The sequence below is a fragment of the Pseudomonas sp. IT-P218 genome (assembly GCF_949767605.1).
Lineage (GTDB): Bacteria > Pseudomonadota > Gammaproteobacteria > Pseudomonadales > Pseudomonadaceae > Aquipseudomonas > Aquipseudomonas putida_AE.
Window position 1 is genome coordinate 344,281 of the sequence record NZ_CATKQQ010000022.1, and the last position, 115,343, is coordinate 459,623.

The 115,343-nt window shown below is 60.9% G+C and carries 97 protein-coding genes and 1 pseudogene (2 of these 98 only partly in view); 63 read left to right on the top strand and 35 right to left on the bottom strand.

The genetic code is table 11. From position 1 onward, the window contains the following. Nucleotides 1-1,753, top strand: the 3' portion of a protein-coding gene (locus ACM6I6_RS15640; protein ID WP_414920182.1) for an acyl-CoA dehydrogenase C-terminal domain-containing protein. 26 nt of this gene lie to the left of the window's left edge; 1,753 of the gene's 1,779 nt are visible here — the last part of the coding sequence; the start codon falls outside the window, past its left edge; the stop codon is at nt 1,751-1,753. A 38-nt stretch (nt 1,754-1,791) separates the two neighbouring features. Further along, on the top strand, nt 1,792-2,505 hold the full coding sequence (locus ACM6I6_RS15645; protein ID WP_274075317.1) for an NAD(P)H-dependent oxidoreductase: 714 nt from the start codon (nt 1,792-1,794) through the stop codon (nt 2,503-2,505). Between the two features lie 20 nt (nt 2,506-2,525). Here the strand turns inward: ACM6I6_RS15645 and ACM6I6_RS15650 are convergent, their stop codons facing one another. Both ACM6I6_RS15650 and yghU read right to left on the bottom strand, forming a co-directional pair. Further along, nucleotides 2,526-3,800: a flavohemoglobin expression-modulating QEGLA motif protein gene (locus ACM6I6_RS15650; RefSeq protein ID WP_414920183.1), complete on the bottom strand. Its 1,275-nt coding sequence runs from the start codon at nt 3,798-3,800 to the stop codon at nt 2,526-2,528. A gap of 88 nt (nt 3,801-3,888) precedes the next feature. Beyond that, nucleotides 3,889-4,728, bottom strand: coding sequence for a glutathione-dependent disulfide-bond oxidoreductase (gene yghU, locus ACM6I6_RS15655; protein WP_323625940.1), 840 nt, complete (start codon nt 4,726-4,728; stop codon nt 3,889-3,891). Between the two features lie 182 nt (nt 4,729-4,910). Between yghU and ACM6I6_RS15660 the strand changes: the two genes are divergently transcribed. Continuing rightward, nucleotides 4,911-5,522 carry a dihydrofolate reductase family protein gene (locus ACM6I6_RS15660; RefSeq protein ID WP_414920184.1) on the top strand — a complete coding sequence of 204 codons (612 nt, stop codon included), beginning with the start codon at nt 4,911-4,913 and terminating at the stop codon, nt 5,520-5,522. A gap of 435 nt (nt 5,523-5,957) precedes the next feature. On the opposite strand, the gene ACM6I6_RS15665 is transcribed toward ACM6I6_RS15660, so the two are convergent. Beyond that, nucleotides 5,958-7,280: a DUF1329 domain-containing protein gene (locus ACM6I6_RS15665; protein WP_414920185.1), complete on the bottom strand. Its 1,323-nt coding sequence runs from the start codon at nt 7,278-7,280 to the stop codon at nt 5,958-5,960. Between the two features lie 425 nt (nt 7,281-7,705). Here ACM6I6_RS15665 and ACM6I6_RS15670 point away from each other — a divergent pair, with 425 nt between their 5' ends. Further along, nucleotides 7,706-7,981 carry a hypothetical protein gene (locus tag ACM6I6_RS15670; RefSeq protein ID WP_414920186.1) on the top strand — a complete coding sequence of 92 codons (276 nt, stop codon included), beginning with the start codon at nt 7,706-7,708 and terminating at the stop codon, nt 7,979-7,981. A gap of 446 nt (nt 7,982-8,427) precedes the next feature. Here the strand turns inward: ACM6I6_RS15670 and ACM6I6_RS15675 are convergent, their stop codons facing one another. The 3 genes from ACM6I6_RS15675 to ACM6I6_RS15685 all read right to left on the bottom strand — a co-directional run bounded on the left by ACM6I6_RS15675 (nt 8,428) and on the right by ACM6I6_RS15685 (nt 12,088). Continuing rightward, nucleotides 8,428-10,584 (bottom strand): ATP-binding protein, encoded by a 2,157-nt coding sequence (locus ACM6I6_RS15675; protein ID WP_414920187.1) that lies wholly within the window; start codon nt 10,582-10,584, stop codon nt 8,428-8,430. An 87-nt stretch (nt 10,585-10,671) separates the two neighbouring features. Further along, nucleotides 10,672-11,637, bottom strand: coding sequence for an MBL fold metallo-hydrolase (locus ACM6I6_RS15680; protein WP_414920188.1), 966 nt, complete (start codon nt 11,635-11,637; stop codon nt 10,672-10,674). A gap of 10 nt (nt 11,638-11,647) precedes the next feature. Then, complete coding sequence (locus ACM6I6_RS15685; protein ID WP_414920189.1) at nt 11,648-12,088, bottom strand: VOC family protein; 441 nt, start codon at nt 12,086-12,088, stop codon at nt 11,648-11,650. Between the two features lie 344 nt (nt 12,089-12,432). Here ACM6I6_RS15685 and ACM6I6_RS15690 point away from each other — a divergent pair, with 344 nt between their 5' ends. The 3 genes from ACM6I6_RS15690 to ACM6I6_RS15700 all read left to right on the top strand — a co-directional run bounded on the left by ACM6I6_RS15690 (nt 12,433) and on the right by ACM6I6_RS15700 (nt 14,749). After that, nucleotides 12,433-13,254, top strand: coding sequence for an SDR family oxidoreductase (locus ACM6I6_RS15690; RefSeq protein ID WP_406590721.1), 822 nt, complete (start codon nt 12,433-12,435; stop codon nt 13,252-13,254). A gap of 428 nt (nt 13,255-13,682) precedes the next feature. Continuing rightward, nucleotides 13,683-14,252, top strand: a complete 570-nt coding sequence (locus ACM6I6_RS15695) for an antitoxin Xre/MbcA/ParS toxin-binding domain-containing protein (protein ID WP_414920190.1) — start codon at nt 13,683-13,685, stop codon at nt 14,250-14,252. Next, entirely contained in the window at nt 14,252-14,749 is a 498-nt protein-coding gene (locus ACM6I6_RS15700; protein WP_274075306.1) for an RES family NAD+ phosphorylase, read from the top strand. Before ACM6I6_RS15695 ends, ACM6I6_RS15700 begins: the two co-directional genes overlap by 1 nt. Nucleotides 14,750-14,869: 120 nt before the next feature. Here ACM6I6_RS15700 and ACM6I6_RS15705 read toward each other — a convergent pair whose 3' ends face one another. Next, complete coding sequence (locus ACM6I6_RS15705) at nt 14,870-16,051, bottom strand: fumarylacetoacetate hydrolase family protein (RefSeq protein ID WP_414920191.1); 1,182 nt, start codon at nt 16,049-16,051, stop codon at nt 14,870-14,872. A 111-nt stretch (nt 16,052-16,162) separates the two neighbouring features. Here ACM6I6_RS15705 and ACM6I6_RS15710 point away from each other — a divergent pair, with 111 nt between their 5' ends. From ACM6I6_RS15710 to ACM6I6_RS15730, 5 genes are all read left to right on the top strand, one after another. Continuing rightward, nucleotides 16,163-17,113 carry a LysR family transcriptional regulator gene (locus ACM6I6_RS15710; RefSeq protein WP_274075304.1) on the top strand — a complete coding sequence of 317 codons (951 nt, stop codon included), beginning with the start codon at nt 16,163-16,165 and terminating at the stop codon, nt 17,111-17,113. Next, nucleotides 17,110-17,319, top strand: coding sequence for a hypothetical protein (locus ACM6I6_RS15715; RefSeq protein WP_274075358.1), 210 nt, complete (start codon nt 17,110-17,112; stop codon nt 17,317-17,319). The genes ACM6I6_RS15710 and ACM6I6_RS15715 overlap by 4 nt, the downstream gene beginning before the upstream one ends. Before the next feature lie 13 nt (nt 17,320-17,332). Further along, the gene (locus ACM6I6_RS15720) at nt 17,333-18,181 is read left to right on the top strand and encodes an ureidoglycolate lyase (RefSeq protein WP_274075303.1); all 849 of its coding nucleotides are present in this window, start codon (nt 17,333-17,335) and stop codon (nt 18,179-18,181) included. Nucleotides 18,182-18,365: 184 nt separating this feature from the next. Further along, the gene (locus ACM6I6_RS15725) at nt 18,366-19,046 is read left to right on the top strand and encodes a nitroreductase (protein ID WP_414920192.1); all 681 of its coding nucleotides are present in this window, start codon (nt 18,366-18,368) and stop codon (nt 19,044-19,046) included. 132 nt (nt 19,047-19,178) lie between these two features. Further along, nucleotides 19,179-20,075, top strand: a complete 897-nt coding sequence (locus ACM6I6_RS15730) for a LysR family transcriptional regulator (RefSeq protein ID WP_408595949.1) — start codon at nt 19,179-19,181, stop codon at nt 20,073-20,075. Nucleotides 20,076-20,080: 5 nt separating this feature from the next. Here the strand turns inward: ACM6I6_RS15730 and ACM6I6_RS15735 are convergent, their stop codons facing one another. From ACM6I6_RS15735 to ACM6I6_RS15745, 3 genes are read right to left on the bottom strand one after another with little or no spacing between them, the layout of a single operon-like run. Continuing rightward, the gene (locus ACM6I6_RS15735) at nt 20,081-21,514 is read right to left on the bottom strand and encodes an aldehyde dehydrogenase family protein (protein WP_414920193.1); all 1,434 of its coding nucleotides are present in this window, start codon (nt 21,512-21,514) and stop codon (nt 20,081-20,083) included. Beyond that, nucleotides 21,511-22,701 carry an iron-containing alcohol dehydrogenase gene (locus ACM6I6_RS15740; protein WP_414920194.1) on the bottom strand — a complete coding sequence of 397 codons (1,191 nt, stop codon included), beginning with the start codon at nt 22,699-22,701 and terminating at the stop codon, nt 21,511-21,513. Before ACM6I6_RS15740 ends, ACM6I6_RS15735 begins: the two co-directional genes overlap by 4 nt. A gap of 60 nt (nt 22,702-22,761) precedes the next feature. Further along, a complete protein-coding gene (locus ACM6I6_RS15745; RefSeq protein WP_274075298.1) occupies nt 22,762-24,237 on the bottom strand; it encodes an APC family permease in 1,476 nt (491 codons plus the stop codon). 346 nt (nt 24,238-24,583) lie between these two features. On the opposite strand from ACM6I6_RS15745, the gene ACM6I6_RS15750 reads away from it, so the two are divergent. The 8 genes from ACM6I6_RS15750 (at nt 24,584) to ACM6I6_RS15785 (ending at nt 32,260) form a co-directional block, all read left to right on the top strand. Then, nucleotides 24,584-25,657 (top strand): NAD(P)-dependent alcohol dehydrogenase, encoded by a 1,074-nt coding sequence (locus ACM6I6_RS15750; RefSeq protein WP_414920195.1) that lies wholly within the window; start codon nt 24,584-24,586, stop codon nt 25,655-25,657. A 138-nt stretch (nt 25,658-25,795) separates the two neighbouring features. Next, nucleotides 25,796-26,323, top strand: coding sequence for a spore coat U domain-containing protein (locus ACM6I6_RS15755; RefSeq protein WP_323625919.1), 528 nt, complete (start codon nt 25,796-25,798; stop codon nt 26,321-26,323). Nucleotides 26,324-26,427: 104 nt separating this feature from the next. Beyond that, complete coding sequence (locus ACM6I6_RS15760; RefSeq protein ID WP_323625918.1) at nt 26,428-26,958, top strand: spore coat U domain-containing protein; 531 nt, start codon at nt 26,428-26,430, stop codon at nt 26,956-26,958. A 20-nt stretch (nt 26,959-26,978) separates the two neighbouring features. Next, complete coding sequence (locus ACM6I6_RS15765) at nt 26,979-27,515, top strand: spore coat U domain-containing protein (RefSeq protein ID WP_323625917.1); 537 nt, start codon at nt 26,979-26,981, stop codon at nt 27,513-27,515. A 2-nt stretch (nt 27,516-27,517) separates the two neighbouring features. After that, on the top strand, nt 27,518-28,018 hold the full coding sequence (locus tag ACM6I6_RS15770; protein WP_323625916.1) for a spore coat U domain-containing protein: 501 nt from the start codon (nt 27,518-27,520) through the stop codon (nt 28,016-28,018). Nucleotides 28,019-28,062: 44 nt separating this feature from the next. Next, nucleotides 28,063-28,851, top strand: a complete 789-nt coding sequence (locus tag ACM6I6_RS15775; RefSeq protein WP_414920196.1) for a molecular chaperone — start codon at nt 28,063-28,065, stop codon at nt 28,849-28,851. A gap of 92 nt (nt 28,852-28,943) precedes the next feature. Continuing rightward, on the top strand, nt 28,944-31,301 hold the full coding sequence (locus tag ACM6I6_RS15780; protein ID WP_414920197.1) for a fimbria/pilus outer membrane usher protein: 2,358 nt from the start codon (nt 28,944-28,946) through the stop codon (nt 31,299-31,301). Continuing rightward, complete coding sequence (locus ACM6I6_RS15785; RefSeq protein ID WP_414920198.1) at nt 31,298-32,260, top strand: spore coat U domain-containing protein; 963 nt, start codon at nt 31,298-31,300, stop codon at nt 32,258-32,260. Before ACM6I6_RS15780 ends, ACM6I6_RS15785 begins: the two co-directional genes overlap by 4 nt. A 9-nt stretch (nt 32,261-32,269) precedes the next feature. On the opposite strand, the gene ACM6I6_RS15790 is transcribed toward ACM6I6_RS15785, so the two are convergent. From ACM6I6_RS15790 to ACM6I6_RS15830, 9 genes are all read right to left on the bottom strand, one after another. Beyond that, a complete protein-coding gene (locus tag ACM6I6_RS15790; RefSeq protein ID WP_323625911.1) occupies nt 32,270-33,622 on the bottom strand; it encodes an OprD family porin in 1,353 nt (450 codons plus the stop codon). A gap of 245 nt (nt 33,623-33,867) precedes the next feature. Then, on the bottom strand, nt 33,868-34,509 hold the full coding sequence (locus ACM6I6_RS15795) for a 3-oxoacid CoA-transferase subunit B (protein WP_274075281.1): 642 nt from the start codon (nt 34,507-34,509) through the stop codon (nt 33,868-33,870). An 8-nt stretch (nt 34,510-34,517) separates the two neighbouring features. Next, nucleotides 34,518-35,210, bottom strand: a complete 693-nt coding sequence (locus tag ACM6I6_RS15800; protein WP_274075280.1) for a 3-oxoacid CoA-transferase subunit A — start codon at nt 35,208-35,210, stop codon at nt 34,518-34,520. Between the two features lie 284 nt (nt 35,211-35,494). Then, nucleotides 35,495-36,433, bottom strand: a complete 939-nt coding sequence (copD, locus tag ACM6I6_RS15805) for a copper homeostasis membrane protein CopD (RefSeq protein WP_414920199.1) — start codon at nt 36,431-36,433, stop codon at nt 35,495-35,497. Between the two features lie 3 nt (nt 36,434-36,436). Continuing rightward, nucleotides 36,437-36,823, bottom strand: coding sequence for a copper homeostasis periplasmic binding protein CopC (gene copC, locus ACM6I6_RS15810; protein WP_408595971.1), 387 nt, complete (start codon nt 36,821-36,823; stop codon nt 36,437-36,439). A gap of 77 nt (nt 36,824-36,900) precedes the next feature. Beyond that, nucleotides 36,901-37,755: a copper resistance protein B gene (locus ACM6I6_RS15815; RefSeq protein ID WP_414920253.1), complete on the bottom strand. Its 855-nt coding sequence runs from the start codon at nt 37,753-37,755 to the stop codon at nt 36,901-36,903. 63 nt (nt 37,756-37,818) lie between these two features. Further along, nucleotides 37,819-39,588, bottom strand: a complete 1,770-nt coding sequence (locus tag ACM6I6_RS15820) for a copper resistance system multicopper oxidase (RefSeq protein ID WP_408595973.1) — start codon at nt 39,586-39,588, stop codon at nt 37,819-37,821. Nucleotides 39,589-39,914: 326 nt separating this feature from the next. Next, nucleotides 39,915-40,307 carry a hypothetical protein gene (locus ACM6I6_RS15825; protein ID WP_408595975.1) on the bottom strand — a complete coding sequence of 131 codons (393 nt, stop codon included), beginning with the start codon at nt 40,305-40,307 and terminating at the stop codon, nt 39,915-39,917. Nucleotides 40,308-40,401: 94 nt separating this feature from the next. Then, nucleotides 40,402-40,794 carry a hypothetical protein gene (locus ACM6I6_RS15830; RefSeq protein WP_414920200.1) on the bottom strand — a complete coding sequence of 131 codons (393 nt, stop codon included), beginning with the start codon at nt 40,792-40,794 and terminating at the stop codon, nt 40,402-40,404. Between the two features lie 105 nt (nt 40,795-40,899). On the opposite strand from ACM6I6_RS15830, the gene ACM6I6_RS15835 reads away from it, so the two are divergent. Beyond that, complete coding sequence (locus tag ACM6I6_RS15835; RefSeq protein WP_408595979.1) at nt 40,900-41,031, top strand: hypothetical protein; 132 nt, start codon at nt 40,900-40,902, stop codon at nt 41,029-41,031. 111 nt (nt 41,032-41,142) lie between these two features. On the opposite strand, the gene ACM6I6_RS15840 is transcribed toward ACM6I6_RS15835, so the two are convergent. Further along, nucleotides 41,143-42,966: an NAD(P)/FAD-dependent oxidoreductase gene (locus ACM6I6_RS15840; RefSeq protein WP_406590730.1), complete on the bottom strand. Its 1,824-nt coding sequence runs from the start codon at nt 42,964-42,966 to the stop codon at nt 41,143-41,145. A gap of 244 nt (nt 42,967-43,210) precedes the next feature. On the opposite strand from ACM6I6_RS15840, the gene ACM6I6_RS15845 reads away from it, so the two are divergent. Further along, nucleotides 43,211-45,106 (top strand): sigma-54-dependent Fis family transcriptional regulator, encoded by a 1,896-nt coding sequence (locus tag ACM6I6_RS15845; RefSeq protein WP_274075278.1) that lies wholly within the window; start codon nt 43,211-43,213, stop codon nt 45,104-45,106. Nucleotides 45,107-45,122: 16 nt separating this feature from the next. On the opposite strand, the gene ACM6I6_RS15850 is transcribed toward ACM6I6_RS15845, so the two are convergent. The 4 genes from ACM6I6_RS15850 to ACM6I6_RS15865 form a co-directional block, all read right to left on the bottom strand. After that, on the bottom strand, nt 45,123-45,350 hold the full coding sequence (locus tag ACM6I6_RS15850) for an AbrB/MazE/SpoVT family DNA-binding domain-containing protein (RefSeq protein ID WP_274075277.1): 228 nt from the start codon (nt 45,348-45,350) through the stop codon (nt 45,123-45,125). Nucleotides 45,351-45,450: 100 nt separating this feature from the next. Next, nucleotides 45,451-45,945 (bottom strand): aminoglycoside phosphotransferase family protein, encoded by a 495-nt coding sequence (locus ACM6I6_RS15855; RefSeq protein ID WP_274075276.1) that lies wholly within the window; start codon nt 45,943-45,945, stop codon nt 45,451-45,453. Between the two features lie 79 nt (nt 45,946-46,024). Further along, a complete protein-coding gene (locus ACM6I6_RS15860) occupies nt 46,025-47,158 on the bottom strand; it encodes an aminotransferase class V-fold PLP-dependent enzyme (protein ID WP_414920201.1) in 1,134 nt (377 codons plus the stop codon). 127 nt (nt 47,159-47,285) lie between these two features. Continuing rightward, nucleotides 47,286-47,564: a hypothetical protein gene (locus ACM6I6_RS15865; RefSeq protein WP_323609215.1), complete on the bottom strand. Its 279-nt coding sequence runs from the start codon at nt 47,562-47,564 to the stop codon at nt 47,286-47,288. A gap of 268 nt (nt 47,565-47,832) precedes the next feature. On the opposite strand from ACM6I6_RS15865, the gene ACM6I6_RS15870 reads away from it, so the two are divergent. The 6 genes from ACM6I6_RS15870 (at nt 47,833) to ACM6I6_RS15895 (ending at nt 53,609) form a co-directional block, all read left to right on the top strand. After that, entirely contained in the window at nt 47,833-48,333 is a 501-nt protein-coding gene (locus ACM6I6_RS15870) for a CinA family protein (RefSeq protein WP_274075273.1), read from the top strand. A 9-nt stretch (nt 48,334-48,342) separates the two neighbouring features. Next, nucleotides 48,343-48,861, top strand: coding sequence for a hypothetical protein (locus ACM6I6_RS15875; RefSeq protein WP_274075272.1), 519 nt, complete (start codon nt 48,343-48,345; stop codon nt 48,859-48,861). Between the two features lie 8 nt (nt 48,862-48,869). Beyond that, nucleotides 48,870-49,316, top strand: coding sequence for a DUF421 domain-containing protein (locus tag ACM6I6_RS15880; protein WP_274075271.1), 447 nt, complete (start codon nt 48,870-48,872; stop codon nt 49,314-49,316). A 4-nt stretch (nt 49,317-49,320) separates the two neighbouring features. After that, nucleotides 49,321-50,697: a cytochrome ubiquinol oxidase subunit I gene (locus ACM6I6_RS15885; protein WP_414920202.1), complete on the top strand. Its 1,377-nt coding sequence runs from the start codon at nt 49,321-49,323 to the stop codon at nt 50,695-50,697. Nucleotides 50,698-50,709: 12 nt separating this feature from the next. Then, entirely contained in the window at nt 50,710-51,711 is a 1,002-nt protein-coding gene (gene cydB, locus ACM6I6_RS15890; protein WP_414920203.1) for a cytochrome d ubiquinol oxidase subunit II, read from the top strand. Between the two features lie 110 nt (nt 51,712-51,821). After that, nucleotides 51,822-53,609 carry a thiamine pyrophosphate-requiring protein gene (locus ACM6I6_RS15895; RefSeq protein WP_414920204.1) on the top strand — a complete coding sequence of 596 codons (1,788 nt, stop codon included), beginning with the start codon at nt 51,822-51,824 and terminating at the stop codon, nt 53,607-53,609. A gap of 285 nt (nt 53,610-53,894) precedes the next feature. Here the strand turns inward: ACM6I6_RS15895 and ACM6I6_RS15900 are convergent, their stop codons facing one another. Together ACM6I6_RS15900 and ACM6I6_RS15905 are read right to left on the bottom strand one after the other, a co-directional pair. Further along, a complete protein-coding gene (locus ACM6I6_RS15900; protein WP_323609208.1) occupies nt 53,895-54,137 on the bottom strand; it encodes a hypothetical protein in 243 nt (80 codons plus the stop codon). A gap of 36 nt (nt 54,138-54,173) precedes the next feature. Then, nucleotides 54,174-54,989: a DUF1206 domain-containing protein gene (locus ACM6I6_RS15905; RefSeq protein ID WP_414920205.1), complete on the bottom strand. Its 816-nt coding sequence runs from the start codon at nt 54,987-54,989 to the stop codon at nt 54,174-54,176. 784 nt (nt 54,990-55,773) lie between these two features. Between ACM6I6_RS15905 and ACM6I6_RS15910 the strand changes: the two genes are divergently transcribed. Beyond that, nucleotides 55,774-56,736 (top strand): enoyl-CoA hydratase/isomerase family protein, encoded by a 963-nt coding sequence (locus ACM6I6_RS15910; RefSeq protein WP_414920206.1) that lies wholly within the window; start codon nt 55,774-55,776, stop codon nt 56,734-56,736. 41 nt (nt 56,737-56,777) lie between these two features. On the opposite strand, the gene ACM6I6_RS15915 is transcribed toward ACM6I6_RS15910, so the two are convergent. Further along, nucleotides 56,778-57,899, bottom strand: a complete 1,122-nt coding sequence (locus ACM6I6_RS15915; protein ID WP_414920207.1) for an acyl-CoA dehydrogenase family protein — start codon at nt 57,897-57,899, stop codon at nt 56,778-56,780. Next, nucleotides 57,896-59,038 carry an acyl-CoA dehydrogenase family protein gene (locus ACM6I6_RS15920; RefSeq protein ID WP_414920208.1) on the bottom strand — a complete coding sequence of 381 codons (1,143 nt, stop codon included), beginning with the start codon at nt 59,036-59,038 and terminating at the stop codon, nt 57,896-57,898. Before ACM6I6_RS15920 ends, ACM6I6_RS15915 begins: the two co-directional genes overlap by 4 nt. A 142-nt stretch (nt 59,039-59,180) precedes the next feature. Between ACM6I6_RS15920 and ACM6I6_RS15925 the strand changes: the two genes are divergently transcribed. Continuing rightward, the gene (locus ACM6I6_RS15925) at nt 59,181-59,966 is read left to right on the top strand and encodes an enoyl-CoA hydratase/isomerase family protein (protein WP_274075261.1); all 786 of its coding nucleotides are present in this window, start codon (nt 59,181-59,183) and stop codon (nt 59,964-59,966) included. 11 nt (nt 59,967-59,977) lie between these two features. Then, nucleotides 59,978-60,634, top strand: coding sequence for a TetR/AcrR family transcriptional regulator (locus ACM6I6_RS15930; protein ID WP_274075260.1), 657 nt, complete (start codon nt 59,978-59,980; stop codon nt 60,632-60,634). An 85-nt stretch (nt 60,635-60,719) separates the two neighbouring features. Here the strand turns inward: ACM6I6_RS15930 and ACM6I6_RS15935 are convergent, their stop codons facing one another. Further along, nucleotides 60,720-63,407, bottom strand: a complete 2,688-nt coding sequence (locus ACM6I6_RS15935) for a LuxR C-terminal-related transcriptional regulator (RefSeq protein ID WP_414920209.1) — start codon at nt 63,405-63,407, stop codon at nt 60,720-60,722. A 158-nt stretch (nt 63,408-63,565) separates the two neighbouring features. Here ACM6I6_RS15935 and ACM6I6_RS15940 point away from each other — a divergent pair, with 158 nt between their 5' ends. The 8 genes from ACM6I6_RS15940 (at nt 63,566) to ACM6I6_RS15975 (ending at nt 73,578) form a co-directional block, all read left to right on the top strand. Continuing rightward, nucleotides 63,566-64,978, top strand: coding sequence for a coniferyl aldehyde dehydrogenase (locus ACM6I6_RS15940; RefSeq protein ID WP_406590741.1), 1,413 nt, complete (start codon nt 63,566-63,568; stop codon nt 64,976-64,978). Nucleotides 64,979-65,047: 69 nt separating this feature from the next. Beyond that, the gene (locus ACM6I6_RS15945) at nt 65,048-66,133 is read left to right on the top strand and encodes a Zn-dependent alcohol dehydrogenase (protein WP_274075257.1); all 1,086 of its coding nucleotides are present in this window, start codon (nt 65,048-65,050) and stop codon (nt 66,131-66,133) included. A gap of 100 nt (nt 66,134-66,233) precedes the next feature. Further along, nucleotides 66,234-67,430, top strand: a complete 1,197-nt coding sequence (locus tag ACM6I6_RS15950) for an acyl-CoA dehydrogenase family protein (RefSeq protein ID WP_274075256.1) — start codon at nt 66,234-66,236, stop codon at nt 67,428-67,430. Between the two features lie 10 nt (nt 67,431-67,440). After that, complete coding sequence (locus tag ACM6I6_RS15955) at nt 67,441-68,583, top strand: acyl-CoA dehydrogenase family protein (protein WP_274075255.1); 1,143 nt, start codon at nt 67,441-67,443, stop codon at nt 68,581-68,583. 74 nt (nt 68,584-68,657) lie between these two features. Next, nucleotides 68,658-70,223: an arylsulfatase gene (locus tag ACM6I6_RS15960; RefSeq protein WP_406590744.1), complete on the top strand. Its 1,566-nt coding sequence runs from the start codon at nt 68,658-68,660 to the stop codon at nt 70,221-70,223. Nucleotides 70,224-70,392: 169 nt separating this feature from the next. Then, nucleotides 70,393-71,142, top strand: coding sequence for an electron transfer flavoprotein subunit beta/FixA family protein (locus ACM6I6_RS15965; protein WP_414920210.1), 750 nt, complete (start codon nt 70,393-70,395; stop codon nt 71,140-71,142). Beyond that, nucleotides 71,143-72,084, top strand: coding sequence for an electron transfer flavoprotein subunit alpha/FixB family protein (locus tag ACM6I6_RS15970; RefSeq protein WP_414920211.1), 942 nt, complete (start codon nt 71,143-71,145; stop codon nt 72,082-72,084). 159 nt (nt 72,085-72,243) lie between these two features. Next, the gene (locus tag ACM6I6_RS15975; protein WP_274075251.1) at nt 72,244-73,578 is read left to right on the top strand and encodes an MFS transporter; all 1,335 of its coding nucleotides are present in this window, start codon (nt 72,244-72,246) and stop codon (nt 73,576-73,578) included. Nucleotides 73,579-73,628: 50 nt separating this feature from the next. Here ACM6I6_RS15975 and ACM6I6_RS15980 read toward each other — a convergent pair whose 3' ends face one another. Beyond that, nucleotides 73,629-76,364, bottom strand: a complete 2,736-nt coding sequence (locus ACM6I6_RS15980) for a LuxR C-terminal-related transcriptional regulator (protein ID WP_414920212.1) — start codon at nt 76,362-76,364, stop codon at nt 73,629-73,631. A 322-nt stretch (nt 76,365-76,686) separates the two neighbouring features. On the opposite strand from ACM6I6_RS15980, the gene ACM6I6_RS15985 reads away from it, so the two are divergent. The 4 genes from ACM6I6_RS15985 (at nt 76,687) to ACM6I6_RS16000 (ending at nt 82,694) form a co-directional block, all read left to right on the top strand. Further along, entirely contained in the window at nt 76,687-77,793 is a 1,107-nt protein-coding gene (locus ACM6I6_RS15985) for an acyl-CoA dehydrogenase family protein (RefSeq protein WP_414920213.1), read from the top strand. 28 nt (nt 77,794-77,821) lie between these two features. After that, nucleotides 77,822-79,009: a lipid-transfer protein gene (locus ACM6I6_RS15990; protein WP_414920214.1), complete on the top strand. Its 1,188-nt coding sequence runs from the start codon at nt 77,822-77,824 to the stop codon at nt 79,007-79,009. A 112-nt stretch (nt 79,010-79,121) separates the two neighbouring features. Further along, nucleotides 79,122-79,694: a DUF2889 domain-containing protein gene (locus ACM6I6_RS15995; protein ID WP_274075247.1), complete on the top strand. Its 573-nt coding sequence runs from the start codon at nt 79,122-79,124 to the stop codon at nt 79,692-79,694. 246 nt (nt 79,695-79,940) lie between these two features. After that, nucleotides 79,941-82,694: a LuxR C-terminal-related transcriptional regulator gene (locus ACM6I6_RS16000; protein ID WP_274075246.1), complete on the top strand. Its 2,754-nt coding sequence runs from the start codon at nt 79,941-79,943 to the stop codon at nt 82,692-82,694. Here the strand turns inward: ACM6I6_RS16000 and ACM6I6_RS16005 are convergent, their stop codons facing one another. Continuing rightward, on the bottom strand, nt 82,695-83,159 hold the full coding sequence (locus tag ACM6I6_RS16005; RefSeq protein WP_274075245.1) for a PaaI family thioesterase: 465 nt from the start codon (nt 83,157-83,159) through the stop codon (nt 82,695-82,697). It abuts the gene before it with no gap. 121 nt (nt 83,160-83,280) lie between these two features. After that, a complete protein-coding gene (locus ACM6I6_RS16010) occupies nt 83,281-84,429 on the bottom strand; it encodes an acyl-CoA dehydrogenase family protein (protein WP_406590751.1) in 1,149 nt (382 codons plus the stop codon). Between the two features lie 466 nt (nt 84,430-84,895). Here ACM6I6_RS16010 and ACM6I6_RS16015 point away from each other — a divergent pair, with 466 nt between their 5' ends. From ACM6I6_RS16015 to ACM6I6_RS16055, 9 genes are all read left to right on the top strand, one after another. Further along, on the top strand, nt 84,896-86,080 hold the full coding sequence (locus ACM6I6_RS16015; RefSeq protein ID WP_274075243.1) for a lipid-transfer protein: 1,185 nt from the start codon (nt 84,896-84,898) through the stop codon (nt 86,078-86,080). A 32-nt stretch (nt 86,081-86,112) separates the two neighbouring features. Next, on the top strand, nt 86,113-86,550 hold the full coding sequence (locus ACM6I6_RS16020) for a MaoC family dehydratase N-terminal domain-containing protein (protein WP_274075242.1): 438 nt from the start codon (nt 86,113-86,115) through the stop codon (nt 86,548-86,550). A 10-nt stretch (nt 86,551-86,560) separates the two neighbouring features. Beyond that, the gene (locus tag ACM6I6_RS16025; protein WP_274075241.1) at nt 86,561-86,995 is read left to right on the top strand and encodes a MaoC family dehydratase; all 435 of its coding nucleotides are present in this window, start codon (nt 86,561-86,563) and stop codon (nt 86,993-86,995) included. A 34-nt stretch (nt 86,996-87,029) separates the two neighbouring features. Beyond that, entirely contained in the window at nt 87,030-87,863 is an 834-nt protein-coding gene (locus ACM6I6_RS16030; RefSeq protein WP_414920215.1) for an SDR family NAD(P)-dependent oxidoreductase, read from the top strand. A gap of 97 nt (nt 87,864-87,960) precedes the next feature. After that, complete coding sequence (locus ACM6I6_RS16035; protein WP_406590754.1) at nt 87,961-89,103, top strand: acyl-CoA dehydrogenase family protein; 1,143 nt, start codon at nt 87,961-87,963, stop codon at nt 89,101-89,103. 90 nt (nt 89,104-89,193) lie between these two features. Then, on the top strand, nt 89,194-90,759 hold the full coding sequence (locus ACM6I6_RS16040) for a long-chain-fatty-acid--CoA ligase (RefSeq protein WP_274075238.1): 1,566 nt from the start codon (nt 89,194-89,196) through the stop codon (nt 90,757-90,759). Nucleotides 90,760-90,869: 110 nt separating this feature from the next. Next, entirely contained in the window at nt 90,870-92,690 is a 1,821-nt protein-coding gene (locus ACM6I6_RS16045) for a DUF1302 domain-containing protein (protein WP_274075237.1), read from the top strand. 25 nt (nt 92,691-92,715) lie between these two features. After that, complete coding sequence (locus tag ACM6I6_RS16050) at nt 92,716-94,083, top strand: DUF1329 domain-containing protein (protein ID WP_274075236.1); 1,368 nt, start codon at nt 92,716-92,718, stop codon at nt 94,081-94,083. Nucleotides 94,084-94,166: 83 nt separating this feature from the next. Beyond that, nucleotides 94,167-95,354: a lipid-transfer protein gene (locus tag ACM6I6_RS16055; protein WP_414920216.1), complete on the top strand. Its 1,188-nt coding sequence runs from the start codon at nt 94,167-94,169 to the stop codon at nt 95,352-95,354. 462 nt (nt 95,355-95,816) lie between these two features. On the opposite strand, the gene ACM6I6_RS16060 is transcribed toward ACM6I6_RS16055, so the two are convergent. After that, nucleotides 95,817-97,529: a hypothetical protein gene (locus ACM6I6_RS16060; RefSeq protein ID WP_414920217.1), complete on the bottom strand. Its 1,713-nt coding sequence runs from the start codon at nt 97,527-97,529 to the stop codon at nt 95,817-95,819. 162 nt (nt 97,530-97,691) lie between these two features. On the opposite strand from ACM6I6_RS16060, the gene ACM6I6_RS16065 reads away from it, so the two are divergent. Both ACM6I6_RS16065 and ACM6I6_RS16070 read left to right on the top strand, forming a co-directional pair. Continuing rightward, the gene (locus tag ACM6I6_RS16065; protein ID WP_274075233.1) at nt 97,692-98,807 is read left to right on the top strand and encodes a CaiB/BaiF CoA transferase family protein; all 1,116 of its coding nucleotides are present in this window, start codon (nt 97,692-97,694) and stop codon (nt 98,805-98,807) included. A gap of 42 nt (nt 98,808-98,849) precedes the next feature. Continuing rightward, nucleotides 98,850-99,914: pseudogene (locus ACM6I6_RS16070) on the top strand (LuxR C-terminal-related transcriptional regulator); the annotation flags it as partial. A gap of 54 nt (nt 99,915-99,968) precedes the next feature. Here the strand turns inward: ACM6I6_RS16070 and ACM6I6_RS16075 are convergent. After that, the gene (locus tag ACM6I6_RS16075) at nt 99,969-102,476 is read right to left on the bottom strand and encodes a LuxR C-terminal-related transcriptional regulator (protein WP_414920218.1); all 2,508 of its coding nucleotides are present in this window, start codon (nt 102,474-102,476) and stop codon (nt 99,969-99,971) included. A gap of 512 nt (nt 102,477-102,988) precedes the next feature. Between ACM6I6_RS16075 and ACM6I6_RS16080 the strand changes: the two genes are divergently transcribed. Both ACM6I6_RS16080 and ACM6I6_RS16085 read left to right on the top strand, forming a co-directional pair. Continuing rightward, the gene (locus ACM6I6_RS16080; protein ID WP_414920219.1) at nt 102,989-104,896 is read left to right on the top strand and encodes a DUF1302 domain-containing protein; all 1,908 of its coding nucleotides are present in this window, start codon (nt 102,989-102,991) and stop codon (nt 104,894-104,896) included. 26 nt (nt 104,897-104,922) lie between these two features. Further along, nucleotides 104,923-106,290, top strand: coding sequence for a DUF1329 domain-containing protein (locus tag ACM6I6_RS16085; RefSeq protein ID WP_414920220.1), 1,368 nt, complete (start codon nt 104,923-104,925; stop codon nt 106,288-106,290). 125 nt (nt 106,291-106,415) lie between these two features. Here the strand turns inward: ACM6I6_RS16085 and ACM6I6_RS16090 are convergent, their stop codons facing one another. Continuing rightward, nucleotides 106,416-107,096, bottom strand: a complete 681-nt coding sequence (locus tag ACM6I6_RS16090; protein ID WP_406590761.1) for a response regulator transcription factor — start codon at nt 107,094-107,096, stop codon at nt 106,416-106,418. A 384-nt stretch (nt 107,097-107,480) separates the two neighbouring features. On the opposite strand from ACM6I6_RS16090, the gene ACM6I6_RS16095 reads away from it, so the two are divergent. The 7 genes from ACM6I6_RS16095 to ACM6I6_RS16125 form a co-directional block, all read left to right on the top strand. Then, on the top strand, nt 107,481-108,317 hold the full coding sequence (locus ACM6I6_RS16095; protein WP_414920221.1) for a MaoC family dehydratase N-terminal domain-containing protein: 837 nt from the start codon (nt 107,481-107,483) through the stop codon (nt 108,315-108,317). 48 nt (nt 108,318-108,365) lie between these two features. Continuing rightward, nucleotides 108,366-109,526 (top strand): acyl-CoA dehydrogenase family protein, encoded by a 1,161-nt coding sequence (locus ACM6I6_RS16100; protein WP_406590763.1) that lies wholly within the window; start codon nt 108,366-108,368, stop codon nt 109,524-109,526. A 10-nt stretch (nt 109,527-109,536) separates the two neighbouring features. Beyond that, nucleotides 109,537-110,904: an MmgE/PrpD family protein gene (locus tag ACM6I6_RS16105; protein ID WP_414920222.1), complete on the top strand. Its 1,368-nt coding sequence runs from the start codon at nt 109,537-109,539 to the stop codon at nt 110,902-110,904. Next, the gene (locus tag ACM6I6_RS16110; RefSeq protein WP_414920223.1) at nt 110,894-112,108 is read left to right on the top strand and encodes a CaiB/BaiF CoA transferase family protein; all 1,215 of its coding nucleotides are present in this window, start codon (nt 110,894-110,896) and stop codon (nt 112,106-112,108) included. The genes ACM6I6_RS16105 and ACM6I6_RS16110 overlap by 11 nt, the downstream gene beginning before the upstream one ends. A gap of 13 nt (nt 112,109-112,121) precedes the next feature. Continuing rightward, complete coding sequence (locus ACM6I6_RS16115) at nt 112,122-112,934, top strand: HpcH/HpaI aldolase/citrate lyase family protein (RefSeq protein ID WP_406590766.1); 813 nt, start codon at nt 112,122-112,124, stop codon at nt 112,932-112,934. 211 nt (nt 112,935-113,145) lie between these two features. Further along, the gene (locus ACM6I6_RS16120; RefSeq protein WP_274075223.1) at nt 113,146-114,468 is read left to right on the top strand and encodes an MFS transporter; all 1,323 of its coding nucleotides are present in this window, start codon (nt 113,146-113,148) and stop codon (nt 114,466-114,468) included. Between the two features lie 168 nt (nt 114,469-114,636). Then, nucleotides 114,637-115,343, top strand: partial view of an OprD family porin gene (locus ACM6I6_RS16125; protein WP_414920224.1) — the 5' portion only. Its footprint extends 544 nt past the window's final position; 707 of the gene's 1,251 nt are visible here — the first part of the coding sequence; its start codon is at nt 114,637-114,639; its stop codon lies off the right edge, out of view.

Genomic DNA, 115,343 nt, shown 5'->3' on the forward strand with positions numbered 1-115,343 from the left:
CGATATGCGTTTTGTTCTGAATGAAGTGTTCGAGGTTTCCAGGCTTTGGGCGCAACTGCCAGCCCTGGCCAATGTGGTGGACGAAGACACCGCCAGCACCATTCTCGAAGAAGCCGGCAAAGTCATCGCCGGCACCATTGCCCCGCTGAACCGCAGCGGCGATGAGCAAGGCTGCTCCTGGGCCGACGGCGCGGTGCAGACCCCCAAGGGCTTCCCCGAGGCCTACCAGACCTACGCCGCTGGCGGCTGGACCAGCGTCGGTGGCGACGAACGGTTCGGGGGCATGGGTATGCCCAAGGTGATTTGCGCCCAGGTCGAAGAAATGCTCAACTCGGCCAACCTGTCTCTCGGCCTGTATCCGATGCTGACCGCGGGCGCCTGCCTGTCGATCAACGCCCACGCCAGCGAAGAACTGAAGGCTGCGTACCTGCCGAACATGTACGCCGGTGTCTGGGCCGGTTCCATGTGCCTGACCGAGCCACACGCCGGTACTGACCTGGGCATCATCCGCACCAGGGCCGAGCCGCAGGCCGATGGCAGCTACAAGGTCAGCGGCACCAAGATCTTCATCACTGGCGGTGAGCACGACCTCACTGAAAACATCATTCACCTGGTGTTGGCCAGGCTGCCGGATGCTCCGCCAGGACCCAAAGGCATTTCGCTGTTCCTGGTACCGAAATTCCTGGTCGATGCCAACGGTGCGTTGGGCGCGCGCAACAGCCTGTCCTGCGGCTCGATCGAGCACAAGATGGGCATCAAGGCCTCGGCCACCTGCGTGATGAATTTCGACGGCGCCACCGGCTACATCATCGATGCGCCGAACAAGGGCCTGGCGGCGATGTTCACCATGATGAACTATGAACGCCTGGGCGTCGGGATCCAGGGCCTGTCCCTCGGTGAACGCTCCTATCAGAACGCCGTCGAATACGCCCGCGACCGAATCCAGAGCCGGGCGCCAACCGGCCCGGCCGATCCGGACAAGGTCGCCGACCCGATCATCGTGCACCCGGACGTGCGTCGCATGTTGCTGACCATGAAAGCGTTGAACGAAGGCGGCCGCGCGTTCTCCAGCTACGTCGCCCTGCAACTCGATAGCGCAAAATTCAGCGAAGACGCCGCCACCCGCCAACGCGCGCAAGCACTGGTGGTCCTGCTGACGCCGGTGGCCAAGGCGTTCCTCACCGACATGGGGCTGGAAACCACGGTGCATGGACAGCAGATCTTCGGCGGTCATGGTTTTATCCGTGAATGGGGCCAGGAACAGCTGATCCGCGACTGCCGCATTACCCAGATCTACGAAGGCACCAATGGCATCCAGGCACTCGACCTGCTGGGTCGTAAAGTACTCGGCAGTGGCGGGGCGTACTACCACCTGTTCGCTGACGAAATTCGGCAATTCACCGCTTCGGTCGGCGCTGACCTGATGGAGTTCACCCAACCGCTGAACGACGCTGTGCAGACCCTCGACGAACTGACCGCATGGCTACTGGATCGGGCGGCATCCAACCCGAATGAAATCGGTGCGGCGTCAGTCGAGTACCTGCACGTATTGGGCTACACCGCTTACGCCTACATGTGGGCGCTGATGGCGCGTACCGCGTTGCAAAAGCAGGACCAGGATGTTTTTTACCGGACCAAACTGGGAACTGCGCGCTTCTTCTTCGCTCGCCTGTTGCCTCGGGTCCACTCCCTGGCCGCTGCGGTCAGGGCCGGTAGCGAGAGCCTGTTCCTGCTCGATGCCGATCAATTCTGACGTGACGAACGCATCAACCCCATTTCAAGGACCCCCCCATGAACGTTTTAATCGTGCATGCCCATCCCGAACCGAAATCCTTTACCGCGGCGCTGCGCGACCAGGCGGTCGAGACCTTGCAGGCGCAAGGGCATCAAGTCCGGGTATCCGACCTCTACGCGATGAACTGGAACCCGGTGGCCAGTGCAGAGGACTTCTGCGTCAGGGAGAATCCCGAATACCTGGTCTACGCCCTCGAGCAACGACGCAACAGCAAGGAGCAGACCCTCGCCGCCGATATCCAGCAGGAGCTGGACAAACTGTTGTGGGCGGACCTGCTGATCCTCAATTTCCCGATCTACTGGTTCTCCACGCCGGCGATTCTCAAGGGCTGGATTGACCGGGTGCTGGTATCCGGCATCTGCTACGGCGGCAAGCGCTTCTATGATCAAGGCGGCCTGAGCGGCAAGAAAGCCCTGGTGACGGTGACCTTGGGCGGGCGTGAACACATGTTCGGCGAGGAAGCCATCCATGGTCCCCTGGAAGACATGTTGCGCCCGCTGTTGCGCGGGACGCTGGCCTATGTCGGGCTGGAGGTGCTGCCGCCTTTTGTCGGCTGGCACGTGCCGTACATCAGCGCTGAAGACCGACAGGCATTTTTGCTCAGCTATCGCCAGCGCCTGGAAAATATCGAAGCGGATGAGCCCATCCAATACCCACGCTTGAGTCAGTTCGATGATCGGCTGTATCCGCTCCAACCCATTACCTTGTGATGCCTGGACTGCAGATTCGCCTAGGCGCTGGCATCGGCTTCATGCCCATCGGCGAAGGCCATGAGCACGTCCAGATCAAGCACATCCAGCTTGATCCGCGATATAAACGCCGAGAACGCCAGGTTGGCGGCGAGCAGGCGCAGGTCGCAGGCCCAGGGCGGCACATGGACCGGTGCCTGGAGCCAGCCGGACTCGAACAGCGGGGCCAGGCGTACGGTGTCCCCCAGGCTCAGGCGCCCGGCGAACAGATAGCCGACCAGCTCCGGCCGGTTGTCACGGATGGCGATGCGCAGCAAGGTGTGCACGCCGAGCAGACCGGTCAGGTAGGCCGCGTCCTTGGTGAACGCCGAACCGCCGCGCAGGTCGGCGCCGCGAAATACCCGCTGGGTCGAACGGAAGGACTCTTCCTGGGTCTGGCCGGCAGCGAGAAAACCTTCGAAGACCTGGATGAAATCGGCACCATCGAGCGCCTGTTGCACCGCGAGCACGCGCAAGGCCAGGCGACGCAGGCGGTTGATGTCCATGCTGCCGGTGAACAGCTCGGCCAGGGTGGCGATGCCTTCCTGGGTCTGGGTGGTACGCGGCGCGCCCAGGCCAAGGCTCTTGAGGTTCGATTGCAGCGCGCCGTTCTGCGCCGTGGCCACATGCACGAACGCCTCGTGCTGCAACAGTTGGTTCTTGTCCAGTTCGGAAAACAGCGCGCTGGCCCGCAGGCGAATGCGGCTTGCGCCGGCGATGGCCTTGGCCGCCAAGGTCGGATCGAGCAGCACGGTGATCCGGCCGGGGCCGAAGAAGCGGTCCAGTTCCGGCTGCATCCAGGCCGCGAAGGCTTCGGCCGGAATCTCCGCCGGGCTCGGCGGGATCCGCGCACCGCCAATAAGGGCGTCGGTGGTGTTGAGGAAGAAGTTCGCCGCGTCCAGCATGCTCAGGTTCAGATTCGGGTAGGAGAAGTCCGGGCGCCGGTACAGCGCCGACGAATACTGAGTGAAGGCGGGCGTGCCAATGGCACCGAGCATGTGCCCGGCCGTGGCATAACTGCGCGCAGTCATGGCCAGGTGGCGCCCGGCCGGATGGCCCACATCGCAGCGGTCGATAAAGCCTTCGAGCGCGTCAATGTCGGCGCGGTGATCACGGGGGAGCAATTCGACCCGGGGTAATTCGGGATGCCCGGCGCGCCAACTCGCCAGGAACGCTTCCTCGACCCCATCCGGCCAGGACAGGGCGTCCAGCACGCGAATCTTGCGCACAAGGCCAGGCAGGGCGGCATCGAGTTCGGACAGGGGCAGGCTGCTCACGAAGACCTCCTCAGGAAAAGAAGCTCAATCGTAGAAGCTTAGCCGGTGTCGAGACGTCACGGGGCAGGGCTGAAACCAACTACGGTCTTCAGCCCAAATCTTGCGCCTGATGCCGCTCAGGCACCTGCGTCGCCTCATCCCCCCACGTCCGATTGACCCGCTGACCACGAATGACCGCCGGCCGCTTGGCGATTTCTTCCGCCCAGCGCTGCACGTGGGTGTATTGGTGGGCCGATAGAAACTCGGCCGCCGAGTACACGTTGTCGCGCACCAACTGGCCGTACCAGGGCCAGACCGCGATGTCGGCGATGGTGTAGTGGTCACCGGCCAGGTAGGGACTCTCGGCAAGACGACGGTCGAGGACATCCAGCTGACGTTTGGTCTCCATGGTGAAGCGGTTGATCGGGTATTCGAATTTCTCCGGCGCGTAGGCGTAGAAATGCCCGAAGCCGCCGCCCAGGTAGGGGGCCGAACCCATTTGCCAGAACAGCCAGTTAAGGGTTTCGGTGCGTCCAGCGAGGTCGGTGGGCAGGAAGGCGCCGAATTTTTCCGCGAGGAAAAGCAGGATCGAACCGGATTCGAACACGCGGATCGGCGGCTCGGCGCTGCGGTCCAGCAGTGCCGGGATCTTCGAGTTCGGGTTGATATCGACGAAGCCGCTGGAAAACTGATCGCCCTCGCCGATGCGGATCAGCCAGGCGTCGTACTCGGCACCGACATGCCCAAGCGCCAACAGCTCCTCGAGCATGATGGTCACCTTCACGCCATTGGGCGTGGCCAGCGAATACAGCTGCAACGGATGCTTGCCGGTCGGCAGCGTCTTGTCATGGGTCGGGCCGGCAACCGGGCGGTTGATGCTGGCGAACTGACCGCCAGACGGCGCGTTGTGTTTCCAGACCTTGGGCGGAACATAAGACGCTTTGCTCACGAGATGGACCCCATTGTTTGTAGTGATGACATTGACCGCTTGCGATCGCGTTGGGGTAAAACAGTATGTCGCGCAAGCAATACGAGCAACTGCTGTCGATTTCGCAGAGTCCCGTTCGACTATGGGTCAGGGAATGCATTGGGGTCGATGTTCCCTGAACGAGGACTAATCAGGAGAAAAACATGCGCAAACTCATCGTTGCCGCTTTCATCAGCCTCGACGGCGTTATTCAAGCACCCGGCGGGCCGGATGAAGACACCAGCGGCGAATTTCGTTTCGGTGGCTGGATAGTGCCTTATTCGGACGAGAGCTCTGGCCAGGCTATTAAGGACCTGTTCTCACAGCCATTCGAGTTGCTGCTGGGACGTCGCACCTACGACATCTTCGCGGCCTACTGGCCACGGATAAACGGCGGGGCACACAACTACATCGCTGACCTGTTCAACACGGTGCCCAAGCACGTGGCCACCCATCGCCCCGATACGCTGGATTGGCACAACAGTCATGCACTGCAGGGCAACCCCGTCGACGCCATACGCGCGCTCAAGCAACAGGACGGCGCCCACCTGTTGACCCAGGGCAGCGCCGAGCTGGTGCGCCAATTGCTGGCCGCCGGATTGGTGGACGAGCTTAGGCTGATGACTTTCCCCGTCGTCCTCGGGCACGGCAAGCGCCTGTTCGACGACAAGGCGCAAGCCTCGGCGTTCGCGCTGGAGCATTCGACCTGCTCGCCCGGGGGTGTGTTGATCGGCCGTTACGTGCGCAGTGGCGAGGTGCGCACGGGAACGTTCTGATCCCGTACCTGGGCGCAAAGACACTCCAGGAAGCTTTTGCAAACCGTTGACAGGTAGGGAGCCGGCTCGCTGCTGTGGGGTAGGGCTCGAAGTACCACCGGACTGCGCGCAGCCTTTGGTGGCCCGCGCAGGTTCACGCGACAAGGAAGAACTGATGCTGCCGGGCGGTCATGTCAGCCTGGTGGCGGGGCCGGCCGCAGTCAAGCGGATGTGGCCCAAGCTTGATCAATGGTTGGGCGGGCGATCCGTTTGATCTTGTAAATACTCTGTTCCCGGTCAAGCTTTCAGCAGGTGTATTCGCGGCTGTACCCGATCCACTGTGGGAGCCAGCCTGCTGGCGATGGTATTCCAGGCGCCAAGTGACCTTTATCGCCAGCAGGCTGGCTCCCACAGGGTTCGGCGGCGGTCGACAGAGGGGGACGATTCACCGCGAACCTAGCGAATACCGGTCCCCGCCATGGACTCCGGCACCCACTGCGCCGTCGACAGCGGCTCGATGTAGCGGATGCCGCCATGGGGACCGACCATGCCATTGATGTTGTAGGTGCCACGCGACAGGTCGTACGTCATGAAAGGGGTGGCATCCGGGACTTGCTGGTCATAGCTCTGGCTGAAGAAAGCGAAGGAACCGCGATACAGCTGGCCACGGGTGTCGTACTGATCGGACGCCACCGCGGCCCAGGTATCTTCATCGAGGTAAAAACGGCGCTTCTGGTAGATGTGCCTGGCACCGGGCTTGAGGTTGCCCTCCACGACGTAGACCCGGTGTTTTTCCCAGCGCACGAAATCCGGGGAGATGAAATCGGGGGTGGTCAGCGATTTGGCGTCGCGAGCGTAGGTGAGCTTGTAGGTGTTGTAGGGCACGATCATTTCGCGCTTGCCGACCAGCGTCCAGTCGTACAGCTCCAGTGCTCGGGCGGTGCCGGGGTTGGGGGTGTCGTAGGCCAGGATCGAAATCTGTTTGACCCGACGCTGTGCCGGCATGTACTGCCAGGCGCGGCCAGGAAATTCCGTGGGATTGGTCGCGTTCTTGAGCATGATCGATTCACCGGCGCGGCGTGCAGGCCCGGTATAGGACAGTTTCAACTGATAATAAATGTCCGAGCTGTTGAACGGCTTCGACATGTTCTCGTAGATCGGAAACGAGACGAATGCCTCACCGGTGACCGCCAGGCTCGGTACGCCTGCCGTGTCGACGCTCCAGGAGTCGTACTTGGAATGGATGTTGACACCCTGGTAGCGCAGCAGGAAGTTCCACATCGCCTCGGCGCCCGATTTCGGGATCGGGAACGGTACCCCGGGCATCACATTGTCGATGGCGGTCCCGCCGTTGAGGGTCCTGGCGTTGGTGGCATTGGTGCGGCTATTGTCCAGGACCGCCTGGGGCAGCGATGCCGTGCGGTGGGTCGGGTACACGTCGACGCGAAAACCAGGGTAGCGCCGGGCCAACTCCAGGGTGGTGGCGGTCAGCATGCCCTTGTAGGCGTCAACGTTCTTGCCGTTGATCACCAGCAGCGGTTTTTCATGGGCAAAGGGGTCAGGGCGCATGCTGTCGCCGGCCTTGAAACTGGCGGGGGCTGTGGTCAGGCCACCGCTGTAGGGCGGAATGGAGCCATCGGCATTGCCGGCCTTTTCGGCACCCACCGACGTCAGGCTGGTGCCCAGACGGGCGGCTTCCTGACTCGATACATAGGCATGAGCATCGATGGCCAGCGCCATGAGGGGGATGGCGGCCAGCAGGCTTTTCACGGATTTCATATTGTTATTCTCCTGCCTGGCGTACCAGGCAACTCGTGACTCAGGGGTCGCGGAGGGATCCGTCGACTCAATTGCCAGAGACTTTTTAGTACCCCCATTAAAAAGCCCCCGATTCGGGGGCGCTTCGCATTTGACGACAGTTGCTTGACTATTCATGACAGCCGCAGGCTTGCCGAGGAGGCGCAGAGGTTGACTAGCTCACGTATCTCTCGGACTTTGCCTACAACCTAACGAGAATTACCTGCTATCCGGATCTAGATGAAAAGGAGACAGTAATCGCACCTGTATGCCCCGTGGCTCGTAAAGCATGATCCTGCAACCGCTTTGCCATCAGGTCCTTTGTCCCTTTTTCCTGTCGTGAACGCGTAAAGGCGGTATGATTTAAGCAGGAAGTACCAGAGCAACAATTCGTACGGAGATTCCCGATGATTGTGACAACTAAAACGCTCTCGGACCAAGAAATGGACGTTCTTGAGCGCGAGGTGCCTGACCTGGCCAAGATGGCTACCATGACTGCTTATGCTCGTACATTGTTGGTGAGCAGTAGCGTGCTTCGCGTGGATTCTGGGGATTTGGTGCGGGTGTCGCCGGATGGGAACAAGGTTTTTGTTGCCAAAGCAAAGCCACGTCGGAAGGTCAAATTGGGTGAAGTAATTACAGTGCGCCGCGTAGAAGGTAAAACGGCAGTTGGTCGTGCCTAGACTCCGGGTTTTTGCGGGGCCAAACGGCTCAGGAAAGAGCACGATCAAGGATGTCATCGATCCCGCTCTAATTAAAACCTACGTGAATGCAGATGAGCTCGAAAAAGAAGCGTGTGGAGATCAGGGTGCGAGAGGGTGGTCATCCCGTAGCTCCCGATAGGGTGAGAGATCGGTATCACAAATCTCTAGCATTACTTCCAGATGCCATTGCAGTAAGCAACCGGGCGTACATCTTTGATAACTCTGGTACCAGCGCAGTTCTACTCGCGGAAGTAACTGACGGGATCAGTCTTGAGTTCGGCACCGAAGAAATCCCTGATTGGTTCTTTGAGTCTTACGTCGATAAAGTGGAAGGCTGATCGGCGTTCCAAGCTCGCTCACGTCGAGCTCCAAGGGCCTCCATCCGCAACCGGTACCTCGTCCAGATCTAAGGTATTGCCACTCACTCAGGATCGAATCAGCGCATGCACGCGTGAACTGAGTTCATTCAAGCTGAAGGGTTTGGCCAGGACCCGCGTGGTTGCATCGACCGACACCAGGTTGGAGCCGCCCGCGAAACCGGTGATGAAGAGCACCTTGAGCCGAGGGTGTTTGAGCTTGAGTTCGGCGGCCAGGCTGATGCCGTTCATCATGCCTGGCAAGCCGATATCGGTCAGGAGTAAATCCAGGTGTTCCAGTTTTTCCGCCTGGTTGATCGCGGACACACTGTCCACGGCTTCCACGACGCGGTATCCGGTTTCGCTCAAAAGCTCAGAGGCCATTTGGCGTACGGCCGCTTCGTCGTCCACCAACAATATGATTTCGTTGTGACCGGTTGTCTCCGTGGTTTGGGAGGAGTCCGTTCGGGTCCCGATCTCGACCGGCTGTGAATCATCGACGGGAAAATACAGGGTCACAGAGGTTCCCACACCGACCTTGCTGTGAACGCGCACCTGGCCCCCCGATTGCTGGGTAAACCCATAAATCATCGAAAGGCCAAGCCCGGTGCCTTCGCCAATTTTTTTTGTGGTGAAAAACGGATCGAAAATACGCGACAGGATGTCCGGATTGATGCCCGTGCCAGAGTCCGTGACGGATATGCTCACATAGGATCCTGGCGGCATCATTTTGTCGGAAGATGACGCTGGATCAATGACGCAGCGGTCGACCAGAAGATCCAGCCTGCCACCGTTGGGCATTGCATCCCGAGCGTTGATCGCGAGATTGAGCAGTGCATTTTCCAGCTGGTTGAGATCGCACTTGATACGGTCATTGGCCTTGAATGAACACTCAACTGCGATGCTCGGGCCCACTGAACGCCGGATCATGTCTTCCAGATCCGCCACGACCTTGCGAGGTTCGAGCAGTTCGGGATCGAGTGATTGCTGCCTTGAAAATGCCAGCAGCCGTTGCGTCAAAGCGGCAGCGCGGGAGGCGGAGGTCATGGCGATGGCGTTGTATCGGTTCAATTCCTCGTAGCGCCCGGCATCGATTCGCCGTTGCATCAGCTCCAGGTTACCGATGATGCCAGCCAACAGATTATTGAAATCATGGGCGATTCCGCCGGTCAGTTGGCCTACCGCTTCCATTTTCTGACTTTGCCGAAGCTTGAGTTCGGCCATCGCGCGTTCGTGTTGTTCGGCTTCAAGCTGCTGGGTGCGTTGAACGATGCGATCCTCGAGCAGGTCGTTCCAGTCACGCAATGCGCTCTCCAACTGAACGCGATCGTCGATGTCGTCAATGGTGCCGTACCATTGTTCGCAGCGTCCGTCGATGCCGAAACTGCACAGCGCGCGGACTCTGAACCATCGGTAATCTGCCGTGTGTTTGCGCAATCGAATTTGCGAGTCGAAAGGTTGCAAGGTGGTCAATGAATGATCCCAAAGCAGGATCAATGACGCCTTGTCTTCAGGGTGAACCGCATTGGCCCATTCACGCCCTAACGTTTGCTCAGGGGTCAGGCCGGTGTATTCGAACCAGCGCTGATCTATGGAAATAAGGTCGCCATGGGTGTCCGCCGTCCAGGGCCAGAGTGGATTGAGCTCGGCAGCTATGCGGTAGTGCCGCTCGCTTTCACGCAGTTTTTTCTCGGTCAAATGCATGGACAGCATGGTTTTGAAGCGCTTCAACACTGCCCCAAGCAGGTTGCTGTAGCCCCGAAGAAAATCGATATCGCTTTCGGTGAACTCGCGGGGAACCCGACTATCGACTTCAAAGATGCCGAAAGGGCGCTCTCCATCAGCGCCGAGGACAAGCACGTTGACGAATGCCTGTACCCCGTTGGCTATTTGAAAGTCGTGATAGCGAAATCGCGTTTCCGAGGAAATGTCCGTCGATATCACCGGGCCGTTGGTGTCCAGGGAATGCCGCTCCGGGCTCCCTTCGTCGGCTTGCACCCGAACTTTGCCGACCACATCGGGTGCCCAGCCCACACCATTGCGCACCAGGAAGGTGATGCCGTCTTCCTGCAGGAGCATGAATTTGGCCATGTTGGTTTGGAGGGCATCGCCGACCAAACGACATGCCTCGTTGAGAATGTGCTCCAGGTCATCTGACGCCAAGGCCAGCTCGCCAAATGTGGCGAGCACTTTGCGCTGGCGCAGAAGTGTATCCTCGGTTGCCATGTCGTCACCTATGGGCGTTTTAGTATCCGAGGATCGCGGGTTCGCCGAGGTTCAACCGATTTGATCAAACGCAGTCACATCGGTTTGTTACCTGCCCAAGACAACGTTCAACTTGCCGTCCCGGTCAAGGTGATAACGCTGCAGATCCCGCGCCAGGAACAGCTCGCCGGTGAAGTGCGCCGCCGCTTCCTGTTGTACATCCTCGATGCACGGACTTCGCTCGGAATTGTTCTGGTAGCGCGCACTGAAGTGGGTAAGCACCAGGTTGGGAATGCCTGCCGACTCGGCAAAACGCGCCACGGCGGCGGCACTGCTGTGCCCGTAATGCTCGTGGGCGTGATCGATCAGGGCCTGGGTGAAGGTCGCTTCATGGACCAGCACATTAGCGCCAGCGGCCACTTGCGCCAGCAGTTCAGGGCTATCGTTATCGCCGCAGATGATAAAGCGCTGAGCGGGGCGCCAAGGGCGCAGGTATTGCTCGGCATGAAATATTCGTCCGGCGTGCTCGATCTCGCGTCCATGGGCCAACTCGCCCCACAGGGGGCCACGGGGAATACCTTCTGCTTCCAGGCGTTGGATATCCAGGCGCGGATTGGGATCAGCTTCGTCAAATACATAGCCATGGCAGGGAACACGATGGGAGAGGGCAACGGTATTGACCTGAACCTTGCCGTTTTGCCAGCCACTGAAAGTTTCGCTCGCCTGCAGGTGCAATTCGAAGGGTAGCCAGGATTTGCTGACGGCGAGGCTCAGGCGCACCCAGGGTTCAAGCGCAGCGGGCAATACAATGTCCAAGGGCTCGACTCGACCGGACATGCCGGCACTGGCCAACAAACCGGGTAAGCCGAAGCAATGATCGCCATGTACATGGGTGATGAAACACCCGCGCAGCTCGTGCAAAGACAACGAGGTGCGCATCACCTGGTGTTGCGTGGCTTCACCGCAATCCACCAGATACCAGCCTTTGCCTGATGATTCGATAAGGGCTGTGCCGCTCACATTGCGACTGCGGGTGGGAACGCCTGAGGATGTGCCAAGAAAAATCAGATCCATGGTCGATCCTTTATTCAGGCATTAACTTCTCGGCCAGCCCGACGATGAGGCCCTCGGGCCCACGGATATAGGCGAGCCGGTACGATGCCTCGTACTGCATCTGGCCAATGACTTCTGCGCCATGGGCCTGCATCCGCGCAACGACAGCATCGATGCCATCGACGGCGAACATGACGCGGCGAAGACCCAGCGCGTTCACTGGCGTATTCACGGGCCCGAACCTGACTGCGTCGGGCGTGTGGAACTTGTCCAGTTCAACTCCCTGCCCATCGGCAGTGCGCAGCATCGCGAGGGTGGCACGCACGTTTTCAAGCCCTATGAGCTTGCCGATAGCAGGCCCTTCAACGGTGGTCTGGCCCTCAAGCTCGAGGCCCAACTCGATAAAAAACGCCTTCACCGCTTCGAGATCGTCGACAACGATCAGCACGTTGTCCATTCGCTTGACTGTCATGGCCTTCGCTCCCTTTTTTGTACTGTGTCGCATATTTGGGGGAATTGGCGTCCGGATTGACCCGAGCAAATGATTATAGCCTGCCCGAGATCTGCCCTTGTCGGCGAACGCCGAACCTGCGGCCGACAGAGATCCAATGTAGGAGCGAGCTTGCTCGCGATTGTAGTCAACGAAGGCGCGTGTTTCCCGGGTGAATGCGGCGCTCTGAAGTTCTTCGCGAGCAAGCTCGCTCCTACAGGAGAGGTGCGCAGTGCATATCGCTGTTGGCGGTGAGCAGGGTGGCGTTTGCCGAGGCAGTCTATACTCGGGGTCGATTTGGTAACCAGGTGGGGGCATCCGCTTTCATGACCGGTAAACTCACTTCCAAGACCGCGATCGTCACCGGTGCCGCCCAAGGGATTGGCGCAGCGATTGTGCGACTCTTCGCGCAAGAGGATTGTTTTGTCTACGTCACCGATATCAATGACGAGCTCGGCAAGACCCTTGCAGATTCACTCGGTGATCGCGCCAGCTATCTGCGCCTTGATGTGCGCCGCGAAGAAGATTGGCGGCGAGTGACGACGCAAATCCTCGAGGAACGCGGCAGGCTCGACATCCTGGTGAACAATGCAGGTATCACCGGATTTGAGCACGGCGCCGTACGGCATGACCCGGAGCATGCGCGCCTGGAAGACTGGCACGCCGTTCACCAGACCAATCTCGATGGTGTGTTCCTGGGTTGCAAGTACGCCATTCGCTCCATGCGGCCTCACGGAACCGGTTCCATTATCAACATCTCCTCTCGTTCGGGCCTGGTGGGCATTCCCGGAGCGGCGGCCTATGCGTCGTCCAAGGGTGCTGTGCGTAATCACACCAAGACGGTGGCGCTGTACTGCGCTGAGCAAGGACTCACCGTGCGCTGCAACTCGATTCATCCAGCGGCCATCCTCACACCCGTGTGGGAGCCCATGTTGGGCACGGGCACAGATCGTCAGGCGCGAATGGATGCGCTGGTTCAAGATACACCGCTCAGGCGGTTCGGCATGCCCGAAGAGGTTGCAGCGGTGGCATTGTTGCTGGCCTCGGATGAGGCGACGTATGTCACCGGCAGCGAGTTCAATATCGACGGTGGGCTCTTGGCGGGTACGGCGGCGACGCCTGCCGTGGGCGATGACACTGGGGCCTAGCGCAAAAGGAAAGGACAGAACTGTAGGAGCTGTCGAGTGAAACGAGGCTGCGATCTTTTGATCTTGTTTTTGAGGGCAGGGTCAAAGGATCGCAGCCTGCGGCAGCTCCAAGGGGGACGGAGGGATGGGGGCGAACCGCGCCACCATCAGGGAAACCGGCACACCGCCAGCCCAAATGAAGGCCATCCGTGAGCGTATAGCGCGCCACAACAATTCGAATCCGCTCGCAGATCAGCTTGAACCCGGTGCCTCAGGGTTACGTCCTGAAACCTACAAAACCCGGCGCCATTGCCTACGACTACGCCAGAATGCGCCGACTTGTGGGCCATGGGCGTTCGTTCTACCGTTGCGAACCACCATATCCAGGTTGGCCATTCTGCCATTTGGCACTATAGTCAATGCCAGATGTCTGGGCGGTGGAGGTTGCCATGAGCGCCAAGAAAAAAGATGTTGTTGTCGAAGAAACTGTCAATGGAGCCGGTCGGATTAAAAAATCCGAACTGCGTGAGCGTGAAGCAGACATGAAGATTTCGATGAATGAGCAATCTGTGCTGAGGATGAGTGCTACACATCGCCCCCCTCAAATGGTTTTGATCTTGCTCTCCGGAAAAATCAGCGATGATCGTATGGATATTTATAGGGCCGTTAAAAACGGTTTTTCGCTGCAGTCGGTGCTGAATATGATCGAAAACAGTACTGTATATAAGCAAAGCGGTGTGTTGTCGAAGATCGTGGGGGCGTCTGATCGTACGCTTGCGCGGCGGTTGAAAACACCCAATGAAGCGCTGACCCCGGAGCAAAGCACGCGCGCGCTCAATTATGCCGAAGTGTTGGAAAAGGCCACGGATGTGCTGGGTTCGCGTGAGCTTGCCGAGCAGTGGATGGTCAAACCTGCCCGGGGTCTGGATGGTGAGACACCTATCGACCTGATTTCTAATTCAGTCGGGTATGAGTTGGTGAATGATTTTCTGACGCGCATGGAATACGGGGTCTATTGATGGCTAAAGACCCTTTAAGCAGTGAGATTCATTTTTGGCGACTTGATCCTGCTGAGTATGCCTCCACCTGGAATGCGGGCGTGGGCGCTGAAAAGGTGGGCGGGCGCTGGAACCCTAAAGGGATGACCACAGTTTATGCAGCCCTCGATGCATCTACGGCCATCCTTGAGGTGGCGGTGCATAAGAATTTCGAAGCACTGGATTGCAAGCCACATTGCCTGACGCAGGCCCTCGTGTTGGACCCGTCGAAGATTTATGTGGTGCAGCCTGAAAGCATTGCCAACGCCAATTGGCTGGCACCGGGTACCCCAAGCCGCAGCCAGCAACGGTTCGGTGCTGATCTGTTGAGCCAGCATCCCTTTGTGCTGGTCCCTTCCAGTGTCTCGCGACATAGCTGGAACTTGTTGATGAACCCGCAACTGGCTCTTGGGTTGTACGAGTTGGTGTTGCAGGAGCCTTTCGCCCTTGATGGACGACTTAATAGGCCGTTGCCCTGAAGACGGTTCTGCCTTCTAACGTGGACAGCTGGCCTACCAATTGCCGGTACAGCTCTTGCCAAGGAGTTTACGAGGCAGGGATGTCCAGTGCCGGGTCATCGATCCGGGTCTTGCAGGGCTTCAGCGTGCAAGCAGTCCTCGGGCGGCCAGGTTACGCAGCAAGGCACCCACGCCAAAGGTCCATGGCGCTGCCTCGGAACTGTGGGTCACCTGGTTGTGCAGGCTGCCAAGCAAGGGGCTGCTGATACTGACCCGGTCACCGAGTTTGTGGGTGAAACCGCTGCCGGCATGATCGCGATCTGCGGTAGGGGCGAACAGCGTACCGAGGAACAGCAGGAAACCATCGGGATACTGGTGATTGGCGTTGAGGGTCTGGCCGGCCAGGTCTTGCGGGTCCCGGCTGATCTGACTCATGGAGCTCGATCCGTGCATCCGGTAACCGTCCTCACCTTGTACCTCAAGGTCGACCACGCAGGCGCGGACATCGTCCAGGCTGAAGTGATCGTCGAACAGGCGGATGAAAGGCCCGATCGAGCAGGATGCATTGTTGTCCTTGGCCTTGCTCAGCAACAGCGCGCTACGGCCTTCGAAGTCCCGCAGGTTGACGTCGTTGCCCAGGGTCGCCCCGTGGATCTGCCCGCGACTGTTTACCGCGAGCACCACTTCCGGTTCCGGGTTGTTCCACTGCGAACCCGGGTGAATGCCAATCCGGCTGCCGCTGCCGACAGAGGCCAGCACCGGTGCCTTGGTGAAGATCTCCGCGTCCGGACCGATACCCACTTCCAGATACTGCGACCACATGTCCTGTTCGATAAGAAAGGCTTTCAAGCGCATGGCCTGCTCGGAGCCTGGAACGATCGAGCGCAGGTTGTCGCCGATCACCCCGTGCACAGTGGCCCGCACGGCTTCAGCCTTGGCGGCATCACCACCGGCCTGCTCCTCGATCACACGTTCGATCATGCTGGCGGCGAAGGTCACGCCGGCAGCCTTGATCACTTGCAAATCCAGGGGCGGTAGCAAGTACGGTCTGGATGGATCGGCGTCGGGCCCCGTGTTGGCCAGCAGGGCTTCGACGCTGGCGATGAAAATGCCGGGCGTGTCGCGTACTGCCGAAAGGGGAGCATCGGATTCCAGCAAGTCACTCAAAGTCGCGAAATGCTCCGACAGGTCGAATACGCCGTCGGCGCGCAGGACGATTGGCGAAGGTCCGGCGATTCGTCCTGGTACCCAGGCACGGCCAATCAGGGTTCCGGCTACACCATCGGCTGGCAGGGTGTTTTCGGGGGTAAGCATTAGCGACATGGCAATCTTCCTGGTTCGTAAAGACTTCACGCTAGGGCGCACAGCCGATAAACTCCAATGAGATAATTTCAATAATTGATAACGTAGAGTTATCGCCTGGGAGGTGTGCCCATGTCGGAACTTTCATTCACCCACTTTTGCGGATGGCTCAAATTCAGGCATTTGCAGCTGATCGACACCTTGGGGCGCACCCGCAACATGCACCTGGCGGCGCAACAGATGAATCTGAGTCAGCCGGCCATCAGCAAGATGCTAAAGGAAATCGAAAGCCTGCTCGGCTTTGCTTTATTCGAACGCCTGCCGCGTAGCATGCCACCTACGGCACTGGGAGAGCATGTGCTGCGCTATGCGCAGATTGCCCTGAATGACGCGCGCTCGTTCGTCGAACAAATCAGCAGCCTGCGCGAAGGCGGTCATGGCTACCTCAGGATCGGCGGTATTTTCGCCGCCACCGCCGTGGCGTTGCCCGAAGCCATCTTGCAGATCAAGGAACGCTGGCCGTTGCTATCGATCGAGGTGGTGGAGCAAACCAGTAACCACCTGATGAAAATGCTAGAAGAGAAAAAACTCGACCTGGCCATCGCCCGTTTCACCGATCAAAGCCAGCAGCAGCATTACGACTTCCAGCCACTGGCGCCCGAACCGTTCTGCATCGTGGTCAACGACCGACACCCGCTGGCCGCTGCCGGCCCCCTCTCATTGCAGCAATTGGTGGACTTGCCGTGGATTCTCTACCCGGTGGGCACACCCATTCGCGGCCGCATGGAACTGGCGTTCGCCGAAGCTGGCGTGGGCATGCCGCGAAACACCGTCGACACCATCTCCATGCAGACCTTCCTGCAGGTGCTGCAACGCGGGTCCATGATCGGAATGCTGCCCAACGCCATGGTCAATCCGCTCCTCGAGAGCGGCCAGCTCAAGATCCTGGATACGCCGTTGCACCTGGTGCCGCAGGATTACGGCATCCTCACGCGCAAGGGCGAGCAGCTGGTGGGGGCGGCCCTGGAGTTTGCCGAAATATTGAAGGACAACGCCCGGCTGGCCCGGGATTCGACGTTTTGAAAACGGCAACGTTCTGGATGCCCTCGATCATCAAGAGCACCGGTATCACCAACAGCTTGCACATGGGCTTCCTGACCGCCATTCCCTATGCGGTGGCCGTCGTGGCCATCCTGCTCAACGCCCGCCACTCCAACTGCAAAAACCGCGACCACATCCGCGAAGCTGGAGACGGCATGAAAGGGCAGGGGTTACACTTTTCAGTTTAAGCAGGAGAAGCAAATGAAACTGTTGCGTTATGGCGAAAAAGGTTCGGAGAAGCCCGGCCTGCTGGATGCCGACAATCAGGTCCGCGATCTCTCGGGCCACGTGGCGGATATCGCCGGGACGGCCCTGAGTCCTGAAAGCCTGGCGACGCTAGCCGCGATCGATCCGGCCAGCCTGCCGATCGTTTCTGGGCAGCCGCGGATTGGCGCTTGCGTAGGGCAGGTCGGGAAATTCATCTGCATCGGACTGAACTACGCCGACCATGCGGCCGAGTCGAACATGGAAGTGCCCAAGGAGCCGATCATCTTCAACAAATGGACCAGCGCCATCTGCGGTCCGAACGACAACCTCGAGATCCCGCGGGGCTCGCTCAAGACGGATTGGGAAGTGGAGCTCGGCGTGGTCATCGGCAAAGGCGGGCGCTATATCGATGAAGCCAACGCCATGGAGCATGTCGCCGGCTACTGCGTGATCAACGATGTCTCGGAGCGTGAATGGCAACTGGAGCGTGGCGGCACCTGGGACAAGGGCAAAGGCTTCGATACGTTCGGCCCGCTCGGCCCGTGGCTGGTCACCCGCGATGAAGTTGCCGACCCCCATGCGCTGGACCTGTGGCTGGAGGTCGACGGACACCGCTACCAACAAGGCAACACGCGCACGCTGATCTTCAATGTGCCGCAATTGATTGCCTACCTGAGCCGCTGCATGAGCCTGCAACCGGGCGATGTGATTTCCACCGGCACGCCACCGGGCGTCGGCTTGGGCATCAAGCCACAGCCGGTGTTCCTGCGTGCCGGGCAGACGGTTCGGCTGGGCATCACGGGGTTGGGCGAGCAGCGACAAGTGACCGTGCAAGCGGATTGAAGTGCCGACAAACAGACCCTCCTGGAACGCAAATGGTTTGATAGCAGCCTTGGATGCAAGGGTGGGGCAACCCGGACGTTCCCCCCACCCATTCAAGGGTGGGACATGCACTACCTTCTCTGGATAAGCTTGGATCTGGTAGCAGACTAGCCTGGTATCGGCTTTCATCAATGGAGACAGGATCATGAACCCGACCGAGTTCGATGCGCTTGAGGGTTTGCTGCAGCGCCGCCGCAGCTGCCGCGCCTTTCTTCCACAACCCGTCGATCCCGCACTGATCACTCGCCTGTTCGCCTTGGCGCAACGCACTGCGTCATGGTGCAACACGCAGCCATGGCAGGTCATCGTGACCCGGGGCGATGCCACCGAGCGCTTCCGCGCCGCGTATATCAACGAGCTGCAGACGGGCTCTGCGGCGCCGGACTTGCCTTTCCCCGGTGAGTACCAGGGCGTCTATCAGCAGCGTCGCCGTGAATGCGCACGACAACTGTACGAAAGCATCGGCATCGCGCCGGGCGACAGGGTCGCCAGCCAGCAACAGACCCTGCGCAATTTTTCACTGTTCGACGCGCCGCATGTCGCGATCATTACCAGTGATCGCGTGCTAGGCACTTATGGTGCAGTCGATTGCGGCGGCTACGTAGCCAACCTGCTGCTGGCAGCCGAGGCACTGGGCCTGGGGATCATTGCCCAGGCCGCGCTGGCCAGCCACGCCGGGTTTGTGCGTCGACATTTCGGCATCGACGAGGACCGGCTCGTGGTCTGTGGTGTTTCCTTTGGTTATGCCGACCACGATTCACCTGCCAATGGCTTCTACACGACGCGAGCACCCGCGCAGGAGACGCTGCTGTGGCATGACAGCTGAGATCGATTCGAGGCACGTTTTCGAGCTTTTTGCACAAACTTTGATTGACGCGCAACAGGCCCCGATCGTTGAATGGCCCTCTTCCATTAGCGCCCGACAATGCGCCCCATTCAACTGAAAGCGAGGTCATCGGTGCTCAGAAATGTGACGGACATGGATCTGCGCCTGTTGCGCATTTTCTCCATCGTCGTGAAGTGCGGTGGGTTTACGGCTGCGCAGGCCGAGTTGAACATGAGCCAGTCCAACATCAGCACGCACATTTCAAGCCTGGAAAAACGCCTCGGTTATCGCATCTGCGAGCGCGGCAAGGGCGGGTTTCGCTTGACCGAAAAAGGCCAGCGGATACTCAAGGCTTCGTCAGCGTTGTTCGGCGCGGTAGATGCATTTCGCGACGAGGCACAGGACCTGGCCGGGCGCCTGGTGGGTGATCTGTATCTCGGCCTGGCGGATAACATCGCGACCTTGCCCACCGCCCGGATCGATGCGGCCATCGGCCGTTTTTATCAGCGCGACCACGACATGCACGTGCACATCTTCGTCAATTCGCCCACCGAACTGGAATTGGCGGTCATCGATGGGCAACTGGACCTGGCGATTTCCTATTTCAGCCGGCCGTTGCCGACGCTGGCCTACCAGCCGTTGTACAAGGAAGAAATCGGCATTTTCTGCGGGGATAGGCACCCGCTGTTCTCGGTCGATGCGCCCACTGTCGAACAACTGCAGGCCAGTGACTGGATCAGGCATGGTTTCCTGCCGGCCGACCAGGTCCTGCCGGTGACGCCCGAGCGCGCTTCAGCCACCGCCCATCATATGGAAGCGGTGGCCCATGGCGTACTGGCCGGGACACACCTGGGGTATCTCCCGGCCCATTACGCCCGGCCCTGGCTGGCGAGCGGACAAATGCGCGCGTTGCAGCCGGCGACGCTACGCTACGAGGTACAACACAGCATGATCACCCACGTCGGTCACCCGCAAAGCGAAGCCGTGCGTGCCTTCATCGATGACTTGCTGGCCGAGCACAACCTCTAAGCCTGTCAGCCAAGGCAGCGGGTGATGTGTTTGACCGACTGATAGGCGGCCAGGCCCCACGGCCCCAGCTCACGACCGATGCCGCTGCCCTTGGTGCCGCCCCAGGACGTCTCGACGAACACCGCCTGGATCGAGTTGATCCAGACGTGGCCGACCTCCAGGGCCTGGGCGACCCGTTCGGCGCGAACCAGATCGGCGCTGATGACGGTAGCCACCAGGCCAAAGCGGCTGTCGTTGGCCAATGCCAGCGCTTCTTGCTCCGTGGAGAAGCGACGGGTACACAACACCGGGCCGAAAATCTCTTCGGTCCACAAGCGGCTGGTCACCGGCACATCCGCATAGAGGGTCGGGTTGACGAACCAGCCCGGGTCACGCTGCACGTCGCCGCCGGTCACGCAATGCAAGCCTTCGCTGCGAGCGATGGCAAAGTATTCCGACACTTTGGACCATTGCGCCTGACTGGTGAGTGGGCCCATATCGACTTCGCCGTTCAGCGGATTGCCGACCCGCAGTGTTTCGAATGCGCTCTTCAGGCGCAGTATCAGTGCATCGGCGATGCTGTCCTGGACGAGCAGACGGGATGTCGCCGAGCACATTTGCCCGGCATTCCAGCAGATACCGGCGACGATCCATTCAACGGCCTGATCGAGGTCGCAATCGTCGAACACGACAATCGCGGACTTGCCACCCAGCTCAAGCGTCAGAGGGCGGCAATGGGCAGCCGAGCTGCGCATGACCTGGCTGCCGACGGCGTTGCTGCCGGTGAACGACAGCTTGTCGAGACCGGCATGGTTGCTCAGCGCTGCGCCGACTTCGGCTTTACCGCCGACGATGTTCAGCACGCCCGCGGGCAGGCCCAGCGCGTCGGCGATGTGGCCGTAGGCCTGCTCGATCAACGGAGTGACCTCCGACGGCTTGAGCACCACCGTGCAACCGGCGGCCAGTGCCGGTGCGAGCTTCCAGGCACTGGTGACCAACGGGAAGTTCCACGGCACGATCAAGCCCACCACACCCACCGGCTCAAGGCGCGTGTGGGCATTGAAACCCGGTACGGCCAGCGGCACATCACGGTCCTGCCGGGCATCGAGTGCTTCAGCCAGGACTGCGTAATAGCGAAACGTCGCGACGGCATCGTCGATGTCCACCACGGCTTCATGGCGGGGTTTACCGTTGTTCTGCATCTGCAGCGCGATCAGTGCTTCGCGGCGCGTTTCGATCTGTTCGGCAAAACCATTCAAATAAGCTGCGCGCTGCGAGCCACTGAGGTTGCGCCAGCCGGGGAGTGCCTGGCGCGCGGCGGCAATGGCTTGATCGACTTGCGCGGCACTCGCTGCAGTCAGTTCGGCAAAGGGTTGGCCCAGTGCCGGGTCGAAGACGGTGATGCAGTCGACACCTTCACCGGCTACCCAACGGCCGTCGATGTAATGGGCGGCGGTCATGGTCGTACTCCCTGAAGCACGCCCTGTACAGCGTTGCGGAAAATCTGGCTGTAGTCGTCAGCACTGAGGACGCAGGCATTGGTGTCCGATGAGGAAATGTCGGCCAGCGCCTGTTCTCCCACCCAGGACGCGGCGTCGGCATCAAGACCGATTTCAGCCAATGAGTGAGGAATGCCGAGGCGTTTGCGCAGGTCCAGCACCCAATCGAGAAAGCCGTCGAAATCCGCTTGCTGCAACTCCAGGTAGCGCGCCAGCCGCGCGATGTCCGGGGCAATCGTTTCCCGGTTGGCCATCAGCACATAGGGCAGGAGGATCGCGTTCAACAAGCCGTGGTGCTTGTGATAGCGGGCGCCCAGCGGATGGGCGAGGGCGTGCACACCGCCCAGGCCTTTCTGAAAGGCCACGGCGGCCATGGCGGAGGCCACGAGCATGCCTTCGCGCGCGACCATGTCCTGGCCGTTGGCATGGGCATCGATCAGGTGCTGCTGGATCAGGCGAATGCCCTCCACCGCAACGCCCGAAGACATCGGGTGATACAGGGGCGAGCAAAAGGCTTCAATGTGATGGGTCAAAGCGTCCATGCCCGTGGCCGCCGTCAGGGTGGGCGGCAAGCCTCGGGTCAAAACCGGGTCGAGAATCACCGTGGCCGGGAGCAGTTCCGGGTGGCTGATCACCCGTTTGACGTTCTCTTCGCTCTGGGTCAACACGGCTTCGCGGCCCAGTTCCGAACCCGTGCCAGCCGTGGTCGGCAAGGCAATCAAAGGTGGCAGCCCCAGGCGGGGAAAGTCCGTCAGGGTGGGGTAGTGGGCGATGACCTGGGACCATTCGAAGCGTTGCAGTCCTTGCCCGTCGACGGCCGCCAGGCTGATGCCCTTGGCGGCATCCATCGCGCTACCGCCGCCCAGGGCGATCAGTGAGTCATGCTTGCCGGCCTTGAACGCGGCAACGCCTTGGGCCACGTCCGCCATGCTCGGGTTGCTGGCGACTTCGCTGAACACGCTGAACGGTATATCGGCCTGGGTCAGGTGAGTCTTGAGCAGCACCAAGGGTTCCAGGGATAACATGCCAGGATCGGTGACCAGCAAGGGATTGCGCATGCCCAGCAAGGTGCAGCGCTCCGCCAACGCATCGAGCGCACTCGGTCCGCAGAAAATATCCGTGGGGTAATTCCAATAGTGAAGGGACATCTGAAACTCCAGATCGGCAAGGCGCAGGGTGGGGGCGCCTTGCACGGCAAGACAAGGGCGTTATTGAACGTGCAGGTGGGGGCTGACGGTGCGTTGATAGGGTTTGGCGTAGACCATGTAGATCAGGCCCAGTACCGCCAGGATCGAGAACACCAGGATCACCGCCCAGACCTGAAACCAGGGCGCACCGGGTGGGGCGAGGGATTCCCGTGGCCAGGCCACGTTAATGCTTTCGAACACCAGCCAGAAGAACGCGGCAAGGTTGATCGGCACACCCCAGCGGCCGAGGCTGAACACGCCAGGCTCGGCTTTCCATTTACCGCTCAGGCGAGCGAGCAGGGCGCAGGTCACCACGATCAGGAACACCACAAAGAAACCGCCGCTGCCAAACGCGATCAGGGTGCCGACGGCCGTTGCGTTCAAGCCCAGGGCCAGGCCGAAGCTGGCAAACAGCGTGCTGAACAGCATGGCGGCAAAAGGCACTTTGCGCTTGTCCACGCGGCGCAACAGCTTTGATGCGGGCAGGATCGAGTCCCGTGCCATGCCGAATACGGCACGACCGATGTAGGTCTGCACAGAGACGACACAGGCGATGAACGCGACCAGCACGATGCCCACGAACGGCCGTTCCGACCAGGCGCCAAAGGCATCGACGACAGCCGGGGTGACCGGGTCGACGACCTGCCCGGACACCATCGCCGCCGTGTCGGTGTAGGACAGGGTGACGGCGAACGCAGTCAGCATGACGGTCAGCCCGACCAGAATCATCGAGCGCAAGATGGCCCGTGGGGTCGATGTGCGGGCGTCGGCGGTTTCCTCGGACACTTGCGAGCAAGCATCAAAACCGAGGAACGCCCATCCACCCACGGCCATGGCTGTCAGGAAGCCCGACAGGTAGGAACCGTCGGAACCCTGCGTAGACGTCAGGCCTTCAAACACCAGCGACAACGAATGGTTGCGGAAGAAAAGCAGCAACAATACGCCGATGCCGATGGAGGCAATCGCCTCGGCGATGATGCCGGCATTGACGAAATACTTGAGCGGGTTGATCCCGAACAGATTAACCCCAAGACCCAGCAGCAACAACACTGCACCACTGAACACCTGGGCGTTGGCGGAAGGCGGTAAGCCTGTGAAAAACAGCCACAGCCAGAACCCGCCCAAATAGGCCACGGTGGTTAACGAGGCCAGTGCGGATGCCAGGTACATGAACCCGGTAAACCACGCCCAACGATCGCCCGCCAGGCGCTTGACCCATTGGTAGCAACCACCGGCAAGCGGGTACTGCGAGGCCAGCTCGGCATAGACCAGGGCCACCAGCAATTGCAACGCCAGGCACAACGGCACGATCCAGACCCACGAAGGACCCACACTCATGGCACCCAGCGACATGACCGAATAGATACCGACCACGGGCGAAACCGTGGCGAAGCCGACCGAAAATGATGACCACAGAGACAGCCCCCGATGCAGCTCCTGGGCATAGCCCTGGCTGTGCAGCAGGTGTTCATCGGCGCTTTGCCGTGTAGATGACATAGGAATTCCTTGAGTCGGCAGACACATTTATTTTTAGGATCGCCTTGTTCGTTCAGGCGTACCGACGAAACGAGCTCCTTCGGGAAAGGAGTGACAAGGAGCTTAAAGCGGGGAAACATCAAAGAAAATTCATATGTATTGAGGCTGACATCTGGATTTATTGATGTATTGGAAAGCCATTTCGATACCTTTGCGCCTCCCCCGTAGGAGCGTGGCTTGCCCGCGATGAACGATAACGCGGTGTACCTGAAGGCATACAGCGCGCCATCAACCTTTGATCCGGCAATCCGTCAGCCTCCCGATTTCGTGCTGAACTCAATCGCAGCACTGATCAGGAGGGATCACCATGGCCACCATGAAAGCCGCAGTATTCGTCGAGAGAAACCGGATTGTGCTCGAGGACAAACCCATACCCGAAGTCGGCCCGCTCGATGCCCTGGTTCGCATAACCACCACCACGATCTGCGGCACCGACGTGCATATCCTGCGTGGCGAATACCCTGTCGCCAAAGGCCTGACAGTGGGCCACGAGCCAGTCGGCGTCATCGAACGACTGGGCTCGCAGGTGCGCGGTTTTGCCGAAGGCCAGCGAGTGATCGCGGGCGCAATCACCCCCAGCGGGCAAAGTTACGCCTGCCTGTGCGGCTGCGGTTCACAGGATGGCCCGGACACCCGGCACGGTTTTCGGGCCACCGGTGGCTGGAAATTCGGCAATATCATCGATGGTTGCCAGGCTGAATACGTATTGGTGCCGGATGCGTTGGCCAATCTGTGCCCGATACCGGACGGCCTCAGCGACGAACAGGTGCTGATGTGCCCGGACATCATGTCCACCGGCTTTTCCGGGGCCGAGCGAGGCGGGGTGGAAATTGGCGATACTGTCGCGGTGTTCGCGCTGGGGCCTATCGGGCTCTGCGCGGTGGCCGGCGCACGCCTTAAAGGCGCGACCACGATTATCGGCGTCGATGCGGTCGCCGAACGCATGAGCGTCGCCAAACAACTGGGTGCAACCCATGTGGTCAATTTCAAGGACGGCGATGTGGTTGAACAGATCATGGCCCTGACCGATGGGCGTGGTGTCGATGTCTCCATCGAGGCATTGGGCACCCAGGGTACGTTTGAGTCGGCACTGCGGGTTTTGCGTCCGGGTGGTCGGCTTTCCAGCCTGGGGGTTTACTCCAGCGACCTGCGCATTCCGCTGGACGCTTTCGCTGCCGGTCTGGGCGACTACAGCATCATCACGACCTTGTGCCCCGGCGGCAAAGAACGCATGCGGCGCTTGATGGCGGTGGTGGAAAGTGGCGGGGTGGATCTATCGCCACTGGTGACTCACCGGTACAAGCTGGATGACATTGAAGCGGCGTATGAGTTGTTTGCTCATCAGAGGGATGGGGTGATGAAGGTGGCGATTACTCCGTAGAGCCGATTGCGACCTGTCGATGCCAGCAATGCTATCCATATCAGCGATCCATGGATCCAATTTTGCCCAATAACTGGCGATTTCCCCGTGCATTGCTAGCCTCAGTCCTACAAGACATCTCTCACAAGGAGTGGGGCCGTGAATGGTCGTGTGGTATTGGCAGTCTTGGGCGTAGGTCTCAGTGCAACCGTATCGGCCGCCGAACTCCAGGTGGAGGTGCGGCTCGATGTGCAACGTGGCTGCCAACTGGTCGGGCAACAACGCAGTGCGGGTGTCGAGCAATTGGGCGTGCTGGACTTCGGCAGCAGCGCGCGTCTGGACGATCCCGCGGGGCCGCTCGGAGCCGCCCTGATGAACGAACGTCTGCCCCGGCTCGAATGCAATCCCGATACCACTTATCAATTACGCGTCGATGGCGGCCTGCACGGTGGCGTCGGCGACGTTCGTTACATGGCCGGTAGCGCCGAACACAGCAAACCCATTCCTTATCGACTCTATCAGGACCCGGCGCGGCGAGTTCCGCTGGCTGTGGATGTGCCGGTGAGCGGTCGGGTGCCGGATACCGGCTCGGTGGATCTGCCGTTGTACGCCCGCATCGAACCCTTGGCACAGATACCCAGGGTCAGTCGCTATGCAGATCTAGTGAAGGTGACGCTCACCTGGTAATTGCATGAGCAGTCAACAACCCAGGCTCAGTCGGGTTGTAAAGGGAATGAGGCGTTCGCGAACGAACGACCGTATTGTCAACCTGAGGGATCGGGATGGATTTCATGACCAGGTTCTGGAAGATTTTCGCCGTGGGCGCGCTGGTGCTGTTGGCCGGTGTCGTACAAGCGGCCGTCAGCGGGCAGATCCAGGCGCGGCTGACCCTTATCGCCGGTTGCGAAGTGACAAACAGCGGCAATCCCGACAGCCCGGTCAGCGACCTCGGCGACCTGGATTTCGGCCAGCAAGGTCCGACCTGGAGCAACCCGATCAAGGCCAATATCGCTGACGAAGTCAGCGGCAAATTGAACGTGGCCTGCAACCCTTCGGTCACCGGCTTCACCGTCACCATCGATGGCGGCACCCATGGCGACGGCACCACCCGGCGCCTGAGTAACGGCCGCCAGACCGTCGCTTATCAATTGTTCCTCGATGCTGGCGGCAACCGCAGCTACCGCATCGGGCAACAACACAATTTCGCTGTCACCAGCGGGGCGCAGATACCGATTCCGGTATTCGGCTCGGTGGTGGCGAATACCCGCGCGTTACCCGCTGGTGTCTATTCCGACACCCTGACGGTAACGCTCGACTGGTAACCCCGTAGAGGACGGACACCATGCGTACATTTACATCAAGGATAGGTTTGTCATTGCTTGGTCTGACGCTGGCGTCCAGCGCCCAGGCTGCCACCACGGTCACCGGCCAGATCACCTCCAGCCTGATCCTGATCAGCAGTTGCCAGGTCAACGGGGGGGGCGGAGACACCAATCTGAACTTCGGTGCCCTCAACTTCGGCACCGCCAACAGCCTGTTCACCACGGCCACGGGGCAAGTGCTGGGCGGAGGCGGCGGAGCGCTGTCGATTCTTTGTTCGGCTGGCACCACGCCAACGGTCAAGGTGCGCGCCGGGGCCCACGATGGGCAATCGCCGGGCGGGACCCGGGCGTTGTACGACGGTGTCGCCAACTATGTTCCGTACGACCTGTACACCGATGCCGGGCACTCGCAGATTCTGGCGATTGACGGGGTGATCAACCTCGCCGCCAGTACCGGCGTGGCGCAGACCGTGAACCTTTACGGTCAGGCGGTGGGCAAGGCCGGTTTGCCGGCGGGCACTTACACCGACACGATTTCCGTCGAACTGACGTTCTAGCCATGCCCAGGCATGGTTGTGCGGCGCTGCTCGTGCTGGGTGCGGGTGTTCTGCCGTTGCCGCTCACTGCGGCGACCAGCCAGAGTTTCCAGGTCAGCGCCACGGTGACGGCCGGTTGCCTGGTGGTCGGCGGTGTCTCCAATTACGGCAGCCTGAATTTCGGCAACCGCTCGGCGCTGGCCACAGGTTTGGTGCAAGTCGCACTGACCGGGGGCGTACAGTTGCAATGCACGCCGGGCGTGACCCTGAACATGAGCATCGATGGCGGACTTTACAACAGCGGTGGGCGACACATGCAACTGACCACCGGCAGCAACCGGGTGGCGTATCAACTGTTTCGCGACGCGGCCTACAGCCAGGCCCTGGGGATCGGGCAAAGCGTGGCGGTGGCGTATGGCGATGCGAACAACATCAGCCTGCCGATCTACGGCCAGGTGCAGTTGCCAGGCAATCAACCCGGGGGGACGTACAGCGACGTACTGCAAGTGCAACTGTCGTGGTGACGAGGCGTGCGGATCAAGCCCAATGGGCAAAAAGGAGCAGGCACATGGTTTCATCTTCGCGACGGCGGTGGGTCGTCGGTCATATGCTGTTGGTACTGTTGTGGTTGGGGACAACCCGGGTGCAGGCGGCCAGTTCGGTGCTGATCTGGCCGATCGATCCGGTGCTGGAGGCCGATCAGCAAGCCAGTGCCCTGTGGCTGGAAAATCGCGGCAGCGAGACCGCCAATCTGCAGATTCGCGTGTTTGCCTGGAGCCAGAGCGGCTTCAGCGATCAATACCAGAATCAGCGTGACGTGATCGGCAGCCCTCCGGTGGCGAAGATCGAACCCGGCCAGAAACAACTGGTGCGCCTGACCCGAACCCGGGAAATCCCGCCAGGTCAGGAACTGGCCTACCGCATCATCATCGATGAAATTCCCTCGGCGAAACCACCCGAGGCGGGCGACGGCAAGACCGCGGCGGCGATTCGTTTTCAGATGCGTTATTCGGTGCCGTTGTTCGCCTATGGCGCGGGCCTGTGGAGCAAGGAAGACACCACCCGCCAGCGCGATCCGAAAGGCGTCGGCCTGCCGGATTTGAGCTGGCGCACGGTGGCCGTTGACGGTCGTTCTTATGTCGAGGTGCGCAACCAGGGCGCGGTTCATGCGCGCCTGACCGATGTGGCGCTCAAGCAGGGTAGCCAGACCCGGCCGGTGGTAGACGGATTGCTGGGGTATGTGTTGCCCGGCGCGATCATGCGCTGGCCCGCGCCCGGCCCGATGGATGGCGACCCGGCGTTGCAGGTGCGTGTCAATGGTGCGCCGCAGGTGCAGAGCATAACGCCGGCACGCTGACCTGCCGTTGATTCTTTTGCAGGCGCCTTTTGCCTGCGATCGAGTTATGTGGAGTAAAGGAGCCTAAGTCCAATGACGGACACAAAGCGGTAATGAGCCAGGGTTGGGCTCGCAGTTTGTGGCGTCCGTTCTGGGCCATGGGCTGTACGTGTTGCCTGCTGGTTATTTATCACGCAGAGGCCGGTGACCTGCCGCCTCCGCCCAGCGGCATGGAGGCTGTTGCCGATGCGCAGTTGTTTCTGGAACTGGTGGTCAACCAGATGAACACCGGACGAATCGTGGCGGTCGAGCAGCGCCATGGGCAATTCTTTGTTCCCGCCAGTGCGCTGCATGAAACCGGCATGAAACTGCCGCAAGACATCAAAGCCGAAGTCGGCCTCGACAGCTTGCCGGGCTTGCACAGCGAGTACGACAGCAACGCGCAGCGCCTGTTGCTGGACGTACCGCCCGACTGGCTGCCGGAGCAGTTTGTCGGCCGTCGCCAAGCCTATCCGCGTACCCCGGCGCTGAGCAGCTTCGGCGCCTTGCTCAACTATGACCTGTACCTCAACGACACCGATGATGCCGGCACTTACCTGGCCGCCTGGAACGAAGTGCGGCTGTTCGACAGTTGGGGGACGCTGTCCAATACCGGGCAATACCGCCGCACCTTGTCCGGGGACGCGGTTGACACGCTGAACAATGGTTACCTGCGCTATGACACCACCTGGCGCTACTCCGATGATGATCGGATGCTGACTTACGAGGCGGGCGACCTGGTCAGCGGTGCCTTGCCCTGGAGCAGTTCGGTGCGTCTGGGTGGCGTTCAACTGTCGCGGGACTTCGGCGTACGCCCGGACCTGGTGACCTACCCCTTGCCGCAGTTCGCCGGGGAGGCCGCGGTGCCGTCGTCGGTGGACCTGTTCATCAATGGCTACAAGTCCAGCAGCGCCGATCTGCAACCCGGCCCTTACACACTGACCAACATTCCGTTCATCAACGGTGCCGGCGAAGCCGTGGTGGTCACCACCGACGCCCTGGGACGCCAGGTCTCGACCACGGTGCCGTTCTACGTCACCAGCAGCTTGTTGCAAAAAGGCCTGTCGGACTTTTCCGTGGCGGCCGGCACCTTGCGCCAGGACTACGGCCTGCGGGATTCCAGTTATGGCCCCGGCGTCACGTCCGGCAGTTTGCGTTACGGCCTGAGTGACAACTTCACCCTGGAAATCCACGCTGAAGCCTCCGATGCGCTGGCGCTCGGTGGTGTTGGCGGTAATGTGCGGCTGGGCAATTTCGGCGTGCTCAACAGCGCCGTCAGCCAAAGCCGTTTCGACGGGGAAACCGGCCAGCAACTGAGCCTCGGTTATCAATACAGCAGCCAGCGCTACAGCTTTGCCTGGCAGCGCCTGCAACGGCGTGATCAATATGCCGACCTGACCGTGGTCGACAGTCCGTACACCACCCTCAGCAAACGCAGTGAGCAGGCTACCCTGAGCGTCAATCTCGATAGCTGGGGTAGCCTTGGCGCCGGGTATTTCGACGTGCGCGCGGCGGACGACTCGCGCACCCGCCTGCTTAACCTGACCTGGAGCAAACCGTTGTGGCGCAGCACCAGTTTTTACCTGTCGGCCAACCGCGAGATCGGCGACAGCAACTGGGCAGTGCAGGCGCAACTGGTGATTCCGTTCGACCTGCGTGGCAGCCTGGCCATCGGCAGTGAACGCAGCAAGGACGGCCAAGCGCAGCAGCGGGTCAACTACAGCCGTGCAGTGCCGACCGAGGGCGGGGTGGGCTTCAATCTCGGCTACGCCAAGGGTGATGGACCCGACTACCGGCAGGCCGACTTGACCTGGCGTCTACAGTCGGTGCAATTGCAGGCCGGGGTCTATGGCACCAGCGATGCCCAAACCCGTTGGGCCGATGCCAGCGGTTCGCTGGTGTGGATGGACCGCCAGGTGTTCGCCGCGAACCGCATCGACGACGCGTTTGTGGTGGTCAGCACCGATGGCTACGCCGATATTCCGGTGCGCTACGAAAACCAGCAGGTGGGCCAGACCGATCGAAACGGCCACTTGCTGGTACCGTGGAGCAGCGCCTATTACCGAGGCAAATACGAGATCGATCCGCTAAACCTGCCGGCCAACGTGCGCAGCCCCAACGTCGAGCAACGCATCGCGGTACGCCGTGGCAGCGGTTATCTGTTGGAGTTTCCGTTAAGCCGGGTGATCGCGGCGAGCATCGTGCTGGTAAACGCGCAGCAGCAGGAGTTGCCCTTGGGCAGCGGGGTGGTGCATGAGCAGAGCGGCACGCAAACCGTGGTCGGCTGGGACGGTCTGGTGTACCTGGAAAACCTGCAGGCGCAGAACGATCTGCGGGTGACGATGGGCGATGGCAAGACCTGCCATGTGCAGTTTGCCGCCGACCTGACCCAGGATCAGGTCCCGCTGCTCGGGCCGTTGGTGTGCCGATGAAGTGGCTGATGCTGCTGGTGCTCTGGCTGCCCGCACCCGCGTGGGCCTTGTGTTCGGTGGGCGGCACTACACCCGTGGCATTCGGCTCATTGAGTTCGATTGCCGTGCGCACCACACCGCAACCCGGTTCCACGCTCAACGGCGGCTTGCGTTGCACCGGCTCGCTGTTGACTTTGCTGAGCAGCAACGATCACTTCTGGGCCACCGTTACGTCGACCCAGAGCGGTTTGCTCGGTCCCACCGGCGACGTCATCGGCTACACGATCTACGCCAACAACAGCACCAGCTACCCGCTGACCCGCGGCACCGCCTACGACTTCGCGCGCAATGGAATCATCGACGCGCTTGGCCTGCTCGGTGGTACGACCCCAAAAACCGTGCCCTTGTATTTCGCCACCACCATCGGCAGCAACGTCGCGGCCGGGATCTATAGCGAAACCCTGAGCATTTTCTGGAACTGGAACTATTGCTCGGGCATCGGCGTTGGCGGGATTTGCCTGGGACGCGACATTGGTAGCGGCACCGCCACGTTGACGATCACCCTGACGGTTGCCAACGACTGCACCATCACCGCCCCGAACATCGCCTTCGGCAGCGCGCCGGTGGTCAGTGCTTTCTCCCCGGTCACCGGACAGACCATCAACCTGGCTTGTACCAAAGGCAGCGCTTACACCGTGGGACTGAGCGATGGGCAAAACCCGCTGAGTGTCGGCGGGCGTCGACGGATGATCTCGAATGATAATTACCTGGCCTATGACATTTTCAAGAGTGCCGGCACGACCCGCTGGGGAAGCGTGGGCAGTGCGCGTCGGGCCAGTTCGGATGCCGAGGTCAATCCGGGGAATGGACTGGGGACGGGGAGCCAGATCTTCAATTACAACGCGAAGATCTATACCGATCAGGCGACTCCACCCGCGGGGACTTATCTGGACAGTGTGGTGTTGGATGTGGGGTTCTGATGTTGCAGCTTAAAACCGCCCAAACTTGAGCGGGTATTCGATCACAATGTAGATCCTGTCGATGTCACCCCCGCCTTGGGCGCTGTTTGCCCGATGGACCACGTGGGACAGCTGCACAGACAAGTCCTTGGCCGGCCCTGACTGCAGCACATACCGAAGATCGATATCGCGCTCCCAGTGTCGTCCACCATCGCCTTGTTGAGGAACGTACTCTCCAGTCGATTCGTCGAAAGGGTTATAGCCTCCGCCTTGGGGCGCGTGGGTTCCGTCGATACCGCGTCCGTTGACGTAACGCGTCATGAATTTCAATCCAGGTATGCCGTAGCTGCCCAGGTCGAGGTCATAACGGGCCTGCCAGGAACGTTCATGGGGGCCATTGAAGTCGGCATACTTGATCGAATTGGCAAGGTAGATGGAGTCGCCGCCGACAAAATCGAACGGGGTGTCGCCGTTGATCTTTTGGTAGGCGAGGGTGAAACCATGGCCTGCGGCGGTGTATTTGCCAGCCAGGCTGTAGGCAGTGTTATCAATGGCTCCGGCCACCGACTCGCCATAATCCCTGGTGTGGTAAACGTTGCCGTCGACGAATACGCCGGACTGCTTCAGGTGCAAGTTGCCATAGTATTGGTGCCAGGTGTCACTCAGCTGTGAGACATAAAGCGCACCCCCTATCGGGCGTTCTTCAAACAGGTTGGCGCCAATGAAATCGATGCCGCCCGTTCGGGTACTCACACCGTAACCTGCGAAATCGCCTTTACTGGTCGATGCGTCCTGGTTCTTGAAAGCCGTGAAGTGACCTGCCAGCAAGTGCATGTCATCGATTTCCCGGCTATCCAATAGCAGGCCGGTGGCGTACTCGGGTTGCAGGCGTTTGTCCGCCGTGTCGAACACCGGCGTTTCCACGGTCATTTCACCGAACGCCAAGGTGGTGCGAGAGGTGCGCAGCTTGAGAGCGCCACCACCACTGGAATAATCGTCTTCGCTACGTCCCTCTTGGTCGAGTGGCAGTAATCCCGTCCCGGAATGCCCCTTGCCACCGTCGAGCTTCAATCCGAGAAACCCATGGGCATCGATGCCAAAACCAATCGCACCAGAGGTAAATCCGGACTCGAACGACGTAATGAACCCTTGGGCCCATTCCTGGGTGTAGTTTTTGCCTGAAGGCGAAGGTGAGCGATAGTCATTGCTCAAGTAAAAGTTTCGACTGAGCACTTCAAGTGAAGAGCCTTCTCGAAACCCTTGTGACGGTTGCGCCGCTTGCGACGCCAAGGCTGTTCCACTGGGGGCGCAGGTGACCAGAACAAGCGCGCAAGCGACTCGCAGCTCTTGAGCGGCAAACAGGGCTTTCGATGCAACCAGCATGGGTCAGCTCACCGGCTGGGGTTGGCGGCGCGACCCACTCATTTTAGCCTGTGTTGTATTCATCACTTGCATGTCCATCGCCTCACGGGAGTCGAAGAGATGGTCGCGCATTTTGGAAAGGGAGAATTGGATAGACGTGCGGTTTTTTGCATTGCTGCGCGCGCATTGGCAATGATTCGCCGGCTAGCGCTTCGCAACCACGACCGCTGGAAAGTTGCGCCGTTGCAAACGGCGCAATCGATCTGTTATCGAATCAACGGCACGCCACTGAGCGTTTGCAAGTCTTCAAAGCTGATATCGGCAACAATCTCCCGGACCTTCAAGCCGTCTGAAGTGACGTCCAGAATAGCCAGGTCGGTATAAATCCGCGTCACGCAGCCAATGCCGGTCAGCGGGTAGGTGCATTGCGGCACCAATTTGCTTTCGCCGGTCTTGGTCAGGTGATCCATCATGACGAACACCTGGCGTGCGCCTGTCGCCAGGTCCATCGCACCGCCCACAGCCGGGATGGAACCTTCGGCGCCGGTGTGCCAGTTGGCGAGGTCACCGTTGACCGCGACCTGGAAGGCGCCCAGCACGGCAATATCGATGTGCCCACCGCGCATCATCGAGAACGAATCGGCGTGGTGAAAATAGGCGCCACCGGCCAGCAGCGTCACGTGCTGTTTGCCCGCGTTGATCAGGTCATCGTCTTCCTCACCCGGTGCAGGGCTTGGGCCCATGCCCAGTACACCGTTTTCACTGTGCAGGAACACTTCCTTGTCACCCAGGTAGTTGGCCACCAGCGTGGGTACGCCAATGCCCAGGTTCACGTAGGAACCTTCGAGAATATCGTCGGCCACACGTTGGGCCATTTCGCTACGCGATAGTTTTTTCATGACAGTCATGGCGGGCCTCAGTTGACGTTGGCGTTCGAGTAAGTGGCGCGCGGCACGGCGACCACGCGCTGGACGAAGATCCCCGGGGTGATGATGTGTTCCGGGTCCAGCTCTCCCAACTCGACGATCTGATTGACCTGGGCGATAGTGTTTTTCGCTGCCATGGCCATGATCGGTCCAAAATTACGCGCAGCCTTGCGATAGGTGAGATTGCCCCAGCGATCGCCTTTTTCGGCCTTGATCAGTGCAACGTCGGCGTGCAACGGCATTTCCAGCACATAGTTGCGACCGTCGATCACCCGGGTTTCCTTGCCTTCGGCCAGCAGCGTGCCATAACCGGTCGGCGAATAAAACGCACCGATGCCAGAGCCTGCCGCACGAATACGTTCGGCCAGGTTGCCTTGCGGCACGACCTCAAGCTGCACCTTTCCGGCCAGGTAGAGTTCATCGAAAACATAGGAATCGGACTGGCGTGGAAACGAGCAGATCACCTTGGCAACGCGCCCGGCCTTGAGCAAGGCGGCCAGGCCGATTTCACCGTTGCCGGCATTGTTGCTGATGATGGTCAGGTCGCGAGCGCCCGAAGCGATCACGCCATCTACCAACTGCGACGGCATCCCGGCAGTGCCGAAGCCACCGACCATGATGACCGAACCATCGGCAATGCCGTCCAGTGCGGCAGCGACGGATTCAAATGTTTTATTGATCAAGGCGTACTCCTGTTTTTATTCGGCTGAACAGAATGATCCAAGGGAAAACCGCGTGAATCACGGTTAATGCAATGGAGCATAGGGTGCCAAACAATGGGTCGAGGAGGGTGCCCCGAGACGCGATGTCGTGCGATTAACGAACACAAATCGATTATCGAACACAGCGTTGAATGGTCATTCGAAAGTTGGATCTTCGTGCAGGGTACTGTGGAGAGGACGCCCAGCCAAGGCTGGGCGTCATTAGACCCAGCCCGTATGGTGACTCCTGGCAAGGCCTTCACGGCCTACTCAGATGTCATCTCCATCTCCGGGCTGAGTGTGCCGAGCCAGGCAACCAGGCCCATGATGATGACCGCGACCGAAAGCTCCAGCATCATGCTGCGCCGCAAGGCGTTGATGGCAACGGTTTGAGCACCTGCCTGAAGGGATCGCTCGAGCAGCGGGCTCAGGTGAAAACGGTTAACCGCCGCAAACACCAGCATCCCGGCAAACAAGATTACCTTCAACGACAGCAAGGCCCCGTATGTGCTGGATGTCAACGACTCGAATGCTGGCCCGACAACCATCAGATAGTTGACGATTCCGGTGACCGCCAGGGTTACGACGATCAGCGTCCCTGCGGATTCGAACCCCGTCAGTGTTCGAGCCAGCAACCTTGCCTGCCGGTCGCCTGTCAGGTTGGTTGAGCGCAATAACAGCGCGAAGGCGGCGAGCGCGCCCAGCCAGCTGCCTGCACCCAGAAGATGGACAATATCGCTGGCGAGGTGCAGGTAGCGTCGGCGGCCTTCATCCATGGCGCCATGCCCGGTCCAGGCCAGCGTCGCCAGGGCGACGGCCCCGCACAGTGTGACCAGCCAGAGGCTCAATGTCGGGGCTCGTCGATTGAGAGCGGTGGAGAGGACCGCCACCGTCAACGAGGCAATCCGAACCATCCAGGTCAACCCGACGTCAGTCTCCATCAGCATCATCTGCAGAATGTGTTGATGCAGTTCCATGACGCTGGCCATGCCGCTCATCGTCTTGGCCATGTGCAGCATGGCCGCCATCGATAGCAGTATGCCGCATAGGGCAGTGCCCACCAGCAACGTCCCAAAGTTCAACACGGCACCATGCGCCCGTTCCTTTCCCTTGAGGCTGTACAGGCCAAACAGTGCCAGCCCGAAGAGCAACATCAGGTCGATGTAGAGTGCGAAGCGAAGACTGATAGGGATCAAGTCGTCCATGAATCAGTTGACTGTGAAGGTGACGGCGCCTGTGATCGGATGCGTATCCGAAGAAACAGCCCGCCACTCGACCTTGTAGGTGCCTGGTGGAAGCGGTGCTGCCGGGGTGATGACCATCATTTTCGGGTCGGCGCTGCCCGCTACAGTGGCCTTGATGCCCATGGGGGAGTGGGAAGACATGCCCGGCATTTCGGTCATGATCAGTTTCGCACCGGAAAATTGGGTGGTGAGCTTTTCCGAGAAGCTCAGTTCGATTTTTGCCGGTGAAGTCACCGTGGCGCCGTCGCTGGGGTTAGAGGACAGCAGTTTTGGATGCGCTTGGGTGACCGCACTCAACAACAGACCGGCGCTGAGTGCTGAAACAGAGATGAGGGCTTTCAGGGGTGACATGCCAAGCTCCTGACGGCCTGAGCCGTGGTCGGGGGATTATTGTTCGAGTTGCTTCAGCAAACACGTATCTCTCGGGTTCAGAACCACATTCGCATACCGACGACAAAGCGCGTATCGCTGCGGTCTTCGCCTTCTTCAAGGAGGTAATCCGCTGTTTTGCCGTAGGCGCGGTTCCAGGTCACACCGATATAAGGTGCAAACTCGGGGCGTATTTCATAGCGCAGCCTCAGGCCGACCTCGGCGTCCGACAGCCCGGAACCTGTGGCTCGCTGGGCGTCGTTTTTACCGTAGAGGTTGATTTCAGCAGTGGGCTGTAGAATCAAACGGTTGGTCAGCAGAATGTCGTAGTCGCCCTTGAGCCGCAGCGCGGTCTGGCCGGCTTCGCCCAAATAGGCGGTCGCCTGGGTTTCGAAGCCGTAGAGCGCCATGCCTTGCAACCCCAGCGCCGCCCATGTCTGGGGGGCGCCAGGTTTGAAGTCCTGGCGCACACCACTGACCACCTCCCACCAGGGACTGACGGCGTGGCCCCAGAGTGCCTGGAGCTCAGCGCTTTCGGTCACGCCATTGGTTCGCTCGCCTTCAGTGCGCAGCCAGAGGCGATCGGTGTCGCGGCCAATCCAGCCGTTGGCCTCCCAACGCAGTGCGCTGCCATCGTCAGCGTCTTGCCATTCGAATTGATCGACCAGGAAAAACGAGTTGATCGAGCGGTCGTGCATCTGATGACCGGCATGGCTTGCAAACACCGCCGCGCGATCGGCATCGGTGAGCGCCGGGATCGGTGTCCGGCTTTGCTGGGGCGCGGCGGGTTTCATACCCTGCATCTGGGTGTCATCCATGCCCTGCATTTGGGAGTGATCCATACCCTGCATCTGCTTGCCGTCCATACCTTGCATCGGCTCGCTCTGCCCGTACGCAAGCGGCACGCCCCCCATGCCCAGGATGACCAGGCCGGCGAGTAGCGGTTTGGCGGTTCTTTCGAAGTTCATGTCTGGCTCCTACTCTTGCACACGGACTTCGCGGAACATGCCCATTTCCATGTGGTACATCAGGTGGCAGTGATACGCCCATCGCCCCAGGGCATCGGCGGTCACGCGGTAGCTGCGTTTGCTGCCTGGCGGCATGTCGATGGTGTGCTTGCGAACCATGAAGTCACCGTTTTCATCCTCCAGGTCACTCCACATGCCATGCAGATGAATGGGATGCATCATCATGGTGTCGTTCACCAGCACCAGCCGGATGCGTTCTCCATATTTGAGAAGAAGCGGCTGGGCATCCGCGAATTTGACACCGTCAAAAGACCACGCGAACTTCTCCATGTGTCCGGTCAGGTGCAGGGTGATGGTGCGGCCGGGTTCCCGACCATCGGGATCCGGGAAGGCGCTCTTCAGGTCCGCGTAGGTGAGTACCCGGCGACCGTTGTTTCTCAGGCCCATGCCGGGGTCATTGAGTTTCGGCGTGGGGCTCATCGCTTGCATGTCTACCAGTGGGTTATTCGCTTCCGAGGCCGGGTGCGGCTCCAGCGAGTCCATGCCGGTCATGCCCTGCATACCGCCAGCGGGCGCCATCTGACTGTGATCCATACCCTCCATGCCTTGCATCGAGTCCTGGGTGTGGCCCGTCATATCACCGTGATCCATCCCGGCCATATCACCCATGCCCATGTCGCTCATGGTGATCAACGGACGTGGATCCAGGGGTGGCACAGGCGCCGAGAGCCCTTCATGTACAGACAGCGTGCCTCTGGCGAAACCGGTGCGATCCATCGACTGGGCGAACAAGGTGTAGGCGTTCTCGGTGGGTTCGACGATCACGTCAAAGGTTTCGGCCACGGCGATGCGAAACTCATCGACGCTGACCGGATTCACGTATTGCCCGTCTGCGGCGACGACCGTCATCTTCAAACCGGGAATTCGCACGTCGAAATAGCTCATCGCCGAGCCATTGATGAATCGCAGGCGCAGCCGTTCTCCGGGCTTGAAAATACCAGTCCAGTTACCGTCGGGCGCCTGCCCGTTAAGCAGGTAGGTGTAGGTGGCGCCGCTGACGTCGGCGAGATCAGTGGGGTTCATCTTCATTTCAGCCCACATTTTCCGATCCGCGAGGGTCGCAGACCAACCGTTCTTGCCGACGTCATCGATGAAGTCGCCAACGGTGCGTTTGTGCTGGTTGTAGTAACTGGATTGTTTCTTGAGCTTTTTCATGACCCGCTCGGGGTCTTCGTCCGTCCAGTCGGACAGCATCACCACATAGTCGCGGTCATAGCTGAAGGGTTCGGGATCCTTTGCATCGATAACCAGTGGGCCGTAGACGCCGACCTGCTCCTGGAACCCGGAATGGCTGTGATACCAGTAGGTGCCGTTCTGTTTGACCTTGAAGGAGTATACGTACAGACCGCCCGGTTCGATGCCGTGAAAACTCAGGCCTGGTACACCGTCCATGTTCACCGGAAGAATGATGCCGTGCCAATGGATCGAGGTGTCTTCCTTGAGTCGGTTCCTGACCCGCAACGTCACCGTATCGCCTTCGCGCCAGCGCAATGTCGGGCCGGGTAGGCTGCCGTTGATGGTCATGGCGGTGCGGGGCGTGCCTGTGAAATTCACCCCCATCTCACCAATGAACAGGTCGAAATCCGTGCCGGCGAGCACATTCGGCTGGCCTTGGCTGGTAATTGCCCACACCGGGCTGCGCCACAACCCACAGCCTGCAAGTACTCCGCCTGCCGCCAGGGCTTTTACGAAAGTGCGTCTTGATGTTCTGGGATGCATGGAGGGTATCCAATAAGTCAGAATCCAGGCAGATACGGATCCGCTGTCACAGTACGGCCAGGCCTCGTTCGTTGGAGTCGCTGCCAGCCGTCATTCGCGAGCAAGATGTCACATCATCAGGCGGCGCGTGATTACATTTCCGTCAGGTTGGCGACTGTGATTTGGCTGTGCTGCGAGTGAGCAGTGCCGATAGAACCGGATTTGTATGACTGAGGGGCTGGCATCCAGTAATACGTCGCATAGGTTCAATGGGCGGCAGATTTTTTACCCTTGGCATATTGCCCAAGGTCAAAACCGCCGTCCCATTGGCTAGGGGCTCGTGCGCATCACTTGCTCATCGGCATCTTCATCATGCTCGACTGTTGATCCATCATTTTCATCATCATGTTCATCATTCCCATGCCGTCCTTGTTGCCTGTCATGTCCATGCCATGACAGTTCTTGTGCATCATCGCCATGCTGTCCTTCATCGTCTTCATGCTCTCCTGCATGGCTGCCTGCCGTTCCTCAGGCGTCTTGGCTGCCGCTGCCTTGTCATGTGCGTCCTGCATCTTTTGCATTTGCTCGGTCATCGCCTTGTTCTGCATGGACATGGCCGCTTCGCTTGTTTGAACGGGTGAGGGCGACGCTTGGTCCGGGTGATGTTCATCGGCGGCCGAGACCATTAATGGGCTGCTCGCGAGCAAGGTGACGAGGATCAATCTCAGTGAGGCATGCATGGCAATCTCCAAAGGGTGAGGACAACGCTACCAAGCCGCGTCAGGTTGGGCGCAGTCAGACAGGGCGCCGGAAATCGGCGCGAAGCAGGTCGGTTTAATCGTTGAAACGGACGAAGATCAGGCGGGCGGGCGGTCTGGCGGGTACAGGATGCCGTAATGCAAGAAAGGCTAAAGCAGAGGGTTTGGCGAGATACAAAATCAACAACGCGGGGGGCAGCAACAGAAATATCCAACTGGTCAGCACAGATATTAGAAGATGCAGAAGACTCACGGCTATCGCCGTGTCTGCGCAGTGTTGAAGGCAACCAACGGTACGGGCGTCCTGGCTATCGTGTTCTTGCGTGGTGTTCAGCGAGGCATGGCTTGTAGCCGGACTTTGGCTGGGTTGCGTCAGACATCCCTGGCCCGCTGCCAGACCAAACGCCAGCACCCAAAGCACTATGGCCAGGCGTATGAGCGTTGGTTGACGATGGCGAAACCAGAACATGGAGAATCTCCGGTACCGATAGCGGGTTTTGAATTTTCAACATACGCCACATCGAAGTGCAAAGGTGGATCCATATCAAAGTATTCAACCTGGCGTCGGCTTTTGATGAGAATTCACGCAATCATGTCGGCGAAGACCGCCTATGACGCCCGCGGGGGTATCTTTCACCTGAGCATGTCAGAGCGCAACGGCCTGGCGCAGTCCGATGACAGCCTGTGTTCAATAATCCGTGAATGACATCGTAAGAGGTGTGGAGTCTGATGCCTTGGCAAGGCTGTGCCCAAGCAGCTTCTGATTGATCTTGAATCGTGTGAAGAGGCGCCCAACCAAGGCTGGGCGCCCCTTGACTCAGCCCGTATGGTGACTCTCGGCAAGTCCATAGACGTTGGTGTCGATGCCTTCGAAACGCGCTTTCAACTGCAGCGCCAGATACAGCGAATAATGCCGTGACTGGTGCAGGTTGCCACCGTGGAACCAGAGGTTGTCCTGCTGTGTTGGCTTCCACATGTTGCGCAGCTCGCCCTCGTACGGTCCAGGATCATTTGTGGTGCCAGAACCCAGGCCCCAGCAGCGGCCGACCTTGTCAGCGACTTCCTGGGAAATCAGCTTCGCCGCCCAACCATTCATTGAGCCATAGCCCGTGGCGTAGACGATCAGGTCTGCCGGGAGTCGGCTGCCGTCGTTGAGTACGACGGCATCGGCTTCGATGCGTTCGACACCCAGGCCAGGCGCGCTCTTGAGCTTGATCGTGCCATTGGCAATCAGTTCGCTGGCGCCGACGTCGATGTAGTAACCGGAACCACGGCGAACATACTTCATGAAAAGGCCAGACTCGTCGTCACCGAAATCGAGCATGAAACCTGCCTTGGCCAGGCGCTCATAGAAGTCCTTGTCACGCTCCTTGATCGCGTCAAAGATGGGTTGATGAAAGCTTGGCATCACCTTGTAGGGGATCGAGGCGAACAGCATGTCGGCCTTGTCCGTGGTCAGCCCCGTTTCCACGGCGTCTTCGGAGTAGAGCCCGCCGAAGACAAGATCCATCAGGCTGTCGGAACGCACGATGTGGGTACTGGAGCGTTGCACCATGGTCACCTCGGCGCCGTTCTCCACCAGGTCGGCGCAGATATCGTGGGCCGAATTGTTCGCACCGATGACCACCGCGCGCTTGCCGCGCCAGGCGTCTCCGCCGGGATGGCGGCTGGAATGATGCTGCTGGCCATTGAAAACCTCGGCACCCGGGTAATCTGGAACATTGGGTACGCCAGACATGCCGGTGGCGAGGATCAACTGGGTCGGCTGTAAAGTCACAGGCTCGCCATCGCGCTGCACTTCAACCTTCCAGGTGCCACTTTGCTCGTCAAAGCTGGCGCTCACGCATTCTGTACGCGGCCAATAATTGAGCTCCATGACTTTGCTGTACATTTCCAGCCAGTCGCCAATCTGGTCCTTTGGGGTGAAGACCGGCCAGTGATCGGGGAAGGGCAGGTAAGGCATATGGTCGTACCAGACCGGGTCGTGCAGGCACAGCGACTTGTAGCGACCGCGCCACTGATCGCCAGGACGCTCGGCCTTGTCGACGATCAGCGTTGGCACGCCCATTCGCTTGAGCCGCGCAGCGAGCCCCAGTCCACCCTGGCCGCCGCCCACGATCAGGCAGTAAGGTTGGGTGGTGATGCCCAGCGAAGCTTCTTCGTCACGACGGCGTTCCAGCCAGTTGCGTTTGTCGGTGTGGGCGTGACCATGATTGGCACCCATTGGACGCCGACGGCCCCTGGGTTCTTCAAAGCCCTTGAGCTCACGCATGGTCGTCAGCAGCGTCCAGCACAGGCCCTCCTTCAGACGCACGTAGCCTTTACCTCGCGCCGCCTCGGTTTCCAGGCTGATCCAGCCTTCGAGCACACCGTTATTGAGCGTCGCCTCACCTTCGAGTTTCCATTGCTCGGGACGCGTCGGGTCGAGGCGTGTTTCGAGCATGTCGCGGATGGCAGGCTGGCCTTCCAGGGTCACCAGGTTCCAGCTGAAAAGCAGCAGGTCACGCCAGTGACACTCTTGCGCAAACAGTTCCAGCGCGCCGTCCAGATCACGTTGGGCGAGACGCTCGCCGAGGTTTTCGACCCAAGCCGCGAGCTGGGCAGTTGGCGTTTGCAGAGGGGTTTCGACAGCGATGTTCATGGAGCCTCTCCCGATCTTGTTGTTGTGGTAACAATTGCCCTTGAGCAAGGCTCGGGCCATCTTCATGAAAGCCCCGTTGCAGAGCGGCTGGCGCAGTACTGTCCAGGCTGTGGCGCGTATTCATGTCACGATTTTGGGAATGGCGGATGACAGAGTGTCACCCGGTGCAAAAAGCGCTGTTTGCGATCTTTTCATATAAGCTTCGAACAGCCCCGTGTCCTGACCGTAACGGAGAACAAGAACAATGAAGCCGGCCTTGATCAACGCCCATGCACAACAAGTGCTCCAAGCCGTGCAGGGCACGCCCGCCAGCCACGACACTCCCGTCAACCTGGCAATCACACGGTCCTGGCGCCGTTGCCTGGATCAGCATCAGCTCGATCCCGCCAGCCGCCGCGCGCCTAATGTAGTGGAGCACCCACGCCTGCAGGATCACCGCGCGCCGCTGGAAAGCATCATGTCCGTGGCGCACTGGCAGATGAGCAGTTTGCACCAGCAACTCGGGCGTGACGGCCATGTGGTGCTACTCACCGATGCTCGCGGTGTGGCGATCGACAGTGTGTTCAACGACTCCGAACGCGCCGAGTTCCAGCGTGCCGGACTGTGGCTCGGTTCGGTATGGAGCGAAGATTGCGAGGGTACCAACGGTGTCGGCACCTGCCTGGTCGAGCGGCAGCACGTCACCATCCGTCGTGATGAACATTTCCGCGGCAAGCACGTCGGCCTGACGTGTTCGGCCAGCCCGATATTCGATGCGAGCGGAGAGTTGCTTGCAGTGCTCAACCTCTCTTCGGTGCGGGAGGAGCACAGTCTGGCGCAACACTTCAAGGCCATGGCGTTGACCAACCTGTCCGCCAGGTTGATCGAGAGCAGTTTTTTCCTGGGGCATGATCCGCAGCGCTACTTGCTGCGCTTTCATCCTGAGGCCGGTTTCGTTGGACTGCTGGGCGAAGGCCTGCTCGGTTTCGACGAGAGTGCCCGTATCTGCTCAGTCAATCAGGCTGCGCTGGAGCTGCTGGGTCTCAGCCGTGAGCAGGTGCTTGGACAATCGCTGACGATGCTGCTGGAAACACCCATCGATCAGGTGATGAGTCAGGCCAGCGCTCAGCCGAGTGTCTGCTGGCCAATGCGCCTGATGGATGGGCGCCTGCTCTACGGACAGTTGCGCGAACCTTTGCGCCACGAGCCTTCAGTCACGCCTGCAATTCCCAGGATCAACGACGTGCACGTGTGCCTGGAAGACCCGCGCCTGCAACGCGGCTTTGCGCGCGCATTGCGTGTTCTGGAGCGTGATGTACCGGTGTTTCTACAGGGCGAAACCGGTACCGGCAAAGAAGCTTTTGCGGCGGCGCTGCATCGCGCCAGCGCCAGGGCGGGCCAGCCGTTTGTGGCGATCAATTGCGCGGCCATTCCAGAGTCGTTGATCGAGAGCGAGCTGTTCGGCTATCGCGGCGGCAGCTTCACCGGCGCACGCAAGGACGGGATGATCGGCAAGCTGGAGCAGGCCCATGGCGGCATACTGTTTCTCGATGAGATCGCCGATATGCCACTGGCGTTACAGACTCGCCTGCTGCGTGTGCTGGAGGAACGCCAGGTGGTGCCGCTGGGCGGCGCGACGGCCCGTGCGCTCGACATACGCCTCGTCAGTGCCAGCCACCAGGATCTGCAAGCCTGTGTGGCCGAAGGGCGTTTTCGCGAAGATCTGTTCTATCGCATCGCCGGCTTCGCCGTGCAGCTCCCGCCGTTGCGTGAGCGTTCAGACAAGGGCCGTTTGCTCGACCTGTTGCTGCGCGAGGAGGCAGCAGGGGCGAGGGTTCGGCTGGAAGCGGGTGTCAGGGAGCGCTTGCTGGCGCAGCCATGGCCAGGCAATGTCCGACAGCTGCGTACGTGCCTGCGCACACTGGTGGCATTGGCGTTGGAGGGGCGTGTCACCCTGGACGACCTGGCGGAGTTGCTGCCGGCAGCGCCAGCGTCAGCCGCGCTGGCCGAAAATCCCCTTGGACTTTCCGAACGGCAGACGCTACTGAAGTTGATCGAGGCGGAACACTGGCATATCGCCCATGTTGCCGCCCGCCTGGGGATCAGTCGCAATACGCTCTATCGCAAACTGCGCCATCACGGTATTTCACGACCTGGTTGAATGCAGAGTGACTTCCTCATTTACCCTCGGCGCTACCGTGCTGTTCGCTATCCCAGGCTTCAGTGAATTCATCTATTCGATCCGCGATTTGAGGTTTCGTTGACAGGACCAGGCAGCGCGTGTTGCCGACGAATTCCTCTATCAAGTACAGCGAGTCGCCAACATCCAACTCCAATTCCTGCAACGCCTCATCAGGAATTCGAATCGCACCGTCGCCATCCCATTCCTCGATGATGATTTTCATAGGCGGCTTTCTCACGTGTGGTCTCCATTTTTTTGTCGGCAATGTAACAATCGACCCAAGGCTGACAGAAAATTATCCTGGCTGTGCATTACTGTAAAACTCACAACCCAAGCGCCGACGCTGCAAGCTTCGCCACCCCAAAGGGGATGGCCGGCTCAATGTCGTCCTCGAGCATCCAGGCTGCTGACAACCCGGTCCAGGCGAGCACCCATTGCAATAACCGGAGGCGATCGATGTCGGCGGCCTGTGTCACGATATCGATCCGGCGCGAGAAACAATCTGGCGCCAGAGCGCTTTTGCTATCGGGATTGCAGAAAATATTCGCGTAATCGAAGCCGCGCTCACCGTACAGTCCCTTGGGATCGATAGCGAGCCATCCCTTGGGTCCGAAGTCCAACACATTGCCGTGGTGGATGTCACCATGTAGTACCCTGACGTCGCGTGGCGCATCCAGGAGTTCGCGAGCGGTTTTTGCGCATTGTTCAAAGATCCCTCGGCGTGTTGCCGCTGCGCTCCACAGGGCTTCGAACCGTTGCTCCAGTGGGACCAAAGCAGGAACCGGTTTTGCGTGTGGTGCATGAAGGCGGTCGGCCACAATAGCGGAACTGAATGTCCGCTATTGGCTGTGGATTCAACCGGTCAACGCGACAGATTGGCTAAATCGTTATGAGGGCTTAGTCAACCATCACCTCGTCCAGTGCCTGCGCGAGGGTGCTGACCGTGCGCTCGATATTGTGCAGCTTTTCGAGTCCGAACAGACCGATGCGGAAGGTCTGGAAGTCGGCCGGCTCGTCGCATTGCAACGGCACTCCGGCGGCGATCTGCAGGCCATGGTTGGCAAATTTCCTGCCGTTCTTGATGTCGGCATCATCGGTGTAGCTCACCACGACGCCAGGGGCCTGGAAGCCGGCGGCGGCCACGCTTTTGAAACCTTTGCCGGTCAACATGGCGCGCACCCGATCGCCCAGCGCCTGCTGTTCGTCGCGGACCTTGTCGAAACCGTAGGCTTGCGTCTCTTTCATCACTTCGTTGAATCGCGCGAGGGAATCGCTGGGCATGGTCGCATGGTAGGCATGTCCGCCCTGTTCGTAGGCCTGCATGATCTGCAGCCACTTTTTCAGGTCGCAGGCGAAGCTGCTGCTTTGCGTCTTCTCGATGCGCGCGAGGGCCAGGGAGCTGAACATCACCAGGGCGCAGCAAGGGGAGGCGCTCCAGCCTTTCTGCGGTGCGCTGATCAGCAGGTCGACTGCGCATTTGTGCATATCGACCCAAAGCGTGCCCGAGGCGATGCAGTCCAGCACGAACAGGCCACCCACCGCGTGCACGGCGTCGCCGACGGCCCGCAGGTATTCGTCGGGCAGGATAATCCCTGATGAGGTTTCAACGTGGGGGGCGAAGACAATCTGTGGCCTCGACGCCTCAATGGCTGCCAGCACTTCGTCCAGAGGGGGTGGGGCGTAGGCCGCCTGGCGACCGGTGTCGACCGGGCGGGCTTTGAGCACCGTGGTGGCCGCCGGGATGTTGCCCATCTCAAGGATCTGGCTCCAGCGATAACTGAACCAGCCGTTGCGTATCACCAGGCATCGCTGCTCGGTGGCAAACTGACGCGCCACCGCTTCCATGCCGAATGTGCCGCTGCCCGGGACCACCGCAACACCCTGGGCGTTGTAGACCTGCTTCAGGGTCTTGGAAATGTTTTTCATCACGCCTTGAAATGACTGCGACATGTGGTTGAGCGAGCGGTCGGTGTAGACCACTGAGTACTCGACCAGTCCTTCGGGATCGATACTGGGATATAGCTTTGACATGGGTGACTCCTTTGACAGAAATCTCGGTGGTATCGACCCTGCCCTAAGCCTTGGCAAATGACAAGCGGCTCGGGATTGAATTGAGATTTCTGTCGAGCGGCTGGCATCACGGCGTTGACCAGGCTATTCAAAATACCTGGTTGCGGTGTGTCAGCATCAGTTTCACCCTGCTTTTGTAAGCAAGCTTGCCTGCGCTATTCGAAAAAACATGGTCGATGTCGACTACTCGATATTCCTCTTCCTCGGAGGCCGTTCTGCCCCAGGCAACCTCAAGGCCCAGATGATTGAAACGATCACCTATCGACACAGCCGGGAAGGGCGTTGTTGCTTCAACGCTCCAGACAGGGGCATTAGCGAAAGACTCCTCATAGACCTCGAAAGAGTACTCAATTGGCTGCGCGCTCATGAAACCTCCTACACTGGTTTGTTCACAAAATAGGCAGTCCATCAATGGATTCCCCTCCATTTGCTCATAGAGTGGCAGTGCACGAAAAAATTCAAAGCTATTTCATGTAAAGGTAAGTGATTGATTTTATTGGCCTTAACAAATCGCCTTGTTTTTTTGGCACTCAGTGAATTGGCTCGGAACAGGGAAGTACATGTCCCGTGAGCAGAACTTGGAATGAACGAGCCTTGCAAGGGTCAACTGCGAAGACCTCATCGGAAAAAATGTGATGTCCATTGCAGCCAGGATTGTTGATTACCTTCGTGAGCACAATCTTGTACTCACAACCGCAGAGTCGTGTACGGCAGGAAAAATTGTGACGCTTTTGTCGGAGATCGAGGGAAGCGGTGAGCTGATCGAAAGTGGCTATGTGGTTTATTCCCCTGAAGCCAAGCAGCGTCTATTGCGAGTCAATCCCCAGACCATCGAGACCTTCAATCTCACCAGCTGCGAGGTCGCCCGAGAGATGGCCCTGGGTGCGTTGTACGACAGCACGGCCAATGTTGCCGTGGCGACCACTGGAATACTGGGCCCGGAAGATATCGATGGTATTCCGGCAGGAACAGTCTGCTTCGCCTGGGCTTTTCAATCGGAACAGGGCCGAAGTGTGTTCAGTCATAAACATCGTTTTTTCGACACTCGTTGCCAGGTGCAGCGCCAAGCCGCCGAATACGCGTTGAAGCATTTACCGGACTTCCACCGCCGTGCACTGGCGGGTGAACGAGGGTAGGAACATGCCATGAGCGATAAAGGCAGCCACGACGACTACAAGAACCGAGACTACCCCGTTCGTGAAGACATGGCCTGTCAGATCAAGGTTTGGCGGTTCGAGCGATGCGGTTGGTACGTGTTGGTGCTGTTGGTTGTGCTGGGATTATGCGGAATGTTCTCACGCGGGCCGATGAGCTCCCGAGACGTCAAGGGCAGCGATGGCAGACTCAGAGTGCAGTACGAGGTTTTTCACCGTAACGGTTCGACCAATCCAATGGTGATCAGTGTAGTCGGCGCGCCGGATGCGATGGTCGAGCTCGAGCTCTCCGGGGCGTTACTGGATGGTTTCAGCATCGAATCAATGCTGCCGGAGCCAGGCCGCGCCAGCAGTGGCGGGGAGGGTATGAAGCTATGGCTGCAAGCGGATGCCCAAGGACGTGCGAATCTGTATATGACGTTGCGTGGTGACGGATTGGGACTGTTCAGTACCCGCGTGTTATCACCAGGCGCGGCACCTGTGGCCATGGATCAATTCATTTTCCCTTGAGGTGATATATGGATTCGGTATTGCGTGCCTTCGCGATGTATCTGGTGTTGATGGTGCTGTTCAAGATCGCCGGCAGGCGTTCACTGGCGGAACTGACGACATTCGATTTTGTGTTGTTGATGATCATTGGCGAAGCCACGCAGCAGGCATTGCTGGGGGATGACTTTTCCCTGACAAATTCTGTCCTGGTGATCGTCACGTTGATCGCCATCGATGTCGGCCTTTCACTGCTCAAGCAGCGCTCGGGCTGGGTGTCAAAACTCATTGATGGCGGTCCTACCATCATCGTTGAAAACGGAAAGCTTTTAAGTAAGCGCCTACGACATGCCCGGCTGGTCGAAGCAGATGTGATGGAAGCGGCCCGCTCAAGCCAAGGCATAGAAACCATTGACCAGATCAAGTTTGCGATCCTGGAGCGTAACGGCAAGATTTCTGTCATCCCGTTAGAGCGTTGAGGGCATGGACACCGTTGATTCGGCGCTGATGGCTGCGCGTGCTCAGTTTGCGATCACCATAAGCTTTCATATCGTGTTGGCTGCACTCACCATCGGGCTGGCCAATTTTTTGATGGTGCTGGAAGGTCTCTGGCTGTGGCGCGGGCAAAAAATCTATCTGGATGTTTACCTCTACTGGCTCAAGATATTCGCGCTCAATGTGGCGGTGGGCACGGCGTCGGGTCTGATTCTGGAGTACCAGTTCGGACTTAACTGGTCGCGCCTGTCCACCCAGGCAGGCGATATCCTGGGCCCGTTGATGTTCTACGAAGTGCTTGCCGCTTTTTTCCTGGAGGCGGGCTTCCTGGGCATCATGCTGTTTGGCCTGAAGAAGGTCGGCCCTCGTCTGCATTTCTTCGCCACCTGTGCGGTTGCCGTGGGCTCATTGATTAGCGCGTTCTGGATCCTGTCGGCCAACTCCTGGATGCAGACGCCCGCCGGTTACACCCTGGGCCCTGATGGCCGCTTCATGGCCGAGGACTGGTGGGCGATCATTTTCAATCCATCGTTTCCCTATCGGCTGGCCCACATGACGCTGGCGGCATTTCTCGGCACCGCCACCCTGGTGGCCGGTATCAGCGCCTGGCAACTGATGCGGCAGCCGGAAAACCCTAGAGCACGCCTTCAGTTTTCCATGGCGTTGTGGATGATCGTCGTACTCTCACCTCTGCAAATCCTGGTGGGCGATTTGCATGGGCAACACAGTCTCAAGGTCCAACCTCTGAAGGTTGCTGCTATTGAAGGCTCGTGGACGCGTCCGCCTGACGGCGCGGGTGAACCGTTGCGACTGTTTGCCATTCCCGACATGACCGAACGTCGTAATCATTGGGAAGTGGCGATTCCTCGTGTTGGCTCTTTGTACCTGCGGCACGATCTGACGGGCACCATCGCCGCGCTGGACGAATTCCCTCCCGAAAACATTCCGCCGGTGCCGATTGTGTTTTTCGCGTTTCGGTTCATGGTGGGTCTGGGGCTGTTGATGGTGGGGCAGGGGCTGACCAGTTTGGTGTTGCGCTGGCGCCATAGGGTGTACACCGCGCGTTGGATGCTGCGCGGGTGTGTGCTGATGGCCCCGGCTGGATTCCTCGCGATGCTTTGTGGCTGGGTAGTGACAGAGGTAGGTCGCCAGCCTTTCACCGTCTATGGCTTGCTGCGCACAGCTGACAGCCTGTCGTCGGTGTCGCGCCAGCAGGTGATAGGCGCGACGTGGACGATCCTGGTGTTTTACCTGCTGATCTTCGGTATCGGTCTCTGGGTGCTGTTGCGAATTTTGCGCGAGCCACCGCGAAAGGGTGAAGCCGGGCCGCAACCGACGCTGGCAGACGAGACAGGGCAATCCTGAGGAGCGCAATCCATGCCGGACACTGATTGGATCGTTCTGCTTTCTGCCGCGGCCCTGGCCTTCTCGGTGATGAACTATGTGCTGCTCGACGGCACTGATCTGGGCGTCGGGGTGCTGATGGGCCTTACGCCTTGCGGTAAGGATCGACGGGCGATGGCCGTGACAATCTTGCCGATCTGGGATGCCAACGAAACGTGGCTGGTGCTGGGAGGAGGCGGTCTGCTGGCGTTGTTCCCATTGGCTTACGCCATCCTGCTTCCGGCGCTTTATTGGCCATTTATCTTGATGTTTCTGGCGCTGATTCTTCGCGCCGTTGCGTTGGAATTTCGTGATTACGCCCGCAGCGATGGCCTCAAGCGCCTGGTCGATGGATTACTGTCGTGCGGTTCATTGCTGGCCGGCGGGACACAGGGAATCATCTTGGGAACCCTCGTACAAGGTGTGCCGAATCATGGCGGCCAATACAGTGGTGATGGCGCGGAGTGGCTCAACGTGTTCCCACTGTTCTGTGGTGCAGTACTCGTGGTGGGGTATACATGGTTGGGGGCTTGCTGGCTCTATTGGCGCACCGTAGGGGAACTCCAGAGGCGATCCAGCTTGCAGGCGAAGAGGCTGGCGGCCGTCACCATCGTGTTGTTGAGCCTGTTGGTGGCCTGGACGGCGACTTTGGATACTCGCTATGCACAACGGCTGGCAGATCCCCTGGTGTGGATGCCGGCCATGACGCTGCTGGTTGCACTGCCGATTGGTTTTGTCCTGGGGTTTCGAAGCTGTCGTCATTTTCTGCCACTGTTCTGTGCATTGGGCGTTTTCATAGTGGCGTTTGCATTGATGATCGCGGCGCTCTTTCCAATGATCGTGCCGCCGCAGCTGACCTTGCAGGCGGCTGCCTCAAGCCCCAACAGCCAGATCTTCATGCTGGTCGGTTTCGCGGTGCTGATCCCGGTAACGCTCATCTACAACACCTATGGCTTCAGCGTCTTTAGCGGGAAGGTTCGAGTTCAACGCGACTGACTGACATCCGGCAGAACTTCGATCTGCACCCGAGTGTCCAGACCCTTACACGTTCCGACGGGATGTTCTGTCGGAAATGCTCGATGCACGGGTTGAAGGCGAGGAACGACATGACGACGACAGTGGGCGACTTTCTGATTGAACGGCTTAGCGAATGGGGTGTGACCCGGATCTTTGGTTATCCAGGTGATGGCATCAATGGCGTGTTCGGAGCGCTGAGCCGGGCCAAGGGGAAGATTGAATTCGTTCAGGCCAGGCATGAGGAAATGGCTGCCTTCATGGCGTCGGCGCATGCCAAGTTCACCGGTGAGTTGGGCGTGTGCATTGCCACTTCGGGCCCTGGCGCATCGCACTTGATCACTGGGCTTTACGACGCCCGGATGGATCACATGCCAGTGCTGGCCATCGTCGGCCAGCAGGCGCGCACGGCGCTGGGCAGCCATTACCAGCAAGAGCTGGATTTGTTGTCGATGTTCAAGGATGTCGCCGGAGCCTTTGTCCAGCAGGCTTCGGCGCCGGCGCAAATACGGCACTTGATCGATCGGGCCGTGCGCACTGCCATCGGTTTACGGCGCGTGACGGCAATCATTCTGCCCAATGATGTGCAAGATCTTGAGTATGAGGCGCCGGCCCGTGCCCATGGCACGGCGCATTCGGGCGTTGGTTACAGCAAGCCGAGAGTGGTGCCTTACGAGGCGGACCTGCAGCGAGCGGCAGACGTTTTGAACGCGGGTCAAAAGGTCGCGATCCTGGTTGGGGCCGGCGCACTGCAGGCCACCGATCAAGTGATTGCGGTGGCGGAGAAGCTTGGCGCCGGTGTGGCGAAGGCGTTGCTCGGTAAAGCCGCACTGCCCGACGATTTACCCTGGGTCACCGGCAGTATCGGTTTGCTCGGCACCGAGCCCAGTTACAAGCTGATGAGCGAATGCGACGCCTTGCTGATGATCGGCTCGGGCTTCCCGTATTCCGAGTTCTTGCCCAAAGAAGGGCAGGCGCACGGCGTGCAGATCGACTTGCAACCGGACATGCTCAGCTTGCGTTATCCCATGGAGGTCAACCTGGTGGGCGATGCTGCAGAAACACTTGCTGCATTGCTGCCGTTGCTCGAACAGAAAACCGAACGCAAATGGCGCAAAAAAGTCGAAGGCTGGCGCGGTAGTTGGGAGAAGACCCTGGAAAAACGCGCCATGGTCAAAGCCAAACCGATCAATCCACAACGGGTGGTCTACGAGCTGTCACCTCGTTTGCCGGAGCGGGCGATCATCACCAGCGACTCCGGTTCGTGCGCCAACTGGTATGCCCGCGATCTGAAAATTCGTCGCGGCATGAAGTGCTCGCTTTCCGGCGGATTGGCCTCAATGGGCGCAGCGGTGCCCTATGCGATTGCGGCGAAGTTTGCGTTTCCCGAACGCACGGTGATTGCGCTGGTGGGTGATGGTGCCATGCAGATGAACAACATGGCCGAGCTGATCACCGTCGCCAAATACTGGCAACAGTGGGAAAGCCCAAAATGGATCTGTGCGGTGTTCAACAACGAGGACCTCAATCAGGTCACCTGGGAGCAACGGGTGATGGAGGGGGATCCGAAGTTCGAGGCATCGCAAAGCATTCCAGACGTGCCGTACCACCTGTTCGCCATTTCGATTGGGCTGAAAGGAATTTTCGTAGACCGCGAGGAAGACGTCGCCGCCGCCTGGGAACAGGCGCTGGCCTCGGATGTTCCGGTGCTGATCGAGTTCAAGACCGATCCCGACGTGCCGCCGTTGCCGCCACACATCAAGCTCGAACAGGCGAAAAAGTTTGCCACGACGTTGCTCAAGGGTGACCCGAACGAGGCCGGGGTGATCTTGCAAACCGCCAAGCAGGTATTGGGAGCGGTGCTACCGCACAAGAAATAAGAGGCGCCTGCTGGAGCGAGCGGAGGGAAATACCTTGGAATACGCCGATTTGCTGCAATGGCCCGCGATGATTGTGACAGTGATCTCGGCCTGGTTCATTGGTTCGCAACGACCACGTCGGCGGATGATCGCCTTTTGGGGCTTCATCGTGAGCAATGTTTTGTGGGTTGTTTGGGGGCTACACTCCAACGCTCAGGCGTTGATCGTCCTTGAGTGTGTACTCCTGGGCATGAATGCCCGAGGGTTCAGAAAGAATCTTTACGGCTCCCGAACGTCCCGGGAACACTAGTTATACTGGCCTTTATAGTTCTTTTTAAACCCGCGAAGGTTCATGAGGAAGAGGCAAATCTGCAGGACGATCAGCGCGTAGGCGTGTGCATACAGGCCCCAAATCACCCACAACACATTGCTTAAGCTGAAACAAACGAACCCGATCATTCGCCTTTTTGGCTGCTGAGATCCGATCAGCCATGCGGCCAGCACAGTGACAACCATCGCCGGCCATTGAACCCAATCAAGATAGGCCAAACGCCTTACCTCCTTCTGAATGCCATCCCGTAGCGATTAGGATCCCGATACTCCCGGCACATCCATGTTTATCTTGCGCCAGGCAGCCTCGGAAAAGCTGTAAGCCGAAAAGGCAATCAAACCAAATGCCATCACCATCAGGATCAAAACCCCGGCTGGCAGGTTCTGGAGCGCATCAAGGGCCTCCTTCATGCCTGGAGGATCAGCGGTTTTATAACGGGAGCCGCTGATTGCCAGCAGCAGGGCTATCTCGATAAACACCACGCCTCGGGCTATGAGTCCGAAACGAGCCACCGGTCGTACGTAGCGCATCACGTCCTCATCAGCCTCAAAATACTTCTCGAACGAGGCCTTCCATCCCTTGATGATGTGAGCAATGCCTACGCCGAGTGGGACCAGCGCCACGAGGTAGACCAGCACGTTTGAGTGATCCCAGGACAAAAGATGGGCCAGTAGATCCGATGTCTCGCCACCTGCGGAATTGCCTGAGCTTCTGACGCCGCTGATGAGCAGGCCCAATGCAAAAAACGCAAGAGCGCCGTTGATCAAACCTCCCGCCAACAATCCTGCACGAATCACCAACCCCTTGAGCTTCGAACCGTGATGATCGACGTCGCGAATGGCTTGCAATATTCGCCACCCGGCGAAAGCGATCAGGCCCGCCACCACCAGTCCTACCAGCACATAACCGAAAGGCTGGCTTAACAACGCTTCCAGGCTTTTGTGACTGTCCTTGGGTTTTGTCGAGTCTTGAGCCGCCAGCAGAGCGAAGATACCTATGATCAGATACAGGACGCCCCGAGCGGCATATCCGCCCCGAGCGAGTACGACAAGGGTGTGTTGAGCGGACATTGGATTATTCCGAGGAGGTATACAGGATCAGACCTTTCGCTTCGGGAGGGGTTCGATAAACCGACTCGTTTCGACGATGTTGACCCGACGCCTCGCCAGCAGGCTGGCTCCCACAGTGTGATCTTCAGCGTACGCAAGTCCTGCAGCCACCACAGATCCCTGTGGGAGCTAGCTTGCTGGGGATGAGGCCATCAGCTTCAACATCCAGGTTGACTGACCCGACGCCATCGCCAGCAGGCTGGCTCCCACAGTGTGATCTACAGCGTACGCAAGTCCTGCAGCCACCACAGATCCCTGTGGGAGCTAGCCTGCTGGCGATGAGGCCATCAGCTTCAACATCCTGGTTGACTGACCCGACGCGATCGCCAGCAGGCTGGCTCCCACAGTGTGATCTTCAGCGTACGCAAGTCCTGCAGCCACCACAGATCTCTGTGGGAGCTAGCCTGCTGGCGATGAGGGCATCAGCTTTAACATCCAGGTTGACTGACCCGACGCGATCGCCAGCAGGCTGGCTCCCACAGTGTGATCTACAGCGTACGCAAGTCCTGCAGCCACCACAGATCCCTGTGGGAGCTAGCCTGCTGGCGATGAGGGCATCAGCTTCAACATCCAGGTTGACTGACCCGACGCGATCGCCAGCAGGCTGGCTCCCTCAGTGTGATCTTCAGCGTACGCAAGTCCTGCAGCCACCACAGATCCCTGTGGGAGCTAGCTGGCGATGAGGGCATCAGCTTCAACATCCAGGTTGAGTGACCAGCGGGGTGGGGCAGGCGGGGGCAAATCAATGCTCCCACCCTTTTCAGGGAGTACTGCTCGACGCATTCGCTCCTTACCGTTTGACAGCACTTCATTGGCTGGCAACGGATGCCGATTCTCCCGGCAACGTTGCAAGCGGTCCATCCAAACCACAGATGAGCTCGAGCGCGACCTGCAAACCGCGCGGGCCCAATGGGATCACATGTCCAATAACCTTGAATTATCCATAGAAGATGGCCTGGCGACCCTGACATTGATGCGAGCCGAGCGTAAGAATGCACTCACTGGGCAGATGGCCGATGAGTTACGCGAAGTGCTGGTGAGCCTTCGCACCAATCCAGAGGTCAAGGCGTTGTTGTTGACGGGCGCCGGTAGCGATTTCTGTTCGGGTGCCGACGTCAGCAAGATGGGTGACGGCTTCGCAGCGATCGATGTTCTCCAGCGCATGGATCATTACAACCGCTTGCTTGGCGAATTGGCGAACTTCGATCGACCCGTGATCGCAGCGGTCGATGGCGTCGCATTCGGTGCCGGCTTCAGCCTGGCGCTGGCCGCAGATTTTGTGATCGCTTCGCAACGCGCACGCTTCTGCATGGCCTTTGCCCGGATCGGCCTGGTCCCGGATATGGGCGCATCCTATACCTTGCCGCGCATCGTTGGCCTGCCCAAGGCCAGGGAAATTATCTATTCCGCGCGCGAAGTTTGCGCGCAAGAGGCACTGGCGCTGGGTATTGCCCTTGAAGTGCATCCCGCCGACCGGTTTCGCGCCCGCGCAGAAGAACTGGCGCGCAGCATGAGCAATCTGTCGACGGTCGCGTTTGGCCTGACTAAACGCTTGCTGTCGCGCTCCTTCGAGGTTGACCTGGCGGCGCAGCTGGATGCCGAAACGAACGCCCAGGCCGTGGCAATGAGTTCGCCGTATGTCCAGCAAGCCGCCGCACGGTTCATGCGCAAAGAACCGGCACTGTATCAATGGCCGGTCGCGAAGTGAGCGTGTGAGGGGCATTGCCCGTCGCCGGGCAATGCCTGTTGTCAGAACTGGCGCTGTGTCAGTCCTGCCCAGAAGCCCTTGCCACCGGCCGCTATCGCCGCTTGGCCGAGGACTTCAGCCCACTGCGAATCGCTGCCGAATTCATCGCGCCACGACCACAGGCGCCGGGTGCTGAAATGCAGGGTGTGCTCGTGGGTGAAGCCGATGGCGCCATGAACCTGATGCGCAATCGAGGTAGCCAGGGTGGCGGCCTCGCCGGCGCAGACTTTGGCCACCGCTACATCGAACGCGAGGCTGCTACGGCACCCGGGTTCGGCCTGCAAGGCGTCGCAAGCGCTGCGCAACGCCACTTGAGTCGCCATGCGCGCGGCACCAATGGCACCGGCCATCTGCGCCAATTGCTGCTGGATCGCCTGGAATTTACCGATGGCCTTGCCGAACTGGACGCGCTCGTTGGCGTAGCTGACAGCCTTGTCCAGGCTCGACTCCAATGCACCGACCAACGCGCAAGCTCGGATCAATGCACCAAACACCCAGACAGGTTCCTGCACATCCGCTATCTGCAATTGGCCGCTGGTGTGAACGCGAGCGTTGGCGAAGTGCAGGGTATCGCGCTCTTCGCCGGCAAAATTGCTGCCGGCCTCCAGGCTGACATTGGCCTGACGCAGGTCCACCAGCGCAACTTGTCCCGTGCCATCGGCTACCACGGCCCAGCGACAGCTGCGGGCCCACGGCACATTGAATGTGCGGCCGTCGAGATGGCCATCCGCAGACAAGGCCAGCTCACCGAGGCGACCGTTCTGAATCAGCGTGATGGGCTCTTCGGGCACTTGCAGGCCAGCTCGGGCCAGCAGCATCGAAGCGAGCATGGTTTCGCTCAACGGCAGGGGTGCGTTCCAGTAACCAATGGCCCGCAGTACCGGACTGACTTCCAGCCAACTGGCCGCGCTGCCCCCGGCTTCTTCGGCCATCAAGGCGCCAGGCAGGCCTTGCTCGACCACCTGTTGCCACAACGCTGTCGCGGCGTGCCCGGCATCGAAACGGGCCAGCACCTCAGAGGTGATCTGTTCGGCGAACAGGCGCTCGACGCTGTCGGCGATGATCGATTGCAATTGCGATGGAGCGCTGTCGTCCGGCGCTTGATAGTGGGTGGCCTGGTTCATCGCAGTCCTAATCCTCTGGCAATGATGCCGCGAAGAATTTCGCGGGTGCCGCCACGCAGGGAAAACGACGGGGCGGTCTGGGTCAGGTAACGCATCACCTGGTCAAGTCGGGAACCGGGTTGGCGGGTGCCGCCAAACAGGTCATGGGCAAGGTCGGGCAGGGATTGTTCGAGCAAGGCACCCTGGTCCTTGACCAGCGCTGCCGGGGTCGCCGGGTTGTCGCCACGGGCGAGCATGCCGGCGACGCCCAGCGACATCTGCCGCAGCACCGCGTAGCGCGCGGCAACTCGGCCGAGGCTGACGCTGTGGCGCGAGTTCTGTGGATCGGCGGCGTCAAGCATTTCCAGGTACAACTGGGTGCTGCTCAGGTAGCGTTCCGGGCCGCTGCGTTCGAGCGCCAGTTCGGCACCGACCTGCTTCCAGCCATCGCCAGGCTGACCGATGACGAAGTCGTCGGGAACAAACACGTCATCGAGGAACACTTCGTTGAAGTCGTGCTCACCCAGCATGTTGTAGATCGGGCGAACCGTGACGCCGGGGGCGCGCATGTCGATCAACAGTTGCGACAGGCCCCCATGGCGATTGCTGTCATCCCTGGGCCCGGTTCGCAGGAGGGTGACCATGTAGTGGCAGCGGTGGGCACCGGTGGTCCAGACCTTGCTGCCGTTGACGATCCAGCCGCCTTCGGTCTTGACCGCCCGGGTCTGGACCGACGCCAGGTCGGAGCCGACATTCGGCTCGCTCATGCCAATGCAGAACAGCAGCTCGCCGCGTGCGATGGCCGGCATCAGCCGTGGCGCCAGCACATCCGGGGAAAACTTCATCAGCAGCGGACCCGATTGACGCTCGGCGATCCAGTGCGCATTGACCGGCGCGCCAGCGGCGAGCAGCTCCTCAAGCACCACATAACGCTCCAGGGCACTGCGTTCGTGGCCGCCATAGCGCTTGGGCCAAGTCATGCCCAGCCATCCGCGCTCGCCCAGCTTGCGGCTGAATTCAGGGTCGGCGCCATTCCAGTTTTTCGCCCGTTCGTGGGCCGGGTAGTCCTTTAGTGCCTCGGCGATGAATTCGCGCACTTCGGTCCGTAAAGCCAGGGTTTTGGCGTCCAATTGACAGGGACGGATATCGAGTGCCTGCATGGCTTTTCGCTCATGTGGAAAGTGGTTGATGGTCTTGTTTTTCTTACTTGCTGAACGCCCAACAAGTAAATAAGCTAACAGCAACCTTGGCAGCGAATCAAGCCGCTGCCACCCTTGAAAACCGCCAAGACCCGGAGCTTTCATGTCGACCGATACCTCCTTTACCCCCGGCCGCGGCCTGACACTGGGCCTTGAAGGCCATGTCGCGACCCTCGATTTCAATCGTCCGCCACTGAATTTTTTCGATGCCGAACTGATCAATGACCTGGCCGACGCCCTGCAATATCTCGATGACTTGCCGCAGTGCCGGGTGGTCGTGCTACAGGCTGAAGGCAAGGTGTTTTGCGCCGGCGCTGATTTCTCTGGCGCCGACCAGCGCGACCCGCAATACCCGCGCCGTGTCTACAAGTCGGCCGTGCGCCTGTTTCGCAATCGCAAGCCGCTGATCTGTGTGGTCGAGGGCGCCGCGATCGGCGGAGGCCTGGGCTTGGCGCTGGTCGCGGACTTTCGCGTCACCAGCGAAAAAGCGCGGTTCTCGGCCAATTTCAACCGGCTGGGCATTCATCAAGGCTTCGGGATTTCGGTTACCATGCCGCGTCTGGTCGGCCCGCAAATGGCCTCGCTGCTGATCGCCACCGGACGCCGCATCGATGGCCGTGAAGCGGTGCGAATCGGTTTGGCCGATGTGTTGGCAGAGCCGGGCACGGAGCGGCAAAAGGCTCGTGAGCTAGCCGAGGAAATCGCCGCGTCGGCACCGGGCGCGGTCATGTCCAGTCGCGAAACCCTGCGCATGGGCCTGGCCGATGCGGTTGACCGGATTATCGATCGCGAGGCGTCCGAGCAGGAATGGCAGATCGTCAGCGCCGATTTTGCCGAAGGCACCCGCGCCATGGCGGAACGTCGCACGCCCGTGTTTACAGGACAGTAAGGAATTGCCCGATGGAACCCGTTGAAAAAACCACCCAGCCGACGTCGCGGCGCACTCAACTGGAGCGTCGCGCCGAAGCCGAACAGCGGCTGCTGATCGCTGCCCGACAAATCGTCGCGCGCAAGGGTTGGGTCGGCATGACGCTATCGGAGGTGGGCGAGGAGGCGGGCTACAGCCGTGGTCTGGCGACTCACCATTTCGGCAACAAGGCCGGTCTGCTGCGTGCCCTGGCGGGTTTCGTCAATTCGACATTCATGGAACTGGTGCAGGCCCGGTCGCCGCAGTGGCGCCCGGGGATAGATGCGCTCAAGGGATTTGTCAGTGTCTATCTGGCGCGCCCGGACGGCGACTGGGTCAATACCCGTGCGCTGTTGGCCCTGATGTCGGAGGCCGTGACCCAGGACTCGGAAACCGTGCAGGTCCTCGCCGAGTACAACCTCTCGGTGCAAAAGCATCTGGCGCGCTACATCAGCGAAGGCATCGATAAGGGCGAGATCCGCCCGGACGTGGACCCCATGACGGGGGCCTTGCTGTTCCTGGGCGTTTTGCGCGGCATGATGCTCCAGATCCTGCTGAACCCATCGGCCGTTGACCTGGAGTTAGTGCACACGCAGATGTTGGCCTTTATCGAGCATGCATTGGCGAATACCTTGCGTACCCCCTTGTAGGAGCGAGCTTGCTCCGGGCGGCGCTCCGACGAAAAGCGCGCAAGCGACTCGGTCATTCAGACAATACGCGTCATCGTTGGCGCGTTCAGTCCAGCAGGCCCTGGGCCCGGGCGATCGATACCGCTTCGGTACGACCACCGGCACCGAGTTTGCTGTTGATCTTGCGCAAGTGTGATTTCACCGTCAGCTCTGAGAGAAACATCTTTTCGGCGATTTCCCGGTTGCGGTAACCCAGCGCCAGCAAGCGCACCACCTGCAGTTCACGGTTCGAGAGGTTGGTTTGTGCCTCGTCTTCGCGCTTGGGCTCGGCTTTCTTGCTGCTGCTCTCACCCTGCAACAACTGGGCGACGAAGCCTGGGCGAATACCCAACGCCTCTTCCTGGCCATGAAAGGTCACCGACCAACGCTCCAGCACAGCCGCCAACGGTGCGCCTTCATCGAGAAAGGTGCGGATAAACCCGACGTGGCTGGCCAAGCGCAAGGCTGCCGTCAAATGTTCAAGCGCCTCTTTGTGCTGTTTCGCGCCGTCGAGTGCGAGGATCAGCAACAAACGCAGCTTCAAGGCCCGACGATGCTGGTGTCGTTGAAGTGCTTGATCCATGGCCTGACGCAAGGTTTCGACGCAAGCGGTATCACCTTGCGCGATACGCAGGCGCTGACGCGCGATGAAAGGCGTGTCGACGTCATTGGCGCTCAATGTCACGCCCGGTTGTTCCCAGTCACTCAGCTGCTCGGCGGCGCGCATCGCGTGATCGGCGGTATCCAGGCGATTTTCCAGGGTGGCGACACGCGCTCGTTCCAGCCAGGTCGAACAGAGGATGCGCGTAGAACCGGCCAACTGGCCCAACTGATCGAGGTCGGCCAGATAACGCATCCAGGCCGGACGGTCGCCGTGCAGGTAGGCGAGGCGGGCCAATAGCACATGGGTGCTGATCAACGAATCCGGTGCCGCGTGTTCCCGGGCATAGGGCAGCAACTCCGTGAGTCGTCGTCGTGCTTCATCGACCGCGTCCGTTTCGTAGAGCACCACGCAATGGATGGTTTGCAGGACCGGATACCCCACCGGTGGCGTACCCGCCAGGGTCTCGCGACTGCGGCGCATGGCCGTGTCCGCGCGGGTCAGGGCGCTGTCGAGTTGCCCCTGGGTCAGGTCGAGCATCGCTTGCAGCGCATCGGTGACATCGCGCAGGTAGGTCGACTCCTGTTGAGCCTCGCGCAGCCCGGCACTGCCGAGCTTTTTGCGCGCTTCGTCGAAGTGGCCGGTGTAGAACAGCGAGCAGATTTGCACAAACGCCGTGACTCGATACTGCAATTTGTCCCCGGGGCCTAGCTGCAACAACAGCTCGGTAGCCGCCACCAGGGCTTCATCGACACGGTCGCCGATCAACAGCAACAGTGGGTGAACATAGTGGTGCTCTGCCGCCAGCGCCGGGTTTTCCAGGACCTGCAATGCGTCCTTGTGGCGACGCGCATGCAGCAGTGCCCAGGCGTAGGCAATGCCCAGGCGAGGATGCACATCGCGGATCTCCACGGGAATGCGCGAAAGCCAGCGCATCAACAGGCTGGCATGGCCGTTTTCCACCAGTTCGTCGATGTGCAGCACCAGTTGCGTGGCAGCTTCGTCAACGGCGTGGGCGGTGAACAGATGTTCAAGGGCTTCTACCGGCCGCTCTTTGGCGAAGTACCAACTCGCGGCCTTTTGATGCTGCTGCTCGAACTGGCCCGGGTGTCGCTTGAGGGTTTGCAGGAGAAAATCGGCGAACAGCGGGTGATAGCGAAACCATTGGCGCTGGTCGTCCGTTGCAATCACGAACAGGTTGGCCCGCTCCAGTGCCTCGATCATCGACTGGCTGTCGTGGCGACCTGTGACGGCATCGCACAAGGCTGGACAGAATCGTGTCAGGACGCTGGTCTCTAACAGGAATTGCTGCAATTGCCCGGTTTGCCGGGCCAGCACGTCTTCGCCGAAATACTCCGCCAATGCCGGGTTCGAACCGTTGTAGGAGGCGATGAACGCGGCAGGATCGCCGTGTCTTTGCAAGGACAGGGTGGCCAGGAAAATCCCGGAAATCCAGCCTTCGGTGCGCTCGTGCAGGTTGTCGATATCGGCCAGGTCCAAGGGCAATTGGCGCTTTTGCAAGATGTAGGTGGCGGTCTCGTCAGCGCTCAGGCACAGCGAATCGGTGCCGATCTCCAACAGTTCGCCCCGGGCGCGCAATCGGCCCAGATTGATGTCCGGGGTGGTACGCGATGCGATGGCCAGGGTCGCGCCCATGGGTAACGCCTTGAGCAGCTGCTGGATAAATTCGAGGGCCGGCGGGTGATCAAGGACTTCGAATTCGTCCATCAGCAGGGTGAACGCCCCATTGCTCGCGGCGATGTGCTCGAGCAGCCAATGCTCACGTTGCGCCGGACTGCTGTCGGCCGGGGGGGTGTCGCCAGCCTCGATCAAGCCGATATCGCGCAGGCCGGTGAGCAGTACCTGGGTCAAGCGCTGCGGATCATTGTCCAAGGCGTCGAGGTTGCACCACAACACGCGCCGGCCTTCGGCCAGGCAACGTTCGCGGTATTGCTGCAACAGCGTGGTCTTGCCGTAGCCGGGGCCAGCACTGATCAGGACAAGCCGCAAACCATCCCGGGGTTGCAGCTGGTCAAGCAAGGTCGAACGTTCCAATTGACCCGACAGGTTGGCCGGCGCGAGGAATTTACCCGCGCGAATGGGCGGCGTTGCTCCCTGTGCTGGTTCGTTGGAACTATGTTCAAAACCTTCCATGCATCCTACCTTTGGTTGTCGTCGCGCCGGTGCGGCCCTTTCTAGTATCGCCTGTCATGAGCGACACCCGATTCATGGTTCGAGCCCGCCAGTGTAGCGGGCCAACACCGGATTGGCAGCTCCCCAACCGCCCACCCTTGCATGGAAGTCCGAACACCATGAGTGCCAACGAAAACCTGAAGGCTGCCGATATTCGCGTGATCCTGGACAAGCAACGTGCCGCAAGCCTTGCCAGTGAGCCGTGGACGGCCGAGCAACGCTGCGAATTGATCGACCGGGCCATCGGCTTGCTGGTCGATTACCAGGACGACATCATCGAAGCCCTGTCGGCGGACTTCGGTCATCGCAGCCCCGATTTCTCGCGCATGCTCGATGTTCTGGGGCCATTGGCATCGTTGAAGTATACCAAGGCCAAAATTGCCGAATGGATGCAGCCGGACCAGAGGGCCACCGACCGCGGCGAGGCCTGGGTGCAGTACCAGCCGTTGGGCGTGGTGGGCATTCTCACGGCCTGGAACTTCCCCGGGAACATGGTCTTCAACGGACTGGCCGGTGCCCTGGCCGCCGGCAACCGGGTGATGATCAAGGTGTCGGAATACAACCCGAAAACCTCGGCGTTGCTGGCGCGGATCTTCCGCGAAGTCTATGCCGAAGACGAAGTGGCGATCATCACCGGTGGCCCTGACATTGGCCACGCCTTCAGCCAGCAACCCTTCGACCACCTGTTGTTCACCGGTGCCAGCAGCATCGGCAAGCACGTCATGCGCGCCGCCGCCGAGAACCTGGTGCCGGTCACGCTGGAGCTGGGCGGCAAGTCGCCGACCATCATTTCGCGCACCGCCGACCTCAAAGTCGCTGTCACTAAAATCCTCACCGGCAAGCTGCACAACGCCGGGCAGATCTGCCTGGCGCCGGACTATGTATTCGTGCCCGAGGAGCAACAGGAAGCGTTCATTGCAACGGTCCGCGAAGTGGTTGCCACCCTGTTCCCGACCTTGCTCGAAAACCCGGATTACACCTCGCTGATCAACGCCCGACACTTCGAGCGCCTGCACGGTTACCTCAACGAGGCACGCGAAGCAGGCGTCGAATTGATCGAGCTGAACCCGGCCGATGAGGATTTCAGTGGCCAGCCGCACCACAAGATGGTGCCGACCCTGCTGCGCAACCCCGGTGATGAACTGCAGGTCATGCAGGACGAGATCTTCGGCCCGCTGTTGCCGTTCAAGACCTACAACTCCTTCGCCGAAGTGGTCAGCTACATCAATTCGCGTCCGCGTCCGTTGGGCCTGTACTACTTCGGCAACGATGCCGGCGAAGAGGCGTTCGTACTGAATCGCACCACCTCCGGTGGCGTCACCCTCAACGACGTGCTGCGCCATGGTGGTGTCGAGACCTTGCCATTCGGTGGCGTCGGCAACAGCGGCATGGGCTGCTACCACGGCATTGACGGCTTCCGCACCTTCAGCCACGGCAAATCGGTACTGCGCGCTGTCGATGGGCCGGACGCGATGCGTCCTCCGTACAGCGAACAGGTACGTCAGTTCGTCGGTTCGATGATCAAGCGCTAAGACAACCACTGGCATGGCGGATGCGTTCGCCATCGCCGGCCACATCCTGCTTAAAAAGAGAATAAAAATATGAAAGCTGCCGTTCTACATGCCCCCGGTACGCCACTGATCATCGAAGAGGTCGGTATCAGCAAGCCCGGCCCACGGGAAGTGCTGGTGCGCACAGTTGCGGTGGGCGTTTGCCACTCCGACCTGCATTTCGTCGATGGCGCCTATCCGTACCCGATGCCGGTGGTGCTCGGTCACGAAGCGTCCGGCATCGTCGAGCAAGTGGGCTGCGAAGTGCGTACGGTCAAGCCGGGCGATCATGTGGTGACCTGCCTGTCAGCCTATTGCGGCCACTGCGAGCATTGCGTCACCGGGCACCTGTCGCTGTGCGTGTCCCCGGACACCAAGCGTCGTGCCGATGAAGAGTCACGCCTGACCTACGTGCAGAAACCGATGACGCAGTTCATCAACCTGTCGGCCTATGCCGAACAGATGCTGGTGCATGAGAACGCGCTGGTCGCCATTCGCCGCGACATGCCGCTCGACCGCGCGGCGCTGCTCGGTTGCGCGGTCACCACCGGCACCGGCGCGGTGTTCAATACCGCCAAGGTGCGCCCGGGTGAAACGGTCGCGGTGATCGGCTGCGGCGGTATCGGCCTGTCCACCATCAACGGCGCGGCGCTGGCGGGTGCCGGGCGAATCATCGCCATCGACATGCTCGATTCGAAGCTGGAACTGGCCAGGCAGTTTGGCGCCACCGATGTGGTCAATGCCAAGGACGGCAGCGCCGTTGCGCAGGTGCTGGAGTTGACCCGAGGCGGCGTGCATCACGCGTTCGAGTGCATCGGCCTCAAGCAAACCGCCGAACAGGCTTTCGGCATGCTTGCCCGGGGCGGCACCGCAACCATCATCGGCATGATCAAACCCGGGGTAAAACTGGAGCTGGACCCCATGGCCATGTTGCACGAGCGCCGCATCCAGGGTTCGTTCATGGGGTCCAACCGTTTCCCCGTGGACTTGCCGCGCCTGACCGACTTCTACATGCAGGGCCGGCTCAAGCTCGACGAAATGATCTCCCAGCGCATCAAGCTCGAGCAGATCAACGAGGCCTTCGACGAATTGCGCCGTGGTGAGCTGGCACGCTCGGTCATCGTCTTCGATCAATGACTGCGCCGTCGTCGCCGGCTCATGCCGGCGACGGCACGCCCATTCAGTCGTCCTCCCACAAGACCGGCCCCAGGCTGGCGACTCATCATCGAGGTATCAGATGGATATTCATTTCAGCGCCGAGGAAGTGGCGTTCCGCGAGCAAGTGCGCGCATTTCTCAAGGCCAATCTGCCGCAAGACATCGCGGACCGGATCAACCAGGGCAAATCGGTGTGCAAAGCCGACCAGGTGCTGTGGATGCGCACCCTGAATGACCAGGGCTGGCTGGCGGCGAGCTGGCCGGTGGAGCAGGGCGGCACCGGCTGGACTGCCGTGCAGAAGCATATTTTCGACGAAGAGTGCTCGGTCGCCGGTGCGCCACGGATCGTGCCGTTCGGCATCAACATGGTCGGCCCGGTGATCATCAAGTTTGGCACCGAAGAACAAAAGGCCCATTACCTGCCGCGCATCCTCAATTGCGACGACTGGTGGTGCCAGGGTTATTCCGAGCCGGGCGCCGGTTCTGACCTGGCCAGCCTGCGTACCCGTGCGGTGCGTGACGGCGACGACTACGTGGTCAACGGCCAGAAGACCTGGACGTCCACCGGTCACATGGCCGACTGGATGTTCTGCCTGGTGCGCACCGATGCCGAGGCGCAGCAGCAACGGGGCATTTCCTTCCTGCTGATCGACATGAAGAGCCCGGGCATCACCGTGCGGCCGATCATCACCCTCGACGGTGGGCATTACGTCAACGAAGTGTTCCTCGACAACGTGCGGGTGCCGGTGAAGAACCTGGTGGGCCGCGAAAACGAGGGCTGGACCTGCGCCAAGTACCTGCTGACCCACGAACGCACGACGATCGCCGGGATCGGCATCGCCAAGGCCATGTTGTCGCGGCTCAAAGCGGTGGCCCGGGCAGAGCGGCGCAACGGCAAGCCACTGATCGAAGATCCGCACTTTCGTGCGCAGATCGCCGACGTGGAAATCCAGTTGATGGCCATCGGCATGAGCAACCTGCGCATCCTCGCCTCGGCCCAGGAGGGCGGTGTTCCCGGTTCGGAAAGCTCGATCCTGAAAATCAAGGGCACCGAGATTCGCCAGGCCATCACCTACCTGCTGACCAAAGCCGTGGGGGCCTATGCCAACCCGTTCCTCAAGGACGAGTTGGGTTACGACCATGAAGGTGAACTGCTGCATAGCGAGTTCAGCAATTCCTCCACCTGCCAGTACCTGGACATGCGCAAAGCCTCGGTCTACGGCGGTTCCACTGAAATCCAGAAGAACATCATCGCCAAGATGATTCTCGAACTCTAAGGGGCAGTCCATGGACTTCAAACTTTCAGAAGAGCAGCAAATGCTGCAAGACACCGCCGCACGGCTGGTGCGCGACACCTACACGTTCGAGCAGCGCGAGCAGTTTCGCGACAGCGCCAAGGGCTTCAGTGGCGAGTTCTGGCAACAGATGGGCGAACTGGGGCTGACGTCGGTGCCGTTCGCCGAGGACGTCGGCGGTTTCGGTGGCAATGGCGTGGATGTGATGCTGGTGGCCCAGGAACTGGGACGCGGCCTGTGCCTGGAGCCCTGGCTGCATTCGGTGATCTTTGCCGGTGGCCTGATCGATCAACTGGGCAGCCCGACGCAAAAGAGTGAACTGCTGCCGCAGGTGGCCAGCGCCGATTTGCAACTGGCGGTGGCCGTCGAAGAGCCGCACAGCCACTACCAACTGCACGATGTACAGACCCGCGCCGAAGCGGCCACCGGCGGCTGGTCCCTCAACGGGCGCAAGTCGGTGGTGGTGGGCGGGCAGAGTGCAGGGCTGATCCTGGTCTCGGCGCGGTCGTCCGGGGATGTGCGTGACGAGGCGGGCATCAGCCTGTTCCTGGTCGATCCGTCCACCCCGGGCGTGAGTGTGCGCGAATACCCGACCATGGACGGCCGCCGGGCGTGCGACCTGTTCCTGGACAACGTGTTCGTCAGCAGCGCCGCGGTACTGGGCGAACAGGGCAAGGCCCTGGATGCGTTGCGTTACCAGCAGGGCCGGGCCATCGCCGCACAATGTGCCGAAGCCGTCGGCAGCCTGCAAGCCACCTGCGCGCTGACGCTGGATTACCTCAAGACACGCAAGCAATTTGGCCAGGTCATCGGCAAATTCCAGGCCCTGCAGCACCGCATGGTCGACATGTACATCGAGCTCGACCAGGCGACTTCCATGACCCTGCTCGCTGCCTGTGTGGCTAACGAGCCGGACAGCGAAGAACGCAACCGCACCCTGGCCGCCGCCAAATACACCGTCTGCCGTGCCGCGCGCTTCGTCGCCGATCAAGGCATCCAGTTGCACGGCGGCATCGGCCTGACCTGGGAATACGTGCTGTCGCACCACGCCAAGCACTTGCTGATGATCGCCCGCCAGTTCGGTGACGACGACCATCACTTGCAGGCCTACAGCGCGCTCATGCAGGACGCCTGACACTCACGCCGCGCGCCTGTTTTCCAGCCAGGCGCGCTCGATCCAGACAAGACAATAAAAACAAGGAGCAAGACATGATGACGAGATCTTGGCGTTGGCTGCGCGACCTGAGCGTCGCGAGCACGTTGCTGGCCGTGTCGGTCTGCAGTTCTGCCGCCGACAAACCGAATGTGCTGGTCATCTTTGGCGATGACATCGGCATCTTCAATATCAGCGCCTACAACCAGGGCATGATGGGCTATGAAACGCCCAGCATCGACCGTATCGCCAAGGAAGGCGTGCTGTTTACCCATGCCTATGGCGAGCAGTCCTGCACCGCAGGTCGCGCAGCGTTTGCCCTGGGCGAACACCCTTTCCGTACCGGCCTGCTGACCATCGGCATGCCCGGTTCCGATCACGGCATTCCCGATTGGGCACCGACCATCGGCGACGCGATGAAGCAACAGGGCTACACCACCGGACAGTTCGGCAAGAACCACCTGGGCGATCGGGACAAGCACCTGCCGACCAACCATGGCTTCGACGAGTTCTTCGGCAACCTGTACCACATGAACGCCGAGGAAGAGCCGGAAACCTACTACTACCCCAAGGACCCGGCGTTCAGGAAGCAATACGGGCCGCGCGGTGTGATCCATTCCTACGCCGACGGCAAGATCGAAGACACCGGTCCCCTGACCCGCAAACGCATGGAAACCATCGATGACGAGCTGGTGCAGGCCACCAACAACTTCATCGACAAGGCGCACAAGGCCGACAAGCCGTTCTTTGTCTGGTTCAACGCCACCCGCATGCACATCTGGACCCACCTCAAGCAAGAGTCCGAAGGCAAGACCGGCGTCGGCCTGTACCCCGACGGCATGGTCGAGCATGACGGGCAGGTCGGTCAGTTGCTCAAGAAGCTCGATGACCTGGGCATCGCCGACAACACCATCGTGATCTACACCACCGACAACGGCGCGGAGAAATTCAGTTGGCCCGATGGCGGCACGTCACCGTTTGCCGGCGAGAAGGGCACCTCCAACGAAGGTGGGCATCGTGTGCCGTTGCTGGTCAAGTGGCCGAAGGTACTCAAGCCCGGCACCCATATGAACAACCTGATTGCCCACAACGACTGGATGCCGACCCTGGCCGCGGCGGCGGGCGCACCGAACCTGGTGGCGGACCTGGCCAAGGGCACGCAGCTCAACGGCAAGCAGTTCCGTGTGCACCTGGATGGCTATGACTTCCTGCCGTTCTTCAAGGGCGAGGTCAAGGACAGTCCGCGCGAGGAATATTTCTACTTCAGCATGGGCGGCGATCTGGATGCGATCCGCTGGCGCGAGTGGCGGTTGGCGTTCGCGCAAATGACCGGGGATTTCGCCAGCGCTTCGCGCAAGGTCACCAACGTGCCGGTGTTGACCAACCTGCTGGCCGACCCGTTCCAGACGGCGCGCAAGGAATCGCCAATGGCCAAGCGCTGGGCCGCGGACCAGGCGTGGTTGCTGGTGCCGATCCAGGCCAAGGTCAAGGCCTTCATGGCCACGCTGGGCCAGTACCCGTTCCAGGAAGGCGTCAGCCTGAACCCCGGCAATATCAACTACCAGAGCCTGGCGGTGAAGAAAGCGCTGATGGGGCTGCAGAAGCCTGCACCTGCCAATTGATCGGTATTCGCAGGTATTGCGGTCAACGCACCACAACTGTCGGAGCGAGCTTGCTCGCGATGGACGTCAACGATAACGCGTGCGTCCTGATTAAACGCGTCGTTCTCAAGTTTTTCGCGAGCAAGCTCGCTCCTACAAAAAGAAGCTATCCACTTTTTGGAGTTATCTGATGAAAGTCCTCGTAGCCGTCAAGCGCGTGGTCGATTTCAACGTCAAGGTTCGCGTCAAGGCGGACCAGTCCGGCATCGACCTCGCTAACGTCAAAATGGCCCTCAATCCCTTCTGCGAAATTGCCGTGGAAGAAGCCGTACGTCTGAAAGAGCAGGGTATTGCCACCGAAGTCGTGGTGGTCAGTGTCGGTCCTGTTGCCGCGCAGGAACAGTTGCGCACCGCGCTGGCACTGGGCGCCGACCGCGCCATCCTGATCGAGAGCAATGACGAGCTGAGTTCGCTGCCAGTGGCCAAGCTGCTCAAGGCCATGGTCGACCAGGAGCAACCGCAACTGGTGATCCTCGGCAAGCAAGCCATCGACAGCGATAACAACCAGACCGGGCAGATGCTCGCCGCACTCACCGGTTTCGCCCAGGGCACCTTCGCCTCGAACGTCGAGATCGCCGGCGACCAGGTGATCGTTGCCCGGGAAATCGACAGCGGCATGCAAACCGTTGCACTGAAGCTGCCGGCCATCGTCACCACCGACCTGCGCTTGAACGAGCCGCGCTACGCCTCTTTGCCAAACATCATGAAGGCCAAGAAAAAGCCGCTTGAAACCTTGACCCCCGAGGCCTTGGGCGTGTCCACGGTTTCCACCAACCAGACCGTGAAAGTCCAGGCGCCTGCCACACGCAGCGCCGGCATCAAGGTCAAGTCGGTGGCTGAACTGGTCGAAAAACTGAAGAACGAAGCGAAGGTGATCTGAATGGCAATCCTGGTAATCGCTGAGCACGACAACAACTCCATTGCCACGGCCACGCTCAATACCGTGGCTGCAGCTGCCCAAATCGGCGGCGACATCCATGTGCTGGTGGCAGGGCAGGGTATTGGCGCCCTGGCTGAAAGCGCCGCTGAAATCGCCGGTGTGGCCAAAGTGCTGCTGGCCGACAACCCGGCCTACGCCCATCAACTGCCGGAAAACATCGCGCCACTGGTGGTCAGCCAGGTGATCGAGCAACACACCATCTACAGCCACGTCCTGGCGCCGGCGACCTCCAACGGCAAGAACATCCTGCCGCGCGTAGCGGCTGCGCTGGACGTCGACCAGATCTCCGAAATCATTTCGGTGGAGAGCGCTGACACCTTCAGGCGCCCGATCTACGCGGGCAACGCCATCGCCACCGTGCAATCGAGTGCCGCAGTCAAGGTGATCACCGTACGTGCCACCGGTTTCGACCCAGTGGCCGCCGAGGGTGGCAACGCTGCCATTGAAGTCGTTGGGGCCGTCCACGAGGCTGGCGTCAGCGCTTTCGTCAGCGAAGCGCTGGCCAAATCCGATCGTCCGGAACTGACCGCCGCGAAGATCGTCGTGTCCGGCGGGCGAGGCATGCAAAACGGCGACAACTTCCAATACCTGTACAGCCTCGCCGACAAACTCGGCGCCGGGGTCGGGGCTTCCCGTGCCGCAGTCGACGCAGGTTTCGTGCCCAACGACATGCAGGTCGGCCAGACCGGCAAGATTGTCGCGCCGCAGTTGTACATCGCGGTCGGCATCAGCGGGGCGATCCAGCATCTGGCCGGCATGAAAGACTCGAAAATCATCGTCGCCATCAACAAGGACGAAGAGGCCCCGATCTTCCAGGTGGCGGACTACGGCCTGGTGGCGGACCTGTTCGAAGCGGTTCCGGAACTCGAACAAGCCCTCTAAAAAACACCGTCCCCCCCAACACCCTGTAGGAGCGAGCTTGCTCGCGATGGACGTCAACGATGACGCGTTCTTTCTGAATAATCGCGTTGTCCTTGCGTTCTTCGCGAGCAAGCTCGCTCCTACAGGGGAGGTGTTTTCAACCATGGAAAGGAGCGCCACATGAGCCACGCAGCAGAGCACTACCTGCCGGCGACAGCCGATTATTCGGTCGAGGAAACCCGTGCGGTTTACCGCAAGGTCATCCTGCGATTGTTGCCGTACCTGGTCCTGGCCTACGCCATCAATACCATCGACCGGCTCAACGTATCCTTTGCCAAGTTACGCATGGCCGAAGACATCGGGTTGACGGATGCCGCCTACGGCATCGGCGCCGGTATTTTTTACCTGGGGTACATCCTGTTCGAAGTGCCGAGCAACCTGTACCTGCAGCGCATTGGTGCCCGGGCCACGCTCACTCGCATCATGGTGCTGTGGGGCATGGTCACGGTGGCCACGGCCTTTGTCACCACGGCGAACCAGTTGATTGTCGCGCGGTTTCTGCTGGGCGTGGCCGAGGCCGGTTTCTTCCCCGGCGTCATCCTGTACCTGACGTACTGGTTCCCGCCCGCACTGCGTGCGCGCATCACCGCGGTGTTCCTGATGGCGGCGATGATTGCCGGCATCGTCAGCGGGCCGCTCGCCGGGATCATCATGAGCCATTTCCATGGCTGGCTGGGCCTGCGCGACTGGCAGGTGCTGTTTGTACTCGAAGGCGTCCCGGCGATGCTGCTGGGGCTGTTCGGCTGGTTCTGGCTGGTCGATAAACCGGACGATGCACGCTGGCTCACGCCGCAGGAAAAACACCTCCTGGCGGCGAGTCTTGCCCAGGGGCGCCCGGCAGACATGCCCAATGCCAGCCTGGCGCAAGTGCTGCGCAATCCCCGGGTGTACGTCGCCGGGCTGGTGTTCTTCTGCATCTACAGTGGCTCCAATACGGTGTCTTACTGGATGCCGACATTGATTCGCGGATTCGGTGTGCATGACCTGAAAACCATCGGCCTGTTGGCCAGCGTGCCTTATGCCGGTGCCTTGATCGGCATGTACTTGCTGGCCCGCAGCTCGGACAAACGCCTGGAACGTCGCTGGCATGTGAGCCTGACCCTGCTGCTCAGCGCAATCTGCTTCTTCCTGCTGGGCCCGGTCCAGGATCATCTGCTGCTGTCGCTGGTGTTCATGAGTATCGGTGCCGCCGCCGCCATGTCCGCGCTGTCGCTGTTCTGGAGTATTCCACCGGCCTTGCTGTCACCTTCGGCGGCGGCGGTGGGCATTGCGGTCATCAGCTGCATTGGCGGCCTTGCCGGCGTTATCAGCCAGGTTGTCGTAGGCGCGATCAAGACGGCGACCGGGGACCTGTACCTGGCGTTCGATGTGATCGCGGGTGTGTTGGTGGTGGGTGCGGTGGTGTTGCTGGTCGCCATTCCGGCCAGTCACTTGAAGGAGCGCATCAAGCCGTAGCCCTCCTGATCGGCTCATCGCGGGCCACCCCCGCGATGAACGCCGGTCTTTCAGGTGATCCAGCCCCGCGTGCGGGCAATGGCCAGGGTTTCCGTGCGCCCCTTGGCCTCCAGTTTCGCGTAGATCTTCTGCAGGTGCGATTTGACCGTGAACTCGGAGAGAAACACCTTCTCGGCGATCTCGCGGTTACGATGCCCGGCAGCCAGCAGTTGCAGGATCTGATATTCGCGCACCGTCAGCACTTCGTGGGCGCCGTTGTCCTTGCGCGCATCTTCCATGTTGCCGTCGCTGACATCCAACAGTTGCATCAGCCTGTCGACGAATCCGCAGTCGATCCCCAGCTCCTTGCAGCGTGCCTTGCCGGTCGTGGCCCAGCGTTGCAACAGCCCGGCCATGCGCTCGCCTTCTTCGATGAACGTGGCGAAGAAGCCGTCATGGCTGGCCAGGCGCAGCGCTTCACCGAGCGCCTGAAAGGCCTCCTGTGGTTGCTGGAGGCTGTCCAATGCGAGCGCCAGGAGAATCTGCAGCTTCAGTTCGCGGCGGTGATGTTGCCAGTGCCGCGCCTGCTCGATCGCCGTGCGCAAGGCCTTGGCTGCCGCCGCACCTTCACCCTGGACAATGCGCAAGCGTTGTCGGGCGATACTCGGGGTGTCCACGTCGTTGGCGATGCGGATGAAGTCGGGACGGTCCCAATCGCCGGCAAGGTCAGCTGAATGCAGGGCTTGCAGCGCCGTGTCCAGGCGCTGTTCGAGCAACGCCACTCGGGCTCGCTCCAGCCAGGCAGAGCACTGGACGCGGTGTGAGCCGACCTGGCGGCCGATCTGCTCGAGCTCCACCAGGCAGCGGGTCCAGGTGGTGCGATCGCCCTGGCTGTAGGCGATACGTGCGGTCAGCACGTGGGTGATGATCTGGTTCTCGGGGGAACTGACCTGCTTGGCAAAAAACAGGCAGCGTGAGAGATACTTTTGCGCGTCAGCAAAGTTGCCGTTCTCGTACAGCAGCAGGCCATGAAGGATATCCAGCGACAGCTTGGCTTCGTGTGGTTTGCCCTGGCCGGTGTTTTGCGTTCGCTCCGGCGTGCTGTGCATGCGCACCAGGGCATTGCTCAAGCGGCCCTGGATCAGGTCCAGGGTGCTCTCGTTGACCCGGAAGATGTGGCGCAGAAAACTCGAATGAACCCGCGAGTCACGTTGCAATGCACTGGACAACAGGTTGCGTGCTTCATCGTAGCGACCGCTGGCAACCATGTTCATCGCCACCGAATTGGCCAGCACGATGTATAAATGCACTTCGTCGGCAGGCATGCACTCAAGCAGTTCGACGCCCCTGCGGCAACAGGCTTCGGCCTGATCGGTCACCCCAAGGCGCAAACATTCCACGACCTTCGGCACATAGGCATAGGCCGGCCCCGACTGGTGCGCCAGACGTTCGGCGACGTGCATCGCGTCCTTGAGACGTGTAGTGCTTGCCAGCAGCCAGGCGTAGGCCTGGTTGAGTAGCGGATAGCGGTCGCGAGTCGCCTCTGGAATCCGATCCAGCCAACGCAGCAGCAGGCGTGTGCGGCCACTGTCGATCAGGGTATCGAGGTGACGGTTCAAACCGTCGGCGGCTTCATCGAGGAGACCGGCATTGAACAGGTGTTCGACGCCGGGGATCGGTTGCCCGGCATCGAAGAACCAATGCGCAGCGGTTTCATGAAGGGTTTGTGCCATGCCCGGGTACAGGCGATCCAGGGCGTGGCGCAAGAAGCTGGCGAACAGGTGGTGATAACGGAACCATTGCTGCTGGCTGTCGACCGGCACCAGGAACAGGTTGGTGCGGTCGAGGTGGTCAATCATGGCGCGGCTGTCCTTGCGCCCGGTCACCGCTTCACACAGCGGCACGCAGAACTGCTCGAGGATGCTGGTCTGCATCAGGAATACCCGGCAGTCCTCGGTCTGTCGCGCCAGGATGTCTTCGGTAAGGTATTCGGCCAGTTCCAGGTTGGAGCCGGAAAAAGACGAAATGAAGGCGCCGTGATCGTCCCGGTCCTTGAGCGACAGGCTGGCCAGGTAAAGCCCGGCGATCCAGCCCTCGGTGCGCCGGTACAGCGTGGCCAGCTCATCGTCATGCAGCGGGATCTGCCGTTTGCCGCGAATGAACGCCATGGATTCTTCAAGCGTGAAACGCAGATCCTGCGGGCGGATTTCCAGCAGTTGGCCACGGGCGCGAATCCGCCCCAGGCCGATGCCCGGCGTTGAGCGTGACGCCATCACCAGGACGCTGCCGGAGGGCAGTTGCTCGACCAGTTGCTGGAGAAACTCGAGCACTTCGGGGTTCTGGATGACTTCGACTTCGTCGAGCAGGACGGCAAAGGGCAAGGGGCTGCTGACCATGAGTTGCAGCAGGTCCTCGGCACAGGGCGGATCGTTGCGCTCAGACTGCCGGGCGGACACGGGCAGCAGGCCGAGGCCCTTGTCCAACAGGTTGACGAAACGTTGCAAGTCGTTGTCGGCGGGCTCCAGGTTGATCCACAGCGCTCGCTTGCCGCTGGCCAGACAGTGCTCGCGGTATTGCTGCATGAGCGTGGTTTTACCGAAACCTGCGGCTGCACGAATCAGGATCAGGCGGGCCGCATCGGCGTCGGCCATTTGCTCAAGCAGGCGCGAACGCGACAGGTGGCTGTCGGCCGATTTGGGACTGGCGAACTTGATAGAGCCACTTCTCGAGGCTGACGGCTCACTCGGGGCGGCAGTGAGCGCAGGGCCGGCAGGCCCGACCATTGAATTGTCCCAGTGAACTGGCATTGAAAGTACCTCCAAACAGATCACTCGCCTTGCGCAACCGCCTGGCAATGTGACCTTTTTATTCTTGTAAGTGCGGCCATATTGCCACGTCTGGCCGTTGCCCGAGACTTTGGTCTAACGCAACCCTCAGGGCGCGCCGTTAAGCGGCGGCGTCATTCATTGAGCTTGCCCGATTATTGTGCACGCACAGCGTCTTGCAAACCCGCCCCCCCTGTGAGGGTGGCTCTCGATGCACCGCGTCCCATGCAACGATTGCCTCGACAAACTGGAACGGGTTTTCCCGTTTTTTTCCATGCAATCGGGCGATGGCCAAAGGTTCCGGATGGACGTTCAACGCACTCTCTACCGCGAAGACCATGAGATGTTTCGCACCGCCGTGCGACGCTTTCTCGAGCGCGAAGACTTGCCTCGCCTGACGGGTCGGGAAAATACCGGTGATGTTGAACGGCGGGTCTGGCTGAAGGCCGGTCGTGAAGGGCTGTTGTGCGTGACCCTGCCGGCGCAATTTGGCGGTGGTGGTGACGTGGGTCATGCCGCGGTGCTGCGCGAGGAGTTTGCCCGGGCAGGGGCCTGTGACCGGGCGATGTCACTGCACTCGGACGTCATCGCACCGTGCATCGCCCAGTTGGCCAGCGACGAACAGAAGCGTCGCTGGCTGCCAGGCGTTTGCAGCGGCGAGGTGGTGCTGGCCCTGGCCGTCACCGAACCCGGCGGCAAACCCGGGAGCTTGCGTACTCACGCCGTGCGCCATGGCGCTGATTACCTGATCAAGGGCAGCAAAACCGCGGTCGGCAACGGCATCGCCGCCGACCTGATCCTGCTCGCGTGCCGTACCGACGGCAATAACGGTGAATCGGGTGTCAGCCTGATCATGGTTGAAACCGGTCGCCCGGGCGTGCAGCGCATCCGTAGTGCGCCAGGCTGCGCGCAACCGAGTGCCGCCGAATTGCACTTGGACAACGTGCGTGTACCGGCGGGCAACCTGCTGGGCGAAGCGGGCAGGGGCCTGGATTACTTGAGCCAGGCAGGAGCGCAGGAGCGCCTGTTGGCGGCGATTGCGGCCGCCAGCCGCCTCGAACACCTGCTGGACCTGACCCTGGACCATCTGCGTCAGCCCGATACCAGCGGCCATTGTTCGTGGGATCTGCAGCACACCCGCAAAAAAGTCGCCGATATCAAGGCCCGCGCCGTCGCCTTGCGGGTACTCGTCGATCACTATCTGGAGCGGCGCATGCGCCATCCATTGAGCGCTGAGCACACGGCGATCGCCTATCTGTATGCCAGCGACACCCTGCGCAAATGCACCGAGGAACTGGCACGCCTGCGCGCCACCCAAGGCCGCCTGCGCACTCATTCCATTGCCCATGCCACGATCGAACACGGCATGACCGGCAAGGCCATGCACGAAATCATCGCACAAGCGCTGTGACACCCCTCAAACCAGCAAGGACATCGTCATGAGTCAAAATGCATTAGTAGCCGGCGTCGGCATGATCCCGTTCAGCAAACCGGGCGCGAGCCCGAGCTATATCGACATGGGGGCCGAAGCGGTACGCCTGGCACTGGCCGATGCCGGCCTGAGCTATGACCAGGTGCAGATGGCGTTTGCCGGTTACGTGTACGGCGATACCACCTGCGGCCAGGCCGTGTTGTACCGGGTGGGCCGCACGGCGATTCCGGTGTTCAACGTCAACAATGCCTGCGCCACCGGCTCCAGCGCGCTGTTCCTGGCCCGTGCCGCCGTCAAAAGCGGCCAGGTCGAATGCGCCCTGGCGGTCGGCTTCGAGCAGATGCGTCCGGGGCCGACCCGCTCCAACTTCGATGACCGTCCGTTGCCCCGTGGCGATTACTTGCCGATTCAGGATGAACTGTGTGGCGACGCCGGTGACATCCCGCGCAACCTGATCACCTTCGGCGGTGCCGGCCGTGAGCACATGCGCAAATACGGCACGCAGATGAGCACCTTCGCCGCGATCCGCGCCAAGGCCAGCCGCCATGCCGCCAACAACCCGCTGGCCTTGTTCAAGAAGATCGTCACCACCGAAGAGGTCATGAATGACCAGTTGATGTGGGAAGGGGTCATGACCCGGATGATGGCCTGCCCGCCGACCTGCGGTGCCGCCGCCGCGATCATCTGCTCGCCGGCGTTCGCGAAGAAGCACGGCCTGCGCACTGACGTGGCGATCCTCGCCCAGTCGCTGGTGACCGATCCGGTGGAGTCCTTCGAGCCGAAAACCATGATCGGTTTCGTCGGCGCGCACATGGCCGAACGGGCCGCCGGTGCGGTGTACGAAAAGGCCGGCGTCGGTCCCCAGGATATTCGCGTGGTCGAATTGCACGACTGCTTTGCCCACAACGAACTGTTGACCTATGAAGCCCTGGGCCTGTGCCCGGTGGGTGGCGCCGAGCAGTTCGTTCTCGATGGCGATAACACCTACGGCGGTCGCGTCGTCACCAACCCGTCCGGCGGCCTGTTGTGCAAAGGCCATCCGCTGGGCGCCACAGGCCTGGCGCAGTGCTATGAGCTGACCCACCAACTGCGCGGCACCGCCGGTGCGCGACAGGTCGAAGGTTTGCGCCATGGCTTGCAGCACAACCTCGGGCTGGGCGGCGCCTGCGTGGTCACGCTGTACGGCAAGAACTGAGTGATCTGAGCGGCCGTGCCAGGCACGGCTTACTCACCCGAAAACAACGGTCGGGGACCTGTACCCGGCCTGTTTCAAACGCTTTTGCGATGCAGCAAGAAGGAATTCATTGATGACCACCGAACCTGTCGACTCGCCCACTCGCACACTGCTGCACACCCGCGAAATCATCTGCAAGGGCTATCAGCGCAGCGATGGTATGTACGACATCGAAGGACGCCTGCAGGACCTGACCAACGAACCGACCGACCTGCCGTTCCACCGCGTGCCCCAAGGCGGAACGATCCACGACATGCGCCTGGTGATGACCATCGACGCCGACATGGTGATCCAGCACATAGCAGCCGTGACAGCGACCGGTGCCAGCCAGTTCTGTGGTGAAGCGGCGGCCGTTTACTCAGGTTTGGTGGGGCTGAAGATTGCCGCAGGCTTCAAAAAGAACATGAAAGCCATCGTCGGTGGCGCAATCGGTTGCACCCACCTCACCGAACTGCTTGAACGCATGGCCAACGTGGCGATGCAGACGCTGTTTTCCACCTACCGGGCTGAGGCCTCTCGCCGTCGGGAAACGGGCGCGCAGCAGGTCATCGCGGTGCGCCCATGGGTGATCGGCACCTGTCATGCCTATCGAGAAGAGGGCGATGCCGTGAAGCTGTTGTGGCCCGAAGGCGTACCCAAGGCCTGATCAACACTCGATCCCCCTGTGGAGCTGCCGCAGGCTGCGATCTTTTGATCTTTGCTTCTAAAAACAAGATCAAAAGATCGCAGCCTCGTTGCACTCGACAGCTCCTACAGGGGAATGTGTCGGACGAAAGCCGTATCGGCAAATGCCGCGTCAGGCCCTACAATGTGCTGCGAAATTTCATGCAGCCGGGACAGTCTCAGTCCTACATCGTTTGTCGCCTGGCTCGCCATTCGGAAGTGTTCTCCCATGTCGTTACCGCCCCTCAAAGACACCGACGCTCGTTCCTCACCGGACGCTGACCACTCGATTGCCGATACCAAGGTCGTACCGCCGCGCGGGGCCCGTCGGCTAGTGCCTCGGGAGAGCCTGTTGCTACGCCTGCAAGAGGTCCGGCGCCAACGTTGCGTGGTGATCCAGGGCCCTGCCGGGTGTGGCAAGACCAGCACTTTGCTGGCCTGGCGCCGGGAACTGTTGGCGATGAATTTCGACGTGGCCTGGTTGTCGCTGGGAGCCGAAGACGACGAACCTGGCCGCTTCTGCCATTGCCTGCAAGCGAGCTTGGCGCAAGTGCTGCCAGAGCAGGTCCGCGATGCCGGCATTCTGCTCGGTCGCGATAATCAGGACATGGCGGTCGAGCACTGGGTCATCACCCTGGTCCAGGGCATCGCCCAGCATTCGCGCGAACTGGTGCTGATGCTCGATGACATGCAGCATCTGCAGGAGCCGCGAATCGTCCAGGCATTGCAATGGCTGATCGACTACGCCCCGCAAAACCTGCACCTGGTATTCGGCACACGGGCAGCACTGCCATTTCCGCTGGCCGCCTTGCGCGCGCGGGGTCAAGTCAGCGAATTCGACCTGCGCGACCTGCGTTTCAGTCGCAGCGAATCGCAGCTGTTCCTGCGTGAACACCTGGGCGCCATCGATGCCCGCGACGCGGCGACGCTGCACGAGCTGACCGATGGCTGGGTCGCCGGCCTGCAATTGTTCGCCGTCGACCTCAAGGCCAAGCAGATGACTCGCTTCGACCGGGTGCAGATTCGCGATGCCATTGGCTTTGCCGACTATTTCGAACGCGAAGTGCTGGTGCGCCTGGAGCCGGAAGATCTGCGCCTGCTCACCTGCGCATCGATCTGCGAACGGTTCTGCGCTTCGTTGTGCGCGACCCTGCTTGGCCAGCCCCACGCCATCGCCGGCATGATGACCCAGCTTGCCCGCCTCGATGGCGACAATCTGTTCATCACCCAGGTCAAGAGCCACGACCGTGAAACCTGGTACCGCCTGCATCCGTTGCTGGGCAGCGTATTGCGTGCCCGGCTGGCGGCGCGACCGCAGCAGGAACAGGTGCTGCACGCCGTTGCGCGGGGCTGGTTCACCGAACACGAGCACCTCGATGAAGCGGTGCGCCACGCAGTGCGCGCCGGTGATTGCGAAGCGGCGGCCGATATCGTGGAAGCCTGCGCCTATGACTTGCTGGCCAAGGGCAACCTCAGCCAGATCTCCGGTTTGCTCAAGGGCTTGCCGGCGGAACAGACTGCCGAACGTTTCGGCTTGCAGGTGGTGATGGCTCATCTGCAACTGTACTCGCGTAATTTCCAGGCGTTGCAGCAGACCTTGCAGCATCTGCAAGCCCACCACGAAAGGCTTGACCCCCGGCAGCGCCACGCAGTGACCGTGCTCAAGGGCAGCCAGGCGATTCACCAGGACGACACCGCGGCGATGCTGGCGATCCTCCCTGACTTGCTGGCGATCCCGGACGATGCCGACGACTTTTCCTGGTCGGGGCGCAGCAACACCCTGGCCTGGCTGTACATGTACCAGGGCGAATTCGAGAAAGCGCGGGAGGTCCTCGAGGGCGGCGAGCGGCCATTCGGTTCGCCGCGCCGCAGCCTGCTCGGGCGCTGCATGAGTGGCATGAGCCTGGCGCTCGAAGGCCGCGCCACCCAGGCCGAGCACCTCTACCGTGAAGTGCTGGAGGAGGCCGAAAAACATGGGGTGGCCTATCTGGTGGTCAGCACCATGGCCGCCGGTTTGCTCGGTACGGCGTTGTACGAGCAGGGCGATTACCACGCCGCCTGCCAGTTGCTCGAGCCACGGATGAAACTGCTGGAGCAGGTGGCGATCCCCGACACCGTGTTGCAATGCATGCAGACGCTGGCCATGGCCCATTGGCTGGCCGGGCGGCACACCGAAGCCATGGGCTGTCTGGACCGCCTGGAACAGTATGCGAGCCGTTATGACCTGGACCGTCTATTGGTCTGTGCGCTGCTGGTGCGCATGCGCTGGTTGCAGCAGATCGGCGATGAATCCGCGGCGGACGGCGCGTTGCAACGCATCCTCCAGACGGCGCAACCACACCAGGCGGCGCAATCGGGCACTGAGCTGGAAGTGCGGATCATCGCGCGCCGGGCCGCGATTGAACGGTCCCTGCATGCCGAGGATTTTTCGGCGGCGGCCGAGCCATTGCCGGCGCTGATCGAGGCGTCACAGCATAACCGCCGATGGCGGCGGGTGGTGGCGATGCGTGTGCAAATGGCCGTGATCGAGCAGGGCAGGGGGCACGTGGATCAGGCTCGCGAGCAATTGATCGAAGCGTTGCGCCAGGGCCATCGCCTGGGGCTGGTGCGCAGCCTGCTGGATGCGGGGTCGGGGGTTGCTGCGCTGCTCGAAGCGCTGATGGCCGAGCATGTCCTGGACCCGGTGTTGACGTTCTACGCGCAACGCCTTCTCGACGTCGCTCGTACAGCTGATGCCAGCAGCCAGCAGGCGCCGGACACCGAAACCGCCAGTGTGCTGAGCATTCGCGAACTTGACGTGATGGCTCTGGTGGCCCAGGCGCTGCCCAACAAGAAGATCGCCCGGGTGCTGAACCTGTCACCGGAAACGGTGAAATGGCACATGAAGAATATTTTCTACAAGCTGGAGGTCACCGGGCGCGACGAGGCCATCGCCAAGGTACGCGACCTGGAACTGAAGCTTCCCGGCAACCCGCAGGTTTGATCAGCCCTGGCGTGGCTTGCCGTGCAGGCTTGGGGTATTGCCGATAAATGTCGCCTTGCCCCGGGCCACCAGGCGTTCGCCATCGAGCAGGTCGAGGCTGGCATGGGACAACGAGCGCCCGATCCGGTGAATCTGAACGTGAGCTTCGACCCATGCGCCCAGATTGGCCGGGCTGAGGTAGTCCATGCTCAGGTTGATGGTCGCGGGGGGTAGGTCGGTCGCTGCCGCCAGGCGCAATGCCCGGCCGAATGCCGTATCCGCCAAGGTCGCAAGAAAACCGCCGTGGGCGATGCCCAGCGGGTTCAGGTGTTCGGGGCGAATGCGCGCGGCCAGTACCGAGCGTTCCTCATTGACGTAAAGGCCGGTGCAATGCACCACGAAACCGACGCGCCCCATCGGCACGAAACCGGCGAGCGGTTTGTCCTCGTGGGCGGCAGCTTCAAAGGGTTCAGGAATCGAATTCATTGGCATGTGCTCTGTGGGAGCGGGCTTGCTCGCGAAGGCGTAGGCACAGTCAATATAGAAGTCGCCTGACACTCCGCTTTCGCGAGCAAGCCCGCTCCCACAAGGGGGGTGGTGGATGGGCTTATAGCGTGCGCGCAATCAGCTCTTTCATGACTTCATTGGAGCCGCCATAGATGCGCATCGGCCGGGTGTTCACGTACAACCGGGCGATCGGGTACTCCATCATGTAGCCGTAGCCGCCGTGCAATTGCAGGCATTCGTCGATGATCTGGCAGGCTTGCGTGGAGGTCCACCACTTGGCCATGGCGGCCGTGGTCGGGTCCAGTTCATGCTTGACCATCTTGTCCAGGCAATCGAAGACAAAGGTGCGGGCAATGGTCACGGTGGTCTGCATTTCCGCCAGTTTGAAGCGGGTGTTCTGCATGTCCAGCAATGGCTTGCCGAACAGCTTACGGTCATTGGTGTATCTGATGGTTTCCTCGACCGCGCGCTCCATGGAGCCCAAGGCGTTCATGGTGATGAACATGCGTTCTTCGGGCAGTTGCTGCATCAGCTGGATGAAACCCTTGCCTTCTTCCGGGCCGAGCAGGTTGGCCACCGGCACGCGCACATCATCGAAGAACAACTCCGAGGTGTCCTGGCCTTTCTGGCCGATCTTGTCGAGGATCCTTCCACGGCGGAAGCCCGGCAGATCCTTGACCTCAAGGCCAATGATCGACATGCCCTTGGCACCCAGGGAGGGGTCGGTCTTGCACACCAGCAGCACCAGGTCGGCGTGGAAGCCATTGGTGATGAAGGTTTTGGAGCCGTTGATGACGTAGTGATCACCCTCACGGATGGCCTTGGTCTTGACGTTCTGCAGGTCAGTGCCGGCGCCGGGTTCGGTCATGGCAATGGCGGCGACCATTTCGCCGGTGGCCATTTTCGGCAACCAGCGCTGTTTCTGCTCTTCGCTGGCGTAACGCAGGATGTAGTGCGCGCAGATGGCGCTATGGACGTTGGTGCCCAGGCTGGTGGCGATCCCACGGGCCAGTTCGTAGCCGATGATCGCGTTGTGCGCGTGGCTGCCACCGCCGCCGCCGTATTCTTCCGGGATCGCGGGGCACAGCATGCCCATCTCGCCGGCCTTCAGCCAGGTCTCACGGTCCACGTGCTGCTGTTTGGCCCAGCGCTCTTCGTGGGGCACCAGTTCCTCGGCGGTAAAACGACGAACCGATTCCTGGAAGATCGCCAGGTCTTCGGTCAGCCATGCGGGTCTGTATTCGCTCATGTGAATCCTCGGTAGGTCAGGGACAGGGACTCTTGTAATGCTGGGCGTGGTGCAAATTTTCAGCGAGCGCCGAAGGGATGATGCTGCGGAGTAGGCGGGGGATCGTTCGAAGGGATGGTCCGGGGGAGTAGTCAGGTACTCACCTGTGAGAGCGGCTGAACGCAAAACCTGCGGCTACCCGAGATCAATGTGGGAGCTGGCCTGCCAGCGATGGTGGCGGCACATTCGACATTCATTTCGCCTGACACACCGCCTTCGCTGGCAAGCCAGCTCCTACAGTTGAGTCTCCTGTCCTCATCGATTTACTCCCTCCAAACGTTCCTTGGAACGCCTCCCACTACCTCCGCAACTTCATCCCTTCGACGGTCGTAGCACCGCCATGGGCAAACCTAGGATGAATCCCCACAAGAACCTACCGGCCGGCAGGTACGACAACCGAACGTGTATGCCAAAAGGAAATTCATCCATGAGTGAAAAAGTCGTAGTCGCCGGGGTCGGCATGATCCCCTTCGCCAAGCCGGGTGCCAGCCCCAGCTACACCGACATGGGCGCCGAAGCCGTGCGCCTGGCCCTGAAGGACGCCGGCATAACGTACGACAAGGTGCAGATGGCCTTCACCGGTTACGTGTTTGGCGACTCCACCTGCGGCCAGACCGCCCTGTATGAAGTGGGCCGCACCGGCATCCCGATCGTCAACGTCAACAACAACTGCTCCACCGGTTCCACCGCGCTGTACCTGGCCCGCGCTGCCGTGCAGAGCGGTCAGGCGGAGTGCGTGCTGGCCCTGGGTTTCGAGCAGATGCAGGCTGGCGCGCTCAAGTCGCACTGGGATGACCGTCCACAGACCCGGGCCAGTGTGGTCCACGTGCTGGAAGGCCTGACCCGCGACGTCGACCTGCCGCGTGCACTGAAGACTTTCGGCGGTGCCGGTCGCGAACACATGCAGAAGTACGGCACCCGCATGGAAACCTTCGCCGCCATCCGCGCCAAGGCCAGCCGTCATGCCGCGAACAACCCGTTGGCGCTGTTCAAGAAAGTGCTGACCACCGAAGACGTGATGAATGACCAGCTGCTGTGGCCGGGCGTGATGACCCGCCTGATGGCTTGCCCGCCGACCTGTGGCGCGGCGGCGGCGATCATCTGCTCGCCGGCCTTCGCCAAGAAACACGGCCTGCGCAGTGACGTGGTGATCCTCGCGCAGTCGATGGTCACCGATCCGGTGGAGTCCTTCGATCCGCCGTCAATGATCGCCTATGCCGGCTTCCACATGACCCAACGCGCCGCGCAGCTGGTTTACGAGCAGGCCGGCGTCGGCCCACAGGACGTGCGCGCCGTGGAGCTGCATGACTGCTTCGCCCACAACGAACTGCTGACCTACGAAGGCCTGGGCCTGTGTGCCGTCGGTGGCGGCGAACAGTTCGTCCTCGATGGCGACAACACCTTCGGCGGCCAGGTGGTGACCAACCCGTCCGGCGGCCTGCTTTCCAAGGGCCACCCATTGGGCGCCACGGGCCTTGCCCAGTGCTATGAGCTGACCCATCAGCTGCGCGGCACCGCCGACAAACGCCAGGTCGAAGACCTCAACATCGCCTTGCAACACAACCTCGGCCTGGGCGGCGCCTGCGTGGTCACGATGTACGGGCGCAACTGAGTTTTTCCATAACAACAAGAGGAGTGAGACACATGGCTGACAAGAGCCTGATCGGGCACAAGCTCGATAAATTCAGCGTCGATGTGGAGAAGGGCCGCCTGCGCTTTTTCGCCAAGGCGATTGGTGAAACCGATCCGGTGTACACCAGCGAGGCGGCGGCCATCGCCGCGGGCCACAAGGCCTTGCCGGTACCGCCGACCTTTCTCAAGTGCCTGGAAGGTGAAGGTCGCGACCTGACCGCTTTCCTCAAGCTGTGCAACTTTGACCTGGGCCGCATCCTGCACGCCGAGCAGTCCTTCGTGTACCACGCCATGGCCTATGCCGGCGACGTGCTGACCTTCAACGCCAGCATCACCGATGTCTACGAGAAAAAGGGCGGGGCCCTGCAATTCGTGGTCATGGAATCGCGGGTAACCAACCAGGATGGCGTGCATATCGCCGATGTCCGCTCGTCCCTCGTACAGCGCTGAGGAAATGTCGATGACGCTCTCCAACACCACCCACGCGCAATTCTCCGATGTCCAGATTGGCGATGTGATCCCGCTTCTCAAACTGCAACCGGTTAACCGCACCACCCTGGCGCTGTACTGCGGCGCGTCGGGTGATCACAACCCGATCCATATCGACATCGATTTCGCCCGCAAATCGCGCATGCCCGACGTGTTCGCCCACGGCATGTTGTCGGCCGCCTACCTGGGTCGCCTGTTGACCCAATGGGTACCACAGCAGCAAGTGCGCAGCCTGTCGATCCGTTTCACCGGCATTACCCATCTGGGGCACATCCCGACCTGCACCGGCACCATTACCGAAAAATTCGAAGAAAACGGTGAGAAGCGCGTGCGCCTGCAGATCCGTTGCGCCAACCAGTACGGCGAAGAAAAACTCGTCGGCGAAGCCGTCGTGGCCCTGGCCTGAACCCCTTGAATCCCTCACTCAGGAACAATAAAAAATGAAAAAGCTTGAAGGCAAAGTCGCTCTGGTCACCGGTTCCGGCCGTGGCATTGGTCGTGAAGTCGCTCTGCAACTGGCCGCCTACGGCGCGAAAGTCGTGGTCAACGACCTGGACGCTGCACCGGCTGAAGAAGTGGTCGCCGAAATTCGCGCCGCTGGCGGCGAAGCCGTGGCGTGCGTAGGCAGCGTCACCGCGCCGGACTTCGCCGACCGTTTCGTGCAGACCGCCGTCAAGAGCTATGGCTCCATCGACATCATCGTCAACAACGCCGGTTTCACCTGGGACAACGTGATCCAGAAGATGAGCGACGAGCAGTGGTACGCGGTCATCGACTGCCACCTGACCGCGCCGTTCCGCATCCTGCGTGCCGCCCAGCCGATCATCAGCGCCATGGCCAAGAAAGAAGCCGCCGAAGGCCGAGAAGTGCTGCGCAAGGTGGTGAACATTTCCTCCGGCGCTGCTGGTGGCAACGTCGGCCAGTCCAACTATTCCTCGGGCAAATCCGGGATTCTGGGCCTGACCAAGACCCTGTCCAAGGAGTGGGGCCGCCTGAAAGTCAACGTCAACGCCGTCGCGTTCGGTTTGATCGACACGCGCCTGACCCAGGCCCTGGCTGGCGAGGACAGCAAGACCGTGAACATTGAAGGTCGCGAAATCAAGGTCGGCGTGCAGCAGGCGCGTCTCGACGGTGTGGCCGCCACCATCCCGTTGGGTCGTGTCGGCAAACCAGAAGAAGCCGCGGGTGCAGTAGTGATGTTCTGCCTGCCGGAATCCAACTTCTGCTCCGGCCAGGTCATCTTCTGCGGCGGCGGTCCAGGTTCGAATTTCTAAGGCTGTTGCGGCGTGTGCCCTGGTAAGCAGGGCCAACGATTCGTCGAGCTTGTTGCCCGCCCGCGGGTAACAAGCCCAAGAACTTGAGGTGTTTGCAATGCTGGAAAATTACCGCTCCCCGTGGATGACCGAGGACCTGGAGTCGTTCAACGACATGGTCATGCGCTTCGGCAAGGAATACATGGAGCCCAATGAACTGAAGTGGCGTGAGCAGCACTTCGCCGATCGTTCTGCGTGGCTCAAGGCCGGTGAATTGGGTCTTATTCTTCCGGATGTCTCGCAGGAGTACGGCGGTGCGGGGGGCGACATCGGCCACTACGTGTGCGTGTGCAACGCGATGAGCACCTTCGGTGGCGGCCTGGGCCTTGGCCTGAGCCACATCGTCGCTCATTACATCCTCGAATCCGGCACCGAAGCGCAGAAGAAGCACTGGCTGCCGAAGATCGGTTCCGGCGAGATCATCTGCGCCATCGCCATGACAGAACCCGGTGCCGGCTCGGACCTGCAATCAGTTCGCACCCGCGCCGTGAAGCGGGGCGACAAATACGTCATCAATGGCGCCAAGACCTTTATCAGCAATGGCCAGACCTGCGACATGGTGCTGGTGATCGCCAAGACCGACATCACCCAGGGCGCCAAGGGCGTTTCGCTGTTCATGGTCGACACCAACACCCCGGGTTTCCGTCGCGGCAAGCTGCTGAGCAAAGTCGGCATGCATGCCCAGGACACTTCGGAGATGTTCTTCGACGACGTTGAAGTGCCCGCCGATTGCCTGTTGGGCGAAGTGGAAGGACAAGGGTTCTACACCCTGATGAGCCAGCTGCCATACGAGCGCGCGCAGATCGGCGTTGGCGCTGTGGCGGTAATGGAGCGCGCCCTGCGCCTGACCGTGGAATACACCAAGGATCGCAAGGCCTTCGGCAAACCGGTGATCGACTTCCAGAACAGCCGCTTCGTGCTGGCGGACGCCAAGGCGACGGTCATGGCGGCCAGGACCTTCGTCGACCTGATCATCCAGCGTTGGATCGACGGCACCCTCGACACCACGCTGGCGTCGATGGGCAAGTTCTGGCTGACCGAACGCCAGGGTGAAGTGCTCGATCGCTGCCTGCAACTGTTCGGTGGCTACGGCTACATGAACGAGTACCCGATCGGGCGGATGTGGGCCGATGCACGGGTGGCACGCATCTACGGTGGCTCCAACGAGATTCAGCGCGAGGTCGTTGCGCGTTCGCTGTGACAACAGGGCTGACTCCGACTGTGGTCGGCCCGACAGCCACGTCGATAGTTCCAAATCGATTGAATAATAAAAAAGCAATTTGGAGTTTTCATGTACATCACTCAAGGGCTGCACCGTCATCTGCAGCAACGTCCCAATGCCGTGGCCATCCGCTCTCAGGGCGGCCACAGCATCACCTACGCCGAATTCGGTGATCGCGTCGCGCGCCTGGCCAGTGCATTGAAAGGCCTGGATGTCGGCAGTGGTGATCGCGTGGCCATGCTGTCCTTCAACTCGCAACGCTTCATCGAGTATTACCAGGCTGTGCCGTGGGCCGATGCCGTGGTCAATCCGGTGAACTTTCGCTGGAGCCTGGCGGAGATCGTCTATTCGCTGGACGACTCAGAAACCACCGTGCTGATCGTCGACGATCACCACAAGGCACTGGGCGCCAAGGTGCAGGAACAGGCGAAAACCGTACGTGTGGTGATCTACGCCGGTGACGGCGAAACACCACCGGGGATGCTCAACTACGAAACCCTGATCGAGATCAGCGAGCCGGTGGAAGATGCGCGCCGCAGCGGTGATGCCTTGCTTGGCATTTTCTACACCGGCGGCACCACCGGCCAGCCTAAAGGCGTGATGCTCAGCCACAGCAACGTGGCGTTCTCGGCGATGAACTCCTTGATCGCCGGACGTTGCAGCGCGGGTTCGACATTTCTCCACGCGATGCCGATGTTCCACCTGGCGGACTTCGCCGCGATGACGGCCTGTTTCATCAGTGGCGCGACCCATGCGGTTTTGCAGACCTTTACCGCGCAAGGCGTTCTGCATGCCATTGACCAGGAGAAAGCCAATGAGGTGCTGCTCGCGCCAACCATGATCCAGATGGTGCTTGACTGGCACCAGGCACAGGGTCGGGACCTGGATCTAAGCTCGCTCAATCGCATCATCTACGGCGCCTCCACCATAACCCCGGCCTTGCTGGACCGGGCACGCGCGGTGTTCACCGATGCCGATTTCTCCCAAGGCTACGGCATGACCGAACTGGCCCCGGCAGCGGCGATCCTCGACAGCGAGTATCACAGCGCGGAGCACCAGGCGAGCGGCAAGATGTACTCGGCCGGCCTGCCGGTACAGTGCGTGGAAATACGAGTGGTAGACGCCAACGACAACGAAGTGCCGCGCGGCACCGTGGGCGAAATCATCGTGCGCGGCCCGAACGTGATGCTCGGTTACTGGAAAAAACCCGAGGCCACTGCCGAGGCGCTGCGCGGCGGCTGGATGCACACCGGTGACGGCGGCTACATGGACGAGGACGGCTTCATCTACATCTGCGACCGTCTCAAGGACATGGTGGTCAGTGGCGGCGAAAACGTCTACTGCGGGGAAGTTGAGGCGGCCATCGGCAGCCATCCCGCCGTGGCACAAAGTGCCGTGATCGGCATCCCCTGCCAGAGATGGGGCGAGTCCGTGCATGCGGTGATCATTCTCAAGCCTGGCATCAAGGCCAGCAGCGAAGAAATCATTGCCCACTGCCGCGAGCGGATTGCTGGCTACAAGGTGCCGCGCAGTGTCGAGTTCCGCGAAGCACTGCCGCTGACCAGCGTCGGCAAAGTGCTGAAGACCGAACTGCGCAAACCCTTCTGGGAAAACCAGCAGCGCGGGATCGCCTGAACCAGTGTCGCGCGGTCGTTGCGGCCGCGCATCTTATTTCCAACGCCAGGAACTCAAGCGCATCCACCGGTGCGCACGGGTCTCCTTGTGTCAATTCAATCGGAGGACGCATGAGCATTACGAGATTGCGTAGAGCTTGCTACCCAAACCTGCTGGCAGTCGCCGTCGCTGCGGCAGTCACCCCACAGGCTTTTGCCAAGGATTTCAGCATTGGTGAAATCGAAGGCAGTTTCGATTCCGCGCTATCGGTTGGCGCCAGTTGGGCGGTACGCGGACCGGACCCGGATTTCATTTCCAACTTCAATTCCCAGGGCGTGCGGGGCAATGCATCGGCGCGCACCAACGATGACAACCGCCTGAACTTCAAGAAGGGCGAGACCTTCTCGAAGATCTTCAAGGGCGTGCATGACCTGGAGCTGAAATACGGCGACAGCGGCGCGTTTGTGCGCGGCAAATACTGGTATGACTTCGAGCTGATGGATGAAAGCCGTCCGTTCTACGACATCGACGATCACGGCCGCCAGCGTGCCGCGAAGTCATCCGGCGCGATGTTCCTCGACAGCTTCGTCTACCACAACTACACGATCGACGAATTGCAGGGCAACGTGCGCCTTGGCAAGCAGGTGGTGAGCTGGGGCGAAAGCACCTTCATCGGCAACTCGATCAACAGCATCAACCCGATTGACGTCGCCGCGCTGCGCCGTCCCGGTGCCGAGGTCAAGGAAGGCCTGATCCCAGTGAACATGCTGTACGTGTCCCAGGGACTGACGGAAAACCTCACCGCCGAGGCGTTCTACCAGATCGAGTGGGCGCCGTCGGTGATCGACAACTGCGGCACTTTCTTCGGCAACGACGTCACGCCCGAAGGCTGCAACGACCGTGCCGTGCTGGCAGGTCTCGATCTGCCACCGGGCGTGGCCAACAACACCGGGGCCCCAGGCCTTGCGGACGACGCCTACATCCCGCGCACCAAGACCAAGGACGCCCGGGACAGCGGCCAGTTCGGCCTGGCCCTGCGCTGGTACGCGCCAGAACTCAACGACACCGAGTTCGGCGCCTACGCCATGAACTATCACAGCCGCAACCCGAGCCTGAACTTCACCCGCGCGACCAACACCGCCAACGCGGTGACGGCGATTCGCAGCGCCAGCTACAACGTGGTCTACCCCGAAGATGTGCGCCTGTATGGCCTGAGCTTCGCCACCAACGCGATGGGTACTTCGCTGGGCGGCGAGGTGAGCTTCCGGCCGAACATGCCGTTGAACCTCAACGGCGCCGACATCAACCTGGCGGCCGTGGGCAACGCCGCTTCGCCGCTGTTCGTCAGTGGCCAGTCCGCCAATGTCGCGGGAGCCAGCGTCGAGGGCTACAAGCGCATGCCGGTGCTGCAGGCGCAGATGAGCGCCACCCGATTCTTCGACCAGGTACTCGGTTCCGAGCGCCTGACCCTGGTGGGCGAGGTGGGCTACAACCACATCAACGGCCTGGGCGCAAGCGACGGTAGCGAGGAACGTTTCGGTCGCAACACTGCATTCGGCGCAGGCCAACTGGTCAATCAGGCAGTCTGCGCCGGCCAGGCCACACCGGTGCCCGGCCAGCCTGGCGTGACCCGACCGAGCAACCCGCAGCAGGAATGCAACAGCCACGGTTTCTATACCAGCGACTCCTGGGGCTATCGCCTGCGCGGCAAGCTCGAATACCCCAACGTGATTGCCGGCATCAACCTGTCGCCCAACCTCGCCTGGTCCCATGACGTCAATGGCGTGGGTCCCAACTTCGAGGAAGGCGACAAGGCCATCAGCCTGGGCGTGGATGCCGACTACATGAACACCTACACCGCGAGTCTCAGTTACACCGATTACTTCGGCGGCAAGTGGAATACCAACACTGATCGCGACTACGTCGCCCTCAGCTTCGGCGTGAACTTCTGACACCGGTCAGACGGAGATAATAAAAATGCAATCGAGCACTCTGATTAAAGCCTGCACCTTGACCCTGAGCCTGATCGCTTCCAGCGTGATGGCCGCGGTTTCTCCCCAGGAAGCGGCGCAACTGGGCACCACGCTAACACCCCTGGGTGGGGAAAAGGCCGGTAATGCCAGTGGTACCATTCCCGCCTGGACCGGTGGCCTCAAGCCGGGTGCCGCGCCAATGACCAACGACTTTCTTGGCAACCCCTTCGAAGGGGAAAAGCCGCAGTTCGTGATCACCGCCGCCAATGCCGCGCAGTACAAGGCCAACCTGACCGCCGGGCAACTGGCGTTGTTCCAGCGCTACCCCGACACCTACAAGATCCCGGTGTACAAGACCCAGCGCACGGCATCGGCGCCCCAGGAGGTCTACGACGCGGTGAAGAAAAGCGCGGTGACCACCGAGTCGGCCAATGATGGCTACTCGTTGAAAAACTTCGAGCAGTCGCACTACTACGCATTCCCGATTCCCAAGACTGGCCTGGAAGTGGTGTGGAACCATCTGACCCGCTCTCGTGGCACCAACTTCATCAGTCGTCAAATCCAGGCTACGCCACAGGTCAACGGAGACTACACCCCGGTGGAGATCGAGTTCGCCACGGGGCTGCCATGGAAAATGAGCGACGCCAAGCCTGAGGACAGCGCCAACATCCTGTTCTATACCAAGCAAACCGTGACCGCGCCGGCGCGTCTGGCCGGTGGCGTGCTGCTGATCCATGAAACCCTCGATCAGATCAAGGAACCACGCATGGCCTGGGCCTACAACGCCGGCCAGCGCCGTGTACGGCGTGCGCCACAAGTGGCCTATGACGGCCCGGGCACTGCGGCGGACGGCATGCGCGTGGCCGATAACGCCGACATGTACAACGGTGCGCCGGATCGCTATGACTGGAAGCTGATCGGCAAGAAAGAGGTGTACGTCCCCTACAACAACTATCTGCTGCAATCGCCGAAGTTGAAGTATGCCGACATCATCAAGCCGGGCCATATCAACCAGGACTTGACCCGCTACGAACTGCACCGCGTTTGGGAAGTGGAGGGAACCCTCAAGCCAGGCCAGCGCCACATCTACGCCAAGCGTCACATGTACTTCGATGAAGACACCTGGGCTGCCGTGGAAATCGACCAGTACGACGGTCGTGGTGCGCTGTGGCGTGTGAGCGAAGGCTACCTCGTCAACGATTACAAGCAGGGCGTCGCCGTGTATGCCGCGATGGGCGTGTACGACCTGTTGGCAGGCCGCTACCTGGTGTCCAACCTGGGCAACGAGAACAAGCGCGGCACCGATTACGCCTATCAACCGACCATGGGCGATTTCACCCCGGCCGCGCTGCGTAACGCCGGCATTCGCTAAGCCAATCGAACCATTGCCGTTCGCCCTCGATGAGCGCGAACGGCTTCCCCCTGCGTCCTGTTCACTGAATCTGGAGAGAAGCAATGTCGCAAAAACCTTACGTTGTCGGCGTGGGCATGATTCCGTTTGTCAAACCGGGTACCAGCGGTACCTACATTGAAATGGGGTCCCAGGCGATTCGCCTGGCGCTGCAAGACGCCGGCGTAGACTACCGCCTGGTACAGCAGGCCTATGCCGGCTACGTGTATGGCGATTCCACCAGCGGCCAGGCCGCGCTCTATGAAGTGGGCATGAGCGGTATCCCGGTAATCAACGTCAACAACAACTGCGCCACCGGTTCCAGTGCCCTGTTCCTGGCACGCCAGGCCGTGGAAAGCGGGGCAGTCGAATGTGCCTTGGCATTTGGTTTCGAGCAGATGCAACCCGGCGCCCTGAAAGGCAACTGGGACGATCGCCCACGTGCGACCACGCACATGACCCAGTCGGTGATTGACGAGCTGACCTCTGATATCGAAATCCCGAGTGCCCTGCGGATGTTCGGCGGAGCCGGTCGCGAGCACATGCAAAAGTACGGCACGCAGATGAGCACCTTCGCCGCGATCCGCGCGAAGGCCAGCCGCCACGCCGCCAACAACCCGCTGGCGCTGTTCCGCAAAGTCGTGACCACTGAAGACGTCATGCACGACATGGTGATGTGGCCGGGAGTGATGACCCGCCTGATGGCTTGCCCACCAACGTGCGGCGCGGCGGCGGCGATCATCTGCTCCGAAGCTTTCGCTAAAAAACATGGCCTGCGCACGGACGTGGTGATCCTCGCGCAATCGCTGACCACCGACAAACCGGTCTGCTTCGAAAGCCGTTCGATGATCGAAGTGGTCGGTTTCGACATGGCGCAGCGGGCGGCCAGGGAAGTCTACGAGAAGGCCGGCGTCGACCCGCAGGACATTCGCGTCGCCGAGATGCACGACTGCTTTGCCCATAACGAGCTGCTGACCTATGAATCCCTGGGCCTGTGCGATGTCGGCTGCGCCGAGCAGTTCATCATCGACGGCAACAACACCTACGGCGGCCAGGTGGTGACCAACCCGTCCGGCGGCCTGCTGTCCAAGGGGCACCCACTGGGGGCGACCGGCCTGGCGCAATGCTTCGAGCTGACCCAACAGCTGCGCGGCAATGCCGACAAGCGTCAGGTCGAAGGCGTCAACCTGGCCCTGGCGCACAACCTGGGGCTGGGTGGTGCTTGCGTGGTGACCCTCTACGGTCGCGCCTGATACATCCGGCGGCGCATGCCGCCCAACCATGCTCCTTATTTCGCCGGGCCTAGCGCCCGGTTTTTTTATGCCGTTTGCACCTGAAAGCGGTACACCTGAAAGGAATATGTCGACTGACACGCCCTCATCGCGAGCAGGCTCGCTCCCACAGTAGATCTGCGGCGAACACAGATCTTGTGCATGACACCGATCAAAATGTGGGAGTGAGCCTGCTCGCGATGACGGCCGACCCGTTGATAGAGATATCGCCTGACCCACCGCTTTCGCGAGCAAGCCCGCTCCCACAGGGGATCTGCAGCGAACACAGATCTTGTGCATGACACCGATCAAAATGTGGGAGCCTGCTCGCGATGGTCGTCAACGATGACGCGGGCCGTATGGAGGAACGCGGGGATATGTTGATTGCATAAAAAACGCCGGCCCCTCAAAGAAGGGCCGGCGTCGCTGGCTGAAGGATCGCGTTTACTCGCTCTTGGCGACCTGTTCGACTTTCTGCATGCGGTTGGTGTCCATCAGCACCATGCCGAAGGCCATGCCATACATCAGGCGGCCCTGCTTATCGACCTTCATCGGCGCGTACATGCCGTTGAACACGGGGTCGCTGCCGGTGGCGATTTCCAGTACGGTCTTGCCGGTATCCAGGTCCATGCCGATGTGGAAGCCTTCACCCAGTCGACCGGCGTAGAAACCGTTGATCAACGCCATGCGGCTGCCGCCGCTGATCATCGGCACGATCGAGATCGAACCCACATCGTCACGGGCCCACAAGGTGCTCCACTGGTCCTTGGCATTATCCCACTTGAACATCGCCACGCCGCTCGGGGCAGGGCGGGTCATGCCGTTGAGCATGGTCACGTAGTAGCCGGACCTGGCCAGCACCGGTTTTTCCACGGCAGGGATGTTGTTCACCACGAACGCGTGGCCGTCATACACCGCCACCGATTGTTCCGATTGCACGGTAGGCACGTTCGGGCCCATGTCGACGACACGCTGGTCGGCCACCCGCGGCGACGAAGTGCCGGGCTTCTGCTTCCAGCCGGCCGGGATCTTGTCGCGCCACATGGCGACGATGTTCATCTTTTTCGCGCCGTCGGTGAACACCACCAGTTTGTCTTCCTCCGGACCGTAGCCCATCAGGGTCGGCGTGGAGCCGGTGCCGTCGGCAATCTTGATCGACGTGAAGCGTGGCCCGCGCTCGTAAGGGGCCTTCCAGGCACCACTGGCTTCGTCGGCGTGGATCTTGCCCTGCTTGTCGACCACCAGGCGGTACATGTTCTGGTTGGACGCGACATACACCGCGCCGCCATCGACTTCCGGGCCGGTGGCGAAGGAGTTGAGGAACAATTCGTCGCTGCCTTCCACGCGGTAGCTGTCGATCAGTTTCAGTGTGGTGCGGTCGAGGGTGGCGACGGTCCCGCCCATGGTGTTGACCACCAGGAAGCCGTTGGGGGTCATGCCCATGCCAAAGGTGGTGTCCATCGGCACGCCAACACCGTTTTTGGTCTTTTCATTGTTGAACAGTTCATCCGGAAGCTGCACTTCCCGGGTGAGCTTCATGCCGGAGGTCGGGTCCTTGTGATCGTTCTGGTCAATGCGGAACACCCGGCGGGCGCTGGCACCAATGAAGGCATCGTCGCGGGTCAGCAGTGAATAGATCGCGCCGCCCAACAGTTGGTCGGTGGTGCCGGTCAGCATGCGGTTCGGTTGCGCATTCATGTAATCGAGCAAACCTTTCTCGTCCCTGGCCTCGAGAAATTTGCGGGTTTGCGCGGCTTGCTCCAGACGCTGCTCAGGGGTGATCGGCTGGTAATTGGGCAGTTTGACCGGCAGATCGACCCGGGCCACTTCGGTGAACTTGAAGTCGTCCTCGATCTTCACCTTGCGCAGGGAAAAACCGGCCCAGAACCAGTACAGGTCGGTATCGCCGACCTTGTCGCTGTACTGCACCAGGCTGCCCGATTCATTGGGCATTACGCGGTAGGCGTCCGGGGTCATTTTGTACGCACCCCGCGGCACGGCGATGTCGGTGCTGTCCGAGGCCCCATCGTTCCAATGGGTCTGGTTGTTGTAGGACTGCGCCAGATAAGGGTTGGCCGGTGCGACCTGGGCCAGGGCCAGCGTCGGAACCGTCAGCAGTCCCGCCAGCAGTGTCCAATGGGAACGTAGAGCAAACATGTGTTCTTCCTTTCTATTGTTGTTATGGCTTGAGGATTAAGTCTTAGAGTAACCAACCCGGGGTTCTGTCCCGAGCCCCCCGTAGCGGGGGGCCATGCTGCGTGGCGGGCTTTGCTAGCGTGTCCTCCATACAAGGCGCAGTCGCAGTCCGGAGGGAAAGAAATGCTTTCAGGTATCAAGATTGTAGAAATTTGCGGGATCGGCCCAGGGCCGTTTTGTGCCATGCACCTGGCGGACCTGGGCGCGGATGTGATCGCGGTCGAACGCGAAAATGCGCTGCCGCTCGGCATGACGGGCAAGCCACCGGCCAACCCGATTCACCGCGGCAAGCGTTCGGTGGTCGCTGACCTGAAAAGCCCGGAAGGCCGCGATCTGGTCCTGAAACTGATCGAAAGCGCCGACGTCCTGATCGAAGGCATGCGCCCGGGCGTCATGGAGCGCCTGGGTCTCGGTCCGCAGGACTGCCAGGCGCGAAATCCGCGTCTGGTCTACGGGCGCATGACCGGTTGGGGCCAGGACGGTCCGATGGCCCATGTCGCGGGTCATGACAACAATTACATTGCCCTGTCGGGTGCGCTCTATCACAGCGGCACCGCCAACGAAGCGCCGTCGTCTCCCATCACCCTGATCGGTGATATCGGCGGTGGTGCGCTGTACCTGACGATCGGCATCCTGGCCGGTGTGCTCAATGCGCGGCAGACCGGCAAGGGCACGGTGGTCGACGCGGCCATCGTCGACGGCTCGGCGCACATGATGCAGTTGATGCTGTCGCTGCAGGGCCGCGGGTTGCTCAAGGAACAGCGCGGCAAGAGCGTGCATGACGGCTCGCATTTCTATGCCACCTATCGCTGCGCGGACGACAAGTACGTGGCCTTGGGCTCGATGGAGTCGCAATTCCATGCACTGCTGCTGAACAAGCTGGGCCTGGAGGATGACCCGCGTTTCGCCAAACAGTGGGACATGAGCCGCTGGGAGGAACTGCGCGGGTTGCTGGCCGAAGTGTTTGCCAGCCAGCCGCAGGAACACTGGTGCGACCTGCTCGAAGGCACCGACGTGTGTTTCGCCCCGGTCCTGAGCCCCCGCGAGGCCTCGCAGCACCCCCATATGGTGGAGCGGGGCGTGTACTTCGAACGCGACGGCTTGTTGCAAACCAGTCCCGCGCCACGGTTCGATGGTCGGGTCCAGGTGCCAGGTTCGATCCCGGCCCGTGGCGAGCACACGGCAGGGATCATGAGCGCACTCGACGTCGGCGATCTTGCGGCCGTCTGGAAGCCGTAACCTCTGGACGTCGTCATCACCCTGCGGGCGGCCTCGCGCCTGATGGCCCTCGGGCGGTTCGACGAGGCAAGGTGCAGGCTGTCCGTGGCGATCGGGCAGGGTGTGGATGACCTGGCCTGCGCGGCGACGGCGCTGGAAAGCCTCATCGACCTGAGCCAGGGATGCCTGGCGACGGCGCGCCTGCGCCTGGAGTGTTTTGCCCCGGCTGGCACGCAAGCCGATAGTGTGCGTGCCCTGGTGCTCTATGAGAGTGGCGAGCTCGCGCAAGCGCAACGCGTGCTCACGCGAAACCTGTCAGGCAGGCCTGACGAATCGCCAGCGGATGCGTGGATCCTCAGCCATATGCTCATGGCGCGTATCGCCTGGTCCCGGGGTGAACATTCGATCAGCCACCGTCACCTCGCCGTACTGGAGCAGACCGGGCGGGAGAGGGCTTGCCATCGCATCCAGTGTTCCGTGTGGATCGAGCGTGCCCGTGTCGCGACACTGGACGGTCGCGCCGAAGCGGCGGCGCAAGCGCTGACTCAAGTGGACAGATATGGCGATTGGGCCAATACGGAGCGGTTTTTCGTCGCCAACGACGTCGACACCCCAACCATCGCCCACGTGCGCCTGCACATCGCCCAGGGCCGTTTCGATGAGGCCATTGCAGCGTTGCAACCAGACATTCAGTACGCACGGCAGCGCGGCCGTTTGCGTCGTACACTCAAGCTGCGCCTGCTGTTGGCCATGGCCCTTGATGGCAAGGGACGACACGATGCGGCGATGGCGCAGTTGACCGGTGTGTTGCCGTTCGCCTGCGAGGAGGGCTGGCGCAGCACCTTTGTCGAAGAGGGTCCCCGACTGGCTGCGTTGCTGCATCGTCGGACGCTGCCAAAGCAAGTGCAGGGATTCGTCGACGACCTGCTCAAGCGCTTTGCAGAACGCAATGGCACGCCGTCTAAAAGCGCGGCTCTGACGGAGCGTGAGTGTCAGGTGATTCGTCTGGTTGCCCGCGGCCACCCGATCAGCACGGTTGCCGAGCACTTGCAGCTGTCCGCGCACACGGTAAAGGTCCACCTGCGCAATCTTTACCGCAAGCTGCACGCCCATGGCCAGGCACAAGCTGTCGCTATCGCCAGGGCGCGGGGGTTGCTGGATTGCCCAACCGAAGCCTTTGACTCAGAGCAGCACACCGGTCGCCTTGGCCCGCATCACGGCCTGGGCGCGCCGGGTAACGCCGAGTTTTTCGTTAATGTGCTTGATGTGTGCCTTGACCGTATTGGTCGAGATGTACAGGCGCTCGCTGATCTCACGGTTTGAAAACCCTTCGGCAAGCAATTCCAGCACCGCCATCTCCCGGCCCGTGAGCCGTTCATCGCGTTTGCTGTTGACCGTGGGTTTACCTGGCGGGGCCAACCGGGCTTCGCTGACCACCAGGTTGAAGGCGCCGGCGTTCGTCTTCGACGGCCAGGTCGATTGGGCTGCACCAGCGTCCTGGGAGAAATGTTCCAACAGCCGCAACGCCTTGGCTTCAAGCCCATGGAAGTTCAGGCGTTGGCATTCGCGCAGTGCCGTATCCAGGCGCCTGCAGGCATCCCGGGTTTGCCCCACGGCCTGTTCGACAATGGCCAGTAGCAGCTGACTGTGCACCGGCAAAGACGGCACCTGCACGCGGGTCAGCCGTGCGGCAGAGCCGCGCAGATATTGCTCGGTCATCTGCGCCATGAGCAGGGCCTGCTTCCAGTTCCCTTGCAGGATCAATACACTCAGCGTCTGCAGATTGAGCACTGCGCGGTAGCTGCTTTCCTGGACATTGGCGCATTGCATATGGCGCTCGGCGTCTTGCAGGAAAGCGCAGGCCTGTTGGAAATCCCCCCGGCAGGCGGCCACTTGTGACAGGCCCATCAGGGCTTGCAGGGTGGACAGGTGATGACCGCCGGCCAATTGCATGGCCTGATGCAGGAGGCGCTCGCATTCATCGAGTTCTGCGCGCTGCAAATGCAGTTTGCCCTGCAACACCCGCAAGCGTCCAAGCAACATCACATGCCGGTTGCCGTCGGCCTCTAACAATGAAAGGTTGTGCTGCAACAGGCGGTCGGCCATATCGCTCTCACCGCACAGCATCATCAGGCAGATGCGCTGGATGTTGACCTGTACTTCCCGGACCAGGCAACCCTGGCGGCGGGCCTGCTCGACGGCGAGCATCAGCATCTGCTGGGCCTGGGCGGTTTCACCGCTGCTCATGGCCAGTCGCGCAAGGATGAACGTGCAGACGAACGACATGTGTCGTTCATCGTCACCCAAGTGATTGAGTGCCGCCTGGCAGTGCTCGGTGGCCAGCGTGCAGTTGCCCTGCAGGCCGTTGATGACGCCCCACAAGGCTTGCCAGCGTGCCAGTAGGCGTCGGTTCTGTTCGGCTGTGGGTTGTGGCAGGAAGCGGTTCAAGTGCGCCAGGCAAACCTGCGCTTCATCCAGACGGACATTCATCATCAGGGCGCAGGCAATAAGGACCACCAGTTGCGGCGTGCTGGTCAGCAAGCCGGCAGGCAAGCGCCCATGCCAGTCGAGCAGGCGTGACAGATTGCGCCCGGACAACAGCCAGCCCGGATTGAGGGTGGCCATGTAATTGGCAGCCACATCGGCGCGGCCGGCACTGAAGGCCAGGTCGATGGCATCTTCGATGAAGCCCGCCGCACTCAAGCCTCGGCAGGCGCGCAGGCGCAGTCGATTGAGTGGGTTGAGGTCGATTCTTCCCTGCAGGGCCTGCGCCACGGCCGGCAGGATGCAATACCATTGACCCTCGCTGTCCAGCGGCTGGAAGTACGTATGGGCGCGCAGCATTTCGCGCAGGGATGACGTGTCGTGGAGCTCCTCCCACAGCTCGGCGCACAGGGCTTCGCTAAACCGTGGCAAATAGGCCAGGCCGCTCAGCAGGTTGCATTGTTCTGCATTCAGGTGTGCCAGCAATTCACGTTCCAGATAGTCGTACAGCATCGCTCGTGCGCCAGTTGCCGAGTTGACCAGCAGACGTGTGCCCGCGCACCAACCCGCCGCCTGCTGCCAGATAGCCTCGCGGCCCGCATCGCCGGTTGTCGGGGCGAACCGGCGCACCAGATCGTCGGACTCCTGACGGGAAAAGGCTAGCGCCCGGCTATCGAGTTCCAGTAGTTCACCCTCGAGCATCAGGCGCGGCAGGTTCCAGGCCGGGCGTTGTCGGCAACTGACCCACAGTTCGATGGTGGCGGGGGAATGCAGCAACAGGTGGTCGATCCAGGCATCGAGTGCGATATCGGCCTTTGCCGGATAATCGTCAAGGATCAGGGTGCAAGGCTCTTTCAATCCCTCAAGCCAATCGAGCAATGCGACCGGCGTATTGACGGGCTGCGCCAGATGGCCGAACTGCTCGGCGATGCGTGTGCAAAACCGGGCCAGGGTCAGGGGTTGTCCTGCCAGATTGAGTTGCAGGATTCGCGGTGCCGGTACGCAACGGGTCATGCATTGTCTGATCAACGAGGTCTTGCCATAACCTGCCGGTGCGCATAGCAGGCGCAGTCGTTGCGGTTTTTCCAGCAACTGCGCTGCCAGATGTTGGCGCGGCAACCATTGTGTGGAAAGCGTGGGTACTTCGGCGTCCAGGCTGACCGGTTTGCAGGCTTCAAGAGAGAGGGGTGAAAGGGACTGCGACATGTCGTTCTCCCGGGCCTTTGGGCGATGCTCTGGCGTTCGGCCCACAGCATCCGCAGCCTGGCCATCGCCGGCAATACCCTTTTCGGTTGAAAAGAGCGCTCGGCCCTTGCCTGCCATGGCGGCCTGACAGTCGACCCAACTCTCGCGGCCGTGCCCGATCTACTGTAGGAGCCGGCTTGCTGGCGATGACGGCCTGACACCCGACTCATCTCTCACGCCTGTACCCTATCCACTGTGGGAGCGAGCCTGCTCGCGAATAACGTCCGGCCCCCGCGTTCATCCAGACAGTGCGCGATATCGTTGACGACCATCGCGAGCAGGCTCGCACACAAGGATCGGGGTGCAACCCAGGCCCCGCAGCGCTCCCCTGGACTGCGTTACTTCCCGTATCGACACCACCCCCCCTAATCACCCACACGGGTAACCCGAAATCACCCCATCAGGGAATGTCACCCTGATGGCACAGTCCCTACTGTTGGCGCTCCAACACAAACCGTAGTTCGGGGAGCCGCATGACAAAAACAACAAAGTGCGCAATCTTTCAACCGCACCTGCTGGCAGCAGCCGTTGCACTGGGGATTAGCGCGCAGGCTTGCGCTGTAAATTTCGATATGGGTGAGATTGAGGGCAGTTTCGATTCATCGCTGTCGGTGGGGGCCAGTTGGGCGGTACGTGGACCGGACCCGGATTTCATCTCCAACTTCAACTCGCAGGGAGTTCGTGGCAACGCCTCAGCCCGCACCAACGATGACGGTCGGTTGAACTTCAAGAAGGGTGAAACCTTTTCGAAGATCTTCAAGGGCGTGCATGACCTGGAGCTGAAATACGGCGACAGCGGCGCCTTCGTGCGCGGCAAGTACTGGTACGACTTCGAACTGATGGACGAGAGCCGTCCGTTCTACGACATCGACGATCACGGCCGCCAGCGTGCCGCGAAATCATCCGGCGCGATGTTCCTCGACAGTTTCGTCTACCACAACTACACGATCGACGAATTGCAGGGCAACGTGCGCCTTGGCAAGCAGGTGGTGAGCTGGGGCGAAAGCACCTTCATCGGCAACTCGATCAACAGCATCAACCCGATTGACGTCGCCGCGCTGCGCCGTCCCGGTGCCGAGGTCAAGGAAGGCCTGATTCCGGTGAACATGCTGTACGTCTCGCAGGGCCTTTCCGAGAACGTCACCGCCGAAGCCTTCTACCAGATCGAGTGGGCGCCGTCGGTAATCGACAACTGCGGCACCTTCTTCGGCAACGACGTGACGCCGGAAGGCTGTAACGATCGCGCCGTAATCGCCGGTCTGGATCTGCCACCCGGAGTTGGCAGCAACACCGGCTCAGGCCTGCAAGTGGCAGGCACCGGCGCTCAGGGCGGCGGCGTCGATGATGCCTATGTGACGCGTACCAAAACCAAGGATGCCCGCGACAGCGGCCAGTTCGGCGTGGCGTTGCGCTGGTTCGCGCCTGACCTGAATGACACCGAGTTCGGGGCCTATTTCCTCAACTACCACAGCCGTAACCCCAACCTCGACTTCACCCGCGCCACCGTGATCACCAATACCGGCGCCGGCCTGGCGACCGTGCCAGGGGCGATCAACTCGATCCGCACCGCGACCTACCACGTGGTCTACCCCGAGGACATTCGACTCTACGGCTTGAGCTTCGCGACCAATGCCCTCGGTACCTCGCTGGGGGGTGAGATCAGCTACCGGCCAAACATGCCACTGCAACTCAACGGTGCCGACCTCAACCTGGCGGCCACGGGCAACAAGAACTCACCGTCGTTTGTCGCGGGGCTTTCGCAGAACGTCGCGGGTGCACCACTGGACGGCTATGTGCGGATGCCGGTACTGCAAACCCAATTCAGCGCCACGCGTTTCTTCGATCAGGTGATGGGGGCCAGCCGCCTGACCCTGGTGGGCGAGGTGGGTTACAACCGCATCAACGGCCTGGGCGACGCCGACGGCAGCGACGTGCGTTTCGGTCGCAGCACGATTTTCGGCGCAGGCGTACTGACAACAGGCGCGGGGGCCGGCCCCACCGGTGCGCAAACCTGCGCCGGCGCGCCAAGCCAGGTACCAGGTGCGGCAGCCGGGGTGACCCGGCCGAGCAACCCGCAACAGGAGTGCAACAGCCACGGTTTCTACACCACCGATTCCTGGGGCTATCGACTGCGCGGTCGACTTGATTATCCGAACGTGTTTGCCGGGGTGAACCTGGCGCCGAACATCGCCTGGTCCCATGACGTCGAGGGTAACGGCCCGAACTTCGAGGAAGGCCTCAAGGCCGTCAGCGTCGGGGTGGATGCCGACTACGCCAACCTCTACACCGCCAGCCTCAGCTACACGGATTTCTTTGGCGGCCATTTCAACTCCAACGGCGATCGCGACTACGTGGCCTTGAGCCTCGGCGTGAACTTCTGATAGCCCAACTGCAAAGGATCAAGACCATGAAAAAAATCATTCTTGTTGCATGCGGCACCCTGGCGCTGAGTCTGCTATCCACCAGCATCATGGCAGCGGTGTCGGCGCAGGAGGCGGCCAAACTGGGCACCAGCCTGACGCCCCTGGGCGGGGAAAAGGCCGGCAATGCCAGCGGCACCATTCCCGCCTGGACCGGCGGCCTGAAACCCGGCGCCGCGGCGATGACCAACGACTTTCTCGGCAACCCCTTCGAAGGGGAGAAGCCGCAGTTCGTGATCACCGCCGCCAATGCCGCGCAGTACAAGGACAAGCTCACCCCCGGGCAGCTGGCAATGTTCGTGCGTTATCCCGACACCTACAGGATTCCGGTGTACAAGACCCAACGCACGGCATCGGCGCCCCAGGAAGTCTACGACGCAGCGAAGAAAAGCGCGGTGACCACCGAGGCGGTCAACGGCGGTTACGCGCTGAAGAACTTCGAACAATCGCACTACTACGCGTTCCCGATTCCCAAAAACGGCCTGGAGGTGGTGTGGAACCACCTGACCCGTTCACGGGGTACCAACTTCATCAACCGCCAGGCCCAGGCCACGCCGCAAACCAATGGTGACTACACCATCGTCGACATCGAGATCGCGGCGGGTTTGCCGTGGAAAATGGTCGACGCCAAGCCCGAGGACACCGCCAACATCCTGTTCTTTGCCAAGCAGACGGTGACCGCGCCGGCACGGATGGCGGGCAGTGTGCTGCTGATCCACGAGACCCTCGACCAGGTCAAGGAGCCGCGCATGGCCTGGGCCTACAATGCCGGCCAGCGCCGCGTGCGCCGGGCTCCGCAAGTGGCCTATGACGGCCCGGGCACCGCCGCCGACGGCATGCGTGTGGCGGACAACGCCGACATGTACAACGGCGCGCCGGACCGCTATGACTGGAAACTGATCGGTAAGAAGGAGATGTACATCCCGTACAACAACTACCAGCTGCAATCGCCGAAGCTCAAATACGCCGACATCATCAAGCCCGGCCATATCAACCAGGACCTGACCCGCTATGAGCTGCATCGGGTGTGGGAAGTGGAGGGCACGTTGCGCCCGGGTGAGCGCCACATCTACGCCAAGCGTCATATGTACTTCGACGAGGACACCTGGGCAGCGGTGGAAATCGACCAGTACGACGGTCGCGGTCAACTGTGGCGGGTCAGCGAGGGGCATCTGGTCAACGATTACCAGCAAGGCGTGGCGGTCTACGCCGGGATCGGCATCTATGACCTGATCGCCGGGCGTTACCTGGTGTCGAACCTGGGTAACGAAAACAAGCGTGGCACTGACTACAGCTATAAGCCCAGCATGGCCGACTTCACCCCGGCGGCGCTGCGTAACGCCGGTATTCGCTAGATCCTCATCCCAACGCAACCCCTGTAGGAGCTGCCGCAGGCTGCGATCTTCTGATTGGCTTTTAAAACAAAATCAAAAGATCGCAGCCTCGTTTCACTCGACAGCTCCTACAGGGGTTCAAGTGATCAGTCCAGCCATCCCCGCGTGCGGGCAATGGCCAGGGCCTGGGTGCGGCTTCGGGCACCGAGCTTGACGTTGATTTTGTGCAGGTGAGTCTTGACCGTGGATTCGCTGAGGAACAATTTCTGGGCGATCGTACGGTTGCGATACCCGGCGGCCAACAGATGCAATACCTGTATTTCCCTTGTGGTAAGGCTTATGGGGGCGATGGTCTTATCGGAATGCGCGCATCGCTGCTCGCCCCAACGTCCCAGCAGCGCCGCCAAGGGTTCACCTTCGTCGATTAAACACTGCAAGAAACCGCCCAAGCGAGGGTGCTCTGCCAATTTGGAAGACCGTCGGCCGCTGATGCTTTGCGCTGTTTGCAAGGCCACCTGCGCTACGTCCAGCTGGTTGTTCAGGGTTGCCACCCGGCTGCGTTCCAGCCAGGCCGCGCACTGGGCTTGCGTGCAGCCCGATTGTTGCCCGAATCGCTCAAGCTCGATCAAGAGGCGCAACCAGGTTTCTCGCTCGCCACGCACCAGGGCCAGGCGAGCCATCAGCACGTGGCTGATGACCAGGCTATCGGCTGCGGCGATCTGCCGGGCTTGGGGCAGGAGGTCTGCCAGTCGCTGCCCGGCCTCATGCAGTTCACCGTGTTCATACAGCGCAAGGGCGGTGAGCGTATCGCGCAACAGGCCAGGCATGACAGTGATCCCGGTAAATTGAGCCACGATCCTCTGTTTCGTGGCGGTCGGGGAGTAGCAAAATCACTGGTGCCAATCTCCCTCCAGCGTACGTTCCTTTGGACGCGGTCAACTTCATCCTCGGCTTCATTCCTTCGAACGTCGAGACTCTGTTTATCCAGATGCCACGTGTCATCGTTAACGACCATCGCGAGCAGGCTCGCTCCCACAGGGGAATGCGATCAACTGTGGGAGCGAGCCTGCTCGCGATGATCTCAAGGTCGCCGCGCTCACCCTACAAACCTCTTTATTCCAGCTAACTGATGCCCCCCCGATGCGGGGAGTTCTGCGGGGGCCAGCAAACATCCGAGCATGGGGCTCACGCGCCCTGAAAGGATTTTGTGCATGACAGCCCCGAGTGATTCCCCTTACGCCGCCTGGATCGGGCGCAGCGAGCACACCACCGAGCATTTGAGTTCGAGCCTGGTCAAGCGTATCGCCGCAACCCTGGGTGATGTCGCCCCTGAACCGGGCCAACCATTGCCCGCGCTCTGGCACTGGGCATTCTTCCAGCCCGTGGTAGAAGAGACCGGGCTCGGCCAGGACGGTCACCCGGCCCGCAGCGAACTCCTGCCACCGACCCACAATCGCAATCGGATGTGGGCGGGCGGACGGGTGGAATTCTTCGAGGCGCTGCGGGTGGATGCCCCGGCGACGCGCACCACCACCGTCCTGAACATCGAGGAAAAATCCGGGCGCAGCGGTTCGCTGTTGTTCGCGACCCTGCGTCACGACTACACGCAGGAAGGACGCCTGGCGATTCGCGAGGAGCAGGACATCGTCTATCGCGACCCGACCCCACCCAAACTCGCCAGTGGCGAAGCCTTGCCCCTGGCCGGTTGGCAAGAATCGATAACACCCAGCCCGACCCTGCTGTTTCGCTATAGCGCCGTGACCTTTAACGGTCATCGCATCCACTACGACTGGCCCTATGTCACCGAAGCCGAGGGCTATCCCGGCCTGGTGGTGCAGGGACCGTTGATTGCCACGCTCAACCTGCACGCCTTTCGCCGCGCCCACCCGCAGGCGCGAATCCGGCGTTTTGAATATCGCGGCATCCGACCGTTGATCTCGCCACAGCCCTTCATGGTCGGAGGACGCCTGTATGCCCCCGGCAGGGCCGAGCTCTGGGCCGGCGACGACGGCGGAATCGCCCAGCGCGCCGAACTGATTTTCGACTGATTTCCTGCCTTTCCCTGGCAGCCCCATAACAACAATCGAGGACACCCGATGAACCCCAACAGTGACGAACTCAATGCGATCCGTGAAGGTGTGCGCGCGTTGTGCGCTGAATTCGATGCCGCTTACTGGCGTGGGATCGATGAGCAAAAAGGCTTCCCGGAAGCCTTCGTCGAGGCATTGACCAAGGCCGGTTGGCTGGCGGCGATGATCCCGGTGCAATACGGCGGCTCGGGCCTGGGCCTGGCCGAAGCCTCGGTGATCCTGGAGGAAGTGAACCGCTGCGGCGGCAACTCCGGCACCGTGCACGGGCAGATGTACAACATGTTCACCCTGCTGCGTAACGGCAGTGAGGCACAGAAAAGCTATTACCTGCCGAAACTGGCCAGCGGCGAACTGCGCCTGCAGTCGATGGGCGTGACCGAGCCCACCACCGGCACCGACACCACCAAGATCAAGACCAGTGCCGTGCGCAAGGGCGACAAGTACGTGATCAACGGCCAGAAGGTGTGGATCTCGCGCATCCAGCATTCCGACCTGATGATCCTGCTGGCCCGCACCACCCCCTTGGCCGAAGTGAAGAAAAAGTCCGAGGGCATGTCGATTTTCCTCGTGGATTTGCGCGAAGCCATCGGCAATGGCCTGACCGTGCAGCCTATCGCCAACATGGTCAACCACGAGACCAACGAGTTGTTCTTCGACAACCTGGAGATTCCTGTCGACAGCCTGATTGGCGAGGAGGGCAAGGGCTTCAAATACATCCTCGATGGCTTGAATGCCGAGCGCACCCTGATCGCCGCGGAATGCATTGGCGACGGACGCTGGTTCATCGAGAAAGCCAGCGCCTATGCCCGCGATCGCGTGGTATTCGGCCGTCCCATCGGACAGAACCAGGGCGTGCAGTTCCCGATTGCCGAGGCGCATATCGAAATCGAAGCCGCCGACCTGATGCGCTGGCGTGCCTGCGCTGAATACGACAGCGGGGTCAACGCCGGCGCCAGCGCCAACATGGCCAAGTACCTGGCCGCCAAAGCCTCCTGGGAAGCGGCCAATGCCTGCCTGCAAACCCACGGCGGTTTCGGTTTTGCCTGCGAATACGACGTAGAGCGCAAATTCCGCGAGACGCGTCTGTACCAGGTGGCGCCGATCTCCACCAATTTGATCCTGTCCTACGTCGCCGAGCACCTGCTCGAACTGCCACGCAGCTTCTAAGGAACAATCGATGAGCCATACCCGTACGCTGGCAGCCTTTCTCGCCCGCCTGAGCTATGCCGACCTGCCGCAAGCGGTGGTTGCCCGCACCGAAGACCTGTTTCTCGACTGGCTGGGCTCCGCCCTGGCCAGCCAGGGCGCGCATCCGATCCCGTTGTTCGAGCGCTACGCCGCGACCATGGGCCCGGCCCACGGCCCGGCAACCCTGCTGGTCAATGGCCAGGGTACCTCGGCGTACTTCGCCGCGCTGGTCAATGGGGCTTCCTCGCACCTGGTCGAGCAGGACGACCTGCACAACAGCTCCGTGCTGCACCCGGCCACCGTGGTCTTTCCCGCCGTGCTGGCGGCCACCCAGGACCTGGGCAAGTCCGGTGCCGAGCTGCTGCTGGCCGCCGTGGCCGGTTATGAAGCCGGCATCCGTATCGGCGAATTCCTCGGCCGCTCCCATTACCGGATTTTCCACACCACGGCGACCGTCGGCACCCTCGCCGCAGCGGTGGCGGTCGGCAAACTGATGGGCTTTGACGAAGAACGCTTCATCAACCTGCTCGGCACCGCCGGCACCCAGGCCGCCGGGCTCTGGGAGTTTCTGCGCGATGCGGCGGATTCCAAGCAGTTGCACACCGCCAAGGCCGCGGCCGATGGATTGCTGGCGGCGTACCTGACCCGCGACGGCCTGACCGGGGCGCGTAACATCCTCGAGGGCGAGCAGGGCATGGCCGCCGGTATGTCCAGCGATGCGCAGCCGCAGTGCCTGTCCGATCGCCTGGGCAGCCGCTGGGCTCTGCTGGAAACTTCCTTCAAGTTCCATGCGTCGTGCCGTCACACCCATCCCGCCGCCGATGCGTTGCAGGCGCTGATGCAACGCGAACGCTTGCAGCATCAGCAGATCGCCAGGGTCGTTACCCGGGTGCATCAGGGCGCCATCGACGTATTGGGGCGGGTCACGGTGCCACAGAGCGTGCACCAGGCGAAGTTTTCCATGGGCACCGTGCTTGGTCTGATAGCGGTGCATGGCAAGGCCGGCCTGCCGGAGTTCCAGCAACTGGCCTTGACCGACCCGGCTGTCAGCGAATTTCGCGGCAAAGTGCTGATGCAACTGGATGCAGAAGTGGATGGCGCCTACCCCCGGCGCTGGCTGGGACGTGTCGAGGTGCATACCACCGACGGTCGCGTGCTGCACGGGGCCATCGATTCGCCCAAGGGCGATCCGGACAACACGCTGTCGCGCGCCGAACTGGAAGACAAGTTCCGCCGCTTGCTGGCGTTTGCCGACCAGTTGAATGGCGATCAGGCCGGGGTATTGATCGCCCGTGTCTGGGGGTTGCGCGATGCACTGGACCTCAAGGGTTTGATGGAGAACATCCATGAGCAATGAAAAAAACAATCTGCGGCCGCTGGACGGCATTACCGTGATCAGCCTCGAGCACGCCATTGCCGCGCCATTCTGCACGCGGCAACTGGCGGATCTGGGCGCACGGGTGATCAAGGTCGAGCGTCCTGGCAGCGGCGACTTTGCCCGTGGCTATGATCAGCGCGTGCGTGGCATGGCCTCGCATTTCGTGTGGACCAATCGCTCCAAGGAAAGCATCGCGCTTGATCTCAAGCAGCAGGAGGCCCAGGTCATTCTCGACCAGCTATTGCAGCAGGCCGACGTGCTGGTACAGAACCTTGCACCGGGCGCCGCCGCGCGGATGGGGCTGTCGTTCGAGACGTTGCACAAGGACTATCCACGACTGATTGTCTGCGACATTTCCGGTTATGGCGAAGGCGGCACCTACGAAGACAAGAAGGCCTATGACCTGCTGATCCAGAGCGAAAGCGGCTTTCTGTCCGTGACCGGTAACGCCGCGGAGGAGGGCATGGCCAAGGCCGGTTGTTCGATCGCCGACATCTCCGCCGGCATGTACGCCTACACCGGCATTCTCTCGGCGCTACTGCTGCGGGGCAAGACCGGACAGGGCAGCCGTGTCGAGATTTCGATGCTGGAAAGCCTGGTGGAATGGATGGGTTTCCCGATGTACTACGCCTTCGAGGACGCCGAGCCACCGCAGCGCACGGGAGCGTCCCACGCGACGATTTATCCCTATGGCCCATTCCCGTCAGGCGACGGCGGCACGGTCATGATCGGCCTGCAAAACGAACGTGAGTGGGTGCAGTTTTGCGAGTTGGTGCTTCAGCGTCCCGAGTTGATCGACGACGAACGCTTCAGCGCCAACTTCAAGCGCTCGGACAACCGTCAGGCCTTGCGCGCCATCATCGTTGACGTGTTTGCCCAACTGGATGCCGCCACCGTCATCGACAGGCTCGATGCCGCGCAAATCGCCAACGCCCAGGTCAACGACATGTCCGGCGTCTGGGAACATCCTCAGCTCAAGGCGCGAGGTCGCTGGACAGAAGTCGCCAGCCCGGTGGGCATTCTCCCGACGCTGTTGCCGCCGGCCAGCAGCAACGCATTTTCACCGCGCATGGCGGCCGTACCGGGGCTGGGTCAGCACAGCAACAGGCTACTGGCCGAATTGGGTTACAGCGCCATGGATATCCAGCGCCTGAGCGAAACAGGCATTGTCCAGAACGGTTGAGGGAGGCGTGTGTATGTCCAGTCTGTGTGTTCGCTCGGCGCTGTTCGTGCCGGGCAATCGTCCTGAACGTTTTGCCAAGGCGCTCGCCAGTGGCGCCGACGCGGTGATCATCGATTTCGAAGACGCCGTGCCCGCCGCGCAAAAAGCAGCAGCGCGCCAGCACCTCGCGCAGTTCATCCTGTGGAACCGGGGCGTGCAGCTGCTGGTGCGGATCAACGCCGCCGGCACCGCGGAGCACGAGGCCGACCTTGAGGTGTGCCGCCAGCATCCGGATGTGGTGGGGATCCTGTTGCCCAAGGCCGAGTCTGCCGCTCAGGTCATCCATGTCGCCGCTAGCGGCAAACCTGTCTGGCCCATCATCGAAAGCGCTCTGGGTGTGCTGGCGATCGACGCCATTGCAGCCTGCAAGGGCGTGCAGCGCCTGACGTTCGGCGCTCTGGACCTGGCGTTGGACCTGGGATGGAAGGTGGGCAGTCCAGCCGTGGAAACGCTGTTCGACCAGACCCGTTTTGCGCTGTTGCTGCATTCGCGGGTCAATCATCTGCCGCCGCCGCTGGACAGCGTCTACCCGAGTTTCGAGGATGACGCCGGGCTTGGCGCGGCCATGGGACGTGCCCGCGACATGGGCATGGGCGGTGCCTTGTGCATCCATCCGCGCCAGGTGCCCGTTGTGCATGCAGCAATGGCACCCAGTGCCGAAGAAATGGCGTGGGCACAACGGGTGGTGAGCGCGGCGGAGTCCGGCGAGGCCGCGTTCAAGGTGGATGGGGAAATGGTCGATGCACCGGTGTTGGGGAGGGCGCGCAGGTTGTTGGCGATGGGCTAGAGATCAAAGGATCAAAAGATCGCAGCCTCGTTGCACTCGACAGCTCCTACAGGGTTTGCGCATAACCTGTGGGAGCTTGGCGTGCCCGCGATGCGACGCGCATTACCCCCCCGGCAGGGGGAGGACTTACCGGACGTTTACCTGACGTAACCTCGAGCCGCTCAAGTGAGTGCAGCGATAACAACCAAAATAATAATATCGAGGTTATTTCATGACTTTACTGAACACCGTCGCACCTCCCGAAGTGGTCAATGCCGATGCCTTGTACCGCAGAGTCACGTTCAGGCTGCTGCCGTTTCTTTTTATCTGTTACGTCATCAATTACATCGACCGTGCCAATATCGGTTACGCCAAGTTGCAGTTCACTCAGGATCTGGGCTTCTCCGAAGCGGTGTATGGCCTGGGCGCGGGGCTGTTCTATCTGGCCTACCTGCTGTTCGAAGTGCCGAGCAACCTGTATCTGCAAAAGATCGGTGCACGTGCAACGCTGACCCGCATCATGATCATCTGGGGTCTGGCTTCAGGGCTGACGTGCCTGGTGACTACACCCATGCAACTGTATGTGGCCCGTTTCTGCCTCGGTGCCGCCGAGGCCGGTTTTTTCCCCGGTGTCGTGTTGTACCTCAGCTACTGGTTCCCGGCGGCGCGCCGCGGGCGCATCAGTTCGATCCTGTTGATGGCGATCGTTACGGCAGGTTTGCTGGGCGGCCTGGTATCTGGCTGGATCATGCATGAGGCCGATGGCTTGTTCGGCCTGCGCGGGTGGCAGGCGTTGTTCGTGATCGAAGCGATACCGGCGATATTGCTCGGTTTGGCCGTGTTTTGGGTGCTTGACGATTCGCCGCAGAAAGCCAAATGGTTGTCACCGGCCGAACGCGAACTGATTCGCCAGGATCTGCAAAACGATCAGGCGCTCAAGACCTCCAAAGGGCATAGCGGGGCATTCAGCGCCTTGCGTGACCCGCGTATTCATCTACTGGCGCTGGTCTATTGCGCGGTGTGCGTAGGCTCGGCGGTCATCGGCACCTGGGGCCCGTCGATCCTCAAGAGCGCCGGGGTCACGGATCTCAAGCAACTGGGCATGTTGATGATGCTGCCCTATCTGACGGCGGCCATCACGATGTATCTGGTTGGCCGCAGCTCCGATCGCCTGTTGGAGCGGCGCTGGCATGTGATTGTCCCATCCCTGGTGGCGGCAATTGCCTTCCTTGTCCTCGGCTTGCCCGACATCGGTGTGCCGGTGACGCTCTTGATGCTGTGCCTGGCCGCGGCGGGCGTGTACTCGGCGACGCCGGTATTCTGGACCATTCCTCCTACCTATCTGGGCAAGGACACGGCGGCGACCGGGATCGCGTTTATCAGCAGCGTCGGCGCCGGGGCCGCCGGTTTCGGTTCCGCTGCGTTGCTGGGATGGATCATGGCCGAGACGGGCAGTTTGAGTGTGGGCTTATCGTCTGTTGGCGTCTTGATCATCCTGGGCTGCGGGCTGTTTCTCGCCTGCATGCCAATCCGGTTGCTGAGGCTCAAGCGCTGATAGCGGCTCTGACGCTTCTGTTCCACATCCACTTTTAACGGTCACTCGATGTCCCTGTTCCAGGGGTAGCGAGACAGCTCATCTGCAATTTCTGACTGGCAGTTGACCAGGGACCGAAACGGGCCCTGGACAATCTGCTGCGGACTGCAAAAAAGAAGAGATGTTGAAATGCATGTAAAGCAACTGTGCTGGTTTTCCACGTTGGGGGCGTTGCTCGGCACGCTGCTGGCTTCACCAGCAGCCTGGGCAGAATTTGTGCAGCAGAGCCACGCCAGCCTGCTGACCCGCAACTTCTATCTCTATCGTGATTATCACCAGGCCGGTGCACCGCAGAACCTGTCTGCGGAGTGGGCACAAGGCTTCATCCTGCGCGCCGAGTCCGGCTACACCGATGGCGCGGTCGGCCTGGGGGTCGATGCCTTGGGGTTGCTGGGCGTCAAACTCGACTCCAGCCCCGAGCGCAGTGGCGGCACCGGTTTGTTGCAACGCGACCGTGAAACGCGGCGTGCCGAAGATGAATACGGCGAGTTGGGCTTGACCGCCAAACTCAAGGTTTCGAACAGCGTGCTGAAGGTCGGTACGTTGACCCCACTTTTGCCGTTGGTGATGTTCAACGACACCCGCCTGTTGCCCCAGACGTTCGAGGGTGCCTGGCTGAACTCCACAGAGCTCGACGGCCTGACCCTGGACCTCGGCCAGTTGCGCCAGGTCAACCAGCGTGACTCCTCGGATAACGAAGACCTGTCCGCGAGTCGTACCACCCCGGGGCTCAAATCCGATCGCTTCGATTTTGTCGGGGGCAACTACAAATGGACCCCCGCGCTGAGCACGGGCCTTCATTACGGCATTCTGGAGGATGTCTACAAGCAACAGGT

Coding starts and splice junctions, on each gene's coding strand:
- copC (WP_408595971.1), bottom strand. CDS start 36,823: ATGTCACCCCTGAAAGCCCTCATCTCTGTTTCAGCACTCAGCGCCGGT.
- ACM6I6_RS16040 (WP_274075238.1), top strand. CDS start 89,194: ATGTACATCACTCAAGGGCTGCACCGTCATCTGCAGCAACGTCCCAAT.
- ACM6I6_RS15950 (WP_274075256.1), top strand. CDS start 66,234: ATGGATATTCATTTCAGCGCCGAGGAAGTGGCGTTCCGCGAGCAAGTG.
- ACM6I6_RS15705 (WP_414920191.1), bottom strand. CDS start 16,051: ATGTCGCTAATGCTTACCCCCGAAAACACCCTGCCAGCCGATGGTGTA.
- ACM6I6_RS15920 (WP_414920208.1), bottom strand. CDS start 59,038: ATGCAGGCACTCGATATCCGTCCCTGTCAATTGGACGCCAAAACCCTG.
- ACM6I6_RS15680 (WP_414920188.1), bottom strand. CDS start 11,637: ATGGATCTGATTTTTCTTGGCACATCCTCAGGCGTTCCCACCCGCAGT.
- ACM6I6_RS15675 (WP_414920187.1), bottom strand. CDS start 10,584: ATGGCAACCGAGGATACACTTCTGCGCCAGCGCAAAGTGCTCGCCACA.
- ACM6I6_RS15825 (WP_408595975.1), bottom strand. CDS start 40,307: ATGCATGCCTCACTGAGATTGATCCTCGTCACCTTGCTCGCGAGCAGC.
- ACM6I6_RS15820 (WP_408595973.1), bottom strand. CDS start 39,588: ATGCATCCCAGAACATCAAGACGCACTTTCGTAAAAGCCCTGGCGGCA.
- ACM6I6_RS15905 (WP_414920205.1), bottom strand. CDS start 54,989: ATGTCCGCTCAACACACCCTTGTCGTACTCGCTCGGGGCGGATATGCC.
- ACM6I6_RS16075 (WP_414920218.1), bottom strand. CDS start 102,476: ATGTCGCAGTCCCTTTCACCCCTCTCTCTTGAAGCCTGCAAACCGGTC.
- ACM6I6_RS15985 (WP_414920213.1), top strand. CDS start 76,687: ATGGACGTTCAACGCACTCTCTACCGCGAAGACCATGAGATGTTTCGC.
- ACM6I6_RS15760 (WP_323625918.1), top strand. CDS start 26,428: ATGACCAGGTTCTGGAAGATTTTCGCCGTGGGCGCGCTGGTGCTGTTG.
- cydB (WP_414920203.1), top strand. CDS start 50,710: ATGCCGGACACTGATTGGATCGTTCTGCTTTCTGCCGCGGCCCTGGCC.
- ACM6I6_RS15685 (WP_414920189.1), bottom strand. CDS start 12,088: ATGACAGTCAAGCGAATGGACAACGTGCTGATCGTTGTCGACGATCTC.
- ACM6I6_RS15840 (WP_406590730.1), bottom strand. CDS start 42,966: ATGAACATCGCTGTCGAAACCCCTCTGCAAACGCCAACTGCCCAGCTC.
- ACM6I6_RS15695 (WP_414920190.1), top strand. CDS start 13,683: ATGAGCGCCAAGAAAAAAGATGTTGTTGTCGAAGAAACTGTCAATGGA.
- ACM6I6_RS15885 (WP_414920202.1), top strand. CDS start 49,321: ATGGACACCGTTGATTCGGCGCTGATGGCTGCGCGTGCTCAGTTTGCG.
- ACM6I6_RS15930 (WP_274075260.1), top strand. CDS start 59,978: ATGGAACCCGTTGAAAAAACCACCCAGCCGACGTCGCGGCGCACTCAA.
- ACM6I6_RS15870 (WP_274075273.1), top strand. CDS start 47,833: ATGTCCATTGCAGCCAGGATTGTTGATTACCTTCGTGAGCACAATCTT.
- ACM6I6_RS16020 (WP_274075242.1), top strand. CDS start 86,113: ATGGCTGACAAGAGCCTGATCGGGCACAAGCTCGATAAATTCAGCGTC.
- ACM6I6_RS15750 (WP_414920195.1), top strand. CDS start 24,584: ATGGCCACCATGAAAGCCGCAGTATTCGTCGAGAGAAACCGGATTGTG.
- ACM6I6_RS16065 (WP_274075233.1), top strand. CDS start 97,692: ATGCTTTCAGGTATCAAGATTGTAGAAATTTGCGGGATCGGCCCAGGG.
- ACM6I6_RS16055 (WP_414920216.1), top strand. CDS start 94,167: ATGTCGCAAAAACCTTACGTTGTCGGCGTGGGCATGATTCCGTTTGTC.
- ACM6I6_RS15845 (WP_274075278.1), top strand. CDS start 43,211: ATGAAGCCGGCCTTGATCAACGCCCATGCACAACAAGTGCTCCAAGCC.
- ACM6I6_RS16115 (WP_406590766.1), top strand. CDS start 112,122: ATGTCCAGTCTGTGTGTTCGCTCGGCGCTGTTCGTGCCGGGCAATCGT.
- ACM6I6_RS15690 (WP_406590721.1), top strand. CDS start 12,433: ATGACCGGTAAACTCACTTCCAAGACCGCGATCGTCACCGGTGCCGCC.
- ACM6I6_RS15770 (WP_323625916.1), top strand. CDS start 27,518: ATGCCCAGGCATGGTTGTGCGGCGCTGCTCGTGCTGGGTGCGGGTGTT.
- ACM6I6_RS15955 (WP_274075255.1), top strand. CDS start 67,441: ATGGACTTCAAACTTTCAGAAGAGCAGCAAATGCTGCAAGACACCGCC.
- ACM6I6_RS16105 (WP_414920222.1), top strand. CDS start 109,537: ATGAGCCATACCCGTACGCTGGCAGCCTTTCTCGCCCGCCTGAGCTAT.
- ACM6I6_RS15995 (WP_274075247.1), top strand. CDS start 79,122: ATGACCACCGAACCTGTCGACTCGCCCACTCGCACACTGCTGCACACC.
- ACM6I6_RS15860 (WP_414920201.1), bottom strand. CDS start 47,158: ATGTCAAAGCTATATCCCAGTATCGATCCCGAAGGACTGGTCGAGTAC.
- ACM6I6_RS15970 (WP_414920211.1), top strand. CDS start 71,143: ATGGCAATCCTGGTAATCGCTGAGCACGACAACAACTCCATTGCCACG.
- ACM6I6_RS16015 (WP_274075243.1), top strand. CDS start 84,896: ATGAGTGAAAAAGTCGTAGTCGCCGGGGTCGGCATGATCCCCTTCGCC.
- ACM6I6_RS15990 (WP_414920214.1), top strand. CDS start 77,822: ATGAGTCAAAATGCATTAGTAGCCGGCGTCGGCATGATCCCGTTCAGC.
- ACM6I6_RS15765 (WP_323625917.1), top strand. CDS start 26,979: ATGCGTACATTTACATCAAGGATAGGTTTGTCATTGCTTGGTCTGACG.
- ACM6I6_RS15910 (WP_414920206.1), top strand. CDS start 55,774: ATGCTCCCACCCTTTTCAGGGAGTACTGCTCGACGCATTCGCTCCTTA.
- ACM6I6_RS15830 (WP_414920200.1), bottom strand. CDS start 40,794: ATGTTCTGGTTTCGCCATCGTCAACCAACGCTCATACGCCTGGCCATA.
- ACM6I6_RS15835 (WP_408595979.1), top strand. CDS start 40,900: ATGAGAATTCACGCAATCATGTCGGCGAAGACCGCCTATGACGCCCGC.
- ACM6I6_RS16100 (WP_406590763.1), top strand. CDS start 108,366: ATGAACCCCAACAGTGACGAACTCAATGCGATCCGTGAAGGTGTGCGC.
- ACM6I6_RS15980 (WP_414920212.1), bottom strand. CDS start 76,364: ATGCCAGTTCACTGGGACAATTCAATGGTCGGGCCTGCCGGCCCTGCG.
- ACM6I6_RS15935 (WP_414920209.1), bottom strand. CDS start 63,407: ATGGAAGGTTTTGAACATAGTTCCAACGAACCAGCACAGGGAGCAACG.
- ACM6I6_RS15850 (WP_274075277.1), bottom strand. CDS start 45,350: ATGAAAATCATCATCGAGGAATGGGATGGCGACGGTGCGATTCGAATT.
- ACM6I6_RS15660 (WP_414920184.1), top strand. CDS start 4,911: ATGCGCAAACTCATCGTTGCCGCTTTCATCAGCCTCGACGGCGTTATT.
- ACM6I6_RS15790 (WP_323625911.1), bottom strand. CDS start 33,622: ATGCTGGTTGCATCGAAAGCCCTGTTTGCCGCTCAAGAGCTGCGAGTC.
- ACM6I6_RS15720 (WP_274075303.1), top strand. CDS start 17,333: ATGAAACTGTTGCGTTATGGCGAAAAAGGTTCGGAGAAGCCCGGCCTG.
- ACM6I6_RS15945 (WP_274075257.1), top strand. CDS start 65,048: ATGAAAGCTGCCGTTCTACATGCCCCCGGTACGCCACTGATCATCGAA.
- ACM6I6_RS15895 (WP_414920204.1), top strand. CDS start 51,822: ATGACGACGACAGTGGGCGACTTTCTGATTGAACGGCTTAGCGAATGG.
- ACM6I6_RS15645 (WP_274075317.1), top strand. CDS start 1,792: ATGAACGTTTTAATCGTGCATGCCCATCCCGAACCGAAATCCTTTACC.
- ACM6I6_RS16025 (WP_274075241.1), top strand. CDS start 86,561: ATGACGCTCTCCAACACCACCCACGCGCAATTCTCCGATGTCCAGATT.
- ACM6I6_RS16085 (WP_414920220.1), top strand. CDS start 104,923: ATGAAAAAAATCATTCTTGTTGCATGCGGCACCCTGGCGCTGAGTCTG.
- ACM6I6_RS16095 (WP_414920221.1), top strand. CDS start 107,481: ATGACAGCCCCGAGTGATTCCCCTTACGCCGCCTGGATCGGGCGCAGC.
- ACM6I6_RS16120 (WP_274075223.1), top strand. CDS start 113,146: ATGACTTTACTGAACACCGTCGCACCTCCCGAAGTGGTCAATGCCGAT.
- ACM6I6_RS16010 (WP_406590751.1), bottom strand. CDS start 84,429: ATGAGCGAATACAGACCCGCATGGCTGACCGAAGACCTGGCGATCTTC.
- ACM6I6_RS16045 (WP_274075237.1), top strand. CDS start 90,870: ATGAGCATTACGAGATTGCGTAGAGCTTGCTACCCAAACCTGCTGGCA.
- copD (WP_414920199.1), bottom strand. CDS start 36,433: ATGGACGACTTGATCCCTATCAGTCTTCGCTTCGCACTCTACATCGAC.
- ACM6I6_RS16000 (WP_274075246.1), top strand. CDS start 79,941: ATGTCGTTACCGCCCCTCAAAGACACCGACGCTCGTTCCTCACCGGAC.
- ACM6I6_RS15780 (WP_414920197.1), top strand. CDS start 28,944: ATGAGCCAGGGTTGGGCTCGCAGTTTGTGGCGTCCGTTCTGGGCCATG.
- ACM6I6_RS15925 (WP_274075261.1), top strand. CDS start 59,181: ATGTCGACCGATACCTCCTTTACCCCCGGCCGCGGCCTGACACTGGGC.
- ACM6I6_RS15815 (WP_414920253.1), bottom strand. CDS start 37,755: ATGGGGGGCGTGCCGCTTGCGTACGGGCAGAGCGAGCCGATGCAAGGT.
- ACM6I6_RS16005 (WP_274075245.1), bottom strand. CDS start 83,159: ATGAATTCGATTCCTGAACCCTTTGAAGCTGCCGCCCACGAGGACAAA.
- ACM6I6_RS15975 (WP_274075251.1), top strand. CDS start 72,244: ATGAGCCACGCAGCAGAGCACTACCTGCCGGCGACAGCCGATTATTCG.
- ACM6I6_RS16110 (WP_414920223.1), top strand. CDS start 110,894: ATGAGCAATGAAAAAAACAATCTGCGGCCGCTGGACGGCATTACCGTG.
- ACM6I6_RS16080 (WP_414920219.1), top strand. CDS start 102,989: ATGACAAAAACAACAAAGTGCGCAATCTTTCAACCGCACCTGCTGGCA.
- ACM6I6_RS15795 (WP_274075281.1), bottom strand. CDS start 34,509: ATGACTGTCATGAAAAAACTATCGCGTAGCGAAATGGCCCAACGTGTG.
- ACM6I6_RS15880 (WP_274075271.1), top strand. CDS start 48,870: ATGGATTCGGTATTGCGTGCCTTCGCGATGTATCTGGTGTTGATGGTG.
- ACM6I6_RS15670 (WP_414920186.1), top strand. CDS start 7,706: ATGATTGTGACAACTAAAACGCTCTCGGACCAAGAAATGGACGTTCTT.
- ACM6I6_RS16050 (WP_274075236.1), top strand. CDS start 92,716: ATGCAATCGAGCACTCTGATTAAAGCCTGCACCTTGACCCTGAGCCTG.
- ACM6I6_RS15775 (WP_414920196.1), top strand. CDS start 28,063: ATGGTTTCATCTTCGCGACGGCGGTGGGTCGTCGGTCATATGCTGTTG.
- ACM6I6_RS15960 (WP_406590744.1), top strand. CDS start 68,658: ATGATGACGAGATCTTGGCGTTGGCTGCGCGACCTGAGCGTCGCGAGC.
- ACM6I6_RS15915 (WP_414920207.1), bottom strand. CDS start 57,899: ATGAACCAGGCCACCCACTATCAAGCGCCGGACGACAGCGCTCCATCG.
- ACM6I6_RS16090 (WP_406590761.1), bottom strand. CDS start 107,096: ATGCCTGGCCTGTTGCGCGATACGCTCACCGCCCTTGCGCTGTATGAA.
- ACM6I6_RS15940 (WP_406590741.1), top strand. CDS start 63,566: ATGAGTGCCAACGAAAACCTGAAGGCTGCCGATATTCGCGTGATCCTG.
- ACM6I6_RS16030 (WP_414920215.1), top strand. CDS start 87,030: ATGAAAAAGCTTGAAGGCAAAGTCGCTCTGGTCACCGGTTCCGGCCGT.
- ACM6I6_RS15875 (WP_274075272.1), top strand. CDS start 48,343: ATGAGCGATAAAGGCAGCCACGACGACTACAAGAACCGAGACTACCCC.
- ACM6I6_RS15700 (WP_274075306.1), top strand. CDS start 14,252: ATGGCTAAAGACCCTTTAAGCAGTGAGATTCATTTTTGGCGACTTGAT.
- ACM6I6_RS15965 (WP_414920210.1), top strand. CDS start 70,393: ATGAAAGTCCTCGTAGCCGTCAAGCGCGTGGTCGATTTCAACGTCAAG.
- ACM6I6_RS15710 (WP_274075304.1), top strand. CDS start 16,163: ATGTCGGAACTTTCATTCACCCACTTTTGCGGATGGCTCAAATTCAGG.
- ACM6I6_RS16060 (WP_414920217.1), bottom strand. CDS start 97,529: ATGTTTGCTCTACGTTCCCATTGGACACTGCTGGCGGGACTGCTGACG.
- ACM6I6_RS15725 (WP_414920192.1), top strand. CDS start 18,366: ATGAACCCGACCGAGTTCGATGCGCTTGAGGGTTTGCTGCAGCGCCGC.
- ACM6I6_RS15735 (WP_414920193.1), bottom strand. CDS start 21,514: ATGACCGCCGCCCATTACATCGACGGCCGTTGGGTAGCCGGTGAAGGT.
- ACM6I6_RS15745 (WP_274075298.1), bottom strand. CDS start 24,237: ATGTCATCTACACGGCAAAGCGCCGATGAACACCTGCTGCACAGCCAG.
- ACM6I6_RS15785 (WP_414920198.1), top strand. CDS start 31,298: ATGAAGTGGCTGATGCTGCTGGTGCTCTGGCTGCCCGCACCCGCGTGG.
- ACM6I6_RS15865 (WP_323609215.1), bottom strand. CDS start 47,564: ATGAGCGCGCAGCCAATTGAGTACTCTTTCGAGGTCTATGAGGAGTCT.
- ACM6I6_RS16035 (WP_406590754.1), top strand. CDS start 87,961: ATGCTGGAAAATTACCGCTCCCCGTGGATGACCGAGGACCTGGAGTCG.
- ACM6I6_RS15665 (WP_414920185.1), bottom strand. CDS start 7,280: ATGAAATCCGTGAAAAGCCTGCTGGCCGCCATCCCCCTCATGGCGCTG.
- ACM6I6_RS15740 (WP_414920194.1), bottom strand. CDS start 22,701: ATGTCCCTTCACTATTGGAATTACCCCACGGATATTTTCTGCGGACCG.